Raw genomic sequence first — 113,084 nt, 5'->3', positions numbered from 1 at the left:
GTATGTCTTTCCCCTGCCGGGCGGGGCCCATGGAGCCGAGCCGGTCCGCTGGAAGTGCCGGGAGCCGCGCCCCGGCCTGCTGTGGTTCGACCGGCGCTGTTTCGCGTCCGAGGAACAGCTGCTCCGCGCGCTGGACGGACGCATCGAGGGCATTCCCGACCTCATCCCCGAGTTCACCGAAACGGTTCCCCCCGGGCTCCAGCGGTTCATCGAGGGAAGCACCTTGGGAGCCCTGTACGGATCCGGTACCGAGATCCCCTCGTCCCTCTTCGCGCAAATCATCTTCCTCTTCGAGCAGTTGGTCCGCGTGAAAGCCGATTCCCTCACCGCGCGACGGACGTGCACATCCAAGGACCGGGCCGCCGAAGGCGACACCGAGGGCTTCCTGGAGCGGCTCGTCCTGTTCACGAAAGAGCAGGTGTACGACCGGAACAGGCGCGAGTTCGAGGGCCTGTTCCACAGCCTCGGACTGGGCGGCGACCCCTTCGGGAATCTCCGCGAGCGCGTGTCGGGACTGACCGACCGCCCTTTCTGTCTGCTGCACGCCGATCTCCACCGCGAGAATTTCGTCGTCGACGCGGAGGAGCGGCTCTGGACGATCGACTGGGAACTGGCGATGTTCGGGGACCCGCTCTACGACCTGGCCACCCACCTCTATCTGATGCGGTATCCGGCGGACCAAGAAGGCTGGATGACCAAGCAATGGGTCGACGCCGTCGAGAGCGCCGCACCGGGCAGTTCCGCCGGCTGGGAGGCGGACCTGCCCAAGCTGCTCGCCTACAAGAGGGCCCAGTCCGTCTTCACCGACGTCATCAGGACGGCCCTGTCGCTGGAGGGGACGGGCGACGCGGGTCTCCCCGCGTCGGGGGGCGACAGGCTCCAGCAGGTGCTGAGTGACGCGAAGGAACCGCTGGGGATGAGGGAGGTGCCGACCGCGGAGGGTGTCACGGCCGCGCTCGGCGCCTGGTGCGAGGAGCGGGCCAGGCGCCTCTGATTCGGGACCGGAGCCGGGCCCCCGTGCGGTGCGTAGGCTCGTGACCATGAGTGACACCGGACTGCGCGAACGCAAGAAGCGACGGATGTACCAGTCCGTCTCCGACATCGCCATCGGCCTCTTCCTGGACAAGGGGTTCGACGCCGTGTCCGTCGCCGAGGTCGCGGCCGCCGCCGAGATCTCCAAGCCGACGCTCTTCCGGTACTTCCCGTCCAAGGAGGACCTGGTCCTGCACCGGTTCGCGGACCACGAGACCGAGGCCGCGCGGGTCGTCGGGGAGGGCCGGGCAGCCGGGCGGTCCCCGATCGACGCGCTTCGTGAGCACTTCCTGGACGGTCTGCGCCGGGAGGACCCCGTCACCGGGCTCAACGAGCATCCCGGCATCCTCGCCTTCCACCGGCTGCTCTACGGGACACCGTCACTGGTGGCGCGGATGTACGGGTACCTGGAGCGGTCCGAGGCCGCGCTCGCCGAAGCGCTCGCCGAGCCGCTGGGGGCCGGGCTCGACGCACGGCTCGCCGCCGGACAGATCACGGCCGTGCGCCGCATCCTCGCCGAGGAGAACCTGCGGCGGATCGCGGAGGGCGAGCCGGTGGCGGCCGTACGGCCGGACGCCGAGGCGGCGGCCGAGCGGGCCTTCGCACAGCTGGCGGCCGGTTTTCCGGGCCTCGCCTGACCCGGGCGCCGACCGCAGAGGGTGTGCGACCTGGGTGTGACCAGGTGGGTGCGTGACCAGGACGTGCGGCCAGGATGCGTTACCAGGGCGTGCGATCAAGATGCGTGACCAGGTTAAGAATGTTACTCGGTTACGTAATTCCGCTACCCTGGATGGAATGACGCCCCCCGACCCCGCCCGGCAGCCCGCCCCCGACCCGTCGCTCACCCGCTCCCTCGCCCGCGAACGCGCCTTTCACGACATCTGCCGCGCCGCTCTGGCCGCGATGGTCGACGGCGCCGAGGAGCAGGTGGTCACGGGCGAGGACGTCTCGGCCTCCGGGGCCGACGCCGAGGTGCTCGGGTATCAGCTGCGCAGCCGGGCCAAGGAGATGCGGGAGCTGCCCCAGGGCCCGTTGTTCTTCGGCCGGCTGGACTTCCAGGACTCGGCCGGGGCGGCCGGTGACCACGCCGGGCAGAGCTACCACATCGGGCGGCTGAGGATCAGGGAACACCCCGCCGCCCCGCCCCTCGTCGTCGACTGGCGCGCCCCCGTCTCGCGCGCCTTCTACCAGGCCGGAGCCCGCGACCCCCAGGGCGTCGCCGTCCGCCGCCGCTTCGGCTGGGCCCCCGGCGGCCGGGGCGACTCCGCCGACCTCACGGGAATGGAGGACGAACCCATCGGGCCGGGGCGCCTCGCGCGGGAGCGGATCGAGTCGGGGAGTCTCGCGCGGGAGCCGATCGGGCCGGAGCCGATCGGGTCGGAGCCGATCGAGTCGGAGGTGATCGGAACCGGGACTGTCGGGGGTGGGGCCGCCCGGGCGGGCTCGATCCTCGCCGAGGAGATCGAACGCCCCCGCGTCGGCCCCATGCGGGACATCGCCGCCACCATCCAGCCCGAACAGGACGACCTCGTACGAGCCGATCTCGCCGCCTCGGTCTGTGTGCAGGGCGCCCCGGGCACCGGCAAGACGGCCGTCGGCCTGCACCGGGCCGCCTATCTCCTCTACACGCACCCGCAGCGCGTCCGCCGGGGCGGCCTGCTGATCCTCGGCCCCAACCGCACCTTCCTCTCGTACATCGCGGAGGTCCTTCCCGCGCTCGGGGAGACCGGCGTGCGCCAGTCGACCGTCGGGGAGGAGATCGCCCGCCGTCCCGTGACCGGCGAGGACGACGGGCACGCGGCTCTCGTCAAGCACGACGCCCGGATGGCACGGGTGCTGCGCCGGGCGCTGTACGCCAACATCGGCGTACCGGCCGACGGCCTCGCCGTGCCGGACGGCACGTACCGCTGGCGTGTCCCCGTCGCCGTACTGCGCCGCATCGTGGACGGCGTACGCGCCGAGGAACCTCCGTACGCCGTCGGCCGGGAGCGGGTGCGGACACGGGTCGTGCGGTATGTGCGGGAACGGGCCGAGCTGCGGGCCGGCCCGCAGACGAACGCCTGGGCGCAGCGGATCTCACGGGCCCGGCCGGTCGGCGAGTACGTCGACACGGTGTGGCCCCGGGTGCGCCCCGAGGAACTGCTCGCCCGGCTGCTCACCGACGCCGAGGCGTTGGGGCGGGTGGCCGACGGGATCCTCGACGCCGACGAGCAGAAGGCCGTCCTGTGGGCGAAGCCGCCCCGGTCGTGGAAGTCGGCGCGGTGGTCGGCCGCCGATCTCGTCCTCCTCGACGAGATCGCCGGGCTGATCGAACACCCCGAGGGATACGGCCACCTGGTGATCGACGAGGCGCAGGACCTGTCGCCGATGGAGTGCCGGGCCATCGCGCGGCGGGCCTCCTTCGGGTCACTGACCGTGCTCGGGGACCTCGCGCAGGGCACGACTCCCTGGGCCGCGCGGGAGTGGGGTGAACTCCTCGCCCACCTGGGCAAACCGGAGGCCGCCGTCGTTCCCCTGACGGTCGGTTTCCGGGTGCCGGAGGCCGTCGTAGAACTCGCCAACCAGGTGCTGGAGCGTCTGGGAGTGGGCGTCCCCCCGGCCCGGTCCCTGCGCAAGGACGGCGAGTTGAGGATCCGGCCGACCTCCGACCTCGCGGCCGAGACCGTCACGGCGGTACGGGAGGCGCTCGCGCACGAGGGGTCCATCGGGGTCATCGCCGCCGACGCTGACGTGGCGACCGTACGGGAGGCGCTCGGCGCCGCGGGAATCGTCGCCGCCGGAGCCGGCGAACCGGGCGCCAGGCTCGCGGTGTTGCCGGCGAGCCTGGCCAAGGGGCTGGAGTACGACCATGTCGTGGTCGTGGAACCGGCGGCGATGGCGGAGGCCGAGGAGCGGGGCCTGCACCGGCTCTACGTGGTACTGACCCGCGCGGTGTCCCGCCTGGACGTGATCCATACACGCCCGCTGCCTTGGTGACCTCCACCCTCCCCGCGACCACTGCCCGGGCAATCCCAGCGGGACTTGGGCCGCTCGGCCCCCTCTGCCGCCCCACGGCCGCTTTTCCTCCCGCGACACACTTTTGCAAGCAGGTGCTTGCAAAAGTTAGCGACGATGGGGCAAGGTGGGGGCATGGCATCGCTCAACGTCGGCAATCTTGGTGAATATCTGCGGGAACAGCGGCGCACCGCGCAGTTGTCCCTGCGGCAGCTCGCCGACGCCGCCGGGGTGTCCAATCCGTATCTGAGCCAGATCGAGCGCGGGCTGCGCAAGCCGAGCGCGGAGGTGCTCCAGCAGGTCGCCAAGGCGCTGCGGATCTCCGCCGAGACGCTGTACGTGCGAGCCGGCATTCTCGACGCCGAGCGGGACCGCGACGAGGTGGAGACGCGTGCCGTCATCCTCGCCGATCCCACGCTGAACGAGCGGCAGAAGCAGGTGCTGCTCCAGATCTACGAGTCCTTCCGCAAGGAGAACGGATTCGAGATCGCGCCGGCGGACGAGACCGGTCACGGCGTCGAGGTGCCCCGCACCGGCGAAGGCCGCGGCACCGACGGACCCGGGACTCAGGACATACAGGACGCCCAGCCTTCACCGGACACCGCCGTCCGGGGCCCCCGCACGGCCGACGGCAGCGATGCCGGTCCGCAGCAGACCGCGAGTTGACCGCGTTGCGGACCACCGAACCCTCAGCTGAAAGCGATTACGGGAGGACCATCGTCATGGCCATCACCGACGACATCCGCAAGGCCGCCACGGACCCGACCCCGCTGTACTTCCTGGCCGGCACCGCCGACCTGGCCGTCCAGCAGGCGAAGAAGGTCCCCGGCATCGTGGAGCAGATCCGCGCCGAGGCCCCGGGGCGGATCGACACCGTGAAGAACATCGACCCCAACGCCGTCCAGGAGAAGGCCACCGCCCGCGCCAAGGTGGCGCAGGAGAACCTTCAGGTCAAGGTGACGGAGCTCCTCAACAGCCTCGACACCGACCTGAAGAAGCTCGGTGAGTCCGCCCAGGACTTCGCCCTGCGCGGTGTCGGCGTCGCCGCCGAGTACGCGGTCAAGGCCCGCGAGACGTACGAGAAGGTCGCCGAGCACGGCGAGCAGACCGTGCGGACCTGGCGCGGCGAGGCCGCCGAGGAGATCGAGGAGTTCGCCATCGCCGTCGAGCCGAACGCCGAGACGGTCGAGGTCAAGGAAGAGGCGAAGCCGGCGGCCGCCGCCGAGGACGCCACCTCCAAGAAGAGCCCGGCGAAGAAGGCCTCCGTGCGCAAGCCGGTCGCCAAGAAGACGACTCCGCCCGCGAAGTAGGCGAGCGCGGAGACAGATTCCGCCTTGCGCGGACGGGCCGGGCACTCTCTGAGTTCCCGGCCCGTTCTCCGGGTACGGTGACCGTAGAGACGACTTGAACCAGGCGGTGGACATTGTGCTGATGACGGCATTCGGCGGTCTGATGTGGCTGATCTTCACAGCCATGCTCGTGCTCGCCGTGGTGGCGCTGGTGCTGGCCGGTATCGCCCGCGAGGACGCCTACCGCGCCGCCGACAAGCAGAACAAGGTGTTCTGGCTGATCATCCTCGGGATCACCGTGGCGGTGAACCTGCTGGTGCCGATACTCTTCCTCCAGATCGCCGGCCTGGTCGCCACGATCGTCTTCTTCGTCGACGTCCGCCCCGCGCTGCGCCAGGTCTCCGGCGGCGGCCGAGGCCGCCGAGGCGGCAGCAGCAGCGACGGCCCGTACGGCCCGTACAACGGCGGAAGGTAACGGCGCCCCGCCCCCCCCGGGGGGCGGTCACTTCACCCCCGAGCCACGATGCACCCGCAGTCGGGATCCGGCGGGAGGGGCCGTGCCGGTACGTCACATGCCCGTCGCTTACGCCCGGATCGAGCAGCGGCTCCCTCTCGAAGTGACGTCTGATCCAACGGCGACGGGCGGATGTACCGGCACGGCCCCGACTCCCCACCGGACCGGACCGCCAGACCCGCACCGCCAAGACCTGCACCGCAGGAACCCGCACCGCAGGAACCCGCACAGCCAGGACCTGCACCGATGGGACCCGCACCGATGCCGGCAAGGCCCCGGCACCGAACCGCGAACGCCGGCGCGAGCGAACCTGCTACGGAACCCGGTCCAGCAGCAGTACCGCCACGTCGTCCGCCAGTTCCCCGCCGTTGAGCTCGCGCGCCTCGTTCACCGCCGCGCGCAGCAGATCCTCGCCCCGGAGTCCCTGGGCGAGCTGGCGGCGGACCATGTCCACCATGCCGTCCAGCCCCAGGCGCTCCTTGCCCACGCCGGTGTGGCCCTCGATCAGCCCGTCGGTGTAGAGCATCAGACTCCACACGGCGCCAAGTTCCACCTGCATGCGCGGCCACCGGGCGTTCGGCAGCAGACCGAGCGCGGGGCCGTTGTTCTCGTACGGCAGCAGTTGGGCGGGCCGGCCCGGACGGGCGATCAGCGGCGAGGGGTGACCGGCGAGGCAGAGCCCGGCGCGGCGGCCGTCGGGCGCGATGTCCACGGTGCACAGCGTCGCGAAGATCTCGTCGTTCTCGCGCTCGTGCTCCAGGACCTGCTGGAGCGTGGACAGCAGCTCGTCGCCGCACAGGCCCGCGAACGTCAGGGCACGCCAGGCGATGCGCAGCTCGACACCGAGCGCGGCCTCGTCGGGCCCGTGCCCGCAGACGTCGCCGATCATGGCGTGCACCGTGCCGTCGGCCGTGCGCACGGTGTCGTAGAAGTCGCCGCCGAGCAGCGCGCGAGAGCGGCCGGGCCGGTAGCGCGCGGCGAAGCGCAGCGGGGAGCCCTCCAGCAGCGGGGTCGGCAGCAGGCCGCGCTCCAGGCGGGCGTTCTCCTGGGCGCGGAGCTTGGACTCGGTGAGCCGGCGTTCGGCCTTGTCGGAACGTTTCCGCTCCACCGCGTACCGGATCGCACGGCTCAGCAGCCGGCTGTCCAGCTCGTCGCGGAAGAGGTAGTCCTGGGCGCCGACGCGCACCGCCTCCGTGCCGCGTTCGGCGTCACCGGACGCGGTGAGCGCGAGGACGGCGTGGCCGGGCGCGAGCCGCAGGACGTGCTTGAGCGTCGCCAGCTCGTCGGGGCTCTCGGCCGCCCGGCCCGGCGCGGGCAGCGCGAGGTCGAGCAGGATGCAGTGGACGTCGTCGGTGAGCAGCCGCTCGGCCTCGGTGAGGTTGCGGGCGGTACGGACACGGATCGGCTTGCCGGCCGCGTCGAGCATTTCGGGCACGCCGAGCGAACCCGCCGGGTCGTCTTCGATGACCAGGAGGGTCAGATGGGTGGTGCCGGTGATCAGGGTCGTGGTGCGGCCTTCCGGTGCGGTCCCGGCGGGGCCGCCGGTGATGTCTCCGGATGGGCCGCCGGGTGAGAACACGGCTTGAGCCTGACCACTCTCCACGGCCGGGATCGCTCTCTGCCGCGGTACGGGTACGGGCATCGTCTGGGTTCCTTCCCTCCCCCCCGAGGGCGTGGTGGGCGAAGGACCTCGACCCACCGACGGGGACCATAGCGCCCGCCGGTGCCGCAACGGAATGGCGAACGGCGCGGCGCCGGGCAAAGGGACACTGTCATATGCCGCATCCCGTAACGCACTTGGACAGGACGCGGTTCGCCCGGGGATGACGAAGGTCACTTCCCCGGGGTCGGGCAGCCGGGGCAACCGTGCGTCAGGTCACGTGCGGTGCGTCACGCGTGCGCCGCGAGGCGTGCCCCGCCACGCCATGCGTCCGCCGCGAGGCGCGCCCCTTCACGAGACCGCCGCGAGGCGTGCGCCTTCACGAGACCGCCGCGAGGTGTGCGCCTTCACGCGTCCACTGCCAGGCATGCCCCCTCACGCGTCCGCCGCCACGCGGGCCCCGCCATGCGTCCGCCGTCGGGCCTGCGCCGTCAGTCATGGCGGCACACGCTGTACGCGACCCCGACCCCGACCCCGACCCCGACGCCCGACGCCTGACGCCGGCTCCCAGTGCCCGGAGCCCAGCCCCCGGTGGACCGGCTACGCGTCCGGCCGGACGACCCCCAGGATCCGCATCGAACCCGCCCCCGTGATCGTCACCGTGCGTCCGGGGCGAGGGGCGTGCACGATCGCGCCGTCTCCTATGTACATCCCGACATGGCTGGCGTCGTCGAAGTAGATGATCAGGTCGCCGGGGCGCATGTCCTTGATGTCGACGTGCTTGAGCTGCTTCCACTGCTCCTGCGAGGTGCGGGGGATGGGGTGACCGGCGGCCGCCCAGGCCTGTGAGGTCAGCCCCGAGCAGTCGTACGTCTTCGGACCCTCGGCGCCCCACTCGTACGGCTTGCCGATCTGGTCGGTCGCGTACTTCACGGCCTTCCTGCCCTGCTCGGACGCGTCGCTCTTGATGTCCGCGAGGACGCCGGAGCTCAGCCAGACCGACTGCGCCTGGTAGGCGGCCTCCTCCTCCAGCTTCGCGAGCCGCTCCTTCTCCTTCTTCTCGAGCTGCGACTCGAGCTTCTCGGCGTCGGAGATCCGCTGCTTGATCTTCTTCTTGGCCTCGGCCTTGGTCTCGCGTTCGGCCTCCAGCTTCCGCCACTGGTCGGAGGCGTCCTTCGCGTACTGCCGCAAGTCCTGCTGGGTGCGTGCCATCTCGTCCAGCAGTCCCTTGGTGGCGTGCTCGCCCTGCCGCACCCGTCCCGCGCCGTCCAGGAACTCCTGCGGGTCGTCGCTCAGCCACAGCCGAGCCTCGGGCGGCAGGCCGCCGCCCCGGTACTGCGCGCGAGCCGCGGCACCGGCGCGGTCCTTCAGCGCGTCCAGCTTCGCCTGGCCCTTGACGATCTCCTGGGCCAGTCCGACGATCTCGGCCGACTGCTTCTGGGTCTTCTCCTCGGCGGCGTTGTACGCGTCCGTGGCGACCGCCGCGTCGTGGTAGAGCTTGTCGAGCTTCTGGCGGACCGCTTCAAGGTCCTTGTTGCTCACGGGTGTCGGGGTCGCCGTCGGGGTTCTGGTCGGCGCCGGCTTCGGCTCCGGGCTCGCGTAGGCCGTCCCCGATGACGCCAGCACCACGCAGGCGCATGCGCAGGCCAGGGCCATGGCCGCCGTGGTCAGGCTCCGCTTGCCGGATCCCATTACTCCGCCCCCCAACTGATTTACCGTCAGTAACATACGGATGCCTGGGGGATCGTGCCATGTCGGCGCGCAATGCGACAGAGCCGGGCAAGAACTCCCTTCCCCTCGCACGCGAGGCAGGCAGGAATTCCCTTCCCCGGAGCCCGCATCGGCATGACGATCTCATTCCCCGGCCTGTGTGACGTGCGACTCACCGAGATCGTTCCCGGCCGGTCACGCACTGGTCGTCTCCCGGACGCCGTCGTGACCCGCGGGACCCGTGCGCCCGGTCAGGCGCGGGGCGCCAACGCCTCCCAGCGCACCGTCACTTCGCCCTGGCGCCAGCGGGCGATCCCGTCCACGACCGGCCAGTCGGCCGTCAGGTCGCGGACCGTGCGTATCCAGCGCTGCCTGGCGCCGTACGCGGCGTACGGCGCGGCGGCCGCCCAGGCGCGGTCGAAGTCGCGCAGGAAGGAGTGCACCGGCTCGCCCGGCACATTGCGGTGGATGAGGGCTTTCGGCAGCCGTTCGGCCAGGTCGGACGGGCGGTCCAGGGAGCCGAGCCGGGTGGCGAAGGTGACCGTGCGCGGGCCTTCGGGGCCGAGGGCGACCCAGACGTGCCGACGTCCGATCTCGTCGCAGGTGCCCTCGACGAGCAGCCCGCCCCTGGAGCCGGGGCCCGCCGGAGCGAGCCGTGCGCAGAGCCGCCGCCAGACCTCGGCGACCTGCTCCTCGTCGTACTGGCGCAGCACGTTCGCGGCCCGGATCAGGTGCGGCCGGCCCGGCACCGGGACCTCGAAGCCGCCGTGCAGGAAGGCCAGGCCCTCGCGCTCGTACGGCCGGGCCGCGGCGACCCGCGCGGGTTCGATCTCGACGCCGAAGACGTGGGTGCGGGGTGCGGCCGTACGCAGACGGGTCAGCAGCTCGACCGCGGTCCAGGGCGCGGCGCCGTAGCCGAGGTCCACCGCCACGGGCTCCGGTGCCCGGCGGAGTTCGGGGCCGTGCACCGCCGCGATCCAGCGGTCCATGCGGCGCAGGCGGTTGGGGTTCGTCGTCCCGCGCGTCACCGTGCCCACGATGCGGGGGCGGGACGCTGCGCGGGTTGTCATGCGTACGAGAGTAGGCGGCCCCGGCACGGGCCGGGTGACCCTGTGGACAACCGGCGCCCACCTCCGGCACCTGTGGAGAACCTCCGGCATCCGGGGTGCAGACGCGCCCCACGGTCGAACGGTTGAGCGACTCCAGGCAATGATTCGGCAAAAGGGAAATGGAGCGGACACCTCCGACGTTCCACCTCCTGGAGGGCGTGACACGTCCTCCGACCGGCATGCCCGCAGCAAGGAGGATCGCCACGTGAGCCAGTACGTGAGCAGGCTCGGGCGCCGCTCGCCTGCGGCACCATCGAGGCTCAGGCTGCACCGCAGGCCCCGTCGCGTGGCCATGCTCTCCGTGCACACCTCCCCCCTGCACCAGCCCGGCACGGGCGACGCGGGCGGCATGAACGTGTACATCGTCGAACTCGCCCAGCGGCTCGCCGCGATCAACATCGAGGTCGAGATCTTCACGCGGGCCACGACCGGGGCACTCCCGCCGACCGTCGAGCTGGCTCCGGGCGTCCTCGTCCGGCACGTCGACGCGGGCCCCTACGAAGGCCTCGCCAAGGAGGACCTCCCCGCCCAGCTGTGCGCCTTCACCCACGGCGTCATGCAGGCCTGGGCCGGTCACCGCCCCGGCTACTACGACCTCGTGCACTCGCACTACTGGCTCTCAGGCCACGTCGGCTGGCTGGCCGCCGAACGCTGGGGCGCGCCCCTGGTGCACGCCATGCACACCATGGCCAAGGTCAAGAACGCGGCGCTGGCCGAGGGCGACACTCCCGAGCCCGCCGCCCGTGTCATCGGCGAGACCCAGATCGTGCGCGCCGCCGACCGCCTCATCGCGAACACCGCGGAGGAGGCCGACGAACTCGTACGCCACTACGGGGCGGACGCCGGAAGCGTCGCCGTCGTCCACCCCGGGGTCAACCTCGACCGCTTCCGGCCCGCCGACGGCCGCGCCGCAGCCCGCGCCCGGCTCGGCCTGCCGCAGGACGCCCTGATCCCCCTCTTCGCGGGCCGCATACAGCCCCTCAAGGCACCCGACGTGCTGCTGCGCGCCGTCGCCGTACTGCTCGACGAGCGGCCCGACCTGCGCAGCCGGATCGTCGTCCCCGTGGTGGGCGGTCCGAGCGGCAGCGGACTCGCCAAGCCCGAGGGGCTCCAGAAACTGGCCGCGCGCCTGGGCATCGCCGACGTCGTACGGTTCCGGCCGCCCGTCGGGCAGGACCAGCTCGCGGACTGGTTCCGGGCCGCGTCGGTGCTGGTCATGCCCTCGTACAGCGAGTCCTTCGGGCTGGTCGCGATCGAGGCACAGGCGGCCGGTACGCCGGTGCTCGCGGCCGAGGTCGGCGGGCTGCCGGTGGCCGTACGCCACCAGGAGACCGGCTTCCTCGTACAAGGGCACCGTCCCGCCGACTACGCGCGCGTGCTGCGCGAATTCGCCGACGACGAGACCCTCGTGCCCCGTATGGGCGCCGCCGCGGCGCGGCACGCGGAACGCTTCGGCTGGGACACCGCGGCGGCGGCGACGGCGGACGTGTACACGGCGGCGACGCAGGACCACCGACGCCGGCAACGCGCCCACCACGCCTGACCCTCCGCCGCCGGGGGCCACGCCTGACCCTCCGACGGGCAGGCGAACCGGGCGCGTCACCCTCGACACGGGTCACGTACGCTCGCCCCATGACTGACGCAGCGTCGATCATCGAGCGGGTCCTCACCGAGGCCGAGCTGGAGTGGGAGAGCCCCGGGGCGGGCTCGTACGTCGTGAAACTGCCCGGCACCCGCAAGCTCTCGACGACGCTCTCGCTGATCGTCGGCAAGCACTCGCTGTCGCTGAACGCGTTCGTGATCCGCCGCCCGGACGAGAACCACGAGGCGGTCCACCGCTGGCTCCTGGAGCGCAATCTCAAGCTCTACGGGGTCGCCTACGCCGTCGACCCGCTCGGAGACGTCTATCTGGTCGGCAAGCTGCCGCTGACCGCCGTCACCCCCGAGGAGACGGACCGTCTTCTCGGGTCCGTGCTCGAAGCCGCCGACGGTTCCTTCAACACCCTCCTGGAGCTCGGTTTCGCCTCCGCGATCCGCAAGGAGTACGCCTGGCGGGTGTCCCGGGGCGAGTCGACGCGCAATCTGGACGCGTTCACGAATCTGACGCAGCGGCCCACTACCTGATCCCCGTCTCCCGAGCGGTCCGCCCCCGGCGCTCCACGGGGTTCAGGATCGTGCGTACCGTCCCGGGGTCACCCCCACCAACCGGCGGAACTGCCGGGTGAGATGGGACTGGTCGTAGAAGCCGGTCAGGGCGGCCACCTCGCCCGGTGGCCGTCCGTCGAGAAGCAGACGGCGGGCGCGGTCCACGCGGCGGGACATCAGATACTGGTGCGGGGCGATGCCGAACGCGCCGCTGAACGCCCGGACCAGGTGCGCGGGGTGGGCGTGCACGAGCCGCGCGGCCTCGTCGAGGGCGATCCCCTCCACCACCCGCTCGTCGAGGAGTTCGCGCAGCCGGCGGGCGAGCGGCCGGTCGGCGTGCGAGGCATCCACGGCCGACCGGGGGAGCAGCAGTCCGCGCAGGCGCTCCGCGATCAGCGTCAGCCTGCTGTCGGCCTCCAGCTCGTCCCCGGCGTGGGCGAGCGCCGTGTGCAACCGGGCGACCCGGCGCCGCAGCACGGGATCCGCCAGCCCCGGACCGTCCACCGCGGGTCCGATGAGGTCGTCGGCCAGGCGTGAGCCGTCCAGGTAGAGGACCCGCTTGCGGAAACCGTGCGCGGTGGCGGGCTCGCCGTTGTGCGGGATATGCGGCGGCAGCAGCGTCACCGTGTCGCGCGGGGTCCCGTGCTCATGCCGGTCGAGGTCGTAGCGGACGGCGCCGTCGTCGACGATCAGCAGGGTCCAGGCCTCGTGTACGTGCATCGGGTACGCGTACTCGGTGTAGTGCGCGTGGAAGACCTCGACGATGCCCGGGACGCTCGGGCGCCACGCGGACATCTCACGTTGAGGGGTCACGCAAAGAACGTACAAGACGACGGCGTACACCGGTCGGCAGGCTTCTCGTATGAGCGGTGAGAACGAGAACGAGAAGCCGAACGAGTACCAGAAGCCGAACGAGAACGAGAAGCCGAACGAGTACAGGAAGCCGAACGAGAACGAGAGTGGGAGCGGCGGGAGCGGGAGCGGTATGAGCCCGCCCGGCGCGAGCGGCATGAAGGGCGGGGATCGTTCGGGCATCGGCGGCGCGGACCTTGCGGACGCCGCGCCCGTCCGCTTCGACACCAAGATCACCGTCGTCCTGCGTGACGACCTGGAGCCCTGGCAGCGGCTCAACGTGACCGCCTTCCTGGTCAGCGGCCTGGGGACGACCGTCCCCGAGGTGATCGGGGAGCCGTACGAGGACGCCGACGGCGTGTCCTACCTGCCGATGTTCCGGCAGCCGGTGCTGGTCCTCGAGGCGTCGAAGGAGACGCTGACCGCCGCTCACGGCCGGGCGCTGTCCCGGGCCCTGCCGCGCGCGGTCTTCACGTCGGACCTCTTCGGCACGGGCAACGACCGGGACAACCGCGCCGCCGTACGGGCGGTGCAGACCGGCGGACTGGACCTGGTGGGACTCGCGCTGTACGGGCCGCGGAACGCGGTGGACAAGGTGGTGAAGGGGGCGCGGATGCATCCGTGAGCTGTGCGTGTTCGGCCCCGGGGTCGTCAGGCGGGGGCGTTACCTGGCCCGGGGCCGGGGCCGGGGCCAGGGCCAGGCCTGGGCCCGTCAGGCCGGGGTGGCTTCCGCGTGGGGTGTCGTGGTGGGCGCGTCCGTCGCGGCGGGGCCGGTGATGACCCCGGCCACGGCCCCGATGCCGGAGCCGGGGCTGCCGACGCCCTGCGCGGACTGCCTTACCGCCCCCGGGACCGACTCCCGTACCGCCTCCGGGACGGCCTCCCGCAGCACAGGCTTCCGTACAGGCTTCCGTGCCGACGTCCGTACCGACTCCTCCGCCGGGAACCGCCGCATGAGCAGCGCGTACCCGAGACCCGCCGCCGTGCCGACCACCGCGCACAGTCCCCAGAGCCAGGCCGCGCCGAAACGGTCGATGACGACGCCGGACATCACCGGGGCGATGAGCGAGGCGAGGGCCCAGGAGAGGGTGTACATGCCCTGGTAGCGGCCGCGCCCGTGGACGGGGGAGAGACGGACGACGAGTCCGGTCTGCGTCGGGGCGTTGACGATCTCCGCGAGGGTCCACACGCAGACGGTGAGCGTGAAGACGCCGACCGACCCGGCGAAGACGGTGAGCCCGAACCCGTATCCGGCGAGCAGGGACGAGATCACGAGCAGCCACTTGGGGTCCCGGTGCTCGATGAAACGGCCGACCGGGATCTGGAGTACGACGATCATGAAGCCGTTGACGGCGATCGCCGTGCCGTAGTCGGCCGGGGTGAAACCGGCCCTGCCCATGGCGACCGGCAGACCGACGGCACCCTGCTGGAAGACGAGGGCGACGAGGAACGACAGCCCGACCACGCTCATGAACCGCCCGTCGCGCAGCACGGTCATGAGCCCGACCGGGGCCTCCGCCTCCTTGGCGACCTGCACGGGCCGGGACTCCGGGAGCTTCGCGAAGACGACGAGCGCGCAGGCGAGGGTCATGCCGGCCTCGATGAGGAAGCCGGCGAGGTAGCTGTACTCGGCGATGAAACCGGCGCCCATGGAGGAGACGGCGAAACCGAGGTTGATGGCCCAGTAGTTGAGCGAGAAGGCGCGGACGCGGTCCTCGGGCCGGACGATGTCCGCCATCATCGCCTGCACGGCGGGGCGGGAGGCGTTGCTGGCCATGCCGACCAGGAAGGCGACCGCGGCGATGGCCAGCGGGTCGTGCATGAAGCCGAGCAGCGCGACCGAGGCGGCCGTCGACACCTGCGCCACGAGCAGCGTGGGCCGGCGGCCGAACCGGTCGGTCATCACTCCGGCGACGAGTGAGGAGATCACGCCGCCGAGGCCGTGCAGGGACGCGACGAGACCCGCGTACGAGGCGGAGTAGCCGCGGTCGAGGGTCAGGTACAGGGCCATGAACGTGGCGACGAAGGCCCCGAGCCGGTTGATGAGGGTGCTGGTCCACAGCCACCAGAACTCGCGGGGGAGTCCTGAGAGGGTCTCTCGGACGGCACGTCTCATGACGGCGGCTGGCATGGGTCCCCCACGGATGTAAGCGGCTCTGGCGGTGTGCACAACTTACGAGCCGCCTGCCTTTGAGAGCCACTCAATTAACAGATGCCGTCAACTGACGGGCGCCGGAGCGGGCGGGAAACGGCCGGACGGGGGCTCCCGTGTCCGACTGATGGCCGAAGGCGCGAGGCGTCGCGGGGTTCGATTACGCTCGGAGCCATGGCCGACGCACCGTACAAGCTGATCCTCCTCCGCCACGGCGAGAGCGAATGGAACGCGAAGAATCTGTTCACCGGTTGGGTGGACGTCAACCTCAACGAGAAGGGCGAGAAGGAGGCAGTACGCGGCGGTGAGCTGCTGAAGGACGCCGGCCTGCTGCCCGACGTGGTCCACACCTCGCTCCAGAAGCGCGCGATCCGCACCGCGCAGCTCGCGCTGGAGTCCGCGGACCGCCACTGGATCCCGGTCCACCGCAGCTGGCGCCTGAACGAGCGTCACTACGGTGCCCTCCAGGGCAAGGACAAGGCCCAGACGCTCGCCGAGTTCGGCGAGGAGCAGTTCATGCTCTGGCGCCGCTCGTACGACACCCCGCCGCCGGCGCTCGACCGTGACTCCGAGTACTCCCAGTTCGACGACGCGCGCTACGCGGCCCTGCCGCCGGAGCTGCGCCCGCAGACGGAGTGCCTCAAGGACGTCGTCGTCCGCATGCTTCCGTACTGGTTCGACGGCATCGTCCCGGACCTCCTGACCGGCCGTACGGTCCTGGTCGCGGCCCACGGCAACTCGCTGCGCGCCCTGGTCAAGCACCTCGACGGCATCTCGGACGCCGACATCGCGGGCCTGAACATCCCCACCGGCATCCCCCTCTCCTACGAGCTGGACGCCGACTTCAAGCCCCTGAACCCGGGCGGCACCTACCTCGACCCGGACGCGGCAGCGGCGGCGATCGAGGCGGTCAAGAACCAGGGCAAGAAGAAGTAGCGCGACACCAGCAAGCCCCCGACCTGCGAGTTCTTCGCGGGGCGGGGGCTTTTTTGGTGGGGCTGGGCCGTCTGTGGGCCGTCAGGTGCTTGGTCGGGCCGTCAGACGTCGTCGGTACGCCGCCACTCGTAGGCACCGACTGATGTCTCGACGACCTCTCCTCGTTGAGCGACGTGCGCCAGACATGACCCCCACGCGGGCCGGTGAAGATCAGCCGCTTGGTCACCGGGGGACCGTCCGCGACCTTCCACGGCAACGTGATCTCGACCGGCGGGAACTCCTTCACATGCGCCCGGAGGGCGTCAGCGACCGGCCCGGGGAGCGGGACGTCCCGCAGCATGCCGCCCTTCGGCGGAGCGAACACGGCATTGCTGCGGCTCAGTTTGAGCTGCTGGACCACGTGAAGCGTGTCCGCCTCGAAGGCGATCGCATCGACGGCTACGCCCAGAATCTCGCCTTGTCGGAGCCCGCGGCCGCCGCCCGGATCGACCATCGCCCGGAAGTGCCCGGGCAGGGCGGCGCGCACAGCGAACACCCTGCTCGTGTCCATCCGGTCGGCGGCGGCCTTGAGCGTTGTGCTCATGACGTGTGCGTAGGTGTCGACCCGGACTCCACCGGGTCCGGAACCGGGTGGTGAAGTGACGGCGCCGGTCCGGACACCCTGCTTTCGTGTGTCCGGACCGGCGCCGGCTCACTTGTCATGCGGCCGATTCAGGCCCTGTGGGCTCAGGTTGCTCAGGTCCTGACCGTCAGGTACTGCCAGCCGCCCCACGTGCTCACGTTGGTGGTGTCCTTCGAGCTGTGGACGTACTCCGAGCGCACCCGGAACTTCTGGTTGACCGCGTGGGAGAGGCTCAGCTGCGCCGCCACGGTGCTCCTGGAGTTGAGCGTGAAGCAGCCCGAGGTGCTGAGCGTGTGCCAGGCACCGCTGTAGTACTGCTGGACCTGGAAGTGCACGCACTGGCCGGACTTGTTCGGCGAGACGGTCGTGGTCACCGTCGGCCGCGCCGTGTGGTGGTAGACGCGGTAGGTGGTGCCGCTGTACGTGGTGGTCGTGTAGTAGCCGCTCAGGGCCTGCGCGACCTTCACCTGGTCGCTCACCGCGCGGGTGGCCGTGGCCGGGGCGTAGCGGTAGTCGCCCGCGTAGGACGCGGTGAACGTCGTGTTGTCGACGAGCTTGTACGTGGCCGTCAGGTTGCCCTTGCTGTCTACGGTGCCTGTCTTGACCAGCGTCTTCTTGCCGCCGGCGGGCGTGGCGTAGAGCGAGACCGTACGGCCGTTGTACGTGGTGCCCAGGTGGGCGGTGACGGTGGCCGTCGCGCCGTACACGTAGGTCGAGGCGTCGGTGGCCACGGACAGGCTCGTCGTGGCGCGCGAGACCTGGACGATCGCGGAGGCGGTGGCCGCCCGGTGGCTGGTGTCGTACGCGTAGCCGACCGTGTAGGTGTTGGCGCCGCCGGTGGTCGGGGTGTCCTTGACGGTGATCGTGCCGTCGGCGGCCACGGGGGTTGTCCACGTCACGGGCGTCGTGGTGTGCGCCGCGTCCGTGCGGGTCACGGTGACCGTCTCGCCGCTGTCGTACGGGCCGTCGCTCAGCACGGCGCCGAAGCTCAGCGCGGTGCCGCGGGCGGCGGTCGTGGGGGCCTTCAGCACGAGGGTCGGGGCGTAGGGAGAGATGGTGGTGCTCACGTCGTTCGAGCCCGGCTGGTGCGTGATGTCACCCCCGAACGACAGGCGGTAGGTGAACCATCCGGCTGTCGCCGGGTCGTCGGTGACCGTGAACCGGCCGGTGGCCGGGTCGAGCGGGGCCGCGGGGAGCTGCTTCGACTCGTGGGTGTCCTCGTTCGTCCGGGTCACCTGGACGGTGTCGCCCTGTGCGAAGGGGCCGCGGCTCAGGTCGGTCATGACCGTGCCGGTGAAGGCCACCTTGTGCGGCGCCGCCGAGCTGAACTCCGGGTACGGGATGGAGGTTCCGAGCCTGGACACCCCCACCGTCAGCGAGGTGGTCGCGGGCCGGTGCGTCGCGTCGCCGGCGTAGGACACCTCGTAGGTGTACGTGCCCTCGTCCTGGCGGGTGTCGGTGATGCCGAACGAGCCGTCCGCGCCGACCGTGGCGTCGGGCAGATCGGTGCCGTCGCGGGTGACCTTCAGCGTGGCGCCGGCCGGCACGAAGCCGTGGCCGCCCACGGTTCCGTTCAGCGTGAACTGCTGGGCGGGGATCGCGTACGGCGACGGGGGCTTCAGGGAGAGCCGGGTGTCCGTGAGCTTGGCGTCGCCGTGGACGTCGAGGGTGTAGGACCCGTTGTCCCGGGTGACGGCATAGAGCGTGCGGCCGTCGGCACCCCAGGCGAGGCCGTCGGGGGCGACTGTGCCGGCCGGGAAGGCGAAGTGGTTCTCGGCGATCTGGTCGGCCGCGTAGACGTAGGCGCCCGCGCCCGAGCCCGCGGTGCTGCCGAGGGCGATCGTGCCGTCGGAGTCGACCGCGACGGAGTCCGGGGAGGAGCTGACGCCGCCTGTGTAGTACACGTAGGGCTTGGCGGTGCTGAGGTCCGCCGTGCTGTACACGTACACCGCGGTCGACTGCGGAACGAGAAGGTTCGTGCCGTCCGCGGTGACCTGGACGGGGCCCGTCGCGGCACCGCCGAGGCCCATGTCGACCTTGAGGGTGGCGGTCCCGGAGGAGACGTCGTAGGTGGCGACGTGGGTCATGGAGGACCGGGCGTCCTGCACCGCGAGCACCCCGCCGCCCGTGCTGAGAAGGGGGGCGGCCGACCAGTGCGGCATGACGGGCTGCGGGGTCGGCGCCGGGTCGGCGGCGGAGGGGTCCACCGAGCCGACGGTGCCCTTGCCGTCGTCGGCCGTGTAGCCGTACCAGACCTTGCCGCCGGCCACGGCGACGGAGACCGGGGTGCTGGCGGTGCCGGTGCCGACGCGGCCGGTCTCGGTGAGCGTCGCCGTGTCGATAGAGGCGATCGCGTCGCCGTCGGTCAGGGCCGCGTACAGCGTCTTGCCGTCGGCGGACAGCGCGAGGCCGTCAGCGCCCTGCTCGCCGTCGATGGTGGTGACGGGATTGCCGGACAGGTCGGTCACCACGATGCCGGTGGTGCCGGCGCCCTGGCTGAAGAAGAGGTGCTGGTGAGGGCCGTCGACCACCATGTGGGCGTAGTGCGACAGCGGCAGCGGGGCCGTGTTGTCGCTGTCGGCCCAAGCGACCGGACCGGTGAGGCCGACGGTGGCGGTGGCCAGACCCGCGACGACGGATATCGCCGCCGCGAGCGAGACCTGCTTGAGGCGCATGGGGCTCCTGGAGAGGGGGTGAACAGGCAGCCGCACGACCACGCCTGTCGCCGACAGGACGGCCGACGGGCGGATGCCGGACACGCGTGAGACCGCTGACCTCTCGTTTTGGTTGTACTGCCGCGTCGTGAGGTTCGGGGCTGCGTCGTCGGGCTCGGGGGCAAAGCGCGACCGGATGCCAACCAGAAGGTTGTGAGGGGGTGGGTACGGAGCCATTCGGCTTCCCGGGACCGAGGGGCCGGAGATTCCTGTCCGCCCCCCCGTGTCAGTCGAGCCAGTAGTAGGGCATGCGAAGGAGATCGCAAGCGCGGGCGGCGACCGCCTCGGCGTGCGCCGGGACGCCTTCGTCGGCCAGGCCACGAGTCAGGTGCAGGTGAAGGGACTGGAGGGTGGCAAAGGTGTTGAACGCCCAGACCGGGACCGGCCCGGGGCCTCCACCGTCCAGGGCTGCCGACACCACGGTCAGCCAGTCGGTGGCCTCCTCAGGCGCCAGGCCAGGGGCCTGGAGGATACGTGTGAGCGCACGGGCAAGCCGCGCATCCTCCAACTGCCCGTAGCGGTAGTCGGTCTGCTTGACCGTCATCCTGCGGGCACATAGTTCAAGCAGTTCAGTGCGGTGGTCAGGCAGAGCCTTCGCGAACGCCGCGGCGGCGTCGGCGCCGTGTGCGACGGCGTGCAGCCAACCCAGGGAGTCGTCCCAGCCACGTGTGTCCTGCTCGGCCGGATACCAGTCCGAGAATCGGGCATACCAGCGCTCCGCGGCCTCCTTCGGCACAAGGCCGGGGACAGTGTGGCCCCGCGTCAGAACGGAGCACAGAATCAGCGGTGCGAAGGTCCGGGCCTGTACCTCGGGGTGGGTGAACCGGTCGGCGGCGGTGTCGCCGAGCGCCCCGAGGAGCTCATCGAAATGCCCGTTCCTGATCCATCGCGCAGCGCCGGTGTAGGCGTGGTCGTCGCGGATCTCAGGATCCGGAGATACCAGCATGGCCGACAGCTCGACGGCGAGTTGAGAAGCCGGGATGCCCTCGGGGAAGGGGAATCCCTCGGCCGCGATCGATGCCCAGTCGACAAGATCAGCACTCATGACGTCAGGCTACCCAGGGCGGACTCGGGAACGCCGGGACGACTGGGCAGGCGCACGTCAGAGAGCTGGTGCTCCGGGGCTGAACTGCCGTGTCGACTGCGCCATTTCACCACCCATGTACTTGCACGCATGCCAGGGACGGATGACGGTCGGTCGCTTGAAGCCCACTCCACTGTCTCCTCGGACATGAGCGGATCTACTTCGAAAGAGCGACGCCCGTCTCCGCCTTGTTGCATAACGGCGAAGTACAGCAACCACTGCCGGCCATCATCCTGCGGAGTCAAGGAACTCGGTCGCGGGACCGCGATACTGCCGACGTCGGAGACCGGATGGAAGTACTGGGAGACTTCGTCATGACCTATTCGAGTCCCCGGGCTTACCTTGCCGCGTGCGCAGTGGCCGCGTCGGCATTCCTACTTGCCTCGTGCACCTCCGGCAGCGGTGAGGGGGAGGCCCGCAGCGCTCCGCCGTCGCCGTCCGCGCCGATCGAGTCCCGGACGCCAACCGGGTCGTCCGAGAAGAAGCTCACCGAGCAAGCCCAGGCGGTCCTTGCAGCCGTCCACAGCGGGACGATGGTCGAGGCCGGAGTCGAGCGGGTGAACGACGGAATCCACACTGAGCCCACCCTGCGCGAGGGCAGGACTTACCGGCTCAACCTGGTTTGCACCGGCAGCGGCAGCGCCCGGCTGACATTCGTACCGGTAAGCGCCGGCAAAGAGACCGAGGTGCCGTGCGATCAGTCGGTGGTCCAGCAGCGGATCACCATGCACAAGCGGGTACACATCGACGTAGACGGAACCAAGGGATCGACCGGCATGATCGCTTGGCAGATAGACGCAATCTGATCCGGGCACACGCGAATGCCGCCCGATATCCCCTTCCACCCCGCTCGTCCCTTTGGTGGCTCCCGTCCGAGGCCGCTGCACGGGATGCCTGGGCGGTCGTCCGGGAGCAGAGGCCAGCGAAGGTCGAGGTCTACCAAGAGGCCGTCTAGACAGCTCAGGCTTGCAGGTGTGGCCAGCCGTCCCGGTTCGAGAAGGCTTCCGAGCAGCAGCGGGTGGACCGATCCCACTCCTTGCCGGTTGCCAGCTCTTAGGCCTGATCAGGCACGTAGAGGAGCGACTCGCCGTCGAGCGCGGCGGCGGTGTAGGGGGCGAACCGGTCGACGTCGCAACAGGCCAAATGCAAATCCCCGCACCGGTGTTGGCCATTTCACTTGCCGAGGGTCCTGCGGGAACCGTGGGCGACCCCACAGCCGCACGGTCGATGCGCGGCCTGTCGCTCCGTCGTGAGCGTTGCTGCTCCCGGGGCCCGGGCGTTGGCCCTTTCACGGCGCGAGGCCACGGAGCCTTCGCGAAAAGTGATTGGCGGATCACCGCGTCCACTGCTACCTTCCCGGAGGCCGTGCGAGAGAACGAGGAGGTGGTACCCGTGAACGCAGTATCGACATGGGTGCTCTCCTCCGGGGTCACGGTCGGGCGATAGGTCGTCCGGGAGCGCCGTTCATGAGCACTCCCGAAAGGCACGACCATGCATTTCACTTCTGAGCAGCGTCTCGACGACGGCGTCCTCGAACGCGAATTCACCCTCGGCGAGATCCCCGGCACCCTGTGGACCCCTGGATCCGCACCGGCCCCGCTGGTCCTGATGGCCCACAACAACGGCCTGCCCAAGGCGGAACCCCGGCTGGTGGCCCGGGCCCGGTACACCGCGGCTCGCGGCTACGCGGTGGCCACCATCGACGCCGCCGGGTGCGGTGTCCGGCCCCGTTCCGCCGCCGACGAGCAGGCCCGCGCCGACCTCCGCCGGGCGATGCAGGCCGGCGAACCTGTCGACGAGATCTTCGAGTCCTTCATCGGCCCGCTGGTCGAGAACGCGGTCCCGGAATGGCGGACCACTCTGGACGCCCTCCTCGAACTGCCCGAGATCGACGGCCCGGTCGGGTACTCCGGGGGGTGGACCGCCCTCGGCATCAGCCTGGCGTTGGCCGAGCCGCGCATCGTGGCCGCGGGCTTCTTCGCCGGGGGGTACGTGCCTCGTGCCCAGCGCGAGGAGGCTCGGCAGGTCACCATCCCGTTGCTGTACTTGCTCCAGTGGGACGACGAAGGCAACCCCCGGCAACGGGCCCTGGACCTGTTCGACGCCTTCGGCAGCAAGGAGAAGACGCTGCACGCCAATCTGGGAGGGCACACCGGCACCCCGGCGTTCGAGCTGGAGGACGGATGCCGGTTCTTGGACCGGCACCTGAAGTGAGCCTGAAGTGAGGCCGGGCAGGAAGGCCGCCGACAGACGTTAGTCAGCAGTCAGCAGTCAGCAGTCAGCAGTCAGCAGTCAGCGATCAGGATGCCGCCGTCGAGGATCGGTCCCGGCCCACCTCGGCGGCGGCGCTCCCGCTGTGTATCCGCCCCTGCCGACCGGGGCCGGCTATCCACTCGTTCCGAGCGAGCCGCCCGGTACGGCGGTACGGAGCCAGGCGGCGAGGGCCGAGAAGTCGTCCTCGGTCAGGCCCTTGGACGGGTCTACGCGGTGAAGCAGGGAGGGGCTCGCGTACTGCGCTTCGACCCAGAGCCGGTCCACGGCACCGATCTCGTCGTCGACCCAGATGAACGGGCGGCCGCCGGCCCACTCGACGATGGGACGGGTCTTCCAGTGCAGACCCCTCGGACCCGCCTCCGTCGAGTCCTCGGGCCACTCCACCACCGGCAGCCGGGGCAGCCCGATCCTCGGGGCGATGGACTCGTTCGCCTCTTCCATCCACGTCGTGGCCCACACGAGTTCGCACCCGAGCGTCTTCAGGCGTGGGCCCACGGTGGGGTCGAGCCGTCCGAGCAGGGGATTCCCCGGGTCGGGGCTCGCTTCGGAGCCGGGCGCGGAGCCGGAACCCGCGCCGGAGGTCTCGTGGTGGGCGGACGAAGGGCCGAACGGGATGAGGGGGCCGTCGACGTCCAGGAAGAGGATCGGCCGTTCCACCACCTGAGTTCCCTGGGCGGTCATTCCTTGGCTGTCATTCCTGGGGTCTTCTCCGGGTTGTCGGGGACGGCAGGGGGCAGGGTGCCGTCCCCGACAACCTCTCACGACATCAGGCCTCGGCCGGCCAGTCGGTCAGCCCCTCAGCCGACCAGCCCCTCAGTCGGTCAGGCGCAATGCGGTCTGCGCGTTCGGGCCGTGCCAGCCTGTTGCTGTTCGCCATACGACGTGTACGCCGAAGGCCTCCCGGATCGCTTCGGGAGCCCAGTCGTCCGTGGGCGGCTCGGACAGGACCAGGTACCGGAGGTCCGCGGAACGCCCCTCCACCCGGTCGAGTTCCATGAGTCGGGCGGCGCCCGCGCGCAGGTGCAGGTAGCCGGAACGGTCGGCGCCGAGCACCTCGTAGCGGGAGAACCCGTCCGGGCCCTCCAGGGTCGCGTCGGAGACCCGGGAGTCCGAAGGCCGTAGTCCCGCTCGCAGGAGCGCGGCCTTGAGTTCGAAGCGCACGGCCTCGTGCGTGTTGCAGTCCCGGTCGGCCTGTGCCTCGACGTCCAGTCGCCGCGAGAGTGCCTCGCTCCACACCGTCCGTGCCTCGGACGGGGCGGGGTCGGTTTCCAGGAGAGCGGCAGTGTTCATGGGGTCGGTGTCCTTCTGTTCGAGTGTTCCGCGCGGCTCGGCCGGTGGGGCCGTGATCGTCCCGGGTGAGGCCGCCGTCATCACGTTCCGGGTTGTTTCCGTGGCTGTGCCGGTCCCGGGTGGCGTCGAGGTCTCCGCCCACGCCCCCGTCTCCGGCCCGGTGTCGATCCGATGGCGGAGTTCGCCCCGGGCCCGGTCGAGCGCGCCGGTCCAGTGCCGGAACGCCGGGTCGTCCGTCAGGGCGGCCCGCAGGCCGGGAACGTCCGACCCGACCGCCTGGCGGGTGCGCTGGGCGAGGTCCGCCAGATCGCTCAGCCGGTCGCGGTCGGCGGAACCCAGCAGACGCCAGACGCTCAGCCAGTCCACCCGGTCGCGTCTCAGGCAACGGGCGGCCATGCCCTTCAGCTCGGAGAGCAGGGCCGCCGTCTCCGGTGGGGTCGCGCCGTCGTCGTACGCGATGTCCCGCAGGACGCCGAGCGCGGCCTCGTAACGGGGTGCCATCCGGGAGGAGATGGGACGGCGGCCGAACTCACCGGACGAGACCAGGCTCAACTGGCCCTCGTTGCGCGTCACCCAGCCCTCCAGTCGGGAGCCCGTGGCCGGGGTGGGTTCGCCGTGCCGCGGGACGAGGAGGACGGTTCGCTCCGTGGCGGGGGCGAGGACCTTCACCTTCAAGTGGGAACCCGGGCCCGGTCCGAGCACCCGCACCTCGACGGATGTGCCGACCGGCAGGTCGTCGCCGATCGCGCCGACGCCTCCGGTCGAACCCTCGGTGGTGGAGGCACCGGTGTCCGCTCCATTCGCCGGACCTCCCGCCACGGGTGCCAAGTAGGCGTAGGCGGAGGTGACTTCACCGTCCGTGTCGTCGGCCGGCGTGCCGAGTTCGGCCGGCAGCGGGGTCGTGTGGAGGACCGTCAGCGTCTGGGTGCTGCGGGACAGGGCGACGTACAGCCGGCGCAGCCCGGCGGGACCGCGGTCGGCGATGATCGTCGGCTCCAGGACCAGTACGTGGTCGAACTCCATGCCCTTGGCCTGGGCGGCGGGGAGTACGGACACGGTCCGCAGCGTCTCCTCGGTCATGCCGTCCACGAGGCCGACCCGTCGGCGGACCTCCTCCAGCCAGTCGGAGTCGTCGGGAACGATGACGGCGATCGACCGCGGGTACCGGCCGTCGTTCGTCCCCGCGAGTCGTGCCGTACGGGTCGCCGCGTCGTCCAGGAGTTCCCACGGGGTCGTGGCGACGAGCCGTACGGCCTCGTCGCCGGCCCGCCGTACGGCAGTCGGGTAGGGCAGGGCGGGGGCGACGGCCCGGGCCAGGGGTGCGACGAACTCCATGATCTCCGCGGGTACGCGGTAGCTGGTGTTCAGCTCGGCCACACGCCAGTCTCCCCGGGCGGACAGGATCCCGCCCAGCTGCTTCCAACTGGTGTAGGAATGCGGGCCGGTGGCCTGGGCCAGATCGCCGAGCACGGTCATCGAACCGGTCGGGCACCGTCTGCGCAGGGATCTCGCCTGCATCGGGGTGAGGTCCTGCGCCTCGTCGACCACGATGTGCCGGTACCTCCGCGGACTCTCGCCCGCGATGAGGAAGCGGAGCTCCTCCAGGCACACCAAGTCGTCCGCGGTCCAGGGCTCTTCGGCGGCGCTCTCGGCCTTCTGCCGTTGCAGCAGGGCCTGTTCGTCCTGGTCGAGGATTCCGTCGGCGCACTCGCGCAGTCTGGTGGGGGAGTTGAGAAGGCCGCGCAGCGCCTCCTCGGGGCTCAGCGCGGGCCAGACCCGGTCGACGAGCGTGGTGACCTGCCGGTTGCGCTCCAGGTCGCGGCGGACGTTCGCGTCCCTGCCGCGGTGCGGGGCGATCAGTACGAGTTCGCCCAGCAGCCGGTCCACCAGCAGGGTGCGGAACCGGTCCCTGCGTGCCCGGTAGCCCTCGATTCCCTCCCCGGCGTCCTGGAGGAGACCGAGTACCTCCGAGCGCGGCAGGCGCAGGGACGAGCCGCCCACGATCACGACGAACGCCGGTTCGTCCTGGGCGTGCGAGGGGGCGGAGACCACGGTGTCGACGGCCTCGGGCCGGCACTCGCTCTCCACCCGCCGTCGCAGCACGGCCGCCATCCGTTCGCCGGACTTCACCAGCCGCGCGGCGGCGGAGTCCGAGCCCCGTACGTCCCCTTCCCAGAGGCGGGCCAGTTGTACGGCGGTGACGTTCCGGGTGCCGAGGGTCGGCAGGACGCGCCCCACGTACTCCAGGAAGTTCTGGTGCGGTCCGACGACCAGGATGTCCTGCGCGCGGAAGTGGTCGTTGTTGACGAGCCAGGTCACCCGGTGCAGACCGACCGCGGACTTTCCGGTGCCGGGGCCGCCCTGGATGACGAGGACGTCCGCGGGGGAACGGGTGACCAGCGCCATCTGGTCGCGTCTGATCGTCTCGACGATGTCCCGCATCCGGCCGTCGCGGGACCGGCGCAGTTCCCGCAGGAGGAACTCGTCGACCGGCTGCGGCCGTTGACGCCGTCTGCCGGAGGCTTGCCGCGGGGCCGGGACGGTACGGGGCCTGGCGTGGCGGCCTCCGGCGGGCGGGGCCGTGGTGCTCTCCGCCTCGGCCGGGGGTTCCCCGCGCTCGACGGCGTCCGGGGTTTCCAGGACTTCGGGGTCTTCCGGGATGTCAGGTGCGTCAGGGTCGTGCGGGGCTTCGGGTGGAGCGGGCTCCTCCTCGAAGAAGAGCGGAACGTCGGCCTCCTGTCCGGGCTCCGGCGAGCCCGGGTACGGTTCCGCGTCCGGGGCTATCTCGTCCAGGAAGTCCTCGACCTGGCGTCCGGCGCACTGTAACCGGCGCCGCAGGAGTACGTCGCCCGGTGTCTCCGGCAGGGCGTTGTGCCAGCTCACGGCGAGCGGGTTCGTCCAGGAGACCACCACCTGATCGCGGGTCTCGGTGTCGAAGACATGGCGTCGTCCGACATAGAACGTCTCTGGCTCGTCCTCGCCCTCCTCCTGGACGTCGATGCGGCTGATGACCAGGGCCTCGCCCCCGAGGCCGCCGTACTCGTCCGCCGTGCTCGCCGCCTTCTCGCAGACCGCGATGCCGTCCTTGCCGCTCGCGGATGCCGTGGCCGCCGACGGCGACGTCATCTCCGCGAGCCGGGCCTCGTAGCAGTCGTAGGCGCGGTCCACGGCCTTCTGCTCGATGGCGATGACCGCGTCCCGTGGTGTCGTGCTCACGTGTGTCCCCTCCTGGCGGCGCCCCTCGCGCCACCGCGGGCCAAGGCCCGCCTCCCCTGCCTCAGAGGTAGCAGAGTTCGTCGGTCAGACCACGGTCAATCGGGCAACAGCACCACAATCGCGCAGATTTCGGTCTGCCTCGAGCACATTCGATCCTCGTGTGTACGTCTTCGCGCGGTGGGCCGCGCGGGCGGATCGCGAGCCGGAGGAAGGGCGAAGGGCCCCGTCGTGGCGACAGGGCCCTTCTGTACGTACGTAAGTGATCAGCCGCACTGGCAGGGATTGCCGGACTGGCAGCCGCAGCTGCAGCCTGAGCCGCAGCCGCAGGCGCCGAACAAAGGGAGGCTTTTGATGTCGGCGGGCTGTTGGGTGTCGCGATCCTGGGTCGGGTCGGGCGTGCTGGGGGATTCGGCCATGGGTCCCTCCTTCAGGCGCGGAGGCGTCGGCGCACAGCGCACCGCACCGCTCCTGTCACCCATCACATGCCCAGCCTGGCGGGCGCATCAACGGCGCACTGAGGCGTCCTATGCGCCCGGTGCACGATTCGCGGGCGGGGGCGCCTTGAAGCGAGGGCGCGCCGCCCCCCGCCCGCGCGTCGCAGCCAGGGGGGTCACACTCGCTGGCGGCAACCGCACCGGAGGCGGCCGGGCCCAGCCGTCACCCGGTAGGGAACAACTGGGCCGCTTGCCCCGAGAGGGCGTGCCCTCCCCGGGGCGGGGCGGGGCGGGGCGGGGCGCGGTGGGGCGGTTCGGCCCCCGCGCGGGGCAGGGCCGGACGGCCTCGCGGCCCGTTCCAGGGACGACCGAGCGCGCTCAGGGCTTGCGCCCGGCAGGGTTGTCCGGCCTCGCACCCTGTTCCGGGCGCCTCCGAGTCCGTGCCCGGCAGAGCCAGGAGGCGAACCTCGTAACCCACTCCCGGCACGACCGAGCGCCTGCGCCCGCCAGGGTCAGGGCCGGCGGCTTCGCACCCCGTTCCGGGGCGTACGAGACGGCCTCGCGGCCTGTTCCGGGCCCGGATGGCCTACCCCGTTCCGGGGGCGAGGTTGGCCCCCGGTCCCGGGCCTCGGGGAAGCCTCCTGGTGTCGGCCCGGTAGGGCTATGCGCCCTCGACTCCCGTGACCGGCTGGATGTCCGACTGGAGGTCGTCGGCGTGTTCGCCGGTGACCAGGTAGACGACTCGCTTGGCGACCGAGACGGCGTGGTCGGCGAAGCGCTCGTAGTAGCGGCCGAGGAGGGTGACGTCGACGGCGGTCTCGATGCCGTGCTGCCACTTGTCGTCCAGCAGGTGCTGGAAGAGCGTGCGATGCAGGAGGTCCATCTCGTCGTCGTCCGCCTCCAGCTGCATCGCCAGGTCGACGTCCTTGGTGATGATGACCTCGGCGGCCTTGGCCATCAGGCGCTGGGCGAGCTGGCCCATCTCCAGGATCGTGGCGTGCAGGTCGTGCGGGACCGCGCGGTCCGGGAAGCGCAGCCGGGCCAGCTTGGCCACGTGCTGGGCCAGGTCACCGGAACGCTCCAGGTCGGCCGACATCCGCAGCGAGGTGACGACGATCCGCAGATCCGTCGCCACCGGCTGCTGGCGGGCCAGCAGGGCTATCGCGCGGGCCTCGAGCTCGTGCTGGAGATCGTCGACCCTCTGGTCGGCGGCGATCACGCTCTCGGCCAGCTTCAGGTCGGAGTCGAGTATGGCCGTCGTGGCGCGCCCGATCGCCGACCCGACGAGCCGGGCCATCTCGACCAGGCCGTCGCCGATCGAGTCAAGTTCCTCGTGATACGCGTCACGCATGTGGTCGTCCCTCTCGTACGTCAGCTTCCGGGGTCCGGGGTCCGGGACCGGGCGGCCGAGACCGCCGGAGGGACCCGTGAACCCCACGCTCCCACGTTCGGACCCGTACGCGTCCGTTTCCGGCATCCCAAGTGAATCAGTACTGGCTCCTGGGTGAACTCTGGGCGACGAGTGTTCGAGCTCGCACTCGGATGGCTGTGGCCAGGAGCGACGGCATGCCTAACCTGGGTGCATGGACGTGAACGCGGCGGTCGCCGCAGCGGCAGCGATCGCCGGAGTACTTACCGGTGTCATCGCCATGCTGGCGTTCCGCTGGAGCGAGCGCGACCAGAAACGCCCCACCCGTACTTCCCTGCACACGGATGCAGTCCTTCCGCCCGGTGTCGACACCGTGCTGTCCGTGCTCAGGTCCTCGGCGGTCGTGCTCGACGAAGCGGACGCAGTGGTCAAGGCCAGTTCGGCGGCGTACGCCCTCGGACTGGTGCGCGGCGGCAAACTGGCCGTCGAACCGATGCTCCACATGGCGCGTGACACGCGTCGTGACGGGGAGATACGTCAGGTGGAGCTCGACCTGCCCAGAAGGGGGACGGGGAGAGGGGAGGCCCTCGCCGTCTCCGCGCGCGTGGCGCCCCTCGGATCGCGGCTGGTCCTCCTTCTCGTGGAGGACCTGACGGAGGCGCGCCGCATCGAAGCGGTACGGCGGGACTTCGTCGCGAACGTGAGCCATGAGCTCAAGACTCCCGTAGGAGCGCTCTCCCTGCTTTCCGAGGCCGTCATGGACGCCTCGGACGACCCGGAGGCCGTCGAGCGCTTCGCCGGACGCATGCAGATAGAGGCCACCCGGCTCACCAACCTCGTCCAGGAGCTCATCGACCTGTCGAGGGTGCAGAACGACGACCCTCTCGAGGACGCCGAGCCGGTCCGGGTCGACGAACTGGTCGCCGAGGCGATCGACCGCTGCCGCCACCAGGCCGGCACGAAGCAGATCACCATGGCCGCGGGCGGCACCGCCGACCTGAGCCTGTGGGGGAACCGGGGCCAGCTCGCCGCCGCCCTCGGCAACCTCGTCGAGAACGCCGTCAACTACTCACCCGCCCGCACCCGCGTCGGGATAGCCGCCCGCCGGGTGACCGCGCCCGGTGGGGAACACATCGAGATCGCCGTGACCGACCAGGGCATCGGCATCTCGGACAAGGACAAGGAGCGCATCTTCGAGCGCTTCTACCGTGTCGATCCCGCCCGCTCCCGTGCCACCGGCGGTACGGGCCTCGGGCTGGCGATCGTCAAACACGTGGCCGCCTCGCACGGCGGGGAGGTCACGGTGTGGAGCTCCGAGGGTCAGGGCTCCACGTTCACCCTGCGGCTGCCGGAGGCGAGTGCGGCCCGCGACCGCGTGACCGATCACCACATGCCCGGACTCGACGAAGAGGACGAGACCGGACAGCCCGACGGGACGACCACCGTCACATCCCCGTACGAACCGCTTCCTGCCCCGGAGGTCCTTCCGTGACCCGTGTGCTCGTCGTCGAGGACGAGGAGTCCTTCTCCGACGCCCTGTCGTACATGCTCCGCAAGGAGGGCTTCGAGGTCGCCATCGCGACCACCGGGCCCGACGGACTCGACGAGTTCGAGCGCAACGGCGCCGACCTCGTTCTGCTCGACCTGATGCTGCCGGGGCTGCCCGGCACGGAGGTCTGCCGTCAGCTGCGCGGCCGCTCCAACGTCCCGGTGATCATGGTCACCGCCAAGGACAGCGAGATCGACAAGGTTGTCGGGCTCGAAATAGGAGCCGACGACTACGTCACCAAGCCCTTCTCCTCCCGGGAGCTGGTGGCCCGTATCCGGGCCGTCCTGCGTCGCCGAGGGGAGCCGGAGGAGGTCGCTCCGGCCGCTCTGGAGGCCGGTCCCGTCCGCATGGACGTCGACCGTCACGTGGTCACGGTCTCCGGCGGCAAGGTCGACCTCCCGCTGAAGGAGTTCGACCTCCTGGAGATGCTGCTGCGCAACGCGGGCCGCGTGCTGACCCGGATGCAGCTCATCGACCGGGTCTGGGGCGCCGACTACGTCGGTGACACCAAGACCCTCGACGTCCACGTCAAGCGCCTGCGCGCCAAGATCGAGCCGGACCCGGGCGCGCCCCGGTACCTGGTGACGGTCCGCGGGCTCGGCTACAAGTTCGAGCCGTAGACCGGCCCCGTCACCCGGCAGGGCACGGAGTACGGCACGGCAGTACGCCGAAGGGCGGGATCCCCGGAGAGGGGGTCCCGCCCTTCGGCGTGATGACGATGTCTACGTCACTGGCCGGCGGACGCCGACGCGGTGGCCGTCGCGCTGGACGACGAGGTCGTGCCGGGCTTGCCAGAGGCGGACGCGGACGGGGAACCCGTGGCCGACCCGGACGGCGAGGTGGCCGGGGCCGAGGAGGTGGCAGGCGCCGACGGGATGTCGCTCGGGCCCCACTTGGAGAAGTAGCTCTCGGCCGGGACGATGTACGCGCCCAGGCTCACGGCACCGGTCTGACTGAAGGTGAAGGTGACCTTCTGGACGCTGCCGTTCAGGACGGTCTGGGAGGGGCTGGCCAGCGCCGCGGAGGCGTTGCCCTTGCCGCCGAGGACGATCGAGCCGCCGGCCGGGACGGACAGCTTGCCCTTGCCGTTCGCGGGCGTGATCTGGGCGGTGCCCTCGCCCTCGACGCTGATCGAGTCCACGGTCTGCGCGGTGGTGCCGTTGTTGAACAGCGTCGCGGAGATCACCGCCGGACCGGTGGCCTTGACGTCGGGCTGGGTGATGACGAGCGCGTTCTGGACCTTGATGACGCCGACGGAGGTGGCCGCGTTGTCCGGCTTGACCTCCAGCGTCTGGGCGTCGCTGCCGGCGCCACACGCGGCGAGAGAGGCGATCGAGAACGCGATGACGGCGGCGGCGGGAGTGCCGCGTCGAAGGCTGCTGCTCACGGCGGCGGCAACTCCTTGAACGTGGGCGAAGCAGGACGACCTCTGTGTAAAGCCGCCCTAAGGGTCTGTCAGCGGCCTTAGGTTACCGATCCGTTCCCGCGTGATCGCACCCGACCCTCCCCAAGGCGCCGACTTTGCTCGTCCGGGGGGATCCGGGGGGCCGACCGGAGGGTCCGACCGGGGTCCGACCGGGGTCGGGTAGGAGGGGCGGGGTCGGGTCGGAGGGGATCTCGGGGTCGAGCCGGAGGGTCGGGCGGGGGCGCCGGGCATGCGCCCGCGGGCTCCGTTGCGCCCGGTGTGCGCCCCGCCGGCCACCCTCCGCCCAGGTGGCCCGTCCGCTACTTTGACCGCACACCCGTCCGCTATTCACATAAGTTCCCCGGACTGTTCCGCGGACTTCGGCTTGCGTATTTCGCGGAATGAATGTCCGGCTCTCCAGGAAAAGGATCACGGGGTCGTCGAGGGGCGATGAGCGCGTGATCATCGAACGCCTTGATCAATTCCGGAATCGGCTCGTACTCGGCTCCGTCCGTCGAACGGAGTAGCGGAAGTCGCGCTCTTGGAGCAGGACAAAACGGGATGTTCGGAGCCTGGCGGCAGGCGCCGGGTGTGTGTAACGTACGCGTTTCACTCCGCCTGGACAGCCGCTCCGACCTGCGAATACCCTCTTCCGCTCGCCCCTCGCAGCACGTTCCTGTTGCGGTTGTCAAGCCCCGAGATATGCCCTGACCTGCGAAAACGCCATTCAGAAGACGCCGTTTCCGTGTTACTCTGGATAGCCACGGAAGGGGTACCTGTCACATGACGTTCAAGGTTGGCGACACCGTGGTCTATCCCCATCACGGGGCCGCGCTGATCGAGGCCATCGAAACTCGCCAGATCAAAGGCGTGGACAAGACCTACTTGGTGCTGAAGGTCGCCCAGGGTGACCTGACGGTACGTGTGCCTGCGGACAATGCGGAGTTCGTCGGCGTACGTGATGTGGTCGGCCAGGACGGGCTGGAGCGGGTCTTCGAGGTGCTGCGCGCGCCGTACGCCGAGGAGCCCACGAACTGGTCGCGTCGCTACAAGGCAAATCTGGAGAAGCTCGCCTCCGGCGATGTCATCAAGGTCGCGGAAGTTGTGCGCGACCTGTGGCGTCGTGAGCGCGAGCGCGGACTCTCCGCAGGTGAGAAGCGCATGCTCGCCAAGGCACGCCAGATCCTGGTGAGCGAGCTCGCCCTCGCGGAGAACACCAACGAGGACAAGGCCGAGGCCCTGCTCGACGAGGTGCTCGCGTCCTGACGCCGGCTCAGTCGCCGAGACGCCACCCGTCTTGACGTACGCCCAAGCCCGCGCACAAGCGCAATGAAATGCCGCGGTGCCCGATGACGCAATTACTCTATTGCTGTCGCCGGGCGCTGCGGCATGTTCGTACCCGCGCCCATTCGGTAAACCGGGTGTTCACCCGGCATCGGCTTTCCCGAGGTATACCGGCGTATCCGATACTTGGGACACCGACCCGGGCGGTCGGCTTGACCGGATGTCACGGAAGGGTCCGGTCAAGGCGTCGCGCCCGGCGTTCCCCCAGCTCCCCGAGCGGGGGGTACCCCCAGGCCATACCCATACCGGTCGAGCACACAAACCTGACAGGAACCGATGTCTGACGTTTCGCTCCCTTCGCCGCCGGAGGCCCGCACCGCCGCCGTGATCCCGGCCGCCGGACGAGGTGTGCGCCTCGGTCCGGGCGCCCCCAAGGCGCTCCGCGCGCTGAACGGCACGCCCATGCTCATCCACGCGGTCCGCGCGATGGCCGCCTCCCGCGCCGTCTCCCTGGTCGTCGTCGTGGCCCCGCCGGACGGCACCGCCGAGGTCAAGACGCTGCTCGACGCGCACGCCCTGCCCGAGCGCACCGAGTTCCTCGTCGTCCCGGGCGGTGACAGCCGCCAGGAGTCCGTGAAGTACGGCCTCGACGCGCTGCCGCCCGGGATCGACATCGTCCTCGTGCACGACGCGGCCCGGCCGCTCGTGCCCGTCGACACCGTGGACGCCGTCATCGAGGCCGTACGGGACGGCGCTCCGGCGGTCGTCCCTGCGCTGCCGCTCGCCGACACCGTCAAGGAGGTCGAGCCCGCGGCCGTCGCCGGGGAGAGCGAGCCGGTCGTGGCGACCCCCGAGCGGGCCCGGCTGCGTGCCGTGCAGACGCCCCAGGGCTTCGACCGCGAGACGCTTGTGCGGGCCCACGAGACCGTCACCGGCGACGTGACCGACGACGCGAGCATGGTCGAGCGGCTGGGCGCGCGGGTCGTGGTCGTGCCGGGCCACGAGGAGGCGTTCAAGGTGACGCGCCCGCTGGATCTGGTGCTGGCGGAGGCGGTTCTCGCGCGGCGGAGGCTCAACGATGGGTTCTGAGACGCCGGAGCGGACGGCCGGACAGGAGCAGGGCCGGGGGCCGGTCCGGGGCCCGGTGCTCCCGCTCGTCGGGATCGGCACCGACATCCACGCCTTCGAGGAGGGCCGGGAACTGTGGTGCGCCGGTCTGAAGTGGGAGGGGGAGGGGCCCGGACTCGCCGGGCACTCCGACGCGGACGTCGTCGCGCACGCCGCGTGCAACGCGCTCTTCTCGGCGGCGGGCCTCGGTGACCTCGGGGCCCACTTCGGCACCGGGCGCCCGGAGTGGTCCGGGGCGCCGGGGGTCGTGCTGCTGGCCGAGGCGGCACGGATCGTGCGCGAGGCCGGCTTCGTGATCGGCAATGTCGCGGTCCAGGTCGTCGGACCCCGCCCGAAGATCGGCAAGCGGCGGGACGAGGCCCAGAAGATCCTGTCGGACGCGGCCGGGGCGCCGGTGTCGGTGTCGGGCGCCACGACGGACGGCCTCGGGTTCCCGGGCCGCGACGAGGGACTGATGGCGGTCGCCACGGCACTGGTCGTACGGACGGACTGAGAGCACCGGGGGCCCGGGACCGGCTCCCGGGTCGGCCGGCCAGGGAGCGGCCATCGGGTCGGCCGGCCCAGGATCGGCCTTCGGGTCGGCCGGGAGCGCCGTCCGGGTGGCCCGGGACCCGGGCCGTGAGCCTCCGACGGTCCCCGGTCCGCCCGGCGTTCGTCCGGAAGGCGCCTCCCGGGCACCGGACCGGCGGCGAGCGCCCCCCGTATGTCACGAATACATGGCCTTGCCGGGGAAAGGGGCGCGGGGCACTGCCCAGGGCCCACTACCCTGGAGTGGTGACCATTCGCCTGTACGACACCAGCGCCCGGCAGATCCGTGACTTCACCCCGCTAGTGCCGGGTTGCGTCTCGATCTACCTCTGTGGCGCGACCGTGCAGGCCGCACCGCACATCGGGCACATCCGCTCGGGCCTCAACTTCGACATCATGCGCCGCTGGTTCGCGTACCGCGGCTATGACGTGACGTTCATCAGGAACGTCACGGACATCGACGACAAGATCATCGCCAAGTCGGCCGACCGGGGCCGCCCCTGGTGGTCCATCGGCTACGACAACGAGCGCGCCTTCAACGACGGTTACGACGTGCTCGGCTGCCTGCCGCCCACGTACGAACCGCGGGCGACCGGGCACATCCCCGAGATGATCGAGATGATGCGCGGGCTCATCGAGCGCGGTCACGCGTACGCGGCCGACGGGAACGTCTACTTCGACGTGCGGTCGTACGACGGCTATCTCCAGCTCTCCAACCAGGAGCTCGACAATCTGCTCCAGCCGTCGGGCGAGGGCGAGACCGGCAAGCGCGACCCGCGTGACTTCGCCATGTGGAAGGCCGTGAAGCCGGGCGAGCCGAGCTGGGAGACGCCCTGGGGCCGCGGCCGTCCGGGCTGGCACCTGGAGTGCTCGGCGATGGCCCACAAGTACCTGGGCAGCGCCTTCGACATCCACGGCGGCGGGATCGACCTGATCTTCCCGCACCACGAGAACGAGATCGCGCAGGCCAAGGCCTTCGGGGACGAGTTCGCGAAGTACTGGGTCCACAACGCCTGGGTCACCCTGAGCGGCGAGAAGATGTCGAAGTCCCTCGGGAACTCGGTCCTCGTCTCCGAGATGGTCAAGGTATGGCGCCCCATCGTGCTGCGCTACTACCTCGGCACCCCGCACTACCGCTCGATGATCGAGTACAGCGAAGGCGCCCTGCGTGATGCCGAGTCGGCGTTCGCGCGCATCGAGGGCTTCGTGCAGCGGGTGGTCGAGAAGGCGGGGGGCGTCGTCGAGCCCGCCGCCGAGGTGCCGCCCGCGTTCGCCGAGGCGATGGACGACGACCTGGGCGTCCCGCAGGCGCTCGCCATCGTGCACACGACCGTGCGGCAGGGGAACTCCGCCCTGGCCGCCGACGACAAGGAAGCCGCCGTCGCCCGCCTCGCCGAGGTACGGGCCATGCTCGGCGTCCTCGGACTCGACCCGCTCGACCCGGCGTGGGCCGAGGAGAGCGACCGCGGCGACGATCTGCACGGGGTCGTCGACAGCCTCGTCCATCTGGTCCTCGGCCAGCGCGAGGCCGCCCGCGGCCGCAAGGACTGGGCCGCCGCGGACGCCATCCGCGACCAGCTCAACCAGTCCGGCCTGACCATCGAGGACAGCCCGCAGGGGCCGCGCTGGACGCTCGGACCACGCTGACCGCCCGCTCCGGCGGTCCCGGCCGGCCCCGGTCGGCCTTGATCGATTGTGCCGCCCGGACCTCCGGGCGGCACACTTCATATACGTACGCACGCACGTCTCACACAGACAGGTAGGTCATGGCTGCTAACAACCGCCGCATGTCCGGCAAGAAGGGCGCGCAGGTCGGCAGTGGCGGCCAGCGACGCCGGGGCCTGGAAGGCAAGGGTCCGACCCCGCCCGCCGAAGCGCGCAAGGGGCACAAGAAGAACCGCGTCGCCAACGCCAAGGCGAAGCAGATCGTCCGCAAGCCCGCTCCCCGCGGCCGCGGCGGCAAGGGCACGTCCGAGATGGTCGTCGGGCGCAACTCCGTCGTCGAGGCGCTGCGCGAGGGCGTGCCCGCCACGACGCTGTACGTGCAGCAGTTCATCGACAACGACGAGCGGGTCCGCGAGGCGCTCCAGCTCCTCGCCGAGCGCGGCGGCATCCACCTGATGGAGGCCCCGCGCCCCGAGCTCGACCGCATGACCAACGGGCTCAACCACCAGGGTCTCGTCCTCCAGGTCCCGCCGTACGAGTACGCGCACCCCGAGGACCTCGCCGCCGCCGCGTACGACGAGGGCAAGGACCCGCTGATCGTCGCCCTCGACGGTGTGACCGACCCCCGCAACCTCGGCGCGGTCGTCCGCTCCGCCTCCGCCTTCGGCGGCCACGGCGTCGTCGTGCCCGAGCGGCGCGCGGCGGGCATGACCGCCGGTGCCTGGAAGACGTCGGCCGGTGCCGCCGCCCGTACGCCCGTGGCGCGTGCCGCCAACCTGACGCGCGCCCTGGAGGCGTACAAGAAGGCCGGTCTCGTGGTGGTCGGCCTGGCCGCGGACGGCGAGGCCGAGGTCGGTGACCTGGAGGCGCTGGGCGGTCCGGTCGTCATCGTCGTCGGCAGCGAGGGCAAGGGCCTTTCCCGTCTCGTCGGCGAGACCTGCGACTTCCGGGTGCGGATTCCGATGCCCGGTGGCACGGAGTCTCTGAACGCCGGTGTCGCGGCGGGAGTCGTGCTCTACGAAGCCGCGCGCCGCCGCGCCTGAACGGACGCGCGGGCGGTCACCCTCGTGGTGTGATCGGGGTGTTCGGAACGATCTTGACGCGGTCCGGACAGTTCGGCGTGGTCAAAGCAGTGTCCTAACCACACGTCACTCGGTTAGATGAGTGTGGACACCAGAACACCCCGCACACCCACGGGGGACCGCTCGTCGGGATTCGACGACGTTCCCGCGCTGAGCATGGTGAAGGTGCCGAGCGATCCGGCGCAGGTCATCGTCAACCATGCGAGTTTCCGCGTCCAGTTGGCGGGTGCGTCACGGGGCCAGTCCCCGCGCATCGCGCGGTACTCGGGCTCTCCCGGCGCCGGTGCGCCGGGCCGAGCGGGCGGGGCCGGTCAGGCCGGCGGGGCCCGCCGCCGTGCGCCCGTCGTCTGGAGCGGGAAGTCCGCGCCGGACGACACCGGCGCCCATCGCCTGCTCCAGGCCGTACGGAGCGCGGGCGTGCCGCACGGCCCCAACAGGCCTATGGGCGAGGCCGGTTCGACCCAGCTCATCCCGCGCATCGGCGAACAGCCGGGCTACGCGGGCGCCCTGACCGTCGATACGGTCGAGACCCCCCTCGTCGGCAGCCAGCGCGCCCCCCTCGGCGACGAGCAGCGACTGCTGCCCGAGATGCGCAGCGTCGACAGCGCCTACGACGAGCCGCGTTACGGCGGGCCGCCGTACGGCGAACACGCCTACACGGACGCCGGTTTCGGGGACGACGACGGTTACGAGGACGACCGCTTCGACGAGACGGAGGGCGAAGCCCCCGTCAGGCGGCGCGGCTCCGACTCCGTGCGGCACGCCTATCACCCCGGGCGCCGGATGAACCTCGGCGTCGTGCTGCTCCCGCTGCGCGTCTTCCTCGGATTCATCTCCGTCTACGCCGGCATGGGCAAGCTCTGCGACCCCGTCTACTTCGACGGCGGCAAGCGCGGCTCGATGATGAAGTGGCTCAACACCCTGCACCCGTGGGAAGTCGCCGAGCCGCTGCGGCAGTTCGCGCTCCATCACCCCGTCGGCTCCGGACTGGTCATCGCCTTCTTCCAGGTCATCGTGGGCGTTCTGACCGTCCTCGGGCTCTGGCAGCGGGTGGCGGCCGTCGTCGGCGCGACGCTGTCGGCGGCGCTCATCGTCACCGTCAGCTGGAAGACGGTGCCCGTGTACGACGCGCCGGACATCATCTACCTCGCAGCGTGGTCCCCGCTGATCATCGCGGGTGCCCCGGTCTACTCCGCCGACGGACGGCTCTCCAGCGAGGCCTGGCGGACCCTCGGACCGCGCGCCGACATCTGGGACCTGCGCGCTCGCGTACTGCGCCGCGGCGCGCTGCTCACGGCCGTCGTCGTGGGTCTCACCCTGCTCGTCGGGTCGCTCCTCGGCGGCGCGGTCCGCGACTCCAGCCGGATCGTCGTCCCCGGTCCCGGCGAGGCCCCGCGCAACGAGCTGCCGGGCTCCCCGCTTCCCGAGACGCCCGGCGAGCGGCACCAGAAGGCCACCCCCTCGGCCTCCCAGGCGCCCACCCACAGCAGCTCCGCGACCCCGTCGCACACGGCCGGTACGCCGGGCGCGACCCAGGAGACCGGCCCGTCCGGCAGCGGGCAGCAGCCCAGCCAGACGCAGGGCAGCGGCCAGGCCCCGCCCCAGCAGTCCTCGCCGGCCGGCCAGGCCCCGAGCACCAGCGCGGGTCCCTCCAGCAGCGGCGGCTCGTCGACGGGCGGCAGCGGCGGCACCGGCGGTACGGGCGGTACGGGCACGTCGACCGGCACTTCGACCGGGGGGAGCTCCTCCACCGGCCAGCCGGGCCTGGTGGGCGGCCTGTTGGGCTGAGGCCCACAGCCTCCTCGGGCGGCCACGACGGCAGGGGCCCCGCACACGGCGTGCGGGGCCCCTGTCGTCGTGCCGGGAAGGCTCTCGTAGACCCGTGAGGGCGCTCTCCGGTGTGTCTCTAGCGGCCCAGGGCCGCGAGTTCCTTCGCGGCCTCCGTGAGGTCCTTGGCGGTGTCGATGGCGCGCCAGTAGGCGCCCTGCGGGATCGGGAAGCCGGACAGCCGGCGCTCGCGGGCCAGGCGCGGGAACGTGGTGCGCTCGTGGTCGCCGCGCTCGGGGAGCATGTCGGTGAACTCGGGCGAGAACACGTACACACCCGCGTTGATCTCGAAGGTGGAGGGCGGGGCCTCGATGAAGTCCGTGATGTGACCGAAGCCGTCCGTCTTGACGGCGCCCCACGGGATGCGCGGACGGGCCAGCGCGAGCGTCGCGACGGCGTCGCGCTCGGTGTGGAAGTCCGCCATGTCGCGCAGCGAGAAACGGGTCCAGATGTCACCGTTCGTCGCGTACCAGGGCTGGTCGGGGTGCGGGAGGTGCGCCGCGGCGTACTTGAGGCCGCCGCCGCGGCCGAGGGGCTCCGACTCGACGACCGTCGTGACGGAGAGCGGGAGGTCGGCCGAGTCGAGCCACTTCTGAAGGACGTCGGCGAGGTGACCGCAGGAGACGACGACGTGGGTCACGCCCTCTTCGGCGAGCCAGGTCAGCTGGTGGCCGATGATCGGTGTCCCGGTGCCGGGGATCTCGACCATCGGCTTGGGACGGTCGTCGGTGTAGGGACGCAGCCGTGAGCCCTGGCCGCCGGCCAGGACGACGGCTTGAACGGGGCGCGACGCGGCGTTCGGATCGGTCATGTTCGAACTGTACGTGGCGCCCCGCACGCTCGATCCCGTGGCGGCCGTTCCTTAATCAGCTCCTACCGGGCGGCCGTGAGGGGGCTGTACCCCTCGGAGAGCTGTGGTCTCCGAGGGGAGCGGGCCCTGAGGGCGGACGGCCTCCCGGAAGGGGAGACGGCCCTCCCAGGGGGGAGGCGGTCCTCCCGGGCGAGTGGCCCGGTTACGGGGCCGGGTGCGGGTGTCGTGACCTCAGAAGTGGGTGGCCGCGACCCCCGAGGCGAACGCCGTGTCGCAGACGGGCCGCGCGAAGGACTGGGCGCGCGTCGGCCCGTACGCGCGGACCGCGGCGCGGCCCAGGGCCCGGGCGATGGAGACGCAGTGCTTCGCGAGCGAGGGACGGCCGTTCACCGCTTCCTGGAGGTGGGTGAGGGCCACGCCCGGGTCCTTCTCCTGGAGCTCCAGGAGAAGCCTGTCGCGCAGGACGTCCTGCGGGGCGCGGGAGACGGCTCGTGTCGAGAGCTCCTCGGAGGACGCGGTGAGCACCGAGCTCGAGGGATTCCCCGACCAGTTGACTTGGGTCACCGCGAGAGTCCCGGAGAGCACCAGGACGACAGGCAGAACGAGGGCGAGGGTGCGGCCGATCTGGCGGGCGGGGCCACGGCCACGCCGGGGCCGCTGGTTAGTGGTGGAGTGCTTCACGCGAGTGAGGGTAGCGCGGGGTGATGATTTGGCGACATTTAGTCACCGGTTCGGGGGACGAGAAAGTTGGTTTTTCTGGGTAGCGGGTTGACGCGCGGGGCTCGTACGGGGATCGAAATGCCCGGTCTGCCGGGGTATTTGTCGACAACAGAGAGGGCCCCGCGGCCGGCCGCGGGGCCCTCTTCGTCAACCTGGGTGAATTCAACCCTTATGGGGTGTGCGCTTTCGCCCGGATGACGCGGACGTCAGCCGGATGCCCCGGAGGTCAGTCGGACAGGCGCTCGCCCGTCGAGGTGGAGAACACGTGGATCTCGCCCGGACGCGGCACGACGTGCAGCGTGGCGCCCTTGTCCGGGACGGCGCGGCCGCTCACGCGGACGACGAGGTCCTTGTGCTCGTCGCCGACCTTGGCGGTGCCGTAGACGTAGCCGTCGGCGCCGAGCTCCTCGACGACGTTCACGGAGACGGCGAGGCCGGCCGGGGCGTCCTCGGTGTCCTTGCTCAGCGACTTCGCGGCCTCGCCGTTGTGCTCGACGACGTCGAAGTGCTCGGGGCGGACGCCGACGGTGACCGTGCGGTCGCCCTTGTCGGCGGCGGCCTTCAGTGCCTCGCGGCTGACCGGGACGACGCTGTTGCCGAACTTCACGCCGCCGTCGGTGATCGGGACCTCTACCAGGTTCATGGCCGGGGAGCCGATGAAGCCGGCGACGAAGAGGTTGACCGGGCGGTCGTACATGTTGCGCGGCGAGTCGACCTGCTGGAGCAGACCGTCCTTGAGCACGGCCACGCGGTCACCCATGGTCATGGCCTCGACCTGGTCGTGGGTGACGTACACCGTGGTGATGCCGAGACGGCGCTGGAGCGAGGCGATCTGCGTACGGGTGGAGACGCGGAGCTTGGCGTCGAGGTTCGACAGCGGCTCGTCCATGAGGAAGACCTGGGGCTCGCGCACGATGGCGCGGCCCATGGCGACACGCTGGCGCTGACCGCCGGAGAGGGCCTTCGGCTTGCGGCCGAGGTAGTCGGTGAGGTCGAGGATCTTCGCCGCGTCCTCGACCTTCTGGCGGATCTCGGCCTTGTTGACGCCGGCGATCTTGAGCGCGAAGCCCATGTTGTCGGCGACGGTCATGTGCGGGTACAGCGCGTAGTTCTGGAACACCATCGCGATGTCCCGGTCCTTGGGCGGCAGGTGCGTAACGTCGCGGTCGCCGATGCGGATGGCGCCGCCGTCCACGTCCTCGAGCCCCGCGAGCATGCGGAGCGAGGTGGACTTGCCGCAGCCGGAGGGACCGACGAGGACGAGGAACTCGCCGTCCGCGATGTCGATCTCCAGGGCGTCGACGGCGGGCTTCTCGGTGCCCGGGTAGATCCGGGTCGCCTTGTCGAACGAAACAGTGGCCATGGTGATGGGCCCCCTTCACCGGCAGGAACGTGCCGGACGATCCGTTGTAAAGGTGGTGATCCACTACGGAAACGCCCATAGTGGTGTAGTCCATATGAGTGAACTGGGTCAGGACGCTACCTGGCGTTCATGTGTTCTGTCAGCACCCCGGAGCCAGTGAAGTTCGCGGAAACTCTCACCGGCCCACCGCTGTGACGTGGGTACACTGCACGGGCACGCACGCCCAGGCGCGCGGCAGGCCTCCTTAGCTCAGATGGCCAGAGCAACGCACTTGTAATGCGTAGGTCGTCGGTTCGAATCCGACAGGGGGCTCGTAGTACGTCGTCGAGGGCGGCGCGGGTTTCCGCGCCGCCCTCCGTCGTGCCGCCGAACCGGCCGCCCGGGTGGGTCAGACCGTGAACTTGACCGCCTCCAGCCAGCGGGCGTTCTCCAGGGCTCCGCCGAAGACGTAGCCGGGGCGGGCGTCGGCGCAGCCCTGTGCGCCCCAGTCGAAGCCGTGGACCTTGGCCGTCTGGCAGATCCGGCCGCTGCCGATGTTGATGGCGAAGCCCGACATGACAGGGGCGCTCTTCTTCGTGCTGCCTATGTAGTTGTTCCTGCCGTCGGCGATCACCGCCGTCCACTGCGGTTCCCACTTGCCCCGTCCGTCGGAGGACGCCGGGTCGTGGACGAAGGCGTTCGCGGCCGAGCCGCCGCTGCCCGACACCGCGATGTTGAGGGCCTTGATCGGGCTGTTCCGGCCCGAGGTGCCGGCCATCGTGCCGTCGCACACGGGCTTCTGCCAGCCCTGTCCGGAGACGTAGGCGCGGTAGCAGATGTGCCGCCCCGAGGGATCGTTGCGGGCGAGACGGCTCACGGCGGTGGCGGCGGTGTCCTGCGCGGGCTTCGCGGTCACCGTGGCCTGCGGGGGCCTGGCCGTCACGGTGACCGTGACCCCTCCGCCGCTCCGCGGGTCCTTCGCGCCCTCGGAACCCTTGGACCCCTTCGTGCCCTTCGGCTTCTTCGGTCCGGCCGACGGGGAGTCCGAAGGGCTGGGAGGGGGCGGCAGGGTCGCGGTCGAGGTGGAGATGGGTCCCGACCGTACGGCCTGCGGGCTCCGGCTCGTCTCGTCGCTCGACCGGGCGGCCTCCTTGCGGTGTCCGCCGTCGTCCGATCCGCCGCTGCCCAGGATCACCAGCGGGACGATCACGAGGGCGGCCGCGACGAGGGCCACGGGCCCGACGACCAGGGGCCTGTGCAGCAGGCCCGGGCCCTCGTACTCGTCGTCCGACTGGCGTGACCCGGCCCGGCGGACGAGCGTGGGCGCCGACCGTGCGGCGGGGGACCCCGAGCGCGCGATGGCGCCGAAGCGCGCGTCCGGGCTGGGTCGAGCGCCGAAGCCCGCGTCCGCGTCCTCGTCGGGGTCCGCGCCGAAGTCCGCGTCCTCGTCGTCGTACGTCCCGGCGGCCACGACCGCGCCCGTTCCCGTGTCCGGGGTGGGCGGCGGGGGTGGTGTCAGTGACTCCCGTCGCCGCTGCTGCTCCAGCGTGTACGCCTCTACGTCGAAGTCGTCGTCGTCATCGTCATCGTCCTCGATGTCATCGGCGTCGGCGTAGTCGTCATCATCGTCGTCGCCCGCGTCGCGCAGGTCGGCGTCATAGTCGGCGGCGGCTTCGTCGTAGGCGTCTTCGGGGGCGCCGTCGGCGGGGGTTGGCTCTTCGGGCCGTCCCTCGGGCGACGTCGTCGGTTCGGGCGGGTTCCGCTGTTCGGACGCGGCCGGCACGGCCGGCGGCTGTTCGCGTTGGTCCACGAGTGTGCTCGAACCGTCCGGGGCCACCTCGACGAACGCCACGTAACCCGCCGCCGGGTCCGAGACGGTGGCGGTCACGGTGGTGCCGCGGTCCCGCGCGTATCCGTGCAGCGTGTCGAGGATCGCCGCGTCGACCGTCACCCCGTCCGCCGACGGTACGGGCTCACCGTCGATGGCGGCCGAGCCGTCGCCGGAGATGACCACCGCGTAGCCGGGGGCGTGCGCGGGTGCCTCCTGCGGAGGTATGGGCCCGGACGTCTCCCCCGCGGGGTCCGGCCCGCCGAGAGCCGTGGGCTTTCCGGGCGTGGCAGGGTCGCCCTCCGTGGTCGGTTCGGGCGTCGCTTCATCCCGGCTCATGGCGTTTCCTTCCTGACGTTCCCGGCCGCGTGGCGCCGGCCGGGCCCGTCGCGTCGGTTCCTCGTAGCGCAACGGGCGCCGCGCGGGAACGGTTCAATGCCGGGGCGGAGCACAACGGACCGACGGGTATGTGGGCTCCCGCACACCCCCAACACCCCTTAGCGGAAGGGGGTGTTCAGTAGAGTGCGGAGAGTGAACGCCTACGAGGATTCCGTACGCTTCGCCGTGCTTGGACCGGTCCGGGCATGGCGCGGGGAGCGGGAGGTGGACGTCGGTTCTCCGCAGCAGCGGGCCGTGCTGGCGGCGCTCCTGCTCAGGCGAGGACGCCCTGTCACGCTCGGCGAACTCATCGACGCCGTCTGGGGCGAGGACCCGCCGGCGGCCGCCGTGTCGGTCGTACGGACCTATGTCTCGCGGCTGCGCAAGGGGCTGGAACCGGAACGGGGTGCCGCCGGATCCCCCCGGACGGTCGTCTCGGTCGGTGACGGATATCTGCTCCGGACACCCGAAGGCGCCCTGGATCTCGGGGTGTTCGAGCGCAGGGTCGCCGAGGCCAGGAAACTGCGCGCCGCCGGTGATCCGTCCGCGGCGGCCGATCTGCTGCACGCGGCGCTCGGCGGCTGGCAGGGGGCGGCCCTCGCGGGCGTGCCCGGACCGCTCGCCGGGTCCGAGGCCTCCCGGCTGGAGGAGCAGCGGCTGGACGCGCTGGAGCTCCGGGTGGACGTCGACGTGGAACTCGGACGCCATGGCGAGGTGATCGCCGAACTGGTCTCGCTGACCGGGAAGTACCCGCTGCGGGAACAGCTGTGCCGGCAGCTCATGCTGGCGCTGTACCGGTCCGGGCGGCAGGCCGAGGCGCTGGCCGTCTATCGCGGGACGCGCGGCACCCTCGTGGCCGAGCTGGGCATCGAACCCGGAGCGCCGCTGAAGGATCTGCACGACCGCATCCTGGCCGCCGACGCCTCCTTGGACGGCCGGCCGGCCCGGTCGTCGCCGCCCGAACCCGCACCGCCCGTGAAGCCGGCTCCGCCGGTCCTCGCGCACGCGGCGATTCCCGCCCAACTGCCCGCCGACCTGCCGACGTTCGCCGGCCGATCGGCCGAACTCGACCGGGTGCGCGCCCTGCTGCCCGTGGCGGGGTCGGCTCCGACCACGGTGGTGATCGGCGCGATCGGCGGTATGGCCGGCATCGGCAAGACCACTCTCGCCGTGCACTGGGCCCACGAGATGGCCCACCGCTTCCCCGACGGACAGCTCTACGTCAACCTGCGGGGCTTCGACCCGACCGGCGTGCTGATGGCGCCGGACGACGCGATCCGGACGTTCCTCGACGCGCTCGGCGTCCCTCCGATGCGGATCCCCGCGAGTCTCGACGCCCAGGCGGCGCTCTACCGCAGCATGCTCGCCCGGCGCCGGGTGCTCGTCCTGCTCGACAACGCCCGTGACACCGAGCAGGTCCGCCCGCTGCTGCCCGGTTCCCCGGGCTGTCTGGTGATCGTCACCAGCCGCAACCAGCTCACCGGTCTGGTCGCCGCGGAAGGCGCGTTCCCGCTGACCCTGGACCAGTTGTCGCCCGCCGAGGCGTACGACCTGCTGGCGCGCCGCCTCGGCACCGGCCGGCCGGCGGCCGAACCGAGGGCGGTCGACGAGATCATCACGCGGTGCGCCCGGCTCCCGCTGGCGCTGTCCATCGTCGCCGCCCACGCCGCCGCGCACCCCGGTTTCCCGCTCAGCGCCATCGTGGACGAGCTGCGCGAGAGCCATGGCAGCCTCGACGCCTTCACCGGCGGCGACGACATCGCCACGGACGTACGGGCCGTCTTCTCCTGGTCGTACAAGGCGCTGTCCGCCCCGGCCGCCCGTCTGTTCCACCTGCTGAGCCTGCATTCCGGGCCCGACATCTCCGCGCCCGCCGCGGCCGCTCTCGCCGGGCTGCCGCCTCGGGAGGCCCGCGGCCTGCTCGTCGAGCTGACCCGGGCCCATCTGCTCACCGAGCACTTCCCGGGCCGCTACACCCTGCACGACCTGCTGCGTGTGTACGCCGCCGAACGCGTCCAGGCCGAGGAGGCGCCCAAGGAGCGGGACCTGGCGCTGGAACGGCTGCTCTCCTGGTATCTGCACACCGCGGACGCCGCCTACCCGCACATCACCCCGCGCCGCCGACGGATCCCGCTCGATCCGCTGCCTCCCCTGTGCCGGCCGCGGGAGTTCACGACGCACGACGAGGCGCTCGGCTGGTGCGAGACGGAGCGGGGCAACCTGGTCAGCGCGGTGCATCAGGCCGCCGCCTCCGGGCTTCCCGGCATCGCCTGGCAACTGCCCGCGGTCCTGTGGGGGTTCTTCTATCTCCGCAGTCACATGCACGACTGGCTCGACACCGCCGGGGTGGGGCTGGCCGCCGCCCGCGCCTCCCACGACCGCGAGGGCGAGGCCCAGGGACTCGCGGACCGGGCCGCCGCCCTGCGCAGCTCGGGCCGGTTCGACGAGACGATCGAGCACCTGCACCAGGCGATGGCCGCCTGCACCGCCCTCGGGGACGACGACGGCACGGAGTCGGCCGTGGCCAACCTGGGTGACGCCTATCTCCAGTCCGGGCAGCTCGACGAGGCCGTCCGGTACATCCGCCGCGGGCTGGCCAGTGACCGTGCCGTCGGCGGGGCCTGGGGCGAGGGGATCGCCCTGAGCAATCTGGGCGACGCCTATCAGCGGCTCGGCCGGTTCGACGAGGCCGTCGAGTTCCTGGACCAGGCGCTGGCCGTCCTGCGGACCAACGGCAACCGCTGGGTCGAGGGCGTCACCCTCGACATCCTCGGCACCGTCCACCGCCGGCTGCGGCACCACGAAGCCGCGGTCGTGTACTACCGCCAGGCGCTCGCCACACACCGGGACATCGGCAACCGGTGGGGAGAGGGGCATTCCCTGAGCAACCTCGGGGACGTCCATCTGGACGCCGACGAGCCGGAGGCCGCGCGCGACAGCTGGCGGCAGGCCCTGGCGATCTTCGCGGAGTTCGACCATCCGGACGCCGAGAAGGTCCGCGCGAGGCTCGGCCGTCTGGAGGGCGGCCCGCCCGGAGCCCGCGCCCAGGGGCCTGCCGAGCCGGGGCGGACCGCCTGACATGCGTCTCCTTCGGTTCTTCGGTCAGGGACCGGCCGAGGCCCCGGGGCAGGGCCTCGGCCGGGTTCACCCGAACAACGGGCCGCGGCGGAGGACGGTTCAACCGGGAGGCCGGCCCGCGTCGCGGTAGGCCCGGCCGCCTGCGTTGGCGGTCGTACCGTCGTAGAGACCGGTCGGGCTGGTCACGGTCGAGAGCGTGAACCACGCGTAGCGCTCCACGAAGTCCAGGCCGTCCAGCATCGACGTCGACGACCTGATGAAGTCGGTCTGCTCCTGCTCCCATGGATAGCGGGGTGTGCCCCGGGAGAAGTCGATCAGGCCGTACTCGGTCAGCCAGACCGGCTTGTGGTAGCGGTCGTGGACGGCCTGGAGGTAGCCGCGCAGCTGGTCGGTGGCGGCCGGGCCGAAGTCGGCGCCGTACCAGTGCAGCGGGATGAAGTCGACGCGCAGTCCGCGCTCGTCGGCTCCCCGCATGAAGCGGTCGAGCCAGCCGCCGGGCACGTCGGCGCCGGTGGCGACCGCGGGTGCGCCCAGGCGCAGGCCGGTCGCCTCCAGCCGGGGCCACAGGTCGAGCGCCTGCTCGGGAGTCATGGCGGCCTGCCGCGGCGAGTCCGGCTCGTTGAAGCCCAGCAGTTCCTTGCCCTCCTTCGCGGCCTGCCCCAGTTCGGCGTCGGTGACCGAGCCGGGACCCCAGATCATCGGGACGTAGTCGACTCCGGCCGGCTTGGTGACGGCACCGGTGGAGGACGCCCAGTCGAAGTACCAGGACGCGCCGGAGTCGGCCAGCGCCTGGGAGGCGCCGTCGACGGGGTTGAGGCTGACGCCCTTGCGTCCGGCGGCCGGGATCTGCGGGCCCGGCGCCGCCGTGGTGGCGGGGTCGGTCGGCGCGGTGCCGGTGCCGGTCCCGAAGGCGACGGTCAGTCCGGCGCACCTGGTGCACTGGTACATGACCTTGTTGCCGGGCTCGGCGTCCTGTTTGGACCAGGCGTACGCGGTGGGGCACTTCTGGTTGACCATGTCGCTGTAGCCGGTCTTGTGATCCCGGTCGGGGTTGACGCACACCAGCGGCGTGCCCGTGCCCGGGTCCTTGACGAGGTTGTCGGCCGGGCAGGCGGACAGCAGGTCCTCCGCGCAGCCCGCGACCGCGCACTCACCGCTCGGCGGCGGGGCCGCTCCGTCGGGCGTGATGGTGACCGGTGCCGCGACGGCGTTGACGTAGCTGACGTCGTACCAGGGCGCGAGGGAGTCAGCCGGATCGAAGTTGAACTCGGCCAGTCCGGTGGGCTGTTCGCCGGTGGAGCAGTGGTCGGCGTACGGTCCGCAGTCGCCGACGGCACAGTGGAACGTACTGCCCTCCTCGCCGCCGCAGCCCTGGCGGGCGAAGAAGGTGCCGCGCCAGTGACCGGCCCCCTCGCGCTCGGGGACGGTGAGGGTGGCCGACTGGCCGGGATCCAGGACCGGCAGACCGGTGAGCGCGGTGGAACCGTCGGCGTTGACCGTGCTGCCGACCCAGATACGACCGTCCGTCCTGTTCTGGAGGGTGACGGTGTGCTCGGCCGTGCCGACGTCGGCGGCCGGGGTGCCCTGGATCCTGTCGCCGCCCGAGCGGTGGGCCCGTACCGCCACGGCGGTGCCTGTCACACCGACGACGACCAGGAGCAGGGCCAGGAGTAAGGATGTGCGTCTGCGCATGGAGCGTGTGCCTCTCCGTCGGGAGGGAGCCGGTTCGGTCCGGCGACCGGTTGCGTCGCCGCAGGCACGACGGATGGGCGGGGGTGGACGGTTCACCCGCCCGGTGTCAGGCGCGTCGCGCCGTGTTCCGGGCGGGCGGGTTCTGCCGGACGGGCACCGGGCTGACGGACCCGGACCGCGAAGGAGAGCCGGTGCTCCCCGGGGCCGACGAGTTCGAAAAGGCGCCGGGCGATTCGCGCAGGGCCCGATGGCCGTCGCCGCTGAGCAGGGACGGCACCGGGGCGGCACCGAGGAGCGGGGACACCGGGGTCGCCTGGTCCAGCAGCGGGGACAGCGGGGACGCCCGGTCCAGCGATGGGGAGAAGGGCGTCAGGTTCGGCGAAGGGGACAGCGGGTTCGCCCGGCTCGGCATCGGGGAGACCGGTGGCTCAAGGCCCGGGGAAGCCGAGGACAGGGTGTGGTCCGCCGGCCGGATGTCCCACTCGGCCCGTTCGGCGCGGTCCGCGCGTTCGGCCGCGAGGAATCCGTGTCCGTCGGTGACACCGCCCGCGCGTGGGCTGAAGGTGGCGCCGGTGGTCTGTTCGGCCAGCGCGAGGCGTTCGGCCTCCTGGAAGCCGTGTCCGTCGGTGACACCGCCCGCTCGCGGACTGAAGGTGGCGCCGGTGGTCTGTTCGGCCAGCGCGAGGCGTTCGGCCTCCTGGAAGCCGTGTCCGTCGGTCATCTCGTCCGGGCCGGGGGCGTCGAAGCCGCTCCTCGGCGTCGGGGCGCCGAGGGCCTCCGAGGAATCAAGGCGCCGCGCGGGGCGCTCCCACCGTGACCGCAGTACGTCGTCGCCCGGTCTCGGGGTGCCGTCCCGCCGCGTGTCCGGATCGTGGCGGGTATCCGGGTCCAGCCGTGCGGCCGAGTCCTGCCGCACACTCGGGTCCTGCCGTGCGGCCGAGTCCTGTCGCGCATTCGGGTCCCGCCGGGTGCCCTCCCGGTCCCGGTCCGAGGCCGCTTCCAGCCCCAGCTCCCTCAGGTGCGCCCTGCCGGCGTATCGCGCGACGGCCGGCATGCTCTCGGGAGACTCCTCGTACGCCTTCTTCCACTTCTGGTCGGTCCTGACCAGGTGCAGCACCGCATCCTCGAAGGCTTCGCGCGCGTCGGGCGGAAGCCGGCGGATCCGCTCTTCGAGGAGCGCCATGCCCTCGTGCACGGAGGGGTTTTCCGAGCCGGGCCGTGGTCCGGCCGCGGGTGCGGTCGGGGGCGTCTGCCCCAGCCCGTCACCGGGGTGTACGGCGGACCGGCCGAGGGACTCGCCGCCCGGCCCGCCTTCCGGTCCGCCGCCCAACGCGCTTCCTGAACCGCCGCCGGGCGCGGGGCCCTGCCCACCGGGCGCCGAACGCGCTCCGCCGGTGAAGCGGCGCAGGATACGGCGCAGTTCGGCGGCCAGCCGCTCCCAGACGCTGTCCGCGTCCGCTCCGCCGCCTGCCCGGTTCCGCAGGCCGTACTCGGTCTTGAGCAGGTCGCGCGCCAGCCTGGCCTCGGGGCGCCGCCGGGTCAGCCGGTTCCGGCTTCCGGAGGCCCCGATGCCGTTCGCCATGACGTCCCTCCTTCGGTCGAGCGGGTTCAGGCTCCGCGCAGCTCGAAACCGTTCGGCAACGGCAGCAGGCCTGGGGGCAGTTGAACCTCGGGGAGCCAGTGGGCGCCGTCGACGGGACGCGGCGGGTCCGTACGGTCGTAGCACCCGTTCGCGGACGGCGCGGACCGGCGGCGTTCCAGAAGACCCTGTGCCGCGAAGCGCCTTGCGCGGGCAGCGGGCATGCGCGTACCTCCCCAGCCTCTCGGCGGTGCGGTGCCGGCCGGGTGCCGGCACGGCTTCGGGAAGCACAACGGGCGGAAGGCGCCCGGGAGTTCAACGCACGGGCGAGGGGGTCGCCCCGGCACGGGCGCCGTCGGGACGGCTCCGGCGATTGAACCCGAGGTGGTGCACCCTCCGTTGTGCCCCACAACCGGGTGCCGCGACGCACCGGCCGAACGGACGGGAACCGGGGGACAGGAGCACCGGGGAGAGACAGAGAGACGACGGCACCCGGGCCAGCACGCCGACGACGCAGGAGAGGAAATCCGTACATGCCACGGACCAGCGGCTCGGGCTCGGACAGCGAAGAGTCCGTCAAATCCTTCACCACCGCGAGAAGCGACAGCTCCACGGTCAGCTACACGGCTGCCGCAGGATCGTCGACCTTCCAGGCGAACACCGGTCAGCCGCCCGCTCCAAGCACCCCACCGCCCGTTCCGGGCACCCCGCCGGCGGTGTCGATCACTCCGCCCGCCGTGTCGGCGAGCCCGGTGCCCCTCACGGCCAGTCCGACGGCCAGTCCGACGGTCAGCCTGGCGGCCACTCCGCCGGCCAGTCCCCCGCCCCTCCCCGCCGTCGACCCGCCCGGGCAGAACCCCGTGGGCGTCTTCGACGTCGAGGCACAGACGTTCCTCGCGGCCGATGCGCAGCAGAGCGCCGTCTACCGGTGGAGCCAGGACGGGGGGAAGTGGCTCAGCGAGAACCGGGAGCACGTCAAGCGCTTCGCCTTCGAGGCCGTCCCGCTGATCCTCCAGTCCGCGGGCAAGGGCACCGACAACAACCACCTGAACATGGCGGGCGTCGGTCTGGCGGGGGTCAAGAACGCCGCCTACCTGGTCCAGGCGGGGGTGAACTACTACAACACCGGGGACAAGGCCTATCTGGCGCAGGGAGCAGCCGCGGTGGCGGGGCTCGGCGGTGCCGTGGCGTCCGGCTACGGCAACGACACCACCCTCCCGCAATCCAGCCAGAACAACTGGCAGTCGGCGGGGGCGGCTTTTCAGGCCGGTTCGGCCACGTGGAGCTACACCTCCCCGGCGGCGCAGCAGCAGCCGGCGCCCACCGATCCCGCCGCGTCCGCCACGACGGTGAACCCGACGTCCGTGCCCGCCCCCACGGCGGCGTCATCGTCGTCCCCGTCGCTGCCGGCGGACCAGCAGCAGCCGCCGATCCTGCCCGCGGGGCGGGAGGTGGTGGGACGGCAGGACTCGGTCGCGACGGGCGTCTCGACGGGTTCGACCACGACCAACCCGGCTCCGGTGCGCCGGACGACGACCATGGTCCAGCGGACCAACACCACGAACGGTGCCAACGGCAACGGCAACGGCACCGGCCGGGCCCGGAGCAACAGCTGAAGAACGTCCTCCGCGCATCGCGGCGGCCGCCGGCCGGAGACTCTCCGGCCGGCGGCCGCCGCTGCCTGGGGCTCGTCACTTCTTGCTGGGGCCGCCGGGCTTCTTCTTGTACTGGTCGCCCCGCACCCACGCCGCGAGACCGCCTCCCGACTTGTGCTGTTTGGCCTCCTTCGTCTCCTTCGACCTCTGCTTCCCCGTCGAACCGCTCTGCACCGGGACCGGGACCGGGTCCGCGGACGGCGGACTGGGGTTCCTGGGGGCGTGCGCCAGCGGCGCTCCGAAGTCGGAGGAGGCCGAACCCGTGCTCGGTGTGCGCTCCTGCGTGTTCGTGTACGAGGGGTTGTACGACCTGGCGTCATGGACCGGCGACGGGGGTTGCTCGAAGAGCGACTGGCTCTCGACGGGGGACTCGGTCTGCCGCATGGAGTACGACGCGCCGGGGCCGACCGGCCGGGGCGTGTACGTGTACAGGGGCTGCCCGGTGTACTGGGCCCCCTGCGGGAAGTAGCTGCCCCCGCCCCCGGGGACCGACGACGTCGGAGAGTAGTCGGCGGTGGAGGTGCCGAGGCCCATGCCGGACACGCCCTGCGCGAGCTGGTCGCCGTAGTTCGGGGAGCCGGGCCACTGCGCCGTGCTCGCCCGTCGTACCTGCTCGGACTTGAAGGCGGTCAGCTTGCTGTCCAGGGTGACGGCGGCCACGGCCTGTTCGTTCAGCGCGGTCCGGACGGCCGCCTCGGTCTCCGCCCTGCTCGCCCCTTGCAGGGAGGCGTTGGTCGCCGCCCTGGTGAGCTGACGGTTCACCGTGCCGGACAGGTCCTTCGGGCTCTCCGCGGCCCCGGGGACGTTCGTGGCGGGGTCCGCCATGACGACGACCGCGTTCGGGTCGTCGAAGACCTTGTGGAAGCTCTTCAGGGAGTGACTGCTCGACGCGCTGTCCTGCGAACTCGACGAGCTGGTGGAGGACTTGGAGGACTTGGAGGCGTTGCGCGCCTTCTCCTGGTTGCGCCAGCGGTTCTGCTTGTCCGCGAAGTCCGGGTCGTCCGGGGAGGGGATCTGGTCGAACGAGTTCTGCGAGTGGATGTTGAAGGTCGCCTTCGTCTTCAGCGACCACGTGGACGAGTCCTGGGAGTCGCCCCGGATCCCCATGACCTTGACGTGCATGTTGGAGACCTCGCCGGCCTCGATCCGCTTCTTCAGGTGGGGCCACTCGTGCGCGGTCAGAACGCTGTTGTCCACCTTGCCCTCGAGGATCACCGCCTCGACCGGCCCGCGCGCCCCGTCCACGTAGTGGCTGGACATGTACGTCCAGAGGTCGGCCTGCACCGGTGCGTCCGACCAGTTGCTGAAGCCGCAGTTCCGTCCGTTGAAGATCTTTCCCGGGGGTGAGGTCTCCAGGATGAGACCGCCGGCCTTCGCGGCCTGCCGCGCCGGGTAGTACGGCTCGGTCTTGCTCCACAGGTACTTCTTGCTCAGGGTCTCCTGCGCCTTCGCGTCGCGCATCTTCGCGAAGTTCTTGTCCCGCTTGTTCTCCCGCCACCAGGAGGCCGGGACGTGCAGGGCGTTGATCCGGTCGAACTCGCCGATGAGGTTCGTCGCCGCGTTCTCGGACCAGGACGGATCGGGCTTGTTCCCCTGGTTGAGCCATGTGCCGTTCCGGTGCAGCTGGTCCATGTAGCCGTCGAAGGCCCGCATGAACTGCTTGTCGTGGTGCAGGCCGTACTTCTTCACCTCCGATCTCATCTCCGCTTCGTCGGACCTGAACTTCGTCTCGTCGAAAAGCGCCAACGTGAGGTCCTCCTCGCCGGTGGCGAGTGACTGCCGTTCACTCGCGCTGTCGAGCCGCCGTTACGACCGGTCGCTCCCGGAGCGCCCCGACGGCCGTGACAACTGCAACGGTTCGCCGGGGCCCGGCGGTTCAACCAGGCGCCGGCACCGTCGATCCGCCGGATCCGTGAACCCCGTACCGCACAAGTGCGTTGTGTGCCCGGACGGGAGACCCGGGCTTCGCGCCCCACGGCCTCGTCGACCATCGTCCGGCGCGGCTCGCACCGCGCATCAGGAAGGAGTGCCATGACGGTCCAGACGGCCGACGCCGAACAGGCGACCGCGGCGCCGAAGTTCATTCTCTACCTGGAGGCGCCCGAGTACGGCAGGGCGCTGCGGCAGCTGACCCTGTGGGTGCACCATGTGCTGCTCCCGGTCTACGGCAGGGAGGTCACCTCCCTGGCTCCGTGGTGCTCGCGCTGGTGGGAGCACCCGGAGGCGGTCGCCCAGCTGCACGGGCTGTGGCTCGCCTGGGGGGAGCTGAGCGACACCGGATCCGACGCGGGCCTGAGCGGTCCGGCGGGCTGGCACCGGGACTACCTGGGCCCGATCATGCAGAACCTGCGGGACCCGTCGGGGGTGTTCGCCGGCTGCAAGCCGGGATCGCACCGCCCGAAGGAGGTGCCCACCGTCGACGCCGTCGACCCGTTCGGGCCGCCGCCCGGACCGCCGCCGGCCGCGGGCTGAGACACGCGGACGGGGGCGGACCACACCGGCCCGCCCCCGCCCCGTCCATGCCTCAGGCGTCCGCGCCTCAGGCGTCCGCGCCTCAGGCGTCCGCGCCTCAGGCGTCCGCGCCTCAGGCGTCCGCGCGTCGGGCGTCCATGCCTCAGGCGTCCGGGCGGACCACCCCGAGGATCTCCATCGACGCGGCCGGGGAGACGTACACCCAGCGGCCGGGCCGGGGAGCCTGGATGATCTTCCCGTCGCCGATGTACAGGGCGACATGGCTGGCGTCGGCGAAATAGATGACGAGGTCGCCGGGCCGCATGGCCTCGATCGGCACGTGCTTCAGCCGCCGCCACTGCTCCTCCGAGGTGCGGGGGATCGGGTGGCCCGCCGCCAGCCAGGCCTGGGAGGTGAGGCCGGAGCAGTCGAAGGAGTCGGGGCCCTCGGCTCCCCACACGTAGGGCTTGCCGAGCTGGCGGGTGGCGAACGCGATCGCCTTCCTCCCGGCCGGGGTCGCCTCGGTGCCGACCTTGTCGAGGATGCCCGTGCCCACCCACGCGGCCTGGGCGTCGTCGGCCTCCTTCTTCTCCAGTGCCGCGAGCCGCGCGACCTCCTTCTTCTCCAGCCGCGACTCCAGTTCCTTCGCGTCGGCGATGTGCCGCTCGATCGAGTGGCGTTCGGTGTCGCGGGCGCTGCGGCTCGCTCTCAGCCGCTTCAGTTCGGCCGAGGCCTCGTCGGTGCGGGCCCCCAGGTCCTTGCGGGTGGCGCCCAGGGCGGTCAGCACCCCCTGGGTGGCCTGCTGTGCCTGGCGGGCCAAGGACGCGTTGTCCAGGGCGCGTTCGGGGTTGTCGGAGAGGGCGAACTGCATCTCGGCGGGCAGGCTGTCCCCCCGGTACTGGGCGCGGGCCGCCGCCCCTGCCAGGGAGGTGAGGCGGCCCAGCCTCGTCTCGGCCGCCTCGATCCGGGAGCGGAGCGAGCGGACGCGCCTCTCCTGCTCGGTCACCTTCTCGTCGGCGGCGTCGTACTTGTTCGTGGCGACCTCCGCGTCGTGGTAGAGGCGCTCGAGTTCGGCGTGTACCTCGGTGAGGGTGCCGGGCTCGGCCCGGGCCGGCTGCGGGGCCGTCGCCGTCAGGGCGAGGGCCAGGGTGACGGTCGCCGCCGTCCGCCGGCCGTGTACGCGCAGGGTCCGTCTCATCTGTGCCGAAGCTCCTTCCATGGGCGTCCGTCGGGCTGTGCGGGGCGGGGTCGTCCCCACAACGGGGCGGTGGCGTCGGGTGGTTCAAAACGCGGGTATGAACCGGTCGGACGCGCGCGCCGTTGTGCGTCCCAGGTGCGGTCGGCGGACGAAGGGATCGGTATGGGCGCGGAGTTGGTGCTGCTGGCGCTGTGCACGGGGTTCGGCCTCGGCTTTCTGACGCTGGCGACACGGTCGGCGCTGGGGGCGGTGACGCTGTGGGTGCGCGGGCTGCGGGTCATGGGCCGGGTGACGCCCCGCGGCGTCTTGGACCGGCGCCCGGGCGGGCTGGTGGTGTTCTCCGACCAGCTGGGGCGGGGGCTGGTCCTCGACCCGGGGTGGCGGGGGCCGCTGTGCGGGCTGCCGCCGGTCGGCGGCAGCGTGCCCGTGGTCTACGCGCAGAACCGGCCGGCCACGGCCCGGCTGTGGACACTGCGGTATCTGCTGGCGCCGTCGTTCGGCTGGTTCCTCTCCTCGACCCTGGCGTTCGGCACCGGCGTCGTGGTCTCGTCGTGAGCCGTGGCCCGGGCGCGGCGCGGAACGGCGGGGGCGCGTCGGGCCACCTCGGGCGGGTCGACGGGATCGACGTGCTGCGCGGATTCGCGCTGCTGGGCATCCTGCTCGTCAACGCCCAGCTGATGGCGGGCCCTTACACCGCGTTCGGCGGCGGTCCGGGCGCCTCGGCCGCCGACCGGGCGGCCGCGTGGGCGGTGACCGCGACCACCACCGTCTATCAGCTCTTCTCCTTCCTGTTCGGCTACAGCTTCGTCCTGCACCGGAGGGCCGCCCGGCGGGCGGGAGCCGTGTTCCCGGCACTGCATCTGCGGCGTACGGCGGGGCTGTTCGGCCTCGGTCTCGCGCATGCCGTGCTGCTCTACCCCGGCGACATCCTCATGACGTACGCGGCTCTCGCGCTGGTCCTGTACGGCCTGCGCGGCCTGACGCCGAGGGCCGCCGTGCGCCTCGCGATCTGTCTGGTGGCGGGCCTCGCCGTCCTGCTGCTCGGGTACGGGCTGCTGACCGTCGCCCTCACCGAACCGCTCACCCCGGCCGGGTACGCGCCCCGGGTCGCGGAGTCCGTGGCCGCCTACCGGGGCGGCGCCCTGTCCGTGATCGGGGCGCATCTGCGCGAGCTGCCGTCCGCGCTCGGCGCCAACCTGATGTACGCCCCGGACATGCTGGCCGCGTTCCTGGCGGGACTCGCGGCGGCCGGGACGGGACTGGTGGAGCGGCGCGGCCGGGACAGGCGATGGCTGCGGCGGACCCTGTCGCGGTGGCTGCCGGCCGGTCTGGCAGGCGGTGTCGTCACCGCCTGCTGTGCGAACGGCCCCCTGGACAGCCGGTGGTTCCTGGTCGGGCACGCGGTGTCGCTGCTGACGGCGCCGGCCCTCACGGTGTCGTACGCGTGCGCGGTGCTCCTGCTGGCCGGGGCCGTGCGCCCGGCGGCGGTCGTGCTCGCCGCCTCCGGGCGCATGGCGCTCAGCCACTACCTCACCCAGTCGCTCGTCCTCGCCCTCGTGTTCACCGGGTACGGGTTCGGGCTCTACGACCGGGTCGGCACCGCCGTCGTCCTCGCGGGCTGCCTGACGCTGTACGGACTCCAACTGGCCTTGGGTGTCTGGCTGATGGGCCGGGTCCGCTACGGGCCCGCCGAACTGCTGCTGCGCACGCTCACGCTGGCGCGGCGTCCCGGCCGGGCGCCGGCTTCCCCAGACTCACACCCGGCAGCGGACGGTCCGCTGCCCGTCGCGTGATCGCCGCGGTCTCCGCCTTCGCGGCGGCCGAGATGGCGCCGGCTCCGGGCTCCTTGTACCAGGGACGGAGCCGGATCAGGGCGGGCCTGACACCGGTCGCGAGGAGCAGCGCGGTCCCCTTCGGCAGGGCGCGGATCCGGTCGGGCGGAAGGACGGCCTCCTGTCGGTAGGAGTACGACCGTGACGTGCCCTCCCTGCCACGGGAGACGCTCGGGGTGCGGACGTCGTGCTGACCGACGAGGGTGGAGATCTTCTGGACGAAGTCGGCGTCGTCCAGACCCGCGCCGAGGAGTTTGATGGTCGCCGCGCTCCACAGCGCGTCCATGCCGACCTCGCCCCAGACCCGGGCTCCCTGGCGGTAACTCTGGAGCAGCGTGACGACGTTGATGCCGCGGGATCCGAAGTGCGAGTACAGATCGGGGAGATCGGAGATGCGGCACACGTTCGCCGCTTCGTCGAGCACCGCGGTCAGCGGTGGGTCGAGGCGTCCGCCCATGCGTTCGGCGGCCACGACCCCGGCCCGCATCGTGGCGTCCGCGAGCCCCGCGATGACGCCGGCCGCCGAACCGCCGCCGTCCTTGGACAGCAGGTAGAGCGTGTCGTTGCCGAGGACGTGCTGGTCGGGACGGAACTCGGGGAGGTCGGGGTCGGGGGTGACCCAGGCGAGGATCTCGGGGTCGAGGAGACAGGAGACGGTCTGCCGGGCGGTCTCGTAGATCCCGTCCCGCGTCTCCACCGCGCCCCGCACCGTGCCCTGGAGCTGCTCGGCCATCGCGACGAGCCCGACCTGGCGGAGCAGGTCGACCGGGGTGCGGTCGGCGGGGTCGGCGAGCCAGGCGAGGAGTTCGGTCAGCGGGGTCCTGCTGCGGGCCGCGGCGAGGAACAGCGCGGTGAGCGTGTTCTGGGCGGCCGAGATCCAGAAGTCCTTCTTCGCGCTGTCGTCGTTGACGGACGCGACGAAGTGGCCGGCCATCCGGCGGGCGCCCTCGATACTGTGGCACTCGCCGAGGATGTTCCACCACATCGCGCGCGAGGTGTGGGCGATGCCCTGCGGGTCGAACGTCCAGACCGTGCCGGCCTTGGCGCGTTCGGCGCGGGTGACGGCGTACACGTCCGCCTTGTTGGACGTGAGCAGGACGGCGCCCTGGGCGCGCAGCACCCGGGGCACGGCGATCCCGGTCGACTTGCCGGCGCGGGGCGCCATGAGGTCGAGTTCCACGTCCTCGTAACTGCTGCGCAGCTCGGGGCCCTTGGGCTCCAGGTCGCCGAGGAGGTTGCCGGTCTCGTCCGGGTGCACCTGGTCGCGGCCCTTGAGGCCGGGGCGCAGTTCGCGGGCGCGGGCCTCGATGCCCTTGGGGCACATGGCGGCGAGTTCACGCCGCCCGGCCAGGCCCTTGGGGCGGGCCGAACGGTCCATGAAGAGGCGTACGACGACGGCGAGGGGCACGGTCACCAGCGCGAGCAGGCCGAGCATGCCCCCGTAGACGGCGGCCGCCGGCGCCCCTGGCCACAGCGCGCCGGGTCCGCCGGAGACCAGGCGGGTGACAGTGGACAGGGCGAACGGCGGGGCGGTCCAGCCGTTGCCCGACAGGCCGGCCCCGAGGGTGCCGCCGGACCAGGCGACGGTGAACACCAGCAGACCGGTGCCGGCGACGGCGACGACGGCCCAGGGCAGCAGATCGTGCGGGTCGCTCCCGCCGCGGGGGGCGCTCACGCGGTCCACCGCCCGGCCGCCGCCTCGGTCCCGGGGCCGCCGGGGAGTCCGTGGGCCCCCTCCCGCGCGGCCCGTGCCACCTGTTCGGCGGCGCGGGCCGCGGCCTTCTCGATGGCGTCGTCGTTCGGCGTCCAACGGGTGTTGGTGTTGTGCAGCTGGCGCTCCGCGTCGGTGATGGCGACCTTGATGGGGATGCCGGGGCGGCCGCCGACCTTGATGAGGAAGCGGCCGCGGCCCGGCGGTTCCTCGTTTTCGCCGCTGACGCCCCAGCCGGGCGGCGAGGACCAGGACGACACGAGGTCGATCTCGCGCCGGGACAGCCCGACCACCTTGCCGAGGTCCTCCATCTCGGTCTTCGGCAGCCCCGCGCACACCACCATCCCGGCCCGTTCGACGAAGCCGCGGGCCTTGGCGCGGTCGGCGTCGGTGCCGAGGGCCTCGGCGTCCTTGAGCGTGTGGGTGATCTTCGCGTCGCCGAGGCCGAGCGAGCGGTTCAGCCGGGTCAGCGCGTCGATGCGGTCGACGATGCCGGAGGCGGCCCGCAGCGGGCGCCACAGTTCGTCGAGGACGGTGAAGAACCAGCGCCTGGGCGCGAGTCCGGCGTCCGCGAGGGCGTGCGAGGCGGCCACCGTGCCCAGTCCGTCGGACCAGGCGGCGAGCATCGCGGCGGCGGTGAGCTGGGTGTCCGCCTCGCCGATGCCGGAGATGTCGATGCACACGGCGGGCGCGTTCGGGTCGATCCGGGTGGACGTCTCGGAGGCGAAGGTGTCGCCGAGCGGGCCGTCGAGGATGCCTAGCAGGGAGCGGTGCAGCGGGTCGACGGCGTCCCGGTAGCGGGCGTCGTCACCCCGGTCGAGCGTGACCGAGCGCACCCGGGGCGGGCCTTCGGTCAGTACCCGCAGCACGTCGGGCAGCAGCACCGAACGGCCTTCGGGGGTGCGTTCGCGCAGGTGGTGCAGCACGGCGGAGAGCACGGACTGCTCGTGGTCGTCCATGGGGCGCCCGCGGACGATGGTGATGAGGGCGGCGACCATGTTCAGCACACGCCCGTGGGCCTCGGCCTTCAGGACGTCTCCGGCCTCGCCGCCGATCTTCGCCGCGGCCTCGCCCATGGCGCCCGGGTCGAGGACGTTGATGCCGCCCCGGCCGCGGCCGATGGAGATCACCTGGCCGCCCAGCGCGCGGACGGTGTCGGCGTAGTCCGGCTTGAGGTCGCCGAGGACGAGCGGGACGACACCGGTCGCGGCGAGTCCGATCAGCATCCGGTTGATGAGCGTGGACTTGCCGAGGCCCGGCATGCCGAGCATGAACAGAGAGGGGTTGGAGATGTAGCGGGCCCGGGTGAACCAGTTCAGCGGGTCTCCGCAGACGGTGGCGCCGGTGAACAGGTGCTGCCCGAGCGGTACCCCGGTCATGGGCGAGCCGGAACCGGCGGCGAACGGCCACATGCCGCAGGCCTGCACCGTAGTGGCCCGCCACATGGTGGGCGGGTCCATGTAGCCGACGCGCCCACCGCCCACGCCGTACCAGCCGCGGTGCGGGACGAAGAGTTCCTTCGGCTTCGCCGGGGCCTTCTCCTTGCCGGGCCGGGCGGCCTTGCCCGCCGCTGCCGCCGGTCCGGTTGGTCCTGCCGGTCCGGTCGGTCCTGCCGCTGGCGCCGCCGGTCCTGCCCGGCCGCTTCTGCCTGTCGGGGCCGTCGCACCCGCCGCACCCGCCCTGCGTGTCCTGCCTGCCGTGTCCGGCACCAGGAGCCCGGAACGGCCCGCGTCGAACTCCGCGGCCGCCCGTTCCTCGGCCAGCCGGTCGGCCCGCTCGGCCTGCTTCTGCTCGCGCCGGCTCACAGCGCCTCCTGGAGTTCGTGCGGGACGAGGGTCTGCTCCCAGGGGAGGATCCCGGCGGGCAGGGTGCAGCTGAACGCCGCCGCCTGCATCCGGTCCGCGGGCCGCATCAGTACCCGGGACGCCGCGGTCAGGTTGCGGACGGTGACGCTCGCGTCCGCCAGCTCTTCCATGCTGTCCACGGTGACCGTGAGCATCAGCGAGAACTCCACGAGCCCGGCGCCCGAGGCCTCCTCGGCGGCGGTCTGTTCGGCCGCCCTCACCTCGGAGGCCGCGCGGGCCTGCACCATCCCCTTGCCCGACGAGGCCATGAACTGGGCGCTGCGCCGGTCCGCCTCGACGATGCGGGCGGAGGTGGCGGGGTCGATGGGCCGGTAGACCAGGGCGACCCGCTTGCGGCGGGTGCCGGGCGCCGCCTCCAGCATGCCCCGGAGCACCGACGAGCGGATGGTGCCGCGCGGTGCGAGCGTCAGCATCCAGGTCCGGGAGACGCCGGAGTCGTGCTGGTAGCTGTTCACGGTCTCGACGGCGGCCGCGGGGCCCGCGTCGTCCCACTCCAGGCCCGTACCGCCCTGCTGGGCACGGGCGTTGAGGACGTCGGCGGCGACGGCGGGGTCGTAGGCGACGCGCACGACCTCGGCGATCCGCTCGGCCGACAGCGGGTACGAGGCACCGCCGCCCGCCGCGACGAGCCCGCTGAGCAGGCCCGGGATGCGGATGGCGAGGTCGGCGATCACGTCGTCCTTCTTGCGCCGCTGGCCCGGCGGGACGCCGTAGGTCAGGGTGATGTAGGTGTGCATCTCGGACGACGCGCTCGGGTAACGCTCGACGACCTCCTCCATCACGGCACGGGCGGCCGGCGGGGCGTCGGGGTGGATGCGGGGCAGCACCTCGTGGGCGAGCCGGGTGCCGGGGTCGGGGGCGGTCTCCACGATCACGGTCGCGCCCCGCAGTCCGGGCTCGTGGGCCAGCCGGGCCAGCCACTCGCCCCAGAGGGCGACCCATACGTCGACCTGGTCGGGGTCGATCAGCGAGCCACCGTCGGGGTCGCAGCCGAGCACGATCGTGTACAGGTTGCGGACCGGGTGGTGCAGGACGCCGAACGGGCGGTCGTAGGCGTCCCGGCCCTCCGTCGCGGTGACCTTGTTGAGCAGGCCCGGCGGGCGGAACCGGCCGCCGGGGCGGGCGGACAGCGGGCCGGAGACGTAGAGGTGCGCGCCCTTCGCCTTGCGGCGCCACCATCCGATGCGCAGGGTGATCAACTGGTAGACGTTGCGCCCGTCCTGGGTACGGATGGCGAGCGGCACCAGGAACACGACCGTCGGTACGAGCACGACCAGCGCCGCGTACAGCGAGATCAGCGACGCCAGCAGGGTGACGATGAGCCCGCCGAAGACCCCGAAGGTGCCGACGAGCCCGAGCGGTCCGAGCCCCGGCCGTCGTGGCCTGCGCCAGTTTCCGTAGGTCGGATGGATGACGGCTTCCGTTGACATGGGTCCGGTTTCCCTTCGTGAGGTGACGGGGGTGCGGCGCGGTGGGACCGCCGGGCTCCCGCGGGGGGAGGGGGAAGCCCGTGGTGAGACCGCCGGGTTCCCGCGGGGGGAGCGGGAACCCGGCGGCCGTTTCAGGGGCGACAAGCAGGAAAGGAGGGCGGGGGCCAACTAGCCGACGGGGATCACTTGTTGTGGCCCAGTTCGCCGTCGGCGCCCTCGACGGCGCCGGTGACGGTGGAGCTGGCCACCTGCGCCGCGGCCACCGCCGCGAGCACGGCGACACCCGCCGGTCCGGCGGCCGCGGCCGCGCCGCTCGCCGCTCCGGCACCGGAGGCACCGGCCCGGCCCGCCGCGGCCGCGCCGTTCGCGCCGCCGGAGCCGGTCGCACCCGACTCGCCGCCCACTCCGGACCCGCCGCCCGCGCCGGACGAACCGCCCGAGCCGCCGGATCCGGTCGCCCCGCTCGGACCCATCTGCCCGCCGCCGCCGGAGGAGCCACGGCTGCCGCCGAGCTGGACCGCGCCACTGGCGAGACTGGAACCCGCCTGGCCCATCGAGGACATCGGGTTGCCGGTGCCCATGGCGGCGGTCGCCGGCACGATGAGCTTCAGCAGCGCGGGCAGGGCGATGGCCGACAGCAGCATGACGCCGATTCCGGCGATCCGGGTGTTGATGGTGCTGGTGTCGCCGCTACCGCTGTTCCTGCCCGAATTGATCATCGCCATACCGGCGTTGAGCACGAGGGCGACCGCGGGTTTGTAGAGCAGCCAGGCGATCATCCAGCCGATGTGCTTGCGCCACCAGCCGGCGCCCCAGTCGGTCATCGAGGCGGCCGCGGCCATCGGGAGGGTGCCGAGGAGCAGCATCATCACGCCGAGCCGGATGTACATCAGAACCGTGTGGATGATCCCCGCGATCAGCAGCAGGAACGCGAGGACCAGCAGCAGGAAGGACTGGATCCCGCTGCCGTCCGAGCAGGCTCCGACGTTGTTCAGGGAATCCCGTACGGCGTTGTTGAACAGGTAGTTGGAGTAGCTGTCCCCAACGGCCGCGGCGGCCACGACGACGGTGGTGGCGGCGCCCGAGACGAGCACCACCCGCATGATGCCCTTCAGCGCCGTGCGGCCCGCGTCGCCCTTGCGTTCGATGGCCATGCGGCAGGCCGCGAAGAGCAGCGAGCCGACGGCGAGGTAGACCACGATCCACTGGGTGTCGCTGCTGATGTCCTTCGACGTCTGGGTCTGCTCCAGCGTCGGGACGTTGGTGGTCAGCGCCGCGAACACCGCGACCGCGCCCGCGAGGATCGTCTTCGCGATCAGGTCGACGATGGTCCCGATGGGATCGCCGAGAAAGCTGAAGAACCCCTTCACCAGGTCGATGACCGGATTCCCGGACGTGCAGTTCACGTCAAACCCCCCAAAGGATGAAGCCGTTGGTGCTCTGGACGGCCGACACCGGCGAGTGCAGCGAACCGTTGTCGTCGGGCTGGACCTTCCAGTCACCGCCGCTCCAGCGCAGGGAGATGTCGGTCGCCGCGTATCCCTGGGCGCTCTTGAGGAGCAGTCGGACCGTCGCCGCCCTGCCCGTGTACGAGCTCACCGAGAAGCCCGCGTACGTGGCGACGGTCGTACCGCTGTTCTGGTTGTCGGTGCTCGTGACGGTGGCCCGCTGGAACTCGAACATCTCGCGGCCCTGCCCGGAGACGACCTGCTGTTCGGTGACGGTGCGCCAGTCGGATCCGCTCATCTGCGAGGGGATGATGTGCGCGGCCAGCGCGGCCCCGGTGGGCGTGTGCGCGTAGCACCACCACAGGGGCCCCTGGATCAGGGTCGGCCCGGCGGAGGCGGAGACGGGGACCCGCGCGACACCGAGGGTCCGCCAGCTCACGTCCTTGGGCGCGGCCTGGGGCAGTGCCGGGCCCGCGCTGTCGTCGGTACGGCAGCCCCGGGGCCGGCCGTCCTTCGTGGGGGACGGGCCGGCCAGCGGGCCCTCGGAGGCCGCGGCGTTCGCGTGGGCCGTGGTCGTGTCCGGGCCGGACAGCAGGGTGACGATCCCGCCCACCACGACCACGACGGCCAGGAATCCCGCCGACAGCTGCCAGCTGCGCTGCTTGTAGTACGGCCCGGACTCCGCGAGCCGGCGCTCCCTGCGCTTGAACATCACGACCGTCCGCCGGGCCTACGCGAAGACGAAGCTGATCAGCGGACCCGCGGTGGCCACGAGGACACAGCCGCCGAGCACCATGCCGAGCCGGCTCATGTGCTCCGAACTCTCGCCCCGCTTGACGGACACCGCCATCATCGCGCCGGTGATCAGCACTCCGGCGACACCGGCGGCGGTACCGGCCCAGGCGGCTATGCCGAGGACCGTGTTGACCTTGGAGGTGAGTTCTCCGGGGGCGTTGGCCGCGGGCTGCGGGACACCGGCGGCGAGGATGTTTGAGGCTTCGTAGAGCAGAGAGGACATGAGGATCTCCGAGGGATTCGGCGCCCGGCACGAGCGGTGGGCGGAAGGTGACTGGCTTGACGGGAAGGCGTGTTGAGGTCAGGGGCCGAGGAGCTGGAGGCTGCCGAGGGCCGCGACGAGCGGTCCGGCGCACGTGGCGATCAGGCAGCTGAGGGTGACGAAGAAGACGCCGCGGAAGTGCTCGCCGCCCTCGCCGGGGTCGCCGCGGCGCAGCTGGAGCGCCATCTGGATGCCGACGATGATCAGTCCGCCGACCCCGCAGGCCGAGGCGCACCAGGCCAGCAGGCCGAGGATGGTGTCGGCCTCCACCGGCGGGGTGTAGGCGGCCAGGAACCGCGGGTCGAGGAGGGACTGGGTCACGACACGGCCCCCTCGCCGTAGAGATCGGCGCCCACCAGTGCTGCGAGCGTGGCGAGTTGCCGGGGGACGGACTTCGGCCGGCCCCCCGTACGCCATGCCGGTATCCACGGCACGCGGTGCACCCGGGCGACGGAGCGGAGTACGCGGATGCGGCGCAGCAGACCGAGCGGCAGTCGTCCGGGGGCGTCGGCGACGAGGACCACGCCCAGCAGTTCGAGCCCCTGGGGGGCGTCGCCGTCCTTGAGCGCGCCGAGTGCCTGGGAGACGGAACGCAGTCCGCGCGCGTTGGTACGGCCGACCAGGACGACCCGGCGCGGCTCGCCGCGGGCGGGGTCCGGCCAGCGTGCTCCCACCTCGACCCCGCCGAACGCCTCGGCGAGCGAGGTCGCGCCGGAGCCGCCGTGCGCCTTGACCCATCCGACCTCGTCGCGTGACGTGCCACGCGCGGTCCTGGGCCGCTTCGGACGGCCCCAGGACGGCTCCGGGGCGGGAGCCGAAGCGGTACGCCGCCCGGGGGCGGACCGCGACGACGCGGGCTTCGGCCTGGGCACGGTCTGCGGGGCGGTCCGCACCTCGGGCGCCGCGGCGAACACCGGCTGCTCCGGGTGGACTTGGGACGAGGCGGGCCCGACGCCGGGAGTCGGGGCTCCGGCGGCCGGCGCCGTCGGGGCGACCGGGACCACCGGGACGGCAGTGGTGGCCAGGACGGCGGCAGTGACCGGGGCGGCCGGAGCGGCCGCGGTCGTGGGGGCCGTCGGGGCCTGCGCGGCCGGGGCTTGCGGTGCCGGGGCCTGCGGTGCCGTCGGCCGGCCGGTGCCCTCGGCCTCGGGAGCGGCGGGTCGTGCTTCCGCCGGTGCCCCCTGCGGGTTCCTCGGTCCTCGTACCCACGACCCCGGGCCCGACGGCATCGCCGAAGGAGTGCCCATGTGCGCCCCGCCCCCCTCTTCGCTCGTTGATCGGCTGCTCTGGCTCATCTGGTTTCCACTGGTTTGAACTTCTTTGCCCCGGGGCCCGTTTGGATCTGTCGAGCCCGTCGGACAGCACAACGGGCCGTGTGGCCGCAGCGGTTCAAGGCAAGGGGAAGAAGGCGGACGCTCATGAGTGAGGAGAGCGGGGGAGGCGGTTCGTCGACCGCCGTGCGCAACGGGATCATCGCGGGCACCGGCTGCGGCTGTCTGCTGTCACCGCTCGCCCTGGCCGGAACGCTGGTCGTCGTGGTGGTCCTGGGCGGGTTCGGCGTTCTGCTGGCCCCGCTCATCGCGCTGTATCTGCTGTTCCACGGCGGAGGCGGCGATCCCCCCAGCCAGTCCGACGCGGACCAGTCCCTCGGCATCTTCCAGGGGGACGGCAAGGGCGAGCTGGACACCTCCACCGTCCCCGCGGACCTGGTGGACCCGATTCAGAAGGCCGGCGAACTGTGCGGCGCCATCGGCCCGATCGTCATCGCCTCCCAGATCGAGAAGGAGTCCGGTTTCAACAGCGCCCTGGTCGGCCCGAACGGTGAGAAGGGTCTCTCGCAGCTGCCGCCCGACATCTTCAGCCAGTACGGCAAGGACGACGACAACAACGGCAAGACCTCGGCCCTGGACACGAAGGACTCGATCATGGCGCAGGGCCGCTACCTGTGCGAACTGGCCAAGCAGGGCCAGCAGATGATCGACGCCGGCGAGGTGAACCAGAGCGACGGGGACGGGACCACCAACAGCGTCCTGGACCTCGCGCTGGCCGGCTACGACGTCGGGATGGACGCCGTCCGCGCGGCCAGGGGGGTGCCGCGCACGAACGAGGCACAGGGCTATGTCCTCGCCATCCGCGCCCAGTTCGCGAAGTACCAGGGCATCGGCGCCCCGCCCTCCGGCGCCACCCCCGGCGTCACGCCCGACCCGGACTCGACCACGACCGGCCCCTCGCCGGCGACCACATGAGGAGGACAGTCATGGCCCGCTTCGATGTGTACATCTCCGGCGACGGGCTCGCCGAGATCGACGGACACACCCTGGTCCCCGAGCCCGGTCAGTCCGTGCACGAGGCCGTCCTCGACCGCCTGGAGGGGAACGCGCGCGAGCAGGACGACGCCGTCCTGGCGACGGTGTACGACGGTCCGGGCGCCGCCCGGTTCCTGCTGGAGGTGCTTCCTGACGGGTCCAGCCGCGTCCTGGAACCGGGCGAGGACACGCCCTCCGCTCCCGGACCCTCGGCCCCCGGACCGGGGGAGGGCACGGTCGCGCAGCCCGGACCGGCGGCCTCTGAACCGGGTGAGGACACGGTCACCGGTCCAGGACTCTTGACCCCCGAACCGGGGGAGGGGACGGTCGCGGAGCCCGGAGCCGGGGCGCCCGGACCGGGCGGCGGCGACGTCCCCGCCACCGTCGTGGTTCCCGCCCCCTCGGCGGCCGGAGCCTCCGCCGTCGCCACCGCGGTCGCCCGGGCCCGTGCCACGGCCGCCGCCCTCGCCGAGGTGCCGGACCCGGCCGCCGTCGCGGCCCCCGCCGTCACCACCGTCCTCCCCGCCGACCTCACCGAACGGATCGGCCGGGTCAACGCGCTGGCCGCCGACGGCCGGCTCGACGAGGCGTTCGCCGACGCGAGCGCGCTGCGCGAGAGCCTGACGGGCTCGATGGGCGCCGAGCACCCGTACGCCGTGGAGGCGCGGGCCGTCGAGGCGTACCTCGCGCATCTGCGCGGCGACCACCGGGAGGCCATCGTGCTGGCGCTGGCCGTGGCCCGGATCCGGTGCGGGGCCCGGGACGGCCGGGCACCCGCGGAGGTGGCGCGGGCCGCGGCGGCCTGGCAGCAGCTCGACGACGACCGGGCCGTCGTCGCCCACGGGCGCGAACTCCTGCACATGTGGGCCATGTTGGACCGGAACGGCCTGCTGCCCCCCGGCTACGCGGCCCTCGTCGGGCAGGTCCGCGGACAGGTCGACGCGCTGGAGGCGTACGTCTGAGCCCCGGGCGCCGCCCGCGACCCCGCAGCCACCCGTGGTCACACCCGTCCCGACCTGCTCGTCCATCGCTTCGTAGACCCGATGTCAAACGAACGTGGAACGCCCCTCGGAACACTCCGTTCCCCGGAGGCCCCGGCCCAGGTCCATCCGACCGGGCCCGGTCATCCCAAGGAACAGGAGCACACCATGAACGTCACCGTCATCGGATCGGCGAGCGCGGTCTCTTCCGAGGAGCGGGCGCTGCGCGACCTCTACCTGGAGCACGGTCCGGCGCTCTACACGTATGTGCTGCGCATGCTGGGCGGGGACACGCACCGTACCGAGGACGTCATCCAGGAGACGCTGCTGCGCTGCTGGAACAAGCGGAACCTGGTCGACGACGAGGGGATGGCCGTACGCCCCTGGATGTTCCGGGTCGCCCGCAACCTCGTCATCGACGCGCACCGGACGCGGATGGCGCGGCCGCTGGAGATAGGCGGGGCCACCTGGCTGAGCGAACTGGGCGCCGAGGTGGACGACATCGAGCGGATGCTCTCGTCCATCGTGGTGCAGGAGGCCCTGCGGGGGCTGACCCCCGCCCACCGTGACGTGATCCGGGCGACGTTCCTGGAGGACCGCACCACCCAGGAGGCCGCCGAGGTCCTGGGGATCCCGCAGGGCACGGTCAAGTCCCGGGTGTACTACGCGCTGCGCTGCTTACGGCTGGCGCTGCGTGAGCACGGCGTCGTCGCGGACGAGGACGGCCGCCGACGGCAACCGGCCGCGGACGAGGACGGCCGGCTGCGGCAACCGGATCCGGCCCGGACGGTCGCCTGACCGGGCCGGGCCTGACCGGACCCGGCGGGTCAGGTCGCGTCGGGCCGGGCCGGGCCGCCCCCCTCGGGTTCGGTGGCGTTCAGGTCGCGCAGGGTGTCCCGCAGGTCCGCGGCCTCGGGGTGGCCGTTCTCCTCCAGGAGGACGAGCGCCGCCCGGAAGGCGCCGATCGCCGCCTCCCGGTCTCCGGCGGCGAGCCTGGAGTCGGCGATGTGCCGCAGGGTGTCCGCCTCCAGATAGTGGTCGCCGACCTCGCGGTACAGCGCCAGCGCGCGCTCGAAGCGTTCGACGGCGGCCTCGTACCGGCCGAGCTGGTGATGGGCGTAGCCGACGCTGTCCTGCGCCGCGGCCTCACCGATCGGGTCGCCGGTCTCCTGGTGCAGCGCGACGGCCTTCTCGCAGTGCTCCATCGCCTTGTCGTGCTCACCGAGCAGGATGTACGTCCAGCCCACCTCGTTCAGGACGATGGCCTCGCTGCTGACGTTGCCCTCGGCCCGGTACAGCTCGCGGGCGTGCGTGTAGTGGTCGAGCGAGACGGTGAACCGGCCCTCCCCGTTGGCCTGGTAGGCGAGGCAGCGCCGGGTGCGGGCCTGGCCGGGCCCGTCGCCCTCGGCCCTGAACAGCTCCAGCGCGCGGCCGAGGTCCCGCCGTGCCTCGGCGGAGTGCGCGAACCGGGTGTGGAAGAAGCCGAGGCCGCGCAGGGCGTGCGCCTCGCCGGTCCGGTCGCCGACGGTCCGGGCGGCTCGCAGCGCGGCGGTGTTGATCTCCATCAGGTCGTGCCAGAAGCCGAGCCGGTCGAAGTACAGGTCCAGTCCGACGGCGGTGCGCCACGCGTGGTCCTCGTAGCCGTGGGCGGCACCGTGCTCGACGACCGCCCGCAGGACGTGCCGCTCCGTGCGCAGCCACTGCATGGCCTGTCTCCGCCCGGTGAACCGGACGGTGCCCGCGTCCGTTGTGCTCGGCGGCAGGGGAAGTGTCTCGCGGAGCGGGCTGATGATCGCGGAGGCGTGGTGGGTGGTGTGCAGATAGTGGTCGTGCATGCGGTGCAGCGCGGCCTCGCGCAGCTCCCCGGTGTCCTCGGTGTCGGTCAGTTCGCGGGCGTAGGCGCGCAGCAGGTCGTGGAAGGCGAAGCGTCCCGGCGCGTGTTCACCGAGCAGGCTGGCCCCGGTGAGTTCGGCCAGCAGCCCCCGCACGGGGCGCGCGGGTGCCGCGGCCAGGGCGGCGGCCGAGGCCGTGCCGATGTCGGGTCCCGGGTGCAGGGACAGCCGGCGGAACAGTTCGGCGGCGGCGGACGGCAGCGCGTGGTACGACCAGGAGAAGACGGCGCGTACGTCCGTGTGGGCGTCGCCGCCGGTGAACGCGTCCAGGCTGCCGTGGGTCTCACGGAGCTCGCCCGCGATGTCGGCGAGCCGGAAGCCGGGATGGTGGGCGGCCCGTGCCGCCACGATGGCGAGGGCCAGCGGCAGCCGGGCGCAGAGTCCGACGATGGCCTCGACGGCCCCCGGTTCGGCGTCCACGCGCGCCGCGCCGATGCGCCGGGTGAGCATCGCGCGGGCCTCCCCGGCGGTCAGCGGGCCGAGGGTGAGCGGGTGGGCGCCGTGGCCGGCCACGAGACCGGTCAGCCGGCTGCGGCTGGTGACGATGACGAGACAGCCCGGGGTGCCGGGCAGCAACGGCCTTACCTGGGCGCTGTCGCGGGCGTTGTCCAGCACGATCAGGACGCGGCGGCGGGCGAGGACGCTGCGGTAGAGGGCGGCCTGCGCGTCGAGTCCCTCGGGGACGGCCTGGGGCGCCACGCCGAGGGCGACGAGGAAGGTCTCGAGTGCCTCGGAGGGGTCCATGACGGAGCCGCCGCGGTCGTATCCGCGCAGGTTCACATAGAGGCTGCCGTCGGGGAAGCGGTGGGCGACCCGGTGCGCCCAGTGCACGGCCAGGGTGGTCTTGCCCGCCCCCGCCATGCCGTTGATGAGCCCGATGACGGCCGTGTCCGGATGGTCGTCGGCGGGCAACAGTGCGTCCACCTGGCGGAGTTCGGTGTCCCGGCCGGTGAACAGGGGGAGATCGGCCGGGAGTTGGGAGGGATGTACGTCACCTCCGGCGGGTGGCGGGTCGTCCCGGCCGGTGTCGTCCGCCGGTTCGGCGTCCGGGGCGTCCTCGGGGTCGGTGGCGCCGGGGTCCGCCGCCGGCACCGGTACGTGCGGCGGCGACAGGTCCAGGTCCCCGGCCAGCAGCCGGGCGTGCGCGGCCCGCAGGGACGGGCCGGGCTCGATGCCGAGTTCGTCCACGAGGGTGCGCCGGGTGCTCGTGTAGACCTCCAGGGCCTCGGCCTGCCTGCCGCAGCGGTACAGGGCCACCAGCAGCAGCTCGCACACGGCCTCGCGCAGCGGCTGGGCGGCGCGCAGTGCCACCAGTTCGGGCAGTACCGCCTCGTGGCGCCCGAGTTCGAGCTCCACGCGGAGCCGGTACTCCAGCGCGGTCAGCCGCCGCTCGGCCAGGCGCGCCCGCTCGGCCTCCGCGAAGGGGCCGGGAACGCCGGCCAGGGGGGTGCCGTGCCAGCTCGCGAGCGTGGTGTCCAGCAGGCGGGCGGCTCCGCGGCCGTCGCCCCGGGCGCGGCGGAGTTCGGCCCGCGCCAGGTTCTCCTCGAAGTCGCCGAGGTCGCTGGTGATCTCCTCGGTCCGCAGCGCGTATCCGTCCGCGATGGACACCAGGAGCCGGGGCGGGGCGCCCGGGGTCCGTCCGGGCTCCAGCAGCTTGCGCAGCCGCGACACATAGGTGCGCAGCACGGGGACGGCACCGGCCGGCGGATCGTGCCCCCAGAGGCCGTCGACGAGTTCGCCGACGCCGACCGCGCGCCCGCGGCGCAGGAGCAGCACCGCGAGCACGGCCCGTTGCTGGGGTGGGCCGAGGGCCAGTTCCGTCTCCTCTCGCCAGGCGCGCAGCGGGCCCAGTAACGCGAAACGGTAAACTCCCGCACCATCAGTGACGTTCACGGCATCAGAGAGTAGCGAGGGCTGTTACGAACACTCGGTCGATTCGGCCATTTCACAGTTTCGTGTCGTGTACGCGCCGGATCGGCCCCCGACGGCCGGGGTCGCCCGCGCCGGGTCCCGGGCTTCAGGCGCGCTTGCCGAGGGCCTCGAGCGCGTCGTCCGTCAGCCGGTACACCGTCCACTCGTCCTGCGGGCGCGCGCCGAGCGACTCGTAGAAGCCGATCGCGGGCCGGTTCCAGTTCAGGACGGACCACTCCAGGCGCTGGTAGCCGCGCTCGGCGCAGATCCGCGCGAGCTCCGTGAGCAGTGCCCGGCCGTGGCCGCCGCCGCGCGCCGAGGGGCGTACGTACAGGTCCTCCAGGTAGATGCCGTGGACCCCGCGCCAGGTCGAGAAGCTGAGGAACCACAGCGAGAAGCCGGCCGGCTCGCCCGTGACGTCGTCCTCCGCGATGTGCGCGTACGCGGCCGGATTCTCTCCGAACAGCGCCTCGCGCAGCTGCTCCGGCGTCGCCCGCGCCTCGTCCAGGGCTTTCTCGTACTCGGCGAGTTCACGGACCAGGGCGTGGATGACGGGGATGTCTTCGGGAGTCGCGTTGCGGATCATGGGCCGAGACTAGATGCCCTCGTGGCCGCCGGGGCTCGGACGGCCGTTCCGCCGGGGGCTCCTGTCGGCGGAGCAGGATCGTCCGGATTGTCGTTCGCATAAGGGACACTACCGGCATGGATGAGGCGGGTCATGCGAGGTGAACGGGTTTTCCACAGGGTGTGGATGTATGTGCGCGGCGCGCCGGGCACCTACGTCTGGCTGACGATTCTCTTCGTCACCACCGTGGCCCTGCACCACATGTCCCCGGATTTCGAAGAGGACTTCCTGCGGCAGCGCTCCACCAATCTCCATGAGCTGTCGAACAACCCCGTGCGGGTGCTGTTCGCGAGCGCGATGTGGATCGACGGCGGGCGCTGGTTGCCGTACGCCGTCCTCTACACCGTCTTCCAGGCGCCGGCCGAACGCTGGCTGGGAACCGCCCGTTGGCTCGCGGTCAACGCGGTGGCACATGTCCTGTCGACGCTGGTCAGCGAGGGTGCGCTGCTCTGGGCCATCAGGCACGGCGTGGCACCGCACTCCGCGGTCGACACCCTCGACGTGGGGGTGAGCTACGCCCTGGCGGGGGTGGTCGGCGTGCTCACCTACCGGATCGCGACGCCCTGGCGGTACGCGTATCTCGTGGTCGTCCTCGGGGTGTACGGGATTCCCCTCGTGACCGGGCGCACCTTCACCGATCTCGGGCATTTCACCTCCGTTCTCTTCGGTCTGGCCTGTTATCCGTTGACCAGAGGGCGCGGAAAAGCATGGAATCCGAAGGAGACAGTCGACACTTATCGGGGTTAACGTCCCGGCATGAGCAGCTCGGCGAGCAAGGTCGTGAACGGTGGCGTCTCCTTCTGGTACGCGGACGACGGTCTGCCCGCGCCCCGGGAGCCACTGCCCGGCGACGCGACCGCCGACGTCGTCGTGGTCGGCGGCGGTTACACGGGACTGTGGACCGCGTACTACCTGAAGAAGGCGGCCCCCTCCCTGCGCGTCACCGTCCTGGAGCAGAAGTTCTGCGGCTACGGCGCCTCGGGGCGCAACGGCGGCTGGCTCTACAACGGCATCGCGGGCCGCGACCGGTACGCGGAACTGCACGGCAGGGAGGCGGCCGTACGCCTCCAGCGGGCCATGAACGACACCGTGGACGAGGTCGTCCGGGTGGCCGCCGAAGAGGGCATCGAGGCCGACATCCACCGGGGCGGCGTCCTGGAGGTGGCGTACACGCCCGCCCAGCTGGCACGGCTCAAGGCCTTCCACGCGCACGAGCTGTCGTACGGCGAGAAGGACCGCGAGCTGTACGGCGCGAAGGAGACCGCCGGACGGATCCGGGTCGCGGACGCGGTGGGCTCGGCCTGGACCCCGCACGGGGCCCGGCTGCATCCGGTGAAGCTGGTGAAGGGTCTCGCCGCGGCCGCCGAGGCGCTCGGCGTCACCATCCACGAGCAGACGCCGGTGACCGAGATCCGCCCCCGGCAGGCGGTGACGCCGTACGGCACCGTCCGCGCTCCCTACATCCTGCGCTGCACCGAGGGCTTCACCGCGAACCTCAAGGGCCAGAAGCGGACCTGGCTGCCGATGAACTCCTCCATGATCGCGACCGAGCCGCTGACGGCCGGCCAGTGGGCGGAGATCGGCTGGGAGGGCCGCGAGACGCTCGGCGACATGGCGCACGCCTACATGTACGCCCAGCGCACCGCCGACGGCCGTATCGCGCTCGGCGGACGCGGTGTCCCGTACCGCTTCGGCTCGCACACCGACAACGACGGCCGCACCCGGCAGGCGACCGTCGACGCCCTGTACGAGATCCTCGTCCGCCTCTTCCCGTCGCTGACCGGCGTCCAGGTCGCCCACGCCTGGTCGGGCGTGCTCGGGGTCCCGCGCGACTGGTGCGCCACCGTCACCCTGGACCGCGCCACGGGCCTCGGCTGGGCCGGCGGCTACGTCGGCTCCGGTGTCGCCACCACCAACCTCGCCGCCCGCACCCTGCGCGACCTGGTGCGGCAGGACTCCGGCGAGGCGGGCGCGACCGAGCTGACCGAGCTGCCCTGGGTCGGCCACAAGGTCCGCAAGTGGGAACCCGAGCCCTTCCGCTGGATCGGCGTCCACGGCATGTACGCGACCTACCGCGCGGCAGACCGGCGCGAACTGGCCGGCCACAGCACCCGGTCGTCCCGGCTGGCGCGGATCGCGGACCGGGTGGCGGGACGTCACTGACCGAGGGCACCGCATGCCGGTGGTCCGGCGGGCCCCGAGGGTCCGGCAGTCCAGTGGGTCCCGCGGTCCGGTGGGTCGCCGCGTCGCCGGCGTCGGGAGGCGGAGGGGTCAGCCCACGGACTCCGGGACCGCCGCGCCCGACGCCGCGTGCTTGGGGGCCTTGGCCGTGACCATGAGCCCCGCAACCAGGCTGGCCAGCAGCAGGATGCCGGTGGCCCACCAGATGGCCACGGTGTACCCGTGGACGACGCCCTCCTGGACGATCAGCGCCTTCTGGGCCGGATTGCGGAGATGGGCGGCGATGTACGCGGTGCTGCTGGTGGTGGCGATGGTGTTCAGCAGGGCCACACCGATCGAACCGCCCACCTGCTGCGAGGTGTTGACCGTCGCGGAGGTCACGCCCGCGTCCTGCGGGGCGACCCCGGCGGTGGCGGTGGCGAAGACCGGCATGAAGGTCAGGCCCATGCCGAGCCCCATCAGGACCAGACCGGGCAGCAGTTGGCCGGCGTAGTCCGAGCCGACGGTGAGCTGGGTGAAGATCACCATGCCGCCGGCGGCGAGGATCGTGCCCGGCACCATCAGCATGCGCGGCGCCACACGGGGCAGCAGCCGCGCCGAGATCTGCGTCGAACCGATGATGATCGCGACGGTCAGCGGCAGGAACGCGAGACCGGTCTTCACCGGCGAGTAGCCGAGGACGACCTGGAGGTAGTAGGTCATGAACAGGAACATGCCGAACAACGCGACGACGGCGAGCCCCATCGTCAGGAAGCAGCCGGCGCGGTTGCGGTCCTTGACGATGTGCAGCGGCAGGAGCGGGCTCGGCGCCCTGTTCTGCCACCAGACGAACGCGACCAGCAGCGCGACTCCGCCCGCGATGAGGCCCAGCACCAGCGAGTCCGACCAGCCGCGCGAGTTCGCCTCGCTGACCCCGTAGACGATCGCCACCAGTCCGCCGCAGCCCAGCACCGCGCCGGGCACGTCCAGCCGGACGTTCTTGTGGCCGGGCCGGTCACGCAGCAGTCCCAGCGCGCCGAAGACCGTGATGACCGCGATGGGGATGTTGACGTACAGACACCAGCGCCAGTTCAGGTACTCCGTCAGCAGGCCGCCCACGATGAAGCCGATCGCCGCGCCCGAGCCCGCCAGCGCCCCGTAGATGCCGAACGCCTTGCCGCGTTCCTTCGGATCGGTGAAGGTCGTGGTCAGCAGGGACAGCGCCGAGGGTGCGAGCAGGGCGGCGAAGGCGCCCTGGAGGGCACGGGCGCCGAACAGCATGCCGGACGTGGTGGCCGCGCCGCCGATGCCCGACGCCACCGCGAAGCCGATCAGCCCGATGATGAAGGTGCGTTTGCGCCCGACGAGGTCGGCGATGCGGCCGCCGAGCAGCAGCAGCCCGCCGAAGGCCAGCGTGTAGGCCGTGATGACCCACTGCCGGTTGCCGTCGGACATGCCGAGATCGCGCTGCGCGGACGGGAGGGCGATGTTCACGATCGTCGCGTCCAGCACCACCATCAGCTGGGCGAGCGCGATGATCACCAGCGCCCACCAGCGATGCGGGTCGGAACCCACCGGCGCTTCTGGTTCACCTGTCCGGGTGACACTCATTCGCTCAGAAGACCATGAAACCGAACGAGTCGCATCTTTGGGTGAAAATGCCTCGCGAGGTGTGTCGCGAGGTGTGTTCCGCCTACTCGTGGTCATGGTTCCGGCACCGCCTTTCCGGTCGTGGCCCCGCTCTCCGGGGCCGGTGCGCCGAGCCGCCTCGGCGAGGGGGGACGAGGGGTCCTCAGGCCCGCCTGAGGCCAAGGCGGTCCCTGAGGCGCAGGGCCAGCGCCACGGCCTCCAGCGCGCTGTTGAAGGACACCTCCGAGAGCACGCCCGGAGCCGCGACCTGGTCGCCCACGAGATAGACGCCGTCGCCCCGGTCGATGCGCGGGCGGTCCCGCCAGGTGGTGCCGGGCAGGTCGACCGCGCCCGTACGGCCGTTCGCGACGGCCGCGCGCCGCCAGGTGACCCGCTCGCGCCAGCCGTCGAAGGCCAGGTCGAGCAACTGCTCGGCGCGGGCGACGCCGTGTGCCCCGGACTCTCCGGGGGCGATCGGGATCTGCCCCTGGAGGAGCTGCTCCCCGGCCGGGGCGAGGCTCCGGTCCCGGGCGGTGAAGCGCTCGATCCAGCCCGGCGCGTCCAGGTCGGAGACGGCGAACGCGTCCCCGCGGCGGCTGCGCAGTGCCAGGTCGACGAGGGCCGTACGGCCGCTCGTCCAGGTCAGCGAGTCGTCCTTGAGCAGGCGCCGGGCGGAGTCGAGCGAGGTGGCGACGATCACCGGGCCCGGGCCCGCGGGGACGGCGTCCACCCGGGCCAGCGTCTCCATCCGCACGCCGAGGTTCCAGGCCCGCCCCGCCATCCGGTCGATGACGTTGGCCCAGCCGCCCCGGGGGCAGTGCGCCTCCGTCGGCACCTTCATGGCCCGCCGCAGCCGCTCCTGCACGAACGCCGCCGACAGGGAGCCGGGATCGTGGTGGAAGAGGGCGACGGCCGAGTAGTGGGCCGCGGCCCGCGCGCCCTCCTCCCCGGCCTGTCCGCTCGCCCAGGTCATGAAGTCGACGTCGGCGGGCGCCTGCTGGCAGGAGCGCCGCAGCAGCTTCAGCATCGCGAAGGGCGGGGTGCGGCGCAGCGCGCCCCGGTGGCGCAGCCGCAGCCGGGCGGCTTCCCTCGGCGGGATGGGGGCGAGCGCTCCGATCAGGTCCCGCTGTGCGAGCCAGGTCCAGTGCGGTCCCGCGCTGTAGAGGGCGTGCGGTCCCTCGTTCGTCCGGTAGGGCCCCTCGGCGGTCCTGGCCCGCCCGCCGAGGGTGTGGTGGGCCTCGTACACGGTGACCTCGGCGCCCGCCTCGGCGGCGGTGATGGCGGCGGTGAGTCCGGCGAAGCCGCCGCCGACGACGGTGATGCGGTGCATGGCTTGAGGTCTCCTCTGCTCGGTGCCGGCTGTCCGGCGCTCGGGGTTCCCGCGGTGCTCCGGGCCTGCTCGGGCGGAAGGGCGCGACAGTCCTCGGCGTGCCCTCCCGTGGATACGACGGAACGCGGGCCCGGAATGTGACATGCGGGGCGTTCTCGCAGGCCGGCGCCGGTTGTCAGTGGGGGCGGGCAGGATGGGGGCATGGCGAGGAGACTGGCGGGCGGGCGCGGCGGGACGGGTGCGAAGGCGCCGGGTGCGGGGCCGAAGGGGGCACGGCGGCCGGAGGTGCGGCTGCCCCCGCTCGAGCCGTACGACGGCGCGGAGCTGGAGCCGGACGGCGACTACGACGGGCTCGAGTTCCGGGACGCGGACTTCGCCGGGCAGGACGGCGGGGGAGCCCGCTTCATGGACTGCGCGCTGACGGGGTGCGCGCTGGACGAGACGCGGCTGCACCACGCGCGCGTGCTGGACTCGGTCCTCACCGGCATCCGGGGGGTCGGCACCGATCTCGCCGAGTCGATGCTGCGTGATGTCGAGCTGATCGACGCCCGTCTCGGCGGGGTGCAGCTGCACGGCTCCGTGCTGGAGCGGGTGGTCGTGCGCGGCGGGAAGATCGACTATCTGAATCTGCGCAGGGCGAGACTGAAGGACGTCGTCTTCGAGGGTTGTGTCCTGGTCGAGCCGGACTTCGGGGGCGCCCGCCTGGAGCGGGTGGAGTTCGTGGACTGTGTCCTGAAGGGAGCCGACCTCACCGAGGCCACCCTCGTGGACGTGGACCTGCGCGCGGCGGCGGAACTGGACATCGCGCGGGGTGTCGAGCGGCTCGCCGGCGCGGTCATCAGCACCCACCAGCTCCTGGACCTGGCACCGGTGCTGGCGGCGGCTCTGGGGGTACGGGTGGACGGCGGCGCGGAGGGGGCCTGAAACCCGTCGGGCGTCAGGTCAGTCCCGGGGGGCGTCCGTGAGGTCACACCCGGGAGTCGTCCGTGAGGTCACCCTCTAGGAGACGCGGGGGAAGCGGGCCTGGAGCGTCCAGATCGCCGGGTTCTCGGCGAGGTCCTCGTGCAGGTCGGTGAGGTCCTCGAGCAGGTCGTGCAGGAAGTCACGGGCCTCGCGGCGCAGTTCGGTGTGGGAGAAGGTCAGCGGTTCCTCGTCGCCCGGCATCCAGTCGGCCTCGATGTCCACCCAGCCGAAGCGGCGCTCGAAGAGCATGCGGTCGGTCGACTCGGTGAAGTCCAGGTCCGCCTGCTGGGGACGCGAGGCCCGGCTGCCGAGCGGGTCGCGGTCGAGCTGCTCCACGATGTCGCACAGCGCCCACGCGAAGTCGAGCACCGGCACCCAGCCCCAGCCCGTGGACACCTCGTGGTCCGTCTTGGTGTCGGCGAGGTAGACGTCGCCGCAGAACAGGTCGTGCCGCAACGCGTGGACGTCCGCGCGCCGGTAGTCGGTCTGCGGGGGGTCGGGGAAGCGGTTGGAGAGGGCGTAGCCGATGTCGAGCACGAGGTGATGGTGTCACGCCGGGGATCCTCCGCTCCCCGGCCGGCTGGGGAAGGCGGTTTCCGGCCGGACCATGGTCATCGCGGCGCCGGTTTCCGGCCGGATCGGGGGTGCCGGAACCGGCAGGGGCAGACGCGCCCCGCAGGTGGGCGAGTGGCGGCCTAGGATCGCGGATGTGCCCCGATCTTCCGTCACCGTCCCCTTTGCCCTGGCCCTCGCGCTCGTCGCCGGGCTCACCGCCTGCGGTGGGGACTCCGTGCCCGGGAAGCCCGGCGCGGCCGGTGTCGGCGACCCGTACTTCCCGAAGATGGGCAACGGCGGGTACGACGTCACGCACTACGGACTCACCCTCTCCTACGACCCCCGGGGCAAGCGGCTGACGGGGACGGCCGAGATCACCGCGCGGGCGCTTCAGGACCTCAGCGCCTTCCATCTCGACCTGCTGGGGCTGCGGGTCTCCGGCATCACCGTCGAGGGCCGCGGCGCCGGCTGGAGCCGGGCGGGCCAGGAGCTGACCGTGCGCCCGCACGGCGACCTCCACAAAGGGGAGACGTTCAGGACGACGGTCCGCTACTCCGGGACCCCCCGGACGATCACCGACGCCGACGCCTCCAAGGAGGGCTGGCTGCGCACGGCCGACGGCGCCCTCGCCCTCGGGGAGCCCACGGGTTCGATGGCCTGGTTCCCCGGCGACCACCACCCCTCGGACAAGGCGTCGTACGACATCAGGATCACCGTCCCGAAGGGCCTCCAAGCCGTCTCCAACGGCGAGTTGACGAGCGAGTCGACCACGGCAGGCCGGACGACGTACGCCTGGCACACCGCCGAACCGATGGCGAGCTATGTGGCGACGCTCGCGATCGGCAGATACGACATCACCCGCTCGACGGCGAAGAACGGGCTGCCGGTCTACGTGGCGGTGGACCCGGCCCAGAAGCAGGCGAGCGAGAAGGTGCTGGGGCAGATCCCCGAGATCATGGACTGGGAGGAGTACAACTTCGGCCCGTACCCCTTCTCCTCCACCGGGGCGATCGTGGACCGCCCCGACGACGCGGGCTACGCCCTGGAGACCCAGACGCGCCCGGTCTTCCCCGGCGCTCCCGACACCGGGACCCTGGTCCACGAACTGGCCCACCAGTGGTTCGGCGACTCCGTCACCCCGAAGTCCTGGCGGGACATGTGGCTCAACGAGGGGTTCGCGACCTACGCGGAGTGGCTTTGGCGGGAGGACCACGGCGGCGACTCGGCCGAGAAGATCTTCAACTCCCTTTACCGGGGCGACTATTACGAACCGGTCGACAACAGCGAGATCTGGGCCTTCCCGCCCGCCGACCCGCCCGGCCCCGCGCAGATCTCCGACCCGCCCGTCTACTACCGCGGCGCGATGGTTCTCCAGAAGATCCGCCGGCTGGTCGGCGACGACACCTTCTACGACATCGTCCAGGGCTGGGCCGCCTCCCACCGCCACGCGAACGCGGACACGGCCGAGTTCACGGCGTACGTCGAGAAGGCCGCGCCGGACAAGGACTTCAGTGGGATCTGGAAGGACTGGCTGTACGGGCAGGGCAAGCCGGCCCACCCGTGAGCCGCGCACGAGAGGAGCCCCCGGCGAACCGAAGTCCGGGGGCTCTTCTCGTCATGCGTGCGCTCGGGGCCGTCAGACGCTGACGCCGAAGTCCTGCGCGATGCCCACCAGGCCCGAGGCGTAGCCCTGGCCGACCGCGCGGAACTTCCACTCCGCGCCGTTGCGGTAGAGCTCGCCGAAGACCATGGCGGTCTCGGTGGCCGCGTCCTCGGAGAGGTCGTAGCGGGCGATCTCGGCGCCGCCGGCCTGGTTCACGATGCGGATGTAGGCGTTGCGGACCTGACCGAAGTTCTGCGAGCGGTTCTCCGCGTCGTAGATGGAGACCGGGAAGACGATCTTCTCGACGTCGGCGGGGAGGCCCGCCAGGTTGACGTTGATCGCCTCGTCGTCGCCGGCGCCCTCACCCGTCGTGTTGTCACCGGTGTGGACGATGGTCTGGTCCGGGGTCTGCTTGTTGTTGAAGAAGACGAAGTGGGCGTCCGAGTAGACCTTGCCCTGGGGGTTGACCGCGATGGCCGAGGCGTCGAGGTCGAAGTCGGTGCCCGTGGTGGTGCGGACATCCCAGCCGAGGCCCACGGTGACGGCGGTCAGGCCCGGAGCCTCCTTGGTGAGCGAGACGTTGCCACCCTTGGACAGGCTTACAGCCATTGTTGGGAGTCCCTTCCCTCATGATGTACGGGCTTCGTACTGAGGACGAAGCTACCGTCACCTCTATGAACGCCAAGGGGGGTACCCGAGGTTCCGTCTGTCTTTACCTTTTTTACCCACAGTCCCCTCTTCGCCCCGGGACGAGCCGAAAAACGGGTGACGCGGGCCGGTTCGGCAAGGGACCATGAACACATGTCCGGTCCCTATGTCATCCGCGGCTCCGTCTCCCTGCCCGAGGCCGAGCTCATGTGGCGTTTCTCGCGCTCGGGCGGGCCGGGCGGGCAGCACGTGAACACCAGCGACTCGCAGGTCGAGCTCCGCTTCGACCTCGCCAACACCGAGGCCCTGCCGCCCGTGTGGAAGGACCGCGCCCTCGCGAAGCTCGAGGGACGGCTCGTCGACGGGGTCATCAGCGTCCGGTCCTCGGAGCACCGCTCCCAGTGGCGCAACCGCGAGACAGCGGCCGTGCGCCTCGCCTCCCTTCTCGCCGAGGCCACCGCGCCGCCGCCGAGACCGCGCCGCGCCACCCGCATCCCCCGGGGCATCAACGAACGCAGGCTGCGCGAGAAGAAGGCCCGCTCCGAGACGAAGCGGGGCCGCACCGGCCGCGACTGGGGCTAGGGCCTGCCAGACAATTCCCGTCTGCCCTGCGACGCCATGCACGCACTCTCACCGCACCGGCCCCAGACCCGAGTACATCCAGTACGCAGGCCTGGGGTCGGCACGCCGAGAGCACGCACCTGACGCCGCCGGGCCGCCCTTCGGGCGACGACGCGAATTGTCTGGCAGGCCCTAGGGCCTGCCAGACAGGCCCCGGCGCAGGCAAGACAGGCCCTGGCGCCTGCCAGGCAGGTCCTGGGACCCGGCGGGCAGGCCATGGTGTCGGGGCCTGCGGCAGAGCCTGCCCGGCTGTCGCCCGGCTGGCGCGGCCCCCCGCGTCGCGTCCCGGGCCCGTTTCAGCCCAGTTGCCGGTAGCGGCCCTTGAAGTACGTCAGGGGTCCGCCGTCCGCGCTCGGAACCCCGGCCGTCAGGACGCGGCCGATGACGAGGGTGTGGTCGCCCGCGGTGATCCGCTGCTCGGTACTGCACTCCAGGGTGGCCAGGGCGCCGCCCACCAGGAGCGCGCCGGACGCCTCGCCGCGGACGTACGGGATGTCCTCGAAGAGGAGCCGGTCGCTGATGCGGCCCTTCATGGAGAAGCGGCCGGCGATGTGGCGCTGGCTCTCCGAGAGCACGGAGACGCCCCACAGCGGCTGTTCGTCGAGCAGGTCGTCCATCCGGGACCCCTCGCGCAGACTGACCAGGACGAGCGGCGGGTCCAGGGACACGGACATGAACGCGGTCGCGGTCATACCGACGTCCTCGCCGCGCGGCCCGTCAGGGGCCAGTGCGGGCTCGTGCGCGGTCACCAGGACCACGCCCGCGGCCAGCAGGGTCATGGCGGCGCGGAACTCGTCGTTGCTCACCCCCTCAGCATGCACGGACGCGGAGGCGGGAAGAGCGGGGGAAGTCGTGAGCACGCCGAAACGCTAGTCTCCGCGCCGAGGGCGCCACATCGGACCTCCGCCCGAACCGGGACCTAGGTCCGGGGACGGAGAGGGGCCGGGAACGGCGGGCGGCCCGGCCGCCGGGAACGGCGGGCGGCCCGGTGCCGGAACGGGCGGGGTGGACGCGAGCCGGGACCGGGGCGGCCGTACTCTCTCCGTACTCGCCCGGCGTCACCGGGCGCGCACAGGTTCTGCACGGCCGGCCGACAACGCACGCTGCAAACGCACACTGAAATGCAGAAACTCCACTCAATTGCTCAGGTTAAGCTGTGACTTGAGTCACAGGAGCCATATTTTGTTGACCCTGTGTACCGAGTGTGGAGCGCGCTGTGATTCAGTGGCGGAGGCGTTACGCAGGGGAAGCTACCGAGCAGTACGGCATGAAGGGATTCGACGGGAAGCGCCGGGAAGTCGGCACGGAACCGAAGAGCACCCAGTGAGCCGGGAGAACCCTGGAGTTGCTGCGAGGTCTCGAGGGGAGGGCGCATGGAGACCGAGTCGGAGCCCTACGTCCGTCTTGCGACCCTGCGGCAGCTGCACCAGGTGATGGCGGACATGAACACCGCCCGCAGCCTGGCGGACACGCTGCAGACCGTCGCCGACGGCGTGGTCACCGGGCTCGGCTACGAACTGGCCTGCGTCAACCTCGTACGCCCCGACGGCGACCTGGTCGTCGCCGCTCTCGCCGGGAACTCGGCCGCCGAGGCGCTCATCACCGGCCGCGTCGGCTCCCGCACCTCCTGGGAGCGCCGGCTCACCATGGGCGAGGCCTGGGGCGACCTGCGGTTCATATCGCACACCGAGGGCTGGGTCCTCGACGAGGACGACGTACCGCAGTGGTACACCGACGGCCCCGCGCCCCGCTTCGAGGACGAGTGGCACCCCTCCGACCGGCTCTTCGCCCCGATGTACACCCCGAACGTCTCCGGCGGCGGGAGCGGCCACGGCGAGCTGATCGGCGTGCTGTCGGTGGACCGGCCGCGCAACGGCCGCAGGCCGGGCGCCTGGGGCCGCGAAGCGCTCCAGATGTACGCCTTCCAGGGCGCCATCGCGATCAGTAATGCGCGTCTACGCGCGAATATGCAGCGCGCCCTGGTCCGCCTGGAACGTGAGCAGCAGGCCCTGCGCGCCAGCGAGGAGTCCTTCCGCCAGGCCTTCGAGTACGCGCCCTCCGGCATGGCGATCGCCGAGATGGGCGGCGACCAGCACGGCCGCATCCTGCGCACCAACGACGCCCTGTGCCGGCTGCTCGGCCGGCCCGCCTCCGCGATGCGCCGCTACTCCTTCTCCGACCTTGTGCATCCCGAGGACATCGGCACCCTGCTGCGGACCTCCGCCGAGGGCGGCCGGGCCGAGCTGCGGCTCGGGCGCCGCGACGGCACCTACGTCTGGGTCCACCTGCGCAACTCCGTCGTCGCGGACGCCGCCGACGGCCCCCGCTTCCTGCTCAGCCACGTCGAGGACATCGAGGACCGCAAGCGCCGTGAGCTCCAGCTCGCGCACCGCGCCTCGCACGACGCCCTCACCGGCCTGCCCAACTCCGCCGAACTGCGCTCCCGGCTCGGCGCCCGCCTCTGCCGGCGCCCGCAGTCCCTGCCGCCGGGCGCGGTCGCCTCGCTGGACGCCGCGTACGGGCACGGGGACTTCGCCGGCGAGTACGAGGACGGCGGCCACCCCGCCTACGACGGGAACGGGCACGGCTTCGACTTCCAGGCCGGCGCCGAGGCGTTCGAGGCCTTCGACCACCATGTGCACACCATCGCTCCGGAGGGCGAGACGGACGACGGGACCAAGGGGCTCGCCGTGCTCTTCTGCGACCTCGACGGGTTCAAGTCGATCAACGACCGGTTCGGGCACAACGCGGGTGACGAGGTTCTCATCGAGGTCGCCCGCCGCCTCACCCACGGAGTCCGCGACGGAGACACGGTGGCCCGGCTCGGCGGTGACGAGTTCGTGGTGCTCGCCGACGGTCTCGGCCGCGCGGACGCCCAGGACCTCGCCGTACGCCTGCGGAACGCGATCATCCCTCCCATCAGGGTCGATGGCCGTGCGGTCCGCGTGGGCGCGAGTTTCGGCATCGGGTGGGCCCACTGCGGGATGACGGCGGACGAGGTGTTGAAATCCGCTGACGAACGGATGTACGTGGAGAAACGTTCTCGTCCCAAACAGCACAGGCGTGCGGGATAGTCGCAGGTCAGTGCGGCGATGCGGTGAAGGCCCCCCGTTCGGCCCAGCGAAACCGGGTAGGCTCGCCATTCAATCGTGTACCGCATCAGTACCGCACCCGCTGAGGAGACCAAGGGATGACGCCCGGCAACAACGGCGCGAGCACGCCCGAGGACGACGACCCGTTCGGCTATCTGTACGCCGACGGTCAGGCCAACGGAGCCACGCCGCCCTCTGGAGGCGGCGGCTACGGCTACCCGGGCTCGGTCAACCGGGTGCGGGCGGTCGGCGAGCGCAAGTACGGCCAGCAGACCGCTCAGGGCGCCTACGGCCAGCAGGCTCCGACCGCCCCCTACGGCCAGGTGCCGCAGCAGGGCGGTCACGGCCAGCCGAACGCCCACTACGGAGCCCCCGAGACCGTTCCCGGCGGCGCGCAGACGGCGCGGACGCCGATGCCCGGTCACGGTGACGGCGGCGGGCGCGGCCGTGGCCCGAACACCAAGGGTCTCCTCATCGGCGCGATCGCCGTGGTCGCCGCCGTGGTGATCGGCATCAGCGTCGCCATGCTCGGCGGCGGGGGCGACGACAACAAGGGCAACGCGGCTGACCCGACCCCCTCGACCGCCCAGAGCGCGTCCCCGTCCGAGGCGCAGACGAAGGGCGCCGACCAGCCCGCGGCGCTCCCCAAGATCGACGCCAAGGCGCTGAACCTGGGCGCGGGCGTGACGACGGCGTCGGACGTCAAGGGCGCCAAGGCGGACGGCGGGGTCTACGTCACGGGGTTCAACCACGTGGGCGCGTCGATCACCTGGAACGTCAGCGGCATCCCGAAGGCCGGCAAGTACACGCTGTACGTCAACTACGGCGTCCCCGGCACGGACGCCAACGCGTCGCTCACGGTCAACAGCAACACCCAGGACCGCCCCCTCAACCTGAAGAACTTCGCGCATGCCGCGCAGGGCGACTACGAAAAGGGCTGGACCAACACCTGGGGGGACATCACCCTCAACAAGGGCACCAACACCATCCAGATCTCCTGTGCCGACGGCAACCAGTGCGACGCGAACTTCGACCAGCTCTGGCTCGAAACCGGGTGGAAGTAGTCCCGTCGTATCCGGCCGCCGACGCGTAGAAGGCGGCCGGGCGGATACGGGCGATACCCCCGGCGGCCGTATCGGGCTGCCGAGTCTCCGGGCGCCTTCCGGCTCCGCCGGTCATGACTGCCGGGCTTCCGGCTCCACCGCTCAGGCCGCGGTGGCCTCGTCCGTCACCGTGACCGAGCCCAGCAGGCTCTCGTACAGCGTCCGGTCGAACTCGCCCGCCACGGGCGCCGCCACCGTCGCGGCCGACAGGGCGACGGCACGGGCGAGCCGGGCCGGCCAGTCGAGCTTCTCCACCAGACCCGACAACAGGCCCGCGACGGCCGAGTCGCCCGCGCCGGTCGGGTTGCCGTGGGCCCGCACGGGCGGGGTGGCCCGCCAGTGGCCCTCGGGTGTGTGGGCGAGCAGCCCGTCCGCGCCGAGCGAGGCGACCACCGCGTGCGCGCCGCGCCGCCGGGCGTTTCGGGTGGCCTGCAACGGCTCGTGGGAGCCGGTCAGTTCGGCCAGTTCCTCGGCGTTCGGCTTGACGATGTCGGGGCGCGCGGCGACTCCCCGGCGCAGCGGCTCGCCGCTGGTGTCCAGCAGGACCGGGACCGCCGACGCGCGTGCGGTGCGGACGAGTTGGGCGTAGGCGCCGACCGGGACGCCCGGGGGCAGGCTGCCGCACAGGGCCACCGCCGAGGCGGAGCGCAGCAGTTGCCCGTACGTCTCCTGGAAGGCCGACCACTCGGCGGGGGTTATCACCGGCCCGGGTTCGTTGAGCTGGGTCGTGTCACCGGTCGTCGTGTCGACGACGGCTATCGTGCGACGCGTCGGTCCCTCCACCGGGACGAGCGCGTCCACCACCCCGGCCGTCGCGGCCAGCTGGTCCCGTACGGCGCGGCCGGTCGCGCCGCCGGTGAAACCGGTGACCGTCACCTCGTGGCCGAGCGCGGCCAGCACGCGTCCCACGTTCAGGCCCTTGCCGCCCGGCCGTTCGGTCACCTCGCTCACCCGGTGCGTGCTGTGCGGACGCAGCGCCCGCACGCGATAGGTGATGTCGAGGGCGGTGTTCAGCGTGACCGTGAGGATCACCTGGCACGACCTCCCCCGAAGAGTTCTGCGACGTGGGCGCCGGTCGGACGCCCGCCGGTGGTTCCGGAGGCTCGATCATGCCAAACACAACGGCGGTCGGCCCAGTCCCCCCGGGCCAACCGCCGTAAGCAACAAAGGCATGAATCACCCCAGTTGGGGATCGACCACCCATTCGCCGCCGCGCATCACGCCCTTGAGGGCGAAATCGGCGTCGAGGACCACGAGGTCCGCGTCCTTGCCCGGCTCCAGCGAGCCCACCCGGTCGTACCGGCCCAGCAGGCGGGCGGGGTTGGCCGAGATGGCCGCCACGACGTCCTCGACCGGCAGCCGGTCGACGGTGACGGCGCGCTGGAAGGCGCGGTCGAGGGTCAGTGTGGAGCCCGCGATCGAACCGCCCTCCACCAGGCGGGCGACGCCGTCCGCGACCTCGACCTCCAGCGGGCCGAGCATGTAGCGGCCGTCGCCGAAGCCCGCCGCGTCCATCGCGTCGGTGATGAACGCGACCCGGGCCGCCCCCGCGTGATGGAACGCCAGCTCCAGCGAGGCGGGGTGCAGATGCGTGCCGTCGTTGATCAGCTCGACGGTGATCCGCTCGTCCTCCAGGAGGGCGGCGATGGGGCCCGGCGCGCGGTGCCCGAGCGCCGGCATCGCGTTGAACAGGTGCGTCGCCACGGTCGCGCCCGCGTCGATGGCCGCCTTCGTCTGCTCGTACGTCGCGTCGGTGTGCCCGATCGCGGCGATCACCCCGTGTTCGGCGAGCAGGCGTACGGAGTCGAGGCCGCCCGGCAGTTCGGGGGCGAGCGTGACCATGCTGGCCCGGCCGCGCGCCGCGTCGATCAGCTTGCGGACCTCCGCCGGGTCCGGGGCGCGCAGCAGTTCCTCGGAGTGCGCGCCCTTGCGGCACGGCGAGATGAACGGGCCCTCGAAGTGGATGCCCGCGATGTCGCCCTGCTCTGCGAGCTCGGCCAGCATCCCCGCGCGCTCGGCGAGGCCGTGCATGTCGCCGGTGACGGTCGAGGCGACGAGGGTCGTGGTGCCGTGCAGCCGGTGGGTGTGGATGCCCCGCAGGACGTCCTCGGCCGTTCCCGAGGTGAACGACGCGCCGCCGCCGCCGTGGTTGTGGATGTCGACGAAGCCGGGGACCACCCAGTGGCCGGACAGGTCGGTCACGGGCGTGTCCGCGGGGACCGCCCCGGCGGCTCCGGCCTGCCGCGTCCCGGGGGCGCCCGCGCCGGCGATCCGCCGACCGTCGATGATCACACGGCCGTCGTGCACGATCCCGGTGGGCAGTACCACCCGGGCGCCGGCGAGAACCTTGCTAGGGGCCATCGGGTGGTTACCTCCGCGGAGTCGTAGAAGTGGGGTTCAGGAGGTCCCGGGCGAGGAGCCCGGCACCGAGGCATCCGGCGGTGTCCCCGAGGGCTGCGGGGACGATGGACGGCAGCTTCTGGAAGGTGACACGACGTTCGACCGCGGTCCGCAGGGGTGTGAACAAGGTTTCCCCGGCCTCGGCGAGCCCGCCACCGATGATCAGGGTGCGCGGGTCCAGGAGGGTGAGCGCGGTGACCAGGCCGTCGGCGAGCGCGTCGACGGCCTCCTGCCACACGGCCCGCGCCCTCGGGTCGCCCGACTCGACGGCCTTGGCGCAGTCCGCCGCGTCCGCCTCGGGGTCGCCGGACGCCTCGGCCCAGGCCTGGCTGACGGCCGCCCCGGAGGCGTACCTCTCCAGGCAGCCGTGCTGCCCGCAGGGGCACGGGGACCCGCCGGGCCGTACGACGATGTGGCCGATCTCCCCGGCGAAGCCGTGCGCGCCCTCCTCGACGGAGCCGTCGATGCCGATGGCGCCCGCTATGCCGGTGCCCAGCGGGACGAAGAGGAAGCGGTCCGCTCCCTGTCCGGCGCCGATCCGGCCCTCGGCGAGCCCGCCGGTGCGCACGTCGTGCCCGAGCGCGACGGGTATGCCGCCGAGCCGCTCGCCGAGCAGCGCGCGCAGCGGTACGTCGCGCCAGCCGAGGTTGGCGGCGTAGACCGCGATGCCGCCCCGGGCGTCGACGATGCCGGGGACGGCGACGCCGGCGGCCACGGCGCTCTCGCCGAAGCGCTCCTCGCCGTAGGCGCGCAGTTCGGCGGCGAAGGCGAGGATGTCCTCGACGACGGCGTCGGGCCCGCGCTCACGGCCGGTCGCCCGGCGGGCCTGGTGCAGCAGCGCGAGGTGCCCGGGAGCCTGCGGCCCCGGCGCGCCGGGGCGGTCGGGGGAGGGCTCGTTGTCCACCCCGACGAGGGCGGCCTTCATCCCGGTGCCGCCCACATCGAGGGCGATGACGTGTCTCACGGGGGACAGTGTCGCCTTTACCCCTTGAAAGGTCTAGTCCACTCGCTGGATAGGGGGCCTTGTGTCCGCCTTGTATCGCATTCCGAGACCGATGCCCCCCGGTGCGGCGGCCCCGGCCCCCGGCCCCGGCGCCTGTCGGTGCCGGGGACTACCGTGCTGTCCATGGAAGAGCTGCCCGCGCGCGAACGGAGCATTCTCGCCCTGGAGCGCCGCGGCTTCCCCGGTCCCGGCGCCAAGGAGCGCGCCATACGCGAACAGCTGGGCCTGGCCCCGGTCCGCTACTACCAGCTGCTCAACGCGCTGCTGAACGACCCGCGCGCCCTCGCGCACGACCCCGTCACGGTGAACAGGCTGCGCCGGGTACGGGAGAGCCGCCGCGACGAACGGTGAAAAGTTCAGCCCCTCCGGCGTTTGAGGAGCGGGGTCCGGGGCGGAGCCCCAGGTACGGGACGGGTAGGGGCGGAGGGGGCGAGAAAGGCCTGCCCCACCCCTACCCGCCCGGGGCGACACGCGGCCGGATCAGTCGAGTTCGGCGACGGGACCGAACCGTGAGACCGGATGGCGATGGAGAGCAGTGGGACCCCCGGCGGGATCGAGGCAATCCGGGTCGCGGGTCCCCGCTTCGGCCACGAGTCGCGGGTGCGCCCGCCCCCGCCCGGATAGGGTCACCCCATGGGCAGCCACCCCGAATCCAAGGACTCCTTGCCGGCCCCGGTGACCCCCGCCGGACGCGACGCTCTGGAGGCGATCCTCACGCGCCCGGCCCGGACGGTCGTCGCACTCGATTTCGACGGAACCCTCGCCCCCATCGTCCCCGACCCCGACCGGGCCCGCGCGCACCCCGACGCGGTCCCCGTCCTGGCCGTGCTCGCCCCCAAGGTCGCCTCCGTCGCCGTGGTCACCGGCCGCCCGGCCGGAGTGGCCGTGCGCCACGGCGGCTTCGCGGGCGTCGCCGGTCTTGAGCACTTGGTCGTCCTAGGCCACTACGGCGCAGAGCGCTGGGACGCGGTGAGCGGCACGGTCACCGCCCCCGCTCCGCACCCCGGGGTGGCCTCCGTCCGCGCCGAACTGCCCGGGTTCCTCGACGGGATCGGGGCCTGGCAGGGCACCTGGATCGAGGAGAAGGGCCGCGCGGTCGCCGTGCACACGCGGCGCGCCGGCGACCCCCAGGCCGCGTTCGAGGCGCTGCGGGAGCCGCTCGGCGAACTCGCCGCCAGGCACGGTCTGATCGTCGAGCCGGGCCGCATGGTCCTTGAGCTGCGCCCGCCGGGCATGGACAAGGGCGTCGCCCTCATGGAGTACGTACGGGAGATCGGCGCCGAGGCCGTCCTGTACGCGGGCGACGACCTGGGCGACCTGCCCGCCTTCGCCGCCGTCGACAAGCTCCGCTCCGAGGGGATCCCCGGGCTCCTGGTGTGCAGCGGCAGCTCCGAGGTCGCCGAACTCGCCGAACGCGCCGACCTGGTGGTCGACGGGCCGGCCGGGGTCGTCCGCCTCCTTGCCGCTCTCGCGGCCGCCCTCGGCTGACCCGGTCGCCTGTCGCCCCGGGCGGGCCGGGGCGGGGGGCAGGCCTTTTTCGCCCCCTCCGCCCCTACCCGTCCCGTACCCGGGGCTCCGCCCCGGACCCCGCTCCTCAAACGCCGGAGGGGCTGATTTCAGGCTGGGATCTCGCTCAGCCCTCCAGCTCGTGCAGCTGGTCCAGGAACCACTGGGCGGGCGGCAGCGCGGTGGCCGCGGCGGCCAGCCGCTTGGTGCGCTCCGCCCGTTCGCCGGGCTGCATGCCGAGCGCCTCGTGCAGCGCCCGCGCCGTACCGGTGATGTCGTACGGGTTCACCGTGATCGCGTCCTCGCCCAGTTCCTCGTAGGCCCCGGCCTCCCGCGACAGGACCAGCACGCAGCCCTCGTCGGAGACGACCGGGACCTCCTTGGCGACGAGGTTCATGCCGTCCCTGATGGGGTTGACGAGGGCGACGTCGGCCAGCCGGTACGCGGCGAGCGAGCGCGCGAAGTCGTCCTTCACATGCAGCACCACCGGGGTCCAGCCGGGCGTTCCGTAACCGGAGTTGATCTCGTCGGCGAGCCGCTGCACCTCGGCCGTGTAGTCCCGGTAGACCGCGAGGTCCTGCCGCGACGGATAGGCGAAGGCCACATGGACGACCCGCTCGCGCCACTCGGGGTGGTCGTCGAGCAGCTGCCGGTACGCCAGCAGCCCCCGCACGATGTTCTTGGACAGCTCGGTCCGGTCGACGCGCACGATCGCCTTGCGGTCCGCGCCGATCTCCTCGCGCAGCGCGGCCATCCGTTCCTCGACGTCCGCCCGGTGCGAGCGTTCGCGCAGGAACTCGGCGTCCGCGCCGAGGCCGTGCACCCCGATGAGGGTCTCCCGCAGGGGCGCCCCTGCGCCGTCCAGGTGCACGACCGCCCGGGGCGCCCCCGATGACCAGGACCCGGTACGGCGCCCGGGGGCGGCCGTCTCCGCGCAGCGCAGGAACGCCGTGGCCCACCGCCAGGTCAGGAAGGCCACCCGGTCGGCGCCGAGCATGCCCGCCATCAGCTCCGCGCTGATGTCGTCGGGGAGCATCCGGAAGTAGTCCTCGGGTGCCCACGGGGTGTGGGAGAAGTGGCCGATGCGCAGGTCGGGGCGCAGTTCGCGGAGCATCCCGGGCACCAGGCACAGGTGGTAGTCCTGGACCAGCACCGCCGCGCCCTCGGCAGCCTCCTCGGCCAGCGCCTCGGCGAAGGCGCGGTTGTAGGTCCGGTACGACTCCCACCGGCTCCGGAACTCCGCGTCGAAGACCGGCTCCAGCGGGGTCTGGTAGAGCATGTGGTGGACGAACCACAGCACGGAGTTGGCGATGCCGTTGTAGGCGTCGGCGTGCACCTCGCCGTCGATGGCGAGCATGCGAACGCCGTCCTCGCCGACTCCGCGCCTGACGGCCTCGCGGTCGCCGTCGCCGAGAGCGGAGCACACCCAGAGGGCGCCCGCTTCCGGCCCGATCGCCGAGAGTCCCGAGACGAGTCCGCCGCCGCCGCGCCTGGCGTGCAGCGAGTCGTCCTCTCGTACCTCGTACGTGACCGGGCCGCGGTTGGACGCGACCAGAATCCGGTGGGCACCATGCGTTGAAGCCATGCCTCGAAACCTAGCCCCGTGTCGAAACGCTCAAACGCGCCCTTCGGCCGTATGCGATCGCGGCCGTCCGGGCCGGTCTAGGCGGCCTTGCGCCGCTGGTACTCGGAGATTTCGGTCATCGGCGGCCTTTCCTCGGTGTCCACGGAGTACGTGCGCGGCCGGAAACCGTCCCGGCCGCGCTCGAACTGGGTGAGGGAGGGCCGGATCAGGTGGCCGCGGGCCAGCCGGAGCTGGGCGGTGCGGTAGATCGCCGCGGCCATCCGGCCCAGCGCTTGTCCGTCCTGGTGGCGGTGCTTGCGCACCCCGACGTCGACCTGGGCGAGGGCGTCGAGACCCACCAGGTGCAGGGAGTCGACGAGCATGCCGAGTTCCACGCCGTAGCCGACGGGGAAGGGGAGCTGTTCGAGCAGGGAGCGGCGGGCCGCGTACTCGCCGCCGAGCGGCTGGACGAAGCCCGCGAGCTGGGGCCAGTGCATGTTCAGCAGGGGGCGGGCCATCAGCTCGGTGACCCGGCCGCCCTGCCCGCCGGTGCCGGCCAGCGGGCGGTCGTACATCGCCTTGACCAGGTCCACGCCGGGATCGGTGAGCAGCGGGCCCACGATGCCGGAGACGAAGTCGGACGAGAACTCCTTGAGGTCCGCGTCGATGAAACAGACGATGTCCCCGCTCGTCACGAGCAGCGACCGCCACAGCACCTCGCCCTTGCCGGGCACGGCCGGAATCCGCGGCAGGATGTCGTCGCGGTGCACGACCCGCGCGCCCGCGGCGGCGGCGACCGCGGAGGTGCGGTCCGTGGAGCCCGAGTCGACGACGACGATCTCGTCGACGAGCGGCACCTGCTGCATCAGGTCGTGGCGGATGATCGCGACGATCTCGCCGACCGTCTCCTCCTCGTTGAGCGCGGGCAGCACGACACTCACCGTCGACCCGCTGACGCGTTTGGCCGCCATGAGCCTGTGCAGCGGTCGGTCGGTCACGGACCAGGAGCGTGTGCTCAGCCAGCTTTCGACTTCTCTCAGCACCGTCTGCGGCTCCTCACTGTCTGATCACACGCTCTCATCGGCGTGCCCGCTGCGGCCAGCGGCAGATCGATCGGCTCGTCTCGCGGTTCGGACGACTATCTCAACTGTCCTGGCCTTCGGTTACAGTCTTGAACAACGCGCATGACCATCGCATGTCCTGGATCATGGGCGTGTATCGCGTTCAACAGTTCAACAATCAAATACCGCTCATCCAGAGGGGCAGAGGGATACGGCCCGATGAAGCCCCGGCAACCCTCCAGCCGGTCTCGTACCGATCGATGTCGATCGCGTCGCGAGGCTCCCGGCTCGGGAAGGTGCCAAATCCGTCTCACGGCGAAGTGCGCTGTGAGGAAGATGAGGAGAAAGGGCCTCGCCTCCATGGCTGCGCAGACAGTTGCAAGCACCACGAACTCCGCCGAAACGGTCGATCTCGGCCCGGCCGCGGCGCTTTCCTGCCGCGAGTGCGGACACCGCGTCCCGCTCGGCCCGGTCTTCGCCTGCGAGGAGTGTTTCGGCCCGCTGGAGATCGCCTACGACTTCTCGGCCTACGACACCGAAGAGCTCCGCAAGCAGATCGAAGCGGGACCCGCGAACATCTGGCGCTACGCGCCGCTCCTGCCCGTCCCCGCGGACGTGGCGGACAAGCCGAACATCAACCCGGGCTGGACCAAGCTCGTCCAGGCCGACAACCTGGCCCGTGAGCTCGGGGTCGACGCCGGAAAGCTGTTCGTCAAGGACGACTCCGGCAACCCGACGCACTCCTTCAAGGACCGCGTCGTCGCCCAGGCCATCGAGGCCGCCCGCGCCTTCGGCTTCACCACCCTCTCCTGCTCCTCCACCGGCAACCTCGCCGGAGCCGTCGGCGCCGCTGCGGCCCGCGCCGGCTTCCGTTCCTGCGTGTTCATCCCGCACGACCTGGAGCAGGGCAAGGTCGTCATGGCCGCGGTCTACGGCGGCGAACTCGTCGGCATCGAGGGCAACTACGACGACGTGAACCGTTTCTGCTCCGAGCTGATCGGCGACCCGGCCGGCGAGGGCTGGGGATTCGTCAACGTCAACCTGCGGCCCTACTACGCCGAGGGTTCCAAGACCCTGGCGTACGAGATCTGCGAGCAGCTCGGCTGGAAGCTCCCCGACCAGCTGGTCGTGCCGATCGCCTCCGGCTCCCAGCTCACGAAGATCGACAAGGGCCTCCAGGAGCTGATCAAGCTCGGACTCGTCGAGGACAGGCCGTACAAGATCTTCGGCGCCCAGGCCGAGGGCTGCTCCCCGGTCTCCGTCGCCTACAAGGCGGGCCACGACGTCGTACGGCCGCAGAAGCCGGACACCATCGCCAAGTCGCTCGCCATCGGCAACCCGGCGGACGGGCCGTACGTGCTGGACATCGCGCGCCGCACCGGAGGCGCGGTGGAGGACGTGAACGACGAGCAGATCGTCGACGCGATCAAGCTGCTCGCGCGCACCGAGGGCATCTTCGCGGAGACCGCCGGCGGGGTGACCGTCGGCGTCACCCGCAAGCTGATCGAGAACGGTCTCCTGGACCCGGCCCTCACCACGGTCGTTCTGAACACCGGCGACGGCCTCAAGACCCTGGACGCGGTGGCCTCCGACACCGGGCTGACCGCGACCATCCGCCCGAACCTCGACTCCTTCCGAGAGGCTGGCCTCGCATCATGAGCGTCAACGTCCGCATCCCCACCATCCTGCGCACCTACACCGGTGGCGCCGCCGAGGTGACGGCCGAGGGCGCGACCCTCGCCGAGGTCATCGGCGACCTGGAGAAGAACCACACGGGCATCGCCGCGCGCGTTCTGGACGACCAGGGCAAGCTGCGCCGCTTCGTGAACGTGTACGTCAACGACGACGACGTGCGCTTCGAGCAGGGTCTGGAGACGGCGACCCCGGACGGTGTGGGCGTCTCGATCATTCCGGCCGTCGCCGGAGGCTGATCGTTACCCTCGGTAATGCCGAACACATTGCGTTCACATAATTGCCCCCTCCGTAAGACAAGCGGAGGGGGCAATTCTGTAGGGTTGAACGCGCTAGAGTTGGGGAAGCCACTCCGCTTTTGATGTTGGTTTCATGCCGGGCGCATATGAGTGAGCATTCGCCGGCCGACAAGAAGTAGCCAAAGTAGCTCGCCTTTTTGGGCACTTTATGGCATTTATGGGGCCCGACTTGCCCCGGATTCTTGCATGTCCTCCGCATATCATTGATCAGCCATGCCCAGAATTCTCGTCCGATTGACCTGTTGCAGAGGGCAGTTGGACAGATACATTCAGCCGCGGTCGACGCGTTCCGGCGCACACCCCCAACCAATGGGGGGTGAGGTCTGACCCGGATCCGCGAAGTGTGGATCTGTGCAAGGGCCAGTAATAGGGGAGTTAGGCATGGCTCAGGGCACCGTCAAGTGGTTCAACGCGGAGAAGGGGTACGGCTTCATCGCGGTCGACGGTGGTGCGGACGTCTTCGTGCACTACAGCGCGATTCAGATGGACGGCTACCGCACCCTTGAAGAGGGTCAGCGAGTGGAGTTCGAGATCTCGCAGGGCCAGAAGGGTCCGCAGGCGGACATGGTCAAACTCGCCGTCTGATCCGGGCGCGAACGACCACCGACTCAACTCACGCACGAGGGGCCCGCATCCCACCAGGGATGCGGGCCCCTCGTGCGTGCTCGGCCGCCCCCGTCAACCCGTTGCCGGACGGCTCGCTTCGCGAGCGCACCCTGCGCCCGCCCGTCGCCCGACCGCCACCCCCCAACGGGCTCGCTTCGCGAGGGCACCTTGCACTCGGGGGGGTCGAGTGCTAATCATTGGCGTTAGCACTCTCCCAGTGAGAGTGACAGAATTTGGATCGGGTCAGCGAGGCCCGCGGGCCTGTGGGGCAAGGAACCACAAGGCTTGCAGGCCGTCCGTCGCGGGCGCGGGCACGATCCGGAGCAATCCACCCCGTCCGGGAGGACCACTTCACATGGCCAAGATCATCGCGTTCGACGAGGAGGCACGGCGCGGTCTCGAGCGCGGGATGAACCAGCTCGCCGACGCCGTCAAGGTCACCCTCGGCCCCAAGGGCCGTAACGTCGTCCTCGAGAAGAAGTGGGGCGCGCCCACGATCACCAACGATGGTGTTTCCATCGCCAAGGAGATCGAGCTCGAGGACCCGTACGAGAAGATCGGCGCCGAGCTGGTCAAGGAAGTCGCCAAGAAGACGGACGACGTCGCCGGTGACGGTACGACCACGGCGACCGTTCTCGCCCAGGCGCTCGTGCGCGAGGGTCTGCGCAACGTCGCCGCCGGCGCCAACCCGATGGCCCTCAAGCGCGGTATCGAGAAGGCCGTCGAGGCCGTCTCCGGTGCCCTGCTCGAGCAGGCCAAGGATGTCGAGACCAAGGAGCAGATCGCTTCCACGGCCTCCATCTCCGCCGCCGACACCCAGATCGGCGAGCTCATCGCCGAGGCGATGGACAAGGTCGGCAAGGAAGGCGTCATCACCGTCGAGGAGTCCCAGACCTTCGGTCTGGAGCTGGAACTCACCGAGGGTATGCGCTTCGACAAGGGCTACATCTCGGCGTACTTCGCCACCGACATGGAGCGTATGGAGGCCGTCCTCGACGACCCGTACATCCTGATCGCGAACTCCAAGATCGCGAACGTGAAGGACCTGCTCCCGCTCCTCGAGAAGGTCATGCAGGGCGGCAAGCCGCTGCTGATCATCGCCGAGGACGTCGAGGGCGAGGCCCTGTCGACCCTGGTCGTCAACAAGATCCGTGGCACCTTCAAGTCCGTCGCCGTCAAGGCCCCGGGCTTCGGTGACCGCCGCAAGGCCATGCTCGGCGACATCGCCATCCTCACGGGCGGCGAGGTCATCTCCGAGGAGGTCGGCCTCAAGCTGGAGAACGCGGGTCTTGACCTGCTGGGCCGCGCCCGCAAGGTCGTCATCACCAAGGACGAGACCACGATCGTCGACGGCTCCGGCTCTGCCGACCAGGTCGCCGGCCGCGTGAACCAGATCCGTGCCGAGATCGAGAACTCGGACTCGGACTACGACCGCGAGAAGCTCCAGGAGCGTCTGGCGAAGCTGGCCGGCGGCGTGGCCGTCATCAAGGCCGGTGCCGCCACCGAGGTCGAGCTCAAGGAGCGCAAGCACCGCATCGAGGACGCCGTTCGCAACGCGAAGGCGGCCGTCGAGGAGGGCATCGTCGCCGGTGGTGGCGTGGCCCTGCTCCAGGCTTCCTCGGTCTTCGAGAAGCTCGAGCTCACGGGTGACGAGGCGACCGGCGCCAACGCCGTGCGTCTGGCCCTGGAGGCCCCGCTCAAGCAGATCGCCGTCAACGGTGGTCTCGAGGGTGGCGTCATTGTCGAGAAGGTGCGCAACCTTCCCGTCGGCCACGGCCTGAACGCCGCGACCGGTGAGTACGTCGACATGATCGCCGAAGGCATCATCGACCCGGCGAAGGTCACGCGCTCTGCCCTGCAGAACGCCGCCTCCATCGCCGCGCTGTTCCTGACCACCGAGGCCGTCATCGCCGACAAGCCGGAGAAGGCCTCCTCGGCCGCTCCGGGCGGCATGCCGGGCGGTGACATGGACTTCTGATCGACCCCGGTCGATCAACGTCCTGACGTTCCGAGGGCGGCACCTTCCCGCGAGGGAGGGTGCCGCCCTCGGGCGTTTCTCCGGCCCGGCGCGGTCCCGGACCCGAGCGCGGACGGCCCGGAGCGTGGCCCGGATCACAAGGGCCCGTACGGGAGCGGTGGAATGCCGCGCCCGGTACGGCGGTTGACGCTGAAGAAGCAGTTGATGCATGTGCACATACCGCACGGAATCTCCTGCCCCGCAGCCCGCACGACGTCATACCGACCACCTCCCCGAGGAGCCCCCACGTGACCGCTGACGCCGCGTCCCGCGCAGCCGACATCCTGTCCCGCCCTGTCTCCATCAACGGCCTGACCGTCCCGAACCGGATCGCCATGGCCCCGATGACCAGGATGTTCTCGCCGGGCGGTGTACCCGGCGAGGACGTGGTCGGCTACTACTCCCGCCGTGCCGCCGCGGGCGTCGGCCTGATCGTCACCGAGGGCACGTACGTCGGCCACGACTCGGCCGGACAGAGCGACGCGGTGCCGCGCTTCCACGGCGAGGACCAGCTCGCCGGCTGGGCGAAGGTCGCCGACGCCGTGCACGCGGCGGGCGGCACGATCGTCCCGCAGCTGTGGCACATAGGCATGGTCCGCAAGGCGGGCGAGCCGCCCTTCGCGGACGCCCCGCCGGTCGGCCCCTCCGGCCTCTACAAGGAGGACGCCGAGGTCACCGGCAAGGCCATGACGCAGCAGGACCTCGACGACGTCATCGAGGCGTTCGCGAAGGCGGCGGCGGACGCCGAGCGCATCGGCTTCGACGGTGTCGAACTGCACGGCGCCCACGGCTACCTGCTCGACCAGTTCCTGTGGGCCGGCACCAACCGCCGCGAGGACGCGTACGGCGGTGACCCGGTGGCCCGTACGAAGTTCTCGGCGGAGATCGTCGCCGCGGTGCGTGCGGCCGTCTCGCCCGAGTTCCCCGTCCTCTTCCGCTACTCGCAGTGGAAGCAGCAGGCGTACGACGCCCGGCTCGCCGAGACCCCGGAGGAGCTGGAGGCGATCCTCGCCCCGCTCGCCGCGGCCGGAGTGGACTCCTTCCACGCCTCCACGCGCCGTTACTGGCTGCCCGAGTTCGACGGCTCCGACCTCAACCTCGCCGGCTGGACGAAGAAGCTGACCGGCAAGCCGACCATCACCGTCGGCTCGGTCGGTCTGGACGGTGACTTCATCAAGGCGTTCGTGGGCGAGGGTTCCCCGGTCAAGGGCATCGACGACCTCCTCGACCGCATGGAGCGCGACGAGTTCGACCTCGTCGCGATCGGCCGCGCGCTGCTCCAGGACCCCGAGTGGGCGGCGAAGGTCCTGGCCGGACGCTTCGACGAACTGGCCCCGTACGACGCGGCGGCGCTGCGCACACTGAGCTGACACAACTTCCCGGCAACGGGAGGAACGGGGGAGGGACGGCGCCCGCCGCGACGCGGGCGCCGTCCCTTTTTGTGCCGGTCAGCCGGTGGCGCCGACGTGACCGACGAACGCGGTCCAGGCGGCGGCCCCGAAGGTGATCGAGGGACCGAGGTTCTTCGAGTCCCGGACCGGAACGAGGGAGGGGTGGCCTTCGGTGAGGCCCACTTCCAGGCAGTCGCCGCCACTTGCTCCGCTGTATGTGGACTTGCGCCAACTGGCTTGGCTCAGCTCGCATTCAGGGTTGTTCCTCATGCTCGTAATCCTCTGCCACCGAGTCGATCAGGGCCAGTGATTCATGCGGGGAGAGTGCGCTGGCGCCGAGGAGATGGAACGTCAGGTCGTGGTGAGCGACGGTGGCCGGGTCGTCCTCCAGTCGGCCCGTGCCCAGACCTTGCAGGTAGGCGAGCGACGGGGCGCCGTCGAAGGCCATCAGCTTCAGAGAGCCCTCCATGGCCATGTGAGCTCCTGTGGCAAACGGCAGCACCTGCACGATGACCCGATGTTTCCCCGCCAGGGTGGTGATGTGCCGCAGGGCTTCGGCCATGACAGGCCCTTCTCCGACCTTCCGTCGCAGGACGGCCTCGTCAAGAATCGCCCACAACAACGGCGTTGTTGGATCGTCGAGCAGGCGCGCACGCTCCAGTCGGGCCTCGACCAACTCGTCGATGGCCTGTGCTGTTGCTGTTGGGCGCCCCCGCCGGAACATTGCCTGCGCGTACCCCCGTGTCTGCAACAAGCCGGGTACGAGCGCCGGCGCATACTCCCTGATCCCCGTGGCAACCGCCTCCGCCTCCGCCGCCTCCACGAAGTGGTCCGGGTACTTCGACCTGGCCAGGGCTCTGCAATTGCGCTCGAAGAAGCCCTTCGTCCCGAGGATCCCGTCTATCTGGACGGCGTATTCGAGCTGTAGGCGCCGCGTCCCGGACTCCAGCTGGCCGATGAAGGAACCGCTGACGAAGAGGGGTTCGCCCAGTTCGGACTGGCTGAGCCCGGCGTTCTCCCGGGCGTGCCGCAGTTCGGCGCCGATCATCGCGCGGGGGAGGAGGACGGGTCGAGGTCCTTGGGGCCGGGCATGGCGACTCCCTGTCGAACAGGTGGGGTTGTTGGAGCGCCGACTCTGGCCAGGCTACGGGCACGCCGGTCACGCTGGGTGGCGAACAGGAACACTCAGCGTGGAGGGATCGGTGTGATGGCGATGGGGACGGCGTCGGGCGAGGAGTACGCGATCGACGTGCGGGACGGGCGGCTCGGGCAGGTGATGGGGCGCGAGGGCGGCCTCGTACAACTGCGGCCGCCCGGTGGCGGAATCGAGTGGGACTGTCCGCCGGAGGCCCTCGGGGAGGCGCCGCCGGGCGAGGTGCTGCGGGCCCGGGTGCGGCGGCTCAACGCGGAGGGGCGCCTGCCGTGACCGTCGCCACGACCGGGAGGCCGGGGCCCGGGGGCCCGGACCGCTCGCCTACAGGTTGCCCATCGGTTCGATGTCGACCTTGACCGGGGTGCCCCAGATGCGGAGCACCTCGTAGTCGGTGAACTCGTGGACGAGGCGGTAGGCCATGCCGGGGCGGGGGGCCCGGCGCTCGGCGGCGAGGTAGCGCTCGGCCTCCTGGCGGTCGCGGCGGGGGGTGCCGCACAGGAGCCACGTCTGGCCGTTCCAGACCTCGGGGAGCCAGCGCTGCTGGGGCTGGGGGCGGTCGCCGCGGACTCCGTAGCGGGACATCGTGCGGTCGGGCAGCTCGTCCGGGGCGGGCGTCCGGCCGTGTCCGTACGCGTCGTTGACCTCGGTGCGGCGGGCGGTGCGGCGGCGGGTCTCGCAGAGCAGACAGCGGTCCGGGGCGCTCTCGTCCACCGGGCCGTTCGGATGCTCGGAGCAGCGGGTGGTCGGCGCGGCCGTCGTCACCGTCTCGTCGAGCAGGGCCAGGGCCCGCTTCAGATCCGCCTTGACCTCGTGCAGCTTGGTGTCGGGGGTGTCGGCGTTCAGTGCGTCGCCGTGCTCCCCGAGCAGCCGCAGAGCACGGCCCAGGGCGGTCAGCTGTGCGTGGTTCATGCCCCCAGCCTCGCACGCGCCACCGACAGCCCGGTTATACGGCGGTCCGTTCCGTCCGGCGGGCCGGTGAAGCGCTGCCGAGGTCACTGCCGAGTCCGCCGTCGAGACCGTTTTCGGGGATGCCGCCGAGGCCGAAGAGGTAGGTGGCCGCGAACCCGACGGCGTACCCGGTGAGCAGACCGCCCGCGTAGATCGCCGCGGTGACGGCCAGACCCCGGTTGCCGGACAGCAGCGGGAACAGGGCCAGGCCGGAGGGGCCGATGGCCGTCGAGCCGACACGGTCGCCCAGCATCGAGAAGAAGCCGATGAAGGCGCCGCCCGCCGCGCCGCCCGCGCACGCCGTGACGAAGGGGCGGCCGAGGGGCAGGGAGACGCCGTAGATCAGGGGTTCGCCGACGCCGAGGAGACCCGCCGGGAGCGCCGATCGGATCGTCGTGCGCAGCGAGGTGTCGTGGCGCAGCCGGACGTAGACCGCGAGGGCGGCGCCGACCTGGCCCGCGCCCGCCATGGCGAGTACGGGCAGCAGGACGGTGTAGCCCTGCTGCTCGATGAGGGTCGTGTGGATGGGGATGAGGGCCTGGTGCAGGCCCAGCATCACCAGGGGGAGGAACAGGGCGCCCAGGACGAGCCCGGCGAAGGCGCCCGTGGTGGACAGCAGCCAGGCGGCGGCGGTGCCGATGGCGGCGGAGAGCTCGCCGGCCGCGTACATCAGCGCGTACAGCGTCACCAGGCCGGTCAGCAGCACGGTGAGAGTGGGGGTGATCAGCACGTCCAGGGTGGGCGGGACCCAGCGGCGGCACCACTTCTCCACGTACGTCCCGAGCAGGGCCGCGGCCAGGGCGCCCAGGACGCCGCCCTGGCCGGGGGCGAGCGCCACCCCGAGGACGGTCACCTTGGCGACACCCGCGTACACGACGACCGCGGCCACCGCGCCGCCCAGGACCGGGGTGCCGCCGAACACCTTGGCCGTGTTGTGTCCGACGAAGACGGCGATGAGCGCCATGAACCCGCCGGCGATCGCGGTCAGGGCGGGGGTGAGGCCCGTCAGCACGCCGAGGTTGATCAGCAGGCCGTTGAGTCCCGCGATCACCCCGCAGCCGATCAGGGCGGGGATCAGGGGCACGAAGACGTCCGCGATCCGCCGCAGGAACAGTTTGAGGGGGGTGGCGTTGCGGCGGGTCCTGGCGGCCCTCAGCTCGGCGCCGCGCCGGGCGAGCCGGTCCGCGCCGGTGGCCGGTCCGCAGTCGTGCGGGGCCGCCGGTCCGGCGAGGGGCCCCGGCTCGGTGCCGTGCGGGGCGAGGAGTGTCGGGGCTGTCGCCGGTTCCAGGTCCTGGGGGGCCGGGAGGGCCGGGGCGGTGGCCAGCAGCGCCTCGAACTCGGGTGTCACGCGGGCGACCGTGCCGGGGCCCAGCACGATCTGGCAGGAAGGGCCGTCCGCGACCAGGCCGAGGACGGCGGGAATGGCCCGCAGGCCCTCCTCGTCCACCAGGTCCGGGTCCCGCAGACCCAGCCGGAGCCGGGTCATGCAGTGGGCGACGGTGAGGACGTTCGCGGGGCCGCCCACGAGGGGGAGGATCGCCGCTGCTGTGGTGGAGTCCGGTGTACGCACTCCCTGAGCGTGCTGGTCAGTCGGACGCCTTCGCCAGCGCGGCGCGCAGATGGCCCTCGGACTCCTCCAGAAGGCGGGCGGCGGTGGGCCCGTCCACGCCGCCGAGGATCGTCAGGATGGCGTTCTTCACCTCACCGTCGGTGGCTGTCAGCGCGCGCTCGATCTCCTCGTCGGGGGCACCGGTGGCGAGGGCGACGATCCGGCGGGAGCGCGCCCTCAGCTTCTCGTTCGAGGCCCGTACGTCGACCATCAGGTTCCCGTACGTCTTGCCGAGCCGGATCATCGTGATCGTCGAGAGCATGTTCAGGACGAGCTTCTGCGCGGTGCCGGACTTCAGCCGGGTCGAGCCGGTGAGCAGTTCGGGGCCGACCACGACCTCGATGCCGTGGTCCGCGGCGGAGGCGAGCGCGCTGTGCGCGTTGCAGGACAGGCCGACCGTGAGCGCGCCCTGCTCGCGGGCGTGCTCGACCGCGCCGACCGCGTACGGGGTGCGGCCCGAGGCGGAGACCCCGACCACGGTGTCGTCGGACGTCAGTGCCAGTGCGTCCAGGTCGGCCGCGGCGAGGTCCCGGGAGTCCTCGGCGCCCTCGATCGAGGTGACCATGGCGGTCGGGCCGCCCGCGATCACGCCGACGACCCGGGAGGGATCGGTGTTGAACGTGGGCGGGCACTCCGAGGCGTCCAGAACGCCGAGGCGGCCCGCGGTGCCGGCGCCCGCGTAGATCAGGCGGCCGCCGCGGGACATGCGCTCCGCGATGCCGTCGATCGCGGCGGCGATGAGCGGGAGCTGCGCCGCGACGGCCGCCGGCACCGTCGTGTCCTCCCCGTTCATGAGCCGCGCGATCTCCAGGGTGGGCAGACGGTCGATCTCCGACAGTTCGGGGCGGAACGCCTCGGTGGTCAGCGTCTCCAACTCTGCTCGGAGATCACCGTAGTTGGGCGTGGAGGTCATGGGAGAGGCGGCTCTTTCCGATGAGGTATCGGTCGTGCGGAGCGGCTATCGGCCGTTGCGCGGGGAGTGGCGGTGCGCCAGGGCCTCGTACGAGGCGGACAGCGCGGGCGCGGCCGTCTCGTAGGTGCGCTGGGCGACCCCCACGAACAGACAGTCCACCACCAGCAGCTGGCTGGTGCGCGACGACATGGCCGCCGGGCGCAGTTCGCTCTCGCGGGCGGTCGAGGTGGTGAGGACGTGGTCGGCGTACTGCGTGACCGGTCCGCTCGGACGTCCGGTGATCGCCACGGTCGTCGCCCCGTGCTCGAAGGCGACCCGCAGGGGTTCGATGACGTCGCCGGTCGAGCCGGAGTGCGTGATGGCTATCGCCACGTCCTTGGCGCGCAGCTGCACCGCGCCCGTCACCGCGAGGTGCGGGTCGCTGTGCGCGTGGGCCATGAGCCCGATCCGCAGGAGTTTCTGGAGGAGGTCCTGGGCGACGAGCCCGGACGCGCCGACGCCGTAGATGTCGACGCGGCGGGCGGTGGCTATGGCGTCCACGGCGGCGCCGAGCTGGACCGTGTCGAGCGCGGCGGCGGTGTCGGCGAGGGTCTGCTGCTCGTCGTAGGCGAGTTTGGCGACGACGTCGGCGATGGGGTCGTCGACGGCTATGTCGGCGGTGACGGCGGGGGCCCGGCCCGACTGCTGCTGGGCGGCGAGTCCGGCGAGCGCGAGACGCAGGTCCCGGTATCCGGGATAGCCGAGGAGGCGTGCCGTGCGGACGACCGTGGCCTCGCTGGTGCCGGTGAGCCCGGCGAGTCCGGTGACCGTGAGGGCCGCGCAGCCGGCCGGGTCACCGGCGACGGCCTCGGCGACCCGCTGCATGGAGCGTGTCATCGAGGGGGCGAGCGTCCGCACCTTGGCCGCGAGGGCCGCGGGGGCGGGCGGCGCCCCACCCGCGAAAATTTCCTTCACGTCATTGGTCACATAATGAAAGATATTTTCCTTTGGGGCATACGGTCAAGGGTGCCCACAATGGGGACATGGATCCCACCGGCAGTCCCCTCAGCCCCCTGGAGCAGGCATTGCACACGGCACGCGCCCGTGTGCTCGCCGACCTGATCGCGGGCCAGGTGGCCGAGGCGGACGTCGTCTCCCTGGTCGAGGACTCGGTGGTGCAGCGCCGCTGGTGGGTCGAGCAGTGGCCGGAAGGTGTCGAGTTCGTCGCCGGGCTCGTGGCCCAGGACGTGCAGGACGCGCTCCTGGAGCGGCACGGACGGTGGCCGCTGTGCCCGGTGTGCACCTCCGGCGGCCCGCACGCCCTGGACGTCGAGCCCGAACTGGGCGCCGACCCCCACTGGGTGTGCCACGAGGCGGGCGTGACGATCTCCCCGGTGGGCTCGCTGAGCTCGGCGACCGGCACGAACCCGTCCTCGTGACCGTCTACATCGATCCGCCGACCTGGCCGGGGCACGGCCGGGTCTGGTCCCACCTGATCAGCGACGTCTCCTACGACGAACTGCACGCGTTCGCCGAGAGGCTGGGCGCGCCCCCGCGGGCCTTCGAGCGCGACCACTACGACATCCCCTCGCACCGCTACGCCGACGCGGTCGCCGCCGGTGCGGTGGAGGTCCACAGCCGTGAGGTCGTACGGCTGCTGCACGGGGCCGGACTGCGCCGCCGCAAGCGCGCGCGCTGAGCGGGCGGGGCCTTCTCGCGGGGTGCCCGCGGCCCGCGGGTGCTCAGGACTCGCGGACGTACAGCCGCAAGGGCTCCTCCAGACCGTGCAGTTCGCGGGCCAGCTTCTCCATGTCATCGCTCACCCTGGTGAATCCGGCGCGGGCGATGACCCGTTGGGAGGGGGCGTTGTCCCGGTCGATGGCGGCGAGCAGGATCTTGAGGTCGTCGCGGGCGAGGGCCCAGTCGGACAGGGCGCGCAGCGCCTCGGTGGCGTATCCGTGGCCGCGGGCGTTCTCCGCGAGGTCGTAGCCGACCTCGGCGCGTGCCTCCTCGTCGGGCACGCCGTGGAAGCCGATCGCGCCGACCGCGAGGCCGTCCTCACGCCGTACGAGTACGAACATCCCCCACTCCGGCCGGTGCACCCCCTTCTCGTAGGCGCCCGTGACCATCCCGGCGGCGCCCCGGGTGCCCTCGAACGGGCCGGACTCCATCCACTCGAAGCCGCCGGTGCCGCCCGCGCGCAGATCGGCGGCGGCGGCCGGGGTGACCCCCTGGAGGGTGAGCCGCTCGGCGTCGATCACCAGGTTGTTGTTCCAGCGCCACTCGGTGACCGGTTCCCGGCCCGGCAGGTCGCCGCGCCCGGTGGCCCACAGGAGCGTGCTCCACGGGGCGTCGGGTTCGGGCCGCACGTGCGGGAAGATCCGGGTGAGGACCCAGGTGCACAGCCCGGCCGGCGGCTCGTACGGCAGGCCGAGACCCTCGGCCACGTCGTGCGTGTGCAGCAGGACCTCGGCCACCCCCATCGCGGCGAAGCCCTCGCGGTTCGCGCCGCGGAACGGGTACGGATGGAAGGCGCGCACCTCGCGCGGGGTCGTACGGACGACGGCGGCGAGCAGGGCGCCGGTCGTCTCGATCACGTCGACGACCCCCGCGTTGCCTGTGCCCTCGTCCACCGTGATCTCGAAGGGCACGTACGCCGTGGCGGCCCGCCCGGCCAACTGCCCGGCGTACGCGATGAGATCACCGGCGATGTGCTCGGCGGTGCGCCGGCAGCTCCACTCCAGCCGTCCCGCCCGTACGCCCTCCCAGTCGCGTCCGGCCGCCGCCCGGAGCAGCGCGGCGCAACTCGCGACGGCTTCCTCGACCTGATCCCCGCCCGTGTCTGTCATGCGGCCGAGAATAGGACGGATCACGCCTTGGAACGTACGGGATTCTCCGCCGTTCCGGCGGGCCGTGCGGCCCGCGTACGGCGGTGCGGCCGCAGGGCCACGAGGGTCAGGCCGACGGCGGCGGCCGTCAGCACGGCGCCCACCCACGCGGTGGCCCGGTACCCGAGCCCCGCGTCGATGACGGCGCCGCCCAGCCAAGGACCCGCGGTGTTGCCCAGATTGAAGGCGGAGGTGGTGGTGGCGCCCGCCAGGGTGGGTGCGGCCGCGGCGAGTTGGAACATCCGGGCGTTCAGCGCCGGGGCGGTGCTGAAGCAGGCGACCCCGAGAAGGAAGGAGAACGGGACGGCCGCGACGGCGTACCGCCCGAGCAGGGCGAACGCGACGAGCACGACGATGTCCGCCGCCATGCCGCTCAGCAGGACCCGGAACGGATACGCGTCGGCGAAGTGCCCGCCGAGCGCCGTCCCGATGAGCGCGCCCACGCCGAACAGCGCCAGCACGGTCGGGACCCAGCTCGCGTCGAGGCGGGCGACATCGGTGAGCAGCGGGGCGAGATAACTGAAGACGCAGAAGACACCGGCCGCGGTGAGCGCGATCGTGCCGATCGACAGCCAGACCTGCCCGTCGCGGTAGACGCGCAGTTCCGCGCGCAGCCGGGGCCGCTCGCGCGGGGGCGCGATGGGCGGGACGAGGGTCACGATGCCGACGAGCGCTACGGCGGACGCCGCTGCGACGGCCCAGAACGCGGCCCGCCAGCCGAGCCCCTCGCCGAGGAAGGCGCCCGCGGGCACACCCAGCACGTTCGCGATCGACAGGCCGCCGATCATCACGGCCAGTGCCCGCGCCCGCGAGGTCGCCGGCACCGCTGCGACGGCCACGGCCGCGCCGACCGCCCAGAAGCCCGCGCAGGCCAGGGCGCTGACGACACGTGAGGCGAAGAGCACGGTGTAGCCGGGCGCGAGGGCTCCGACCAGCTGGCCGAGCCCGAAGACCGCGATCAGGGAAACGAGGGTGGTCCGCCTCGGCAGGCGCAGGGTGGCCACGGCGAGCAGCGGCGCGCCGACGACCATGCCGATCGCGAACGCCGAGATCAGCAGACCCGCCCGCGGGATCGTCACGCCCATGTCCCGCGCGATGGACGGCAGCAGACCCGAGAGCATGAACTCGCTGGTGCCGAGGGCGAAGACGGACAGGGCGAGGACGTAGACGGACAGGGGCATACGGGGCCGGTCGCGGCCCGGTGCGAAGTCGGGGTCGATGTCCGGTTCGACGTCCGGGGCGGAGCCGGAGGCGGAGGTTCGGGTGGGCGCGGGTATGTCCGGCTTCAGGGGACCGGGGCTCGGAGGCATACCTCCTTCGTACGGGGTCGGGCGCCCGCCGTCGAACCCGTTTCCCGCTTCGGCCCCGGCCGTCATGCCTGCGTCAGCGCCGCCAGTTCGTCCTCCATGTTCCGGCGGGCCGGCTCCGTCCAGACGCGTTCCCCGTACGGGGTCCTGAACAGCCGTGGGAGATCGAGGAGTTGGCGCAGTACGGCCGCCCGGCCCACACGGAAGGCGTCGTCGGGGACGAAGGCGTACTCCTCGCGGACGGCGGCGGTGTAGGCGGCGTACGCGGCCGGGGGCGAGGCCAGGATCGCGAGGTCCGCGTCGCACAGGACGGCGCCGGCGGTGTCGTCGTCGGCTGGGTCGTGGGTGACGGTGAGCCGCACCAGCCGGGCGACCTCGGCCGTGCGCTCCGGGGCGACGCCCAGTTCGGCCAGCGCGCGTTCGGCGAGCCGGGCGGAGCGCTCCTCGTTCTCCGAGCGGTCGGGGAGGTACACGGCGTCGTGGAACCAGGCGGCCAGGCGCACGGCGGCCGGATCGTCGGCACGCTCCCCGTGGGCCTCCAGTACGCCGATGTGGTCGAGGACCGCGAGGAGGTGGTCGGTGGTGTGGTACCGGCGCCGGGGTTCGGCCCAGCGGTCCAGGAGGTTCGCCCCGTAGGGCTCCGGCGCGGGGCCGGACCCGTCGCCGTCGCGCGCGGCCAGGACGGTGTCCGCCCAGCGCTTCGTCAGCTCCGCGCGGGCGGGGTGGCGGTTGCTCTCTGCTGCCATGGCGCCATTGTCCCCGTCGGTGGACGGTCGCCGCCGCGGGAGGGCTGCCGCCGCCGGCCGGCTCAGGGGCGCCGGTCGTGGGGCTGTCCGTGCTGCCCGATGTCGGCCGGGCCGGGGCGGGTCCGGGAGCGGAAGGTGCGGCGGTAGGCGTCCGGGGGCACGCCGACCGTGCGGTTGAAGTGCCGGCGCAGCGTCGTCCCGGTTCCCATGCCGGTGGCCGCCGCGATGGTGTCGACACCGGCGTCGGTGGTCTCCAGCAACTCCTGCGCGTGGCGTATCCGTTGGGTCAGCAGCCACTGGAGGGGGGTGGTGCCGGTCACCGACCTGAAGTGCCGTCCCAGGTTGCGTGAGCTCATCCGCGCCCGGCGGGCCATGTCCTCCACGGTCAGCGGGCGGTCCAGCCGCTCGATCACCCAGGGGAACAGCTCGGCCAGCGGGTGGTGGTCGGGGGCGGGCACCGGGGTGCTGACGAACTGGGCCTGGCCGCCGTCCCGGTGCGGGGGCACGACCAGGTTGCGGGCGACGGTGTTGGCGACCGACGAGCCGTGGTCGAGGCGGACGAGGTGCAGGCACAGGTCCATGGCGGCGGCCTTGCCGGCCGAGGTGAGCACGCTGCCGTCGTCCACGTAGAGGACGTCCGGGTCCACCATCACCCGGGGATGGCGGGTGGCCAGGGCCCGGGTGTGCGCCCAGTGCGTGGTCGCCCGCTTCCCGTCCAGCAGCCCCGCGGCGGCCAGGACGAACGCGCCGGTGCAGAGAGAGGCCACGCGGGCGCCCGCCTCGTGGGCCGCGCACACCGCGTCGAGCAGGGCGGCGGGCGGCTCCCGGTCGATGTCGGCCCAGCCCGGGACGATCACCGTGTCGGCGTACGGGAGCCGGTCGAAGCCGTGGTCGGGTTCCAGCCGGAACGGGCCGACCCGCACGGGCCCGGGCCCGCAGAGCGACAGGTCGTACCAGGGGCCCTTCACGGCGTCCGGCGCGGAACCGAACACCTCGCAGGCCAGGGCTAGTTCGAAGTGCAGCATCCCGTCGGTGACGGCCAGCGCGACAGAGGTCATGTCCGGAATTGTATGGGGCCTGGCGTTCCGGACACTCGTGTGAGGTGCCCGCGCTCGCCAGGATGTCCGTGACGGATCAAGGCAGTTCACTTCGAGCACGGGAGAGAACCCATGGAGTCGGGTCAGACGGTGACGGTGTTCGGCGCGTACGGACACACCGGACGGTTCGTGGTGGAGGAACTGCTGGAGCGCGGGTTCACCCCCGTCCTCTCCGGCCGGGACGCCGGGAAGCTGAAGGAACTTGCCTCCTCACGACCGGACGTGGAAGTCCGCCCGGCCTCGGTCGACGACCCGGCCTCGCTCGACCACGCGCTGGCCGGCGCCGCGGCGGTGATCAACTGCGCCGGGCCCTTCGCCACGACGGCCGCCCCCGTGATCGAGGCGGCCCTGCGTGCCGGCATCCCGTACGTGGACGTGGCGGCCGAGATCGAGGCCAACCTCGACACGTTCACGCAGTTCGCGGAGCGGGCGCGGGCCGCGGGAACGGTGATCGTCCCGGCGATGGCCTTCTACGGCGGTCTGGGCGACCTGCTGGCCACCGCCGCGATGGGCGAGTGGACGGCGGCCGACGAGGCGCACATCGCGTACGGGCTGAGTGGCTGGCACCCCACCGCCGGGACGCGTGCCGCGGGCGCGGTCTCCCGGGAGCGGCGCGGCGGTCGGCGTGTCCTCTACACGAAGGGGCGGTTGGAGTACCGCCAGGACTCCCCGCCCGCCCTGGAGTGGCCGTTCCCCGATCCGATGGGCCCGCGTGCCGTCATCGGGGAGTTCTCGATGGCCGACGTGGTCACCGTGCCCAGCCACCTCGACGTACCCGAGGTGCGCACGTACATGACCGTGGAGGCGGCCGGGGAACTGGCGGCCCCGGACACCCCGGCTCCGCGCGCGGTCGACGGGCGGGGGCGGAGCGGGCAGACCTTCGTCGTCGACGTCGTCGTGCGCGCCGGGGGCAGCGAACGGCGGGCCGTGGCCAGGGGCCAGGACATCTACGCCGTCACCGCGCCGCTCGTGGTGGAAGCGGTCGACCGCATCCTCACGGGACGCACCCGGACGGTCGGTGTCGCCTCCGCCGGCGAGATCTTCGACGCCCCCGACTTCCTCCGCACGCTGTCCCCGCACATCTCCTTCGAACTGCGCGGATAGCGGGGTGCGCGGTGCTGTCGGCCGGACGGTGGCGTTCGTGGTGGGTGGGGGCGCCCCGGACACCGCCGTGGCCGCCGGAACGGCCGCGCCCCACCCGCGTCGTCGCCATGCACCACCCGGGCCGGAGTCCGATCAGGTGGCCGATGGGCCCGGTGCTTCTCGCCGACGCCCCCGCCCGCGTACTCTTGGATTGGACTAGACCTATAGCGGCCCAAAGGAAGAGGTCCGATGAGTGAGCGGAAGAGCGCGGTCCTGGAGGTGATCGCCCTCGGCGTGGAGGACGCGGTCGCCGCTCAGGCCGGCGGTGCGGACCGGCTGGAGCTGGTCACGGACATGGCGGCCGACGGGCTGACCCCGTCGGTGGAGGCCTTCGCCGGGATCCGTGCCTCCGTCGACATCGCGCTGCGCGTCATGCTGCGCCTGTCCGACGGCTTCTCGGCGGGCGGAGCGGCGGGCGTCGACGCCCTCGTGCGGGCCGCGGCCGAATTGCGCGACGCGGGCGCG

Annotated in this window: 97 protein-coding genes, 1 tRNA gene, 2 pseudogenes and 1 riboswitch (2 of these 101 cut by a window edge); of the genes and pseudogenes, 48 read left to right on the top strand and 52 right to left on the bottom strand. The window is 71.8% G+C overall.

Annotation, left to right across the window (positions count from 1 at the left end; genetic code table 11):
- The 6 genes from ABZV42_RS02365 to ABZV42_RS02340 all read left to right on the top strand — a co-directional run.
- Window positions 1–994 carry the 3' portion of a phosphotransferase gene (locus tag ABZV42_RS02365; RefSeq protein WP_355983875.1) on the top strand. Its footprint begins 74 nt before the window's first position, so the window shows 994 of its 1,068 coding nt (coding positions 75–1,068); the start codon falls outside the window, past its left edge; it ends in the stop codon at window positions 992–994.
- Between the two features lie 46 nt (window positions 995–1,040).
- Complete coding sequence (locus tag ABZV42_RS02360; RefSeq protein WP_355983874.1) at window positions 1,041–1,670, top strand: TetR family transcriptional regulator; 630 nt, start codon at window positions 1,041–1,043, stop codon at window positions 1,668–1,670.
- Window positions 1,671–1,827: 157 nt separating this feature from the next.
- Window positions 1,828–4,008, top strand: a complete 2,181-nt coding sequence (locus tag ABZV42_RS02355; protein WP_356050673.1) for an AAA family ATPase — start codon at window positions 1,828–1,830, stop codon at window positions 4,006–4,008.
- 153 nt (window positions 4,009–4,161) lie between these two features.
- On the top strand, window positions 4,162–4,692 hold the full coding sequence (locus ABZV42_RS02350) for a helix-turn-helix transcriptional regulator (RefSeq protein ID WP_355983872.1): 531 nt from the start codon (window positions 4,162–4,164) through the stop codon (window positions 4,690–4,692).
- A 56-nt stretch (window positions 4,693–4,748) separates the two neighbouring features.
- Window positions 4,749–5,336 carry a hypothetical protein gene (locus ABZV42_RS02345; protein WP_355983871.1) on the top strand — a complete coding sequence of 196 codons (588 nt, stop codon included), beginning with the start codon at window positions 4,749–4,751 and terminating at the stop codon, window positions 5,334–5,336.
- 115 nt (window positions 5,337–5,451) lie between these two features.
- Window positions 5,452–5,790 carry a DUF2516 family protein gene (locus tag ABZV42_RS02340; RefSeq protein WP_356050672.1) on the top strand — a complete coding sequence of 113 codons (339 nt, stop codon included), beginning with the start codon at window positions 5,452–5,454 and terminating at the stop codon, window positions 5,788–5,790.
- 352 nt (window positions 5,791–6,142) lie between these two features.
- Here the strand turns inward: ABZV42_RS02340 and ABZV42_RS02335 are convergent, their stop codons facing one another.
- From ABZV42_RS02335 to ABZV42_RS02325, 3 genes are all read right to left on the bottom strand, one after another.
- Window positions 6,143–7,471, bottom strand: coding sequence for a SpoIIE family protein phosphatase (locus ABZV42_RS02335; RefSeq protein WP_355983870.1), 1,329 nt, complete (start codon window positions 7,469–7,471; stop codon window positions 6,143–6,145).
- A gap of 558 nt (window positions 7,472–8,029) precedes the next feature.
- The gene (locus ABZV42_RS02330; RefSeq protein WP_355983869.1) at window positions 8,030–9,121 is read right to left on the bottom strand and encodes an NlpC/P60 family protein; all 1,092 of its coding nucleotides are present in this window, start codon (window positions 9,119–9,121) and stop codon (window positions 8,030–8,032) included.
- Between the two features lie 269 nt (window positions 9,122–9,390).
- Complete coding sequence (locus ABZV42_RS02325; protein ID WP_356050671.1) at window positions 9,391–10,209, bottom strand: class I SAM-dependent methyltransferase; 819 nt, start codon at window positions 10,207–10,209, stop codon at window positions 9,391–9,393.
- 244 nt (window positions 10,210–10,453) lie between these two features.
- Between ABZV42_RS02325 and mshA the strand changes: the two genes are divergently transcribed.
- Together mshA and ABZV42_RS02315 are read left to right on the top strand one after the other, a co-directional pair.
- Window positions 10,454–11,791, top strand: a complete 1,338-nt coding sequence (gene mshA / locus ABZV42_RS02320; protein WP_355983867.1) for a D-inositol-3-phosphate glycosyltransferase — start codon at window positions 10,454–10,456, stop codon at window positions 11,789–11,791.
- An 89-nt stretch (window positions 11,792–11,880) separates the two neighbouring features.
- A complete protein-coding gene (locus tag ABZV42_RS02315; protein ID WP_356050670.1) occupies window positions 11,881–12,372 on the top strand; it encodes a YbjN domain-containing protein in 492 nt (163 codons plus the stop codon).
- Between the two features lie 42 nt (window positions 12,373–12,414).
- Here ABZV42_RS02315 and ABZV42_RS02310 read toward each other — a convergent pair whose 3' ends face one another.
- On the bottom strand, window positions 12,415–13,188 hold the full coding sequence (locus tag ABZV42_RS02310) for an AraC family transcriptional regulator (protein WP_355983940.1): 774 nt from the start codon (window positions 13,186–13,188) through the stop codon (window positions 12,415–12,417).
- Window positions 13,189–13,402: 214 nt separating this feature from the next.
- On the opposite strand from ABZV42_RS02310, the gene ABZV42_RS02305 reads away from it, so the two are divergent.
- Window positions 13,403–13,870, top strand: coding sequence for a DUF2000 domain-containing protein (locus ABZV42_RS02305; RefSeq protein ID WP_356050709.1), 468 nt, complete (start codon window positions 13,403–13,405; stop codon window positions 13,868–13,870).
- A gap of 87 nt (window positions 13,871–13,957) precedes the next feature.
- Here the strand turns inward: ABZV42_RS02305 and ABZV42_RS02300 are convergent, their stop codons facing one another.
- The gene (locus ABZV42_RS02300; protein ID WP_356050669.1) at window positions 13,958–15,376 is read right to left on the bottom strand and encodes an MFS transporter; all 1,419 of its coding nucleotides are present in this window, start codon (window positions 15,374–15,376) and stop codon (window positions 13,958–13,960) included.
- A 195-nt stretch (window positions 15,377–15,571) separates the two neighbouring features.
- On the opposite strand from ABZV42_RS02300, the gene ABZV42_RS02295 reads away from it, so the two are divergent.
- On the top strand, window positions 15,572–16,333 hold the full coding sequence (locus tag ABZV42_RS02295) for a phosphoglyceromutase (RefSeq protein ID WP_355841172.1): 762 nt from the start codon (window positions 15,572–15,574) through the stop codon (window positions 16,331–16,333).
- A 157-nt stretch (window positions 16,334–16,490) separates the two neighbouring features.
- Here ABZV42_RS02295 and ABZV42_RS02290 read toward each other — a convergent pair.
- The 3 genes and pseudogenes from ABZV42_RS02290 to ABZV42_RS02280 form a co-directional block, all read right to left on the bottom strand.
- Window positions 16,491–16,882: pseudogene (locus tag ABZV42_RS02290) on the bottom strand (site-specific integrase); the annotation flags it as partial.
- 186 nt (window positions 16,883–17,068) lie between these two features.
- Window positions 17,069–19,630, bottom strand: coding sequence for a hypothetical protein (locus tag ABZV42_RS02285; protein WP_356050668.1), 2,562 nt, complete (start codon window positions 19,628–19,630; stop codon window positions 17,069–17,071).
- A gap of 265 nt (window positions 19,631–19,895) precedes the next feature.
- Window positions 19,896–20,714 (bottom strand): DUF2785 domain-containing protein, encoded by an 819-nt coding sequence (locus tag ABZV42_RS02280; RefSeq protein WP_355977407.1) that lies wholly within the window; start codon window positions 20,712–20,714, stop codon window positions 19,896–19,898.
- A 329-nt stretch (window positions 20,715–21,043) separates the two neighbouring features.
- Between ABZV42_RS02280 and ABZV42_RS02275 the strand changes: the two genes are divergently transcribed.
- Window positions 21,044–21,559 (top strand): hypothetical protein, encoded by a 516-nt coding sequence (locus tag ABZV42_RS02275; RefSeq protein WP_355977409.1) that lies wholly within the window; start codon window positions 21,044–21,046, stop codon window positions 21,557–21,559.
- Between the two features lie 685 nt (window positions 21,560–22,244).
- Window positions 22,245–22,967, top strand: a complete 723-nt coding sequence (locus ABZV42_RS02270) for an alpha/beta hydrolase (RefSeq protein WP_355977411.1) — start codon at window positions 22,245–22,247, stop codon at window positions 22,965–22,967.
- 171 nt (window positions 22,968–23,138) lie between these two features.
- Here the strand turns inward: ABZV42_RS02270 and ABZV42_RS02265 are convergent, their stop codons facing one another.
- From ABZV42_RS02265 to phoU, 4 genes are all read right to left on the bottom strand, one after another.
- The gene (locus ABZV42_RS02265; RefSeq protein WP_356050667.1) at window positions 23,139–23,708 is read right to left on the bottom strand and encodes an HAD domain-containing protein; all 570 of its coding nucleotides are present in this window, start codon (window positions 23,706–23,708) and stop codon (window positions 23,139–23,141) included.
- A gap of 132 nt (window positions 23,709–23,840) precedes the next feature.
- Window positions 23,841–27,533, bottom strand: a complete 3,693-nt coding sequence (locus tag ABZV42_RS02260; RefSeq protein WP_356050666.1) for an AAA family ATPase — start codon at window positions 27,531–27,533, stop codon at window positions 23,841–23,843.
- A 263-nt stretch (window positions 27,534–27,796) separates the two neighbouring features.
- Window positions 27,797–27,949, bottom strand: coding sequence for a hypothetical protein (locus tag ABZV42_RS02255; RefSeq protein WP_355977417.1), 153 nt, complete (start codon window positions 27,947–27,949; stop codon window positions 27,797–27,799).
- Between the two features lie 679 nt (window positions 27,950–28,628).
- Entirely contained in the window at window positions 28,629–29,318 is a 690-nt protein-coding gene (gene phoU / locus ABZV42_RS02250; RefSeq protein WP_355977419.1) for a phosphate signaling complex protein PhoU, read from the bottom strand.
- Between the two features lie 232 nt (window positions 29,319–29,550).
- Here phoU and ABZV42_RS02245 point away from each other — a divergent pair, with 232 nt between their 5' ends.
- Both ABZV42_RS02245 and ABZV42_RS02240 read left to right on the top strand, forming a co-directional pair.
- Window positions 29,551–30,828, top strand: coding sequence for an ATP-binding protein (locus tag ABZV42_RS02245; protein WP_355977421.1), 1,278 nt, complete (start codon window positions 29,551–29,553; stop codon window positions 30,826–30,828).
- Entirely contained in the window at window positions 30,825–31,505 is a 681-nt protein-coding gene (locus ABZV42_RS02240; protein WP_037622332.1) for a response regulator transcription factor, read from the top strand. The genes ABZV42_RS02245 and ABZV42_RS02240 overlap by 4 nt, the downstream gene beginning before the upstream one ends.
- Before the next feature lie 107 nt (window positions 31,506–31,612).
- Here ABZV42_RS02240 and ABZV42_RS02235 read toward each other — a convergent pair whose 3' ends face one another.
- Complete coding sequence (locus ABZV42_RS02235) at window positions 31,613–32,272, bottom strand: DUF461 domain-containing protein (protein WP_355977423.1); 660 nt, start codon at window positions 32,270–32,272, stop codon at window positions 31,613–31,615.
- Between the two features lie 801 nt (window positions 32,273–33,073).
- Between ABZV42_RS02235 and ABZV42_RS02230 the strand changes: the two genes are divergently transcribed.
- The 6 genes from ABZV42_RS02230 to ABZV42_RS02205 all read left to right on the top strand — a co-directional run bounded on the left by ABZV42_RS02230 (window position 33,074) and on the right by ABZV42_RS02205 (window position 39,765).
- Window positions 33,074–33,556: a CarD family transcriptional regulator gene (locus ABZV42_RS02230; protein ID WP_050374646.1), complete on the top strand. Its 483-nt coding sequence runs from the start codon at window positions 33,074–33,076 to the stop codon at window positions 33,554–33,556.
- Between the two features lie 354 nt (window positions 33,557–33,910).
- Window positions 33,911–34,663, top strand: a complete 753-nt coding sequence (ispD, locus tag ABZV42_RS02225) for a 2-C-methyl-D-erythritol 4-phosphate cytidylyltransferase (protein WP_355977425.1) — start codon at window positions 33,911–33,913, stop codon at window positions 34,661–34,663.
- Window positions 34,653–35,195 (top strand): 2-C-methyl-D-erythritol 2,4-cyclodiphosphate synthase, encoded by a 543-nt coding sequence (ispF, locus tag ABZV42_RS02220; protein ID WP_355977427.1) that lies wholly within the window; start codon window positions 34,653–34,655, stop codon window positions 35,193–35,195. Before ispD ends, ispF begins: the two co-directional genes overlap by 11 nt.
- A 281-nt stretch (window positions 35,196–35,476) precedes the next feature.
- On the top strand, window positions 35,477–36,877 hold the full coding sequence (gene cysS / locus ABZV42_RS02215; RefSeq protein ID WP_355977429.1) for a cysteine--tRNA ligase: 1,401 nt from the start codon (window positions 35,477–35,479) through the stop codon (window positions 36,875–36,877).
- 119 nt (window positions 36,878–36,996) lie between these two features.
- Window positions 36,997–37,938, top strand: a complete 942-nt coding sequence (gene rlmB, locus ABZV42_RS02210; protein WP_355977431.1) for a 23S rRNA (guanosine(2251)-2'-O)-methyltransferase RlmB — start codon at window positions 36,997–36,999, stop codon at window positions 37,936–37,938.
- 117 nt (window positions 37,939–38,055) lie between these two features.
- Entirely contained in the window at window positions 38,056–39,765 is a 1,710-nt protein-coding gene (locus tag ABZV42_RS02205; protein WP_355977433.1) for a DoxX family membrane protein, read from the top strand.
- Between the two features lie 118 nt (window positions 39,766–39,883).
- Here the strand turns inward: ABZV42_RS02205 and ABZV42_RS02200 are convergent, their stop codons facing one another.
- The 3 genes from ABZV42_RS02200 to ugpC all read right to left on the bottom strand — a co-directional run bounded on the left by ABZV42_RS02200 (window position 39,884) and on the right by ugpC (window position 42,698).
- Window positions 39,884–40,615, bottom strand: a complete 732-nt coding sequence (locus tag ABZV42_RS02200) for a nucleotidyltransferase family protein (RefSeq protein ID WP_355977435.1) — start codon at window positions 40,613–40,615, stop codon at window positions 39,884–39,886.
- Window positions 40,616–40,846: 231 nt separating this feature from the next.
- Window positions 40,847–41,296 (bottom strand): hypothetical protein, encoded by a 450-nt coding sequence (locus ABZV42_RS02195; protein ID WP_355977437.1) that lies wholly within the window; start codon window positions 41,294–41,296, stop codon window positions 40,847–40,849.
- Window positions 41,297–41,561: 265 nt separating this feature from the next.
- The gene (gene ugpC, locus ABZV42_RS02190) at window positions 41,562–42,698 is read right to left on the bottom strand and encodes a sn-glycerol-3-phosphate ABC transporter ATP-binding protein UgpC (RefSeq protein WP_356050665.1); all 1,137 of its coding nucleotides are present in this window, start codon (window positions 42,696–42,698) and stop codon (window positions 41,562–41,564) included.
- A gap of 238 nt (window positions 42,699–42,936) precedes the next feature.
- Here ugpC and ABZV42_RS02185 point away from each other — a divergent pair.
- Window positions 42,937–43,010, top strand: a tRNA-Thr gene (locus tag ABZV42_RS02185).
- A gap of 76 nt (window positions 43,011–43,086) precedes the next feature.
- Here ABZV42_RS02185 and ABZV42_RS02180 read toward each other — a convergent pair.
- Entirely contained in the window at window positions 43,087–44,844 is a 1,758-nt protein-coding gene (locus ABZV42_RS02180; RefSeq protein ID WP_356050664.1) for a hypothetical protein, read from the bottom strand.
- Window positions 44,845–45,036: 192 nt separating this feature from the next.
- Between ABZV42_RS02180 and ABZV42_RS02175 the strand changes: the two genes are divergently transcribed.
- Window positions 45,037–47,961, top strand: coding sequence for a BTAD domain-containing putative transcriptional regulator (locus ABZV42_RS02175; RefSeq protein ID WP_356050663.1), 2,925 nt, complete (start codon window positions 45,037–45,039; stop codon window positions 47,959–47,961).
- A gap of 99 nt (window positions 47,962–48,060) precedes the next feature.
- On the opposite strand, the gene ABZV42_RS02170 is transcribed toward ABZV42_RS02175, so the two are convergent.
- The 3 genes from ABZV42_RS02170 to ABZV42_RS02160 form a co-directional block, all read right to left on the bottom strand.
- Window positions 48,061–49,653: a glycosyl hydrolase gene (locus tag ABZV42_RS02170; protein WP_356050662.1), complete on the bottom strand. Its 1,593-nt coding sequence runs from the start codon at window positions 49,651–49,653 to the stop codon at window positions 48,061–48,063.
- 106 nt (window positions 49,654–49,759) lie between these two features.
- Window positions 49,760–51,235: a hypothetical protein gene (locus ABZV42_RS02165; protein ID WP_356050661.1), complete on the bottom strand. Its 1,476-nt coding sequence runs from the start codon at window positions 51,233–51,235 to the stop codon at window positions 49,760–49,762.
- A gap of 26 nt (window positions 51,236–51,261) precedes the next feature.
- A complete protein-coding gene (locus ABZV42_RS02160) occupies window positions 51,262–51,456 on the bottom strand; it encodes a hypothetical protein (RefSeq protein WP_356050660.1) in 195 nt (64 codons plus the stop codon).
- Between the two features lie 309 nt (window positions 51,457–51,765).
- Here ABZV42_RS02160 and ABZV42_RS02155 point away from each other — a divergent pair, with 309 nt between their 5' ends.
- Complete coding sequence (locus tag ABZV42_RS02155) at window positions 51,766–52,848, top strand: hypothetical protein (RefSeq protein ID WP_356050659.1); 1,083 nt, start codon at window positions 51,766–51,768, stop codon at window positions 52,846–52,848.
- Window positions 52,849–52,923: 75 nt separating this feature from the next.
- On the opposite strand, the gene ABZV42_RS02150 is transcribed toward ABZV42_RS02155, so the two are convergent.
- Entirely contained in the window at window positions 52,924–54,588 is a 1,665-nt protein-coding gene (locus ABZV42_RS02150; RefSeq protein WP_355977453.1) for a hypothetical protein, read from the bottom strand.
- Between the two features lie 330 nt (window positions 54,589–54,918).
- Between ABZV42_RS02150 and ABZV42_RS02145 the strand changes: the two genes are divergently transcribed.
- Entirely contained in the window at window positions 54,919–55,359 is a 441-nt protein-coding gene (locus ABZV42_RS02145) for a DUF4913 domain-containing protein (protein WP_355977455.1), read from the top strand.
- Between the two features lie 142 nt (window positions 55,360–55,501).
- Here the strand turns inward: ABZV42_RS02145 and ABZV42_RS02140 are convergent, their stop codons facing one another.
- Window positions 55,502–56,536 (bottom strand): NlpC/P60 family protein, encoded by a 1,035-nt coding sequence (locus tag ABZV42_RS02140; protein WP_356050658.1) that lies wholly within the window; start codon window positions 56,534–56,536, stop codon window positions 55,502–55,504.
- Between the two features lie 162 nt (window positions 56,537–56,698).
- Here ABZV42_RS02140 and ABZV42_RS02135 point away from each other — a divergent pair, with 162 nt between their 5' ends.
- Both ABZV42_RS02135 and ABZV42_RS02130 read left to right on the top strand, forming a co-directional pair.
- Window positions 56,699–57,091, top strand: a complete 393-nt coding sequence (locus tag ABZV42_RS02135) for a hypothetical protein (RefSeq protein WP_355977459.1) — start codon at window positions 56,699–56,701, stop codon at window positions 57,089–57,091.
- Window positions 57,088–58,329 (top strand): DUF418 domain-containing protein, encoded by a 1,242-nt coding sequence (locus ABZV42_RS02130; RefSeq protein ID WP_355977460.1) that lies wholly within the window; start codon window positions 57,088–57,090, stop codon window positions 58,327–58,329. The genes ABZV42_RS02135 and ABZV42_RS02130 overlap by 4 nt, the downstream gene beginning before the upstream one ends.
- Here ABZV42_RS02130 and ABZV42_RS02125 read toward each other — a convergent pair.
- From ABZV42_RS02125 to ABZV42_RS02090, 8 genes are all read right to left on the bottom strand, one after another.
- Complete coding sequence (locus ABZV42_RS02125) at window positions 58,247–60,043, bottom strand: TraM recognition domain-containing protein (RefSeq protein WP_355977462.1); 1,797 nt, start codon at window positions 60,041–60,043, stop codon at window positions 58,247–58,249. The genes ABZV42_RS02130 and ABZV42_RS02125 overlap by 83 nt on opposite strands.
- A complete protein-coding gene (locus ABZV42_RS02120; protein WP_355977464.1) occupies window positions 60,040–61,884 on the bottom strand; it encodes an ATP/GTP-binding protein in 1,845 nt (614 codons plus the stop codon). Before ABZV42_RS02120 ends, ABZV42_RS02125 begins: the two co-directional genes overlap by 4 nt.
- Window positions 61,881–63,374 carry an SCO6880 family protein gene (locus ABZV42_RS02115; protein WP_356050657.1) on the bottom strand — a complete coding sequence of 498 codons (1,494 nt, stop codon included), beginning with the start codon at window positions 63,372–63,374 and terminating at the stop codon, window positions 61,881–61,883. The genes ABZV42_RS02120 and ABZV42_RS02115 overlap by 4 nt, the downstream gene beginning before the upstream one ends.
- A 182-nt stretch (window positions 63,375–63,556) precedes the next feature.
- Complete coding sequence (locus ABZV42_RS02110) at window positions 63,557–64,780, bottom strand: hypothetical protein (RefSeq protein WP_355977468.1); 1,224 nt, start codon at window positions 64,778–64,780, stop codon at window positions 63,557–63,559.
- Between the two features lies 1 nt (window position 64,781).
- Entirely contained in the window at window positions 64,782–65,534 is a 753-nt protein-coding gene (locus ABZV42_RS02105; RefSeq protein WP_355977470.1) for a hypothetical protein, read from the bottom strand.
- 18 nt (window positions 65,535–65,552) lie between these two features.
- The gene (locus tag ABZV42_RS02100; RefSeq protein ID WP_355977472.1) at window positions 65,553–65,840 is read right to left on the bottom strand and encodes a hypothetical protein; all 288 of its coding nucleotides are present in this window, start codon (window positions 65,838–65,840) and stop codon (window positions 65,553–65,555) included.
- Between the two features lie 78 nt (window positions 65,841–65,918).
- Window positions 65,919–66,200, bottom strand: a complete 282-nt coding sequence (locus ABZV42_RS02095) for a hypothetical protein (RefSeq protein ID WP_355977474.1) — start codon at window positions 66,198–66,200, stop codon at window positions 65,919–65,921.
- Window positions 66,197–67,126, bottom strand: coding sequence for a hypothetical protein (locus tag ABZV42_RS02090; protein WP_356050656.1), 930 nt, complete (start codon window positions 67,124–67,126; stop codon window positions 66,197–66,199). Before ABZV42_RS02090 ends, ABZV42_RS02095 begins: the two co-directional genes overlap by 4 nt.
- A gap of 171 nt (window positions 67,127–67,297) precedes the next feature.
- Here ABZV42_RS02090 and ABZV42_RS02085 point away from each other — a divergent pair, with 171 nt between their 5' ends.
- The 3 genes from ABZV42_RS02085 (at window position 67,298) to ABZV42_RS02075 (ending at window position 69,963) form a co-directional block, all read left to right on the top strand.
- Window positions 67,298–68,125 carry a lytic transglycosylase domain-containing protein gene (locus ABZV42_RS02085; RefSeq protein ID WP_355977480.1) on the top strand — a complete coding sequence of 276 codons (828 nt, stop codon included), beginning with the start codon at window positions 67,298–67,300 and terminating at the stop codon, window positions 68,123–68,125.
- 11 nt (window positions 68,126–68,136) lie between these two features.
- The gene (locus tag ABZV42_RS02080) at window positions 68,137–69,147 is read left to right on the top strand and encodes a tetratricopeptide repeat protein (protein ID WP_355977482.1); all 1,011 of its coding nucleotides are present in this window, start codon (window positions 68,137–68,139) and stop codon (window positions 69,145–69,147) included.
- 186 nt (window positions 69,148–69,333) lie between these two features.
- A complete protein-coding gene (locus ABZV42_RS02075; RefSeq protein WP_355977484.1) occupies window positions 69,334–69,963 on the top strand; it encodes a sigma-70 family RNA polymerase sigma factor in 630 nt (209 codons plus the stop codon).
- A 29-nt stretch (window positions 69,964–69,992) separates the two neighbouring features.
- Here the strand turns inward: ABZV42_RS02075 and ABZV42_RS02070 are convergent, their stop codons facing one another.
- Window positions 69,993–72,950, bottom strand: a complete 2,958-nt coding sequence (locus tag ABZV42_RS02070; RefSeq protein ID WP_356050655.1) for a BTAD domain-containing putative transcriptional regulator — start codon at window positions 72,948–72,950, stop codon at window positions 69,993–69,995.
- Window positions 72,951–73,074: 124 nt separating this feature from the next.
- Window positions 73,075–73,554 (bottom strand): GNAT family N-acetyltransferase, encoded by a 480-nt coding sequence (locus tag ABZV42_RS02065; protein WP_356050654.1) that lies wholly within the window; start codon window positions 73,552–73,554, stop codon window positions 73,075–73,077.
- Window positions 73,555–73,686: 132 nt separating this feature from the next.
- Here ABZV42_RS02065 and ABZV42_RS02060 point away from each other — a divergent pair, with 132 nt between their 5' ends.
- Window positions 73,687–74,340 carry a rhomboid-like protein gene (locus tag ABZV42_RS02060; RefSeq protein WP_355977488.1) on the top strand — a complete coding sequence of 218 codons (654 nt, stop codon included), beginning with the start codon at window positions 73,687–73,689 and terminating at the stop codon, window positions 74,338–74,340.
- Window positions 74,341–74,349: 9 nt separating this feature from the next.
- Entirely contained in the window at window positions 74,350–75,756 is a 1,407-nt protein-coding gene (locus ABZV42_RS02055; RefSeq protein ID WP_355977490.1) for an FAD-dependent oxidoreductase, read from the top strand.
- A gap of 108 nt (window positions 75,757–75,864) precedes the next feature.
- Here the strand turns inward: ABZV42_RS02055 and ABZV42_RS02050 are convergent, their stop codons facing one another.
- The gene (locus ABZV42_RS02050; protein ID WP_355977492.1) at window positions 75,865–77,364 is read right to left on the bottom strand and encodes an MFS transporter; all 1,500 of its coding nucleotides are present in this window, start codon (window positions 77,362–77,364) and stop codon (window positions 75,865–75,867) included.
- A 181-nt stretch (window positions 77,365–77,545) separates the two neighbouring features.
- Window positions 77,546–78,712, bottom strand: coding sequence for an NAD(P)-binding protein (locus tag ABZV42_RS02045; RefSeq protein WP_355977494.1), 1,167 nt, complete (start codon window positions 78,710–78,712; stop codon window positions 77,546–77,548).
- 201 nt (window positions 78,713–78,913) lie between these two features.
- Between ABZV42_RS02045 and ABZV42_RS02040 the strand changes: the two genes are divergently transcribed.
- Window positions 78,914–79,636: a pentapeptide repeat-containing protein gene (locus tag ABZV42_RS02040; RefSeq protein ID WP_355977496.1), complete on the top strand. Its 723-nt coding sequence runs from the start codon at window positions 78,914–78,916 to the stop codon at window positions 79,634–79,636.
- A 75-nt stretch (window positions 79,637–79,711) separates the two neighbouring features.
- Here ABZV42_RS02040 and ABZV42_RS02035 read toward each other — a convergent pair whose 3' ends face one another.
- Window positions 79,712–80,212, bottom strand: coding sequence for a hypothetical protein (locus tag ABZV42_RS02035; RefSeq protein ID WP_355977499.1), 501 nt, complete (start codon window positions 80,210–80,212; stop codon window positions 79,712–79,714).
- A 172-nt stretch (window positions 80,213–80,384) separates the two neighbouring features.
- Here ABZV42_RS02035 and ABZV42_RS02030 point away from each other — a divergent pair, with 172 nt between their 5' ends.
- Window positions 80,385–81,794 carry a M1 family metallopeptidase gene (locus ABZV42_RS02030; RefSeq protein WP_355977501.1) on the top strand — a complete coding sequence of 470 codons (1,410 nt, stop codon included), beginning with the start codon at window positions 80,385–80,387 and terminating at the stop codon, window positions 81,792–81,794.
- A gap of 72 nt (window positions 81,795–81,866) precedes the next feature.
- On the opposite strand, the gene ABZV42_RS02025 is transcribed toward ABZV42_RS02030, so the two are convergent.
- Window positions 81,867–82,442 carry a TerD family protein gene (locus ABZV42_RS02025; RefSeq protein WP_355977504.1) on the bottom strand — a complete coding sequence of 192 codons (576 nt, stop codon included), beginning with the start codon at window positions 82,440–82,442 and terminating at the stop codon, window positions 81,867–81,869.
- 192 nt (window positions 82,443–82,634) lie between these two features.
- On the opposite strand from ABZV42_RS02025, the gene arfB reads away from it, so the two are divergent.
- Window positions 82,635–83,063 (top strand): alternative ribosome rescue aminoacyl-tRNA hydrolase ArfB, encoded by a 429-nt coding sequence (gene arfB, locus ABZV42_RS02020; RefSeq protein ID WP_355977507.1) that lies wholly within the window; start codon window positions 82,635–82,637, stop codon window positions 83,061–83,063.
- 335 nt (window positions 83,064–83,398) lie between these two features.
- On the opposite strand, the gene ABZV42_RS02015 is transcribed toward arfB, so the two are convergent.
- A complete protein-coding gene (locus ABZV42_RS02015; protein WP_355977902.1) occupies window positions 83,399–83,881 on the bottom strand; it encodes a flavin reductase family protein in 483 nt (160 codons plus the stop codon).
- A gap of 594 nt (window positions 83,882–84,475) precedes the next feature.
- On the opposite strand from ABZV42_RS02015, the gene cdgB reads away from it, so the two are divergent.
- Together cdgB and ABZV42_RS02005 are read left to right on the top strand one after the other, a co-directional pair.
- Window positions 84,476–86,176: a diguanylate cyclase CdgB gene (cdgB, locus tag ABZV42_RS02010; RefSeq protein ID WP_355977510.1), complete on the top strand. Its 1,701-nt coding sequence runs from the start codon at window positions 84,476–84,478 to the stop codon at window positions 86,174–86,176.
- A 116-nt stretch (window positions 86,177–86,292) separates the two neighbouring features.
- The gene (locus ABZV42_RS02005; protein ID WP_355977513.1) at window positions 86,293–87,258 is read left to right on the top strand and encodes a carbohydrate-binding protein; all 966 of its coding nucleotides are present in this window, start codon (window positions 86,293–86,295) and stop codon (window positions 87,256–87,258) included.
- A gap of 141 nt (window positions 87,259–87,399) precedes the next feature.
- Here the strand turns inward: ABZV42_RS02005 and ABZV42_RS02000 are convergent, their stop codons facing one another.
- The 3 genes from ABZV42_RS02000 to ABZV42_RS01990 all read right to left on the bottom strand — a co-directional run bounded on the left by ABZV42_RS02000 (window position 87,400) and on the right by ABZV42_RS01990 (window position 90,661).
- Window positions 87,400–88,329, bottom strand: a complete 930-nt coding sequence (locus tag ABZV42_RS02000) for a 1-phosphofructokinase family hexose kinase (RefSeq protein WP_355977516.1) — start codon at window positions 88,327–88,329, stop codon at window positions 87,400–87,402.
- 144 nt (window positions 88,330–88,473) lie between these two features.
- Window positions 88,474–89,658, bottom strand: coding sequence for an N-acetylglucosamine-6-phosphate deacetylase (nagA, locus tag ABZV42_RS01995; protein ID WP_355977518.1), 1,185 nt, complete (start codon window positions 89,656–89,658; stop codon window positions 88,474–88,476).
- Between the two features lie 7 nt (window positions 89,659–89,665).
- Complete coding sequence (locus tag ABZV42_RS01990; protein ID WP_355977521.1) at window positions 89,666–90,661, bottom strand: ROK family protein; 996 nt, start codon at window positions 90,659–90,661, stop codon at window positions 89,666–89,668.
- A gap of 162 nt (window positions 90,662–90,823) precedes the next feature.
- Here ABZV42_RS01990 and ABZV42_RS01985 point away from each other — a divergent pair, with 162 nt between their 5' ends.
- A complete protein-coding gene (locus ABZV42_RS01985; protein WP_261701885.1) occupies window positions 90,824–91,051 on the top strand; it encodes a DUF3263 domain-containing protein in 228 nt (75 codons plus the stop codon).
- A 282-nt stretch (window positions 91,052–91,333) separates the two neighbouring features.
- Window positions 91,334–92,188 (top strand): trehalose-phosphatase, encoded by an 855-nt coding sequence (gene otsB, locus ABZV42_RS01980; protein WP_355977523.1) that lies wholly within the window; start codon window positions 91,334–91,336, stop codon window positions 92,186–92,188.
- 145 nt (window positions 92,189–92,333) lie between these two features.
- Here otsB and ABZV42_RS01975 read toward each other — a convergent pair whose 3' ends face one another.
- Both ABZV42_RS01975 and ABZV42_RS01970 read right to left on the bottom strand, forming a co-directional pair.
- Window positions 92,334–93,791: a trehalose-6-phosphate synthase gene (locus ABZV42_RS01975; protein ID WP_356050653.1), complete on the bottom strand. Its 1,458-nt coding sequence runs from the start codon at window positions 93,789–93,791 to the stop codon at window positions 92,334–92,336.
- Between the two features lie 77 nt (window positions 93,792–93,868).
- Window positions 93,869–94,813: a glucosyl-3-phosphoglycerate synthase gene (locus tag ABZV42_RS01970; RefSeq protein WP_355977529.1), complete on the bottom strand. Its 945-nt coding sequence runs from the start codon at window positions 94,811–94,813 to the stop codon at window positions 93,869–93,871.
- Between the two features lie 204 nt (window positions 94,814–95,017).
- Window positions 95,018–95,174, top strand: a riboswitch (SAM riboswitch).
- 17 nt (window positions 95,175–95,191) lie between these two features.
- Here ABZV42_RS01970 and thrC point away from each other — a divergent pair.
- From thrC to ABZV42_RS01945, 5 genes are all read left to right on the top strand, one after another.
- Entirely contained in the window at window positions 95,192–96,490 is a 1,299-nt protein-coding gene (gene thrC, locus ABZV42_RS01965) for a threonine synthase (RefSeq protein WP_356050652.1), read from the top strand.
- Window positions 96,487–96,762: a MoaD/ThiS family protein gene (locus ABZV42_RS01960; RefSeq protein WP_355977534.1), complete on the top strand. Its 276-nt coding sequence runs from the start codon at window positions 96,487–96,489 to the stop codon at window positions 96,760–96,762. The genes thrC and ABZV42_RS01960 overlap by 4 nt, the downstream gene beginning before the upstream one ends.
- A 441-nt stretch (window positions 96,763–97,203) precedes the next feature.
- Window positions 97,204–97,407 carry a cold-shock protein gene (locus ABZV42_RS01955; protein WP_005315736.1) on the top strand — a complete coding sequence of 68 codons (204 nt, stop codon included), beginning with the start codon at window positions 97,204–97,206 and terminating at the stop codon, window positions 97,405–97,407.
- 376 nt (window positions 97,408–97,783) lie between these two features.
- Window positions 97,784–99,406, top strand: a complete 1,623-nt coding sequence (groL, locus tag ABZV42_RS01950; RefSeq protein ID WP_355977537.1) for a chaperonin GroEL — start codon at window positions 97,784–97,786, stop codon at window positions 99,404–99,406.
- A gap of 287 nt (window positions 99,407–99,693) precedes the next feature.
- Window positions 99,694–100,815 (top strand): NADH:flavin oxidoreductase, encoded by a 1,122-nt coding sequence (locus tag ABZV42_RS01945; RefSeq protein WP_356050651.1) that lies wholly within the window; start codon window positions 99,694–99,696, stop codon window positions 100,813–100,815.
- Between the two features lie 78 nt (window positions 100,816–100,893).
- On the opposite strand, the gene ABZV42_RS01940 is transcribed toward ABZV42_RS01945, so the two are convergent.
- Window positions 100,894–101,106: a DUF397 domain-containing protein gene (locus tag ABZV42_RS01940; protein ID WP_356050650.1), complete on the bottom strand. Its 213-nt coding sequence runs from the start codon at window positions 101,104–101,106 to the stop codon at window positions 100,894–100,896.
- A pseudogene (locus ABZV42_RS01935) lies at window positions 101,090–101,928 on the bottom strand (helix-turn-helix transcriptional regulator). Before ABZV42_RS01935 ends, ABZV42_RS01940 begins: the two are co-directional and overlap by 17 nt.
- Window positions 101,929–102,043: 115 nt before the next feature.
- Here ABZV42_RS01935 and ABZV42_RS01930 point away from each other — a divergent pair.
- A complete protein-coding gene (locus tag ABZV42_RS01930; protein WP_356050649.1) occupies window positions 102,044–102,262 on the top strand; it encodes a hypothetical protein in 219 nt (72 codons plus the stop codon).
- 48 nt (window positions 102,263–102,310) lie between these two features.
- Here ABZV42_RS01930 and ABZV42_RS01925 read toward each other — a convergent pair whose 3' ends face one another.
- The 4 genes from ABZV42_RS01925 to ABZV42_RS01910 are packed head-to-tail and all read right to left on the bottom strand — an operon-like array spanning window position 102,311 to window position 106,425.
- Window positions 102,311–102,898, bottom strand: coding sequence for a hypothetical protein (locus ABZV42_RS01925; RefSeq protein WP_355977549.1), 588 nt, complete (start codon window positions 102,896–102,898; stop codon window positions 102,311–102,313).
- A 34-nt stretch (window positions 102,899–102,932) separates the two neighbouring features.
- The gene (locus ABZV42_RS01920) at window positions 102,933–104,507 is read right to left on the bottom strand and encodes a PTS transporter subunit EIIC (protein WP_355977551.1); all 1,575 of its coding nucleotides are present in this window, start codon (window positions 104,505–104,507) and stop codon (window positions 102,933–102,935) included.
- Window positions 104,508–104,523: 16 nt separating this feature from the next.
- The gene (gene murQ / locus ABZV42_RS01915; protein WP_356050648.1) at window positions 104,524–105,459 is read right to left on the bottom strand and encodes an N-acetylmuramic acid 6-phosphate etherase; all 936 of its coding nucleotides are present in this window, start codon (window positions 105,457–105,459) and stop codon (window positions 104,524–104,526) included.
- A gap of 45 nt (window positions 105,460–105,504) precedes the next feature.
- Window positions 105,505–106,425, bottom strand: a complete 921-nt coding sequence (locus tag ABZV42_RS01910) for a MurR/RpiR family transcriptional regulator (RefSeq protein ID WP_355977556.1) — start codon at window positions 106,423–106,425, stop codon at window positions 105,505–105,507.
- Between the two features lie 56 nt (window positions 106,426–106,481).
- On the opposite strand from ABZV42_RS01910, the gene ABZV42_RS01905 reads away from it, so the two are divergent.
- Together ABZV42_RS01905 and ABZV42_RS01900 are read left to right on the top strand one after the other, a co-directional pair.
- On the top strand, window positions 106,482–106,877 hold the full coding sequence (locus tag ABZV42_RS01905; protein WP_355977559.1) for a hypothetical protein: 396 nt from the start codon (window positions 106,482–106,484) through the stop codon (window positions 106,875–106,877).
- Window positions 106,874–107,137: a DUF4031 domain-containing protein gene (locus ABZV42_RS01900; RefSeq protein ID WP_355977561.1), complete on the top strand. Its 264-nt coding sequence runs from the start codon at window positions 106,874–106,876 to the stop codon at window positions 107,135–107,137. The genes ABZV42_RS01905 and ABZV42_RS01900 overlap by 4 nt, the downstream gene beginning before the upstream one ends.
- A 43-nt stretch (window positions 107,138–107,180) precedes the next feature.
- On the opposite strand, the gene ABZV42_RS01895 is transcribed toward ABZV42_RS01900, so the two are convergent.
- The 4 genes from ABZV42_RS01895 to ABZV42_RS01880 form a co-directional block, all read right to left on the bottom strand.
- Window positions 107,181–108,287, bottom strand: coding sequence for a GNAT family N-acetyltransferase (locus ABZV42_RS01895; RefSeq protein WP_355977563.1), 1,107 nt, complete (start codon window positions 108,285–108,287; stop codon window positions 107,181–107,183).
- 20 nt (window positions 108,288–108,307) lie between these two features.
- Entirely contained in the window at window positions 108,308–109,507 is a 1,200-nt protein-coding gene (locus ABZV42_RS01890) for a Cmx/CmrA family chloramphenicol efflux MFS transporter (protein ID WP_356050708.1), read from the bottom strand.
- A gap of 191 nt (window positions 109,508–109,698) precedes the next feature.
- Entirely contained in the window at window positions 109,699–110,379 is a 681-nt protein-coding gene (locus ABZV42_RS01885) for a hypothetical protein (RefSeq protein WP_356050647.1), read from the bottom strand.
- Window positions 110,380–110,441: 62 nt separating this feature from the next.
- Window positions 110,442–111,437 carry a helix-turn-helix domain-containing protein gene (locus tag ABZV42_RS01880; protein ID WP_356050646.1) on the bottom strand — a complete coding sequence of 332 codons (996 nt, stop codon included), beginning with the start codon at window positions 111,435–111,437 and terminating at the stop codon, window positions 110,442–110,444.
- Window positions 111,438–111,548: 111 nt separating this feature from the next.
- On the opposite strand from ABZV42_RS01880, the gene ABZV42_RS01875 reads away from it, so the two are divergent.
- Both ABZV42_RS01875 and ABZV42_RS01870 read left to right on the top strand, forming a co-directional pair.
- Entirely contained in the window at window positions 111,549–112,580 is a 1,032-nt protein-coding gene (locus ABZV42_RS01875; protein WP_355977572.1) for a saccharopine dehydrogenase NADP-binding domain-containing protein, read from the top strand.
- 228 nt (window positions 112,581–112,808) lie between these two features.
- Window positions 112,809–113,084: the 5' portion of a copper homeostasis protein CutC gene (locus ABZV42_RS01870; protein ID WP_355977575.1), read on the top strand. Its footprint extends 429 nt past the window's final position; the window shows 276 of its 705 coding nt (coding positions 1–276); the start codon lies at window positions 112,809–112,811; its stop codon lies off the right edge, out of view.

The sequence above is a fragment of the Streptomyces sp. NPDC005281 genome (assembly GCF_040607495.1).
Classification (GTDB): domain Bacteria; phylum Actinomycetota; class Actinomycetes; order Streptomycetales; family Streptomycetaceae; genus Streptomyces.
This window is presented reverse-complemented; position numbering and strand designations above follow the sequence as displayed.

Coding starts and splice junctions, on each gene's coding strand:
- ABZV42_RS02360 (WP_355983874.1), top strand. CDS start 1,041: ATGAGTGACACCGGACTGCGCGAACGCAAGAAGCGACGGATGTACCAG.
- ABZV42_RS02355 (WP_356050673.1), top strand. CDS start 1,828: ATGACGCCCCCCGACCCCGCCCGGCAGCCCGCCCCCGACCCGTCGCTC.
- ABZV42_RS02350 (WP_355983872.1), top strand. CDS start 4,162: ATGGCATCGCTCAACGTCGGCAATCTTGGTGAATATCTGCGGGAACAG.
- ABZV42_RS02345 (WP_355983871.1), top strand. CDS start 4,749: ATGGCCATCACCGACGACATCCGCAAGGCCGCCACGGACCCGACCCCG.
- ABZV42_RS02335 (WP_355983870.1), bottom strand. CDS start 7,471: ATGCCCGTACCCGTACCGCGGCAGAGAGCGATCCCGGCCGTGGAGAGT.
- ABZV42_RS02330 (WP_355983869.1), bottom strand. CDS start 9,121: ATGGGATCCGGCAAGCGGAGCCTGACCACGGCGGCCATGGCCCTGGCC.
- ABZV42_RS02325 (WP_356050671.1), bottom strand. CDS start 10,209: ATGACAACCCGCGCAGCGTCCCGCCCCCGCATCGTGGGCACGGTGACG.
- ABZV42_RS02315 (WP_356050670.1), top strand. CDS start 11,881: ATGACTGACGCAGCGTCGATCATCGAGCGGGTCCTCACCGAGGCCGAG.
- ABZV42_RS02310 (WP_355983940.1), bottom strand. CDS start 13,188: ATGTCCGCGTGGCGCCCGAGCGTCCCGGGCATCGTCGAGGTCTTCCAC.
- ABZV42_RS02305 (WP_356050709.1), top strand. CDS start 13,403: ATGAAGGGCGGGGATCGTTCGGGCATCGGCGGCGCGGACCTTGCGGAC.
- ABZV42_RS02300 (WP_356050669.1), bottom strand. CDS start 15,376: ATGCCAGCCGCCGTCATGAGACGTGCCGTCCGAGAGACCCTCTCAGGA.
- ABZV42_RS02295 (WP_355841172.1), top strand. CDS start 15,572: ATGGCCGACGCACCGTACAAGCTGATCCTCCTCCGCCACGGCGAGAGC.
- ABZV42_RS02285 (WP_356050668.1), bottom strand. CDS start 19,630: ATGCGCCTCAAGCAGGTCTCGCTCGCGGCGGCGATATCCGTCGTCGCG.
- ABZV42_RS02280 (WP_355977407.1), bottom strand. CDS start 20,714: ATGAGTGCTGATCTTGTCGACTGGGCATCGATCGCGGCCGAGGGATTC.
- ABZV42_RS02275 (WP_355977409.1), top strand. CDS start 21,044: ATGGAAGTACTGGGAGACTTCGTCATGACCTATTCGAGTCCCCGGGCT.
- ABZV42_RS02270 (WP_355977411.1), top strand. CDS start 22,245: ATGCATTTCACTTCTGAGCAGCGTCTCGACGACGGCGTCCTCGAACGC.
- ABZV42_RS02265 (WP_356050667.1), bottom strand. CDS start 23,708: ATGACCGCCCAGGGAACTCAGGTGGTGGAACGGCCGATCCTCTTCCTG.
- ABZV42_RS02255 (WP_355977417.1), bottom strand. CDS start 27,949: ATGGCCGAATCCCCCAGCACGCCCGACCCGACCCAGGATCGCGACACC.
- phoU (WP_355977419.1), bottom strand. CDS start 29,318: ATGCGTGACGCGTATCACGAGGAACTTGACTCGATCGGCGACGGCCTG.
- ABZV42_RS02245 (WP_355977421.1), top strand. CDS start 29,551: ATGGACGTGAACGCGGCGGTCGCCGCAGCGGCAGCGATCGCCGGAGTA.
- ABZV42_RS02230 (WP_050374646.1), top strand. CDS start 33,074: ATGACGTTCAAGGTTGGCGACACCGTGGTCTATCCCCATCACGGGGCC.
- ispD (WP_355977425.1), top strand. CDS start 33,911: ATGTCTGACGTTTCGCTCCCTTCGCCGCCGGAGGCCCGCACCGCCGCC.
- ispF (WP_355977427.1), top strand. CDS start 34,653: ATGGGTTCTGAGACGCCGGAGCGGACGGCCGGACAGGAGCAGGGCCGG.
- rlmB (WP_355977431.1), top strand. CDS start 36,997: ATGGCTGCTAACAACCGCCGCATGTCCGGCAAGAAGGGCGCGCAGGTC.
- ABZV42_RS02205 (WP_355977433.1), top strand. CDS start 38,056: ATGAGTGTGGACACCAGAACACCCCGCACACCCACGGGGGACCGCTCG.
- ABZV42_RS02200 (WP_355977435.1), bottom strand. CDS start 40,615: ATGACCGATCCGAACGCCGCGTCGCGCCCCGTTCAAGCCGTCGTCCTG.
- ugpC (WP_356050665.1), bottom strand. CDS start 42,698: ATGGCCACTGTTTCGTTCGACAAGGCGACCCGGATCTACCCGGGCACC.
- ABZV42_RS02180 (WP_356050664.1), bottom strand. CDS start 44,844: ATGAGCCGGGATGAAGCGACGCCCGAACCGACCACGGAGGGCGACCCT.
- ABZV42_RS02170 (WP_356050662.1), bottom strand. CDS start 49,653: ATGCGCAGACGCACATCCTTACTCCTGGCCCTGCTCCTGGTCGTCGTC.
- ABZV42_RS02165 (WP_356050661.1), bottom strand. CDS start 51,235: ATGGCGAACGGCATCGGGGCCTCCGGAAGCCGGAACCGGCTGACCCGG.
- ABZV42_RS02160 (WP_356050660.1), bottom strand. CDS start 51,456: ATGCCCGCTGCCCGCGCAAGGCGCTTCGCGGCACAGGGTCTTCTGGAA.
- ABZV42_RS02155 (WP_356050659.1), top strand. CDS start 51,766: ATGCCACGGACCAGCGGCTCGGGCTCGGACAGCGAAGAGTCCGTCAAA.
- ABZV42_RS02150 (WP_355977453.1), bottom strand. CDS start 54,588: ATGAGATCGGAGGTGAAGAAGTACGGCCTGCACCACGACAAGCAGTTC.
- ABZV42_RS02145 (WP_355977455.1), top strand. CDS start 54,919: ATGACGGTCCAGACGGCCGACGCCGAACAGGCGACCGCGGCGCCGAAG.
- ABZV42_RS02140 (WP_356050658.1), bottom strand. CDS start 56,536: ATGAGACGGACCCTGCGCGTACACGGCCGGCGGACGGCGGCGACCGTC.
- ABZV42_RS02135 (WP_355977459.1), top strand. CDS start 56,699: ATGGGCGCGGAGTTGGTGCTGCTGGCGCTGTGCACGGGGTTCGGCCTC.
- ABZV42_RS02115 (WP_356050657.1), bottom strand. CDS start 63,374: ATGTCAACGGAAGCCGTCATCCATCCGACCTACGGAAACTGGCGCAGG.
- ABZV42_RS02105 (WP_355977470.1), bottom strand. CDS start 65,534: ATGTTCAAGCGCAGGGAGCGCCGGCTCGCGGAGTCCGGGCCGTACTAC.
- ABZV42_RS02100 (WP_355977472.1), bottom strand. CDS start 65,840: ATGTCCTCTCTGCTCTACGAAGCCTCAAACATCCTCGCCGCCGGTGTC.
- ABZV42_RS02090 (WP_356050656.1), bottom strand. CDS start 67,126: ATGGGCACTCCTTCGGCGATGCCGTCGGGCCCGGGGTCGTGGGTACGA.
- ABZV42_RS02085 (WP_355977480.1), top strand. CDS start 67,298: ATGAGTGAGGAGAGCGGGGGAGGCGGTTCGTCGACCGCCGTGCGCAAC.
- ABZV42_RS02080 (WP_355977482.1), top strand. CDS start 68,137: ATGGCCCGCTTCGATGTGTACATCTCCGGCGACGGGCTCGCCGAGATC.
- ABZV42_RS02075 (WP_355977484.1), top strand. CDS start 69,334: ATGAACGTCACCGTCATCGGATCGGCGAGCGCGGTCTCTTCCGAGGAG.
- ABZV42_RS02065 (WP_356050654.1), bottom strand. CDS start 73,554: ATGATCCGCAACGCGACTCCCGAAGACATCCCCGTCATCCACGCCCTG.
- ABZV42_RS02060 (WP_355977488.1), top strand. CDS start 73,687: ATGCGAGGTGAACGGGTTTTCCACAGGGTGTGGATGTATGTGCGCGGC.
- ABZV42_RS02055 (WP_355977490.1), top strand. CDS start 74,350: ATGAGCAGCTCGGCGAGCAAGGTCGTGAACGGTGGCGTCTCCTTCTGG.
- ABZV42_RS02050 (WP_355977492.1), bottom strand. CDS start 77,364: ATGAGTGTCACCCGGACAGGTGAACCAGAAGCGCCGGTGGGTTCCGAC.
- ABZV42_RS02045 (WP_355977494.1), bottom strand. CDS start 78,712: ATGCACCGCATCACCGTCGTCGGCGGCGGCTTCGCCGGACTCACCGCC.
- ABZV42_RS02040 (WP_355977496.1), top strand. CDS start 78,914: ATGGCGAGGAGACTGGCGGGCGGGCGCGGCGGGACGGGTGCGAAGGCG.
- ABZV42_RS02025 (WP_355977504.1), bottom strand. CDS start 82,442: ATGGCTGTAAGCCTGTCCAAGGGTGGCAACGTCTCGCTCACCAAGGAG.
- arfB (WP_355977507.1), top strand. CDS start 82,635: ATGTCCGGTCCCTATGTCATCCGCGGCTCCGTCTCCCTGCCCGAGGCC.
- ABZV42_RS02015 (WP_355977902.1), bottom strand. CDS start 83,881: ATGACCCTGCTGGCCGCGGGCGTGGTCCTGGTGACCGCGCACGAGCCC.
- cdgB (WP_355977510.1), top strand. CDS start 84,476: ATGGAGACCGAGTCGGAGCCCTACGTCCGTCTTGCGACCCTGCGGCAG.
- ABZV42_RS02005 (WP_355977513.1), top strand. CDS start 86,293: ATGACGCCCGGCAACAACGGCGCGAGCACGCCCGAGGACGACGACCCG.
- nagA (WP_355977518.1), bottom strand. CDS start 89,658: ATGGCCCCTAGCAAGGTTCTCGCCGGCGCCCGGGTGGTACTGCCCACC.
- ABZV42_RS01985 (WP_261701885.1), top strand. CDS start 90,824: ATGGAAGAGCTGCCCGCGCGCGAACGGAGCATTCTCGCCCTGGAGCGC.
- otsB (WP_355977523.1), top strand. CDS start 91,334: ATGGGCAGCCACCCCGAATCCAAGGACTCCTTGCCGGCCCCGGTGACC.
- ABZV42_RS01975 (WP_356050653.1), bottom strand. CDS start 93,791: ATGGCTTCAACGCATGGTGCCCACCGGATTCTGGTCGCGTCCAACCGC.
- thrC (WP_356050652.1), top strand. CDS start 95,192: ATGGCTGCGCAGACAGTTGCAAGCACCACGAACTCCGCCGAAACGGTC.
- ABZV42_RS01960 (WP_355977534.1), top strand. CDS start 96,487: ATGAGCGTCAACGTCCGCATCCCCACCATCCTGCGCACCTACACCGGT.
- ABZV42_RS01955 (WP_005315736.1), top strand. CDS start 97,204: ATGGCTCAGGGCACCGTCAAGTGGTTCAACGCGGAGAAGGGGTACGGC.
- groL (WP_355977537.1), top strand. CDS start 97,784: ATGGCCAAGATCATCGCGTTCGACGAGGAGGCACGGCGCGGTCTCGAG.
- ABZV42_RS01940 (WP_356050650.1), bottom strand. CDS start 101,106: ATGAGGAACAACCCTGAATGCGAGCTGAGCCAAGCCAGTTGGCGCAAG.
- ABZV42_RS01930 (WP_356050649.1), top strand. CDS start 102,044: ATGGCGATGGGGACGGCGTCGGGCGAGGAGTACGCGATCGACGTGCGG.
- ABZV42_RS01925 (WP_355977549.1), bottom strand. CDS start 102,898: ATGAACCACGCACAGCTGACCGCCCTGGGCCGTGCTCTGCGGCTGCTC.
- murQ (WP_356050648.1), bottom strand. CDS start 105,459: ATGACCTCCACGCCCAACTACGGTGATCTCCGAGCAGAGTTGGAGACG.
- ABZV42_RS01905 (WP_355977559.1), top strand. CDS start 106,482: ATGGATCCCACCGGCAGTCCCCTCAGCCCCCTGGAGCAGGCATTGCAC.
- ABZV42_RS01895 (WP_355977563.1), bottom strand. CDS start 108,287: ATGACAGACACGGGCGGGGATCAGGTCGAGGAAGCCGTCGCGAGTTGC.
- ABZV42_RS01890 (WP_356050708.1), bottom strand. CDS start 109,507: ATGCCCCTGTCCGTCTACGTCCTCGCCCTGTCCGTCTTCGCCCTCGGC.
- ABZV42_RS01885 (WP_356050647.1), bottom strand. CDS start 110,379: ATGGCAGCAGAGAGCAACCGCCACCCCGCCCGCGCGGAGCTGACGAAG.
- ABZV42_RS01880 (WP_356050646.1), bottom strand. CDS start 111,437: ATGACCTCTGTCGCGCTGGCCGTCACCGACGGGATGCTGCACTTCGAA.
- ABZV42_RS01875 (WP_355977572.1), top strand. CDS start 111,549: ATGGAGTCGGGTCAGACGGTGACGGTGTTCGGCGCGTACGGACACACC.